The sequence below is a fragment of the Sphingobacterium sp. UBA5789 genome, from assembly GCF_002418355.1.
In the GTDB taxonomy this organism is placed as follows: Bacteria; Bacteroidota; Bacteroidia; order Sphingobacteriales; family Sphingobacteriaceae; genus Sphingobacterium.
The window spans coordinates 922743-1038085 of sequence record NZ_DIDX01000001.1 but is presented as its reverse complement, the minus strand read 5'-3'; the positions used below and the strand labels follow the sequence as shown (position 1 = coordinate 1038085).

Genomic DNA, 115343 nt, shown 5'->3' with positions numbered 1-115343 from the left:
TAATCGACGCCGTGTTTAACCAATCCCTTATATTTCACCTGCGAAATACAAAAAATACTTTTGTAACTCTTCACTTTGATTTTACTGAAGGTGATGCTGTACATATCCTGGATAATGTTGCCAATCCTGTTGGCCGATGGGATTATAATGTAGCATTTTATGACAGTAGCCTTGACGCAGATTATATTGTACAAAAAGGAAGTAAAACGTATAGTATAGATATTCATATTGATAAAAAAGAATTAAGGCGAATTCTTTCAGAATTCCCTCAGTTCAGGGATATCCTCAACACTATGTTTGATTCCGAAAAAAACACATTTTTACGCTACGGGCGCACCAGTAATAAAGCCTGGTGGTTGATAAACGAATTAAGAAACACAAATCAGGAAGATCCATTATATGAAATTGTCGTTAAAAGCACGGTGTATAATCTGTTGAGTGACTATCTGGATCAGGCAATGAATCAGGAAATTCTTTTAGAAAAAATAGTAAAAGAAGATCTGGTTTCTATAATAGATTCGCAATCCTTTCTGATTACCCGGATTGAATCTCCCTTCCCGGGCATAAAGGAATTGTCAGCACGGGCGATGATGTCTGAAACGAAATATAAGACCCTATTCCGAAAAATAACAGGCTTATCGTCCAATGCATTCTTTCTTCAGAATAAACTAGCCTATGCAAAGCAAATGCTGGAAACAGGACAACATACAATAGGTGAAGTGACAGCACATTATAGCTTCACTAACGCATCTTATTTTGCCGATCAGTTTAAAAAATTGTACGGAATACCACCAAAAGATTATCTAACACACATGTAATGAGACATATTAAACATACCTACAGTTTGAATCCCGAATGGCTGTATCAGTTGGCTCATGCATTTGACACTGATATCATTGATAATAAACGGAGTACTCTGCCCGCACAACATGGTTGTGGGGAAACCATATTCTTAGAAATCATACCTGGTTTTTCTATACAATTGGTTGACGTTGTCTATACCACAGCCGTAAAAGTAACGCGCATACCTACTAAAGAAGATATGTATGTGGTTTATTATGACATCAGTGATAACTTTAATCAGCATATTATTGATGGAACCGATCACAGGGTTGGTTATTCTTCTAAATTTAGTATGGGATTTACAGATGGTAAAGCGGAGAGTACGTTTATTCCGGCAGTTGGCAAACGAAACTTTTATCTCCGGCTCTTTATTTCCAAACCCTTATTACAATCGATGTTAGCCGCATCAAAGCCGGCACAAGAAATCGAGGCTATATTTGATGAATCAAAAAAAGTCTTATCCTACTACAGGCATATGGAGAGCACTACACAACTCTTATTAAATGATTTAAAAAACCGTCCCTTTGCCAATCCGGCTTTTGAATTACTTTTAAGAGGAATTTCCTTACAAGTCTTCACTAATCTGATCAGACGGATACGATCCTATGATGATAAGCTCTATAAATTACCGCAGCAAGATTTAGAAAACATGGATAAAAGTATAGCCTATCTGACAAAGGAATTACAAATGGATTTCCCTGGTATACAGAAACTAGCCGAAATAGCGGGAATGTCTGCTTCCAAATACAAAACATTGTTTAAAAGGATTATGAAAGATACACCTCAGCAATTCTTTCTGAATGAAAAATTACTTTTGGCAAAAGATCTTCTTAACAGCGGGACGTTTGGATCGATCAGAGAAGTGGCACTGGAACTTGGTTACAATCAATCCGGATATTTTGCAGCAGCCTATAGAAAAAAATTCAATCTTCAACCTGGTGAAAATTTTGTGAAATCAGCAGAATAGATACAATTTCACCTTAATGTAGTACTTTAATATCCTATTTTATCCTTCCTTCACCTTCATCTATTATATTTTTACAACTTCAATAAGATATTAACGTGAAGGAAATTATGAAAATAAAAAAATACATTATTATTAAGGGACAACCTGTTCTTTTTCCTGTTGACTTTTTACATGCAGACATGGTAGATAAGGGAGCAACAGTAGATAGCGCAGGAACATTCATTCTGATAAGAGACAATAAAGATCAAAAGCTAAAGGTTAAATGCATGGGAGAGAGTACTTCTCTTTCTGTACAAAGTCATCCGTCAACGGACGAAATACTCATCGCAAATTATCTGGGACTAAATCCCGGGCCTTCTGACACGAAAGTCATACCAGCTGTCAAAGCCTATCTCAATAGTGACAAAGAAACTCTGCCCGCTTTTGCGAGAGCTATGTCACGCATATACAAAGAACTGATTTATGCGCGGAATAACCGTATCGCCCTCCCTCCTTCTGTGGGTAAAGGCTATATGTCTCTGTCAGAGCTTAGTGCTGGTCTGGCTCTTTTTAAGGCTGAAGTAAAGTTTAATAACCGGATAAACTTCTTGCGTAGTGTAGTTCCATCAAATGCACATTTATATATGCATTTCAACATGAGTGAAATCCCATTTTTCATAAAACAGGAAAATGGAAAGCAAGTGGATGTTGGAGACAATTGGATAGAAGAAATGTTTTATTCCAGCAGTGGAAAATCCGTAGAACTGGAAGTTCCGGCAGGCAATTGGGCTAAGTGGATAACCATTATTATACACCGCTCCTGGCTGATAAACAAACAGTTAAATTACAAAGTTGATATTGAAAGTGGGCTTATTCATGATTTTTTGAAAAACAGAATGATGCAAGGCATTATCAGTCTGCCTATGGAAATCATGGTACTTGCCTTTCAGTTGCTGCAGGAAAAGGACGAACAACCATATATGCGCCTGCAGACAAAAGGGAAAGTGTTAAAATTGCTCTCCTATTTTTGAGATTATGAGCAAGAATTCCGAACCCCATTATTTCTACCTTAATATAGTATTTTAATACCTTATATTATCCTCTTTACCTAACAATCCGGCATAACTTTGTACTAATCAACAAGATATTAATGTGTGAAAGCGTATGAAAATAAAAAAATACATTATCATAGAAGGAAGTCCGGTTCTGTTTCCCCTTGAATTTATGCACTCGGATATGGTACATAATGGTGCTAAAATAGAAAGTGCAGGTTTTTTCATAATTGTAAAAGACAGTAAAGCCCAGCAGTTAAAAGTAAAATGTATGGGAGAGAGTACTTCTTTGTCCATAAAGAGTCATCCTGAAAAGGACGAGATCATAATTGCTCAGTATCTGGGACTTGACACCGGAAAACGAGATGATAAGATCGTATCTGAGGTTAATGTATATCTGAACAGTGAAAAAGATTGTATACATGATTTCGCTCAGGCCATGTCAAAGGTATATAAGGATACTATTCTACCAAAGAACAACACTATTCATTTACCTTCCTCTATAGGAGAAGGCACAATATCTATGTCCCAACTCAGTACAGGTCTGGGCGTGTTCAAAGCAAATGTCAAATTCAAAAATCCGGTTAAGTTTATACGAAATAGTATACATTCAAATACACATCTGTTTATTCATTTTAACCTTAGTGAATCTTCATTCATGATAAAAAAAGATAACGGACAGCAGATCGATGTCGGGGTTGACTGGGAAGAAGCAGTGTTTTATTCCAGCAGCGGGAAATCAGCAGAACTGGAACTCCCTAAAGGTAAGTGGTCTAAGTGGGTTACCATTATCATACATCGCTCCTGGCTGATAAACAAACAGCTAAACTATAGCACGGATATAGGACAGTATCTGATACAGGATTTTCTTCAAAATAGAACGATGCAGGGTATGCTCAACCTTACTTTAGAAGAAATGTCTCTTGCTTTTGCTCTGATGCAGGAGGAAGACAACCAGACAGATACACGACTTCAAACAAAAGGAAAAGTACTCCAGTTGCTCTCACATTTTATTACAAGACACCTGCAGGAGGATGTACCGTCTCAGTATGCTGACTTTTCAGATGTATCCCGGATTATGCGTGTAATCGGAAAGCTGGAAAAAAACATACACAGCAGCTGGCCTACAATAAGTCTTATTGCTCATAAATGTTTGATGAGCCGCACCAAATTTATAACACTATTTAAAAATATATATGGTAAAAGTTATCATACAATGATGATGGAAATCCGTATGCAAAAAGCTGCTGAATTTCTGCAAACCGGCGAACCCATTTCAGAGGTTGGTCAAAAGGTAGGGTTCTCAAATCTCAGCCATTTTGCAAAGACATTTAAACAGGTATTTCATATCGAACCCAGCAGATACAGACAAACAATTATTCATTAAACTCAGATTTACATTCATCTGAATTGGACAAACCTATATAAGACCCTCACAATTAGTCTTATTCCAACAGTTAATTAGCTTATTATAGCCTATTGCAAATCACCGACAATGTAACTTTGTATTCAGGTAAATAAATAATTATCATGACATTCAAATTAGATTATTATCTAACAACAGATGATCGCTGGCTCAGAAATTTCTCGGATATACTCAGCGAAACGACCGGACATGTAAATGAAGTGCGGGATAACAATTTAATATTACACCCTGCTGTAGGAGAGGGAATGTTTGAAGTGACCACTTTTGGAGACGGACTCAGCCTCTTAAGAGTAGACTGTGTTTTTCACATCAATCTGAAAATAAACAGAAGCCCTGATCCTAAAAACGAGGAGTTTATTATACATCTCAATCTAAGTGAAAGTCAGGAATGTACAATCAGCTCCAATAAAAATAAAACAGAATATATACTCCCCTTTTCAGAAGCTGTACTCTATTCTTCCTCCGGCACAGGACTAGAGACAGATATACATAAGGGTGATCATATCAAACTGCTTATTCTTATTGCTGACAGGCGCTGGATTACTCATAATGCAGACAGTGAGACATGCGATTCTCATGTTTTGAAACAGTTTCAGAACAATATACCTGTTCATGGTTTATTGAATATGGACCTGGTGGATTTCAATACGGCACATGAAATACTCCATATTTCACTACCAACTCCTTCCTCTTTCAAGTTCCAGATACACGGTACAGCGCTAAGTCTTCTTGCCCATTTTTTCAGAAAAATTTATATCCGTGAGCAGGCTCTAAAGAAAGAACTATCAATAGGAAGTGAGCCCTTTACTATACTCAAAGAAAGATTGATTCGTCAGCTGCACAAACCCTGGCCTCCTCTCGAAATCTTAGCCAGCGAACATAACATGAGCAAGACAAAATTTATACAATCCTTTACCCGCATCTTCGGCAAGAATTATTCACAGTTCTATCTGGATGTCCGTATGGAAAAAGCAGCTAAAATGATTCTTGAAGGAGTAAGTATATCCATAGCAGGTATGGATGTCGGATATACCAATTTAGGCCATTTTTCCAAAATATTCAAAAGATACTATGGTATGTCACCAAGACAGTATGTTAAAGAAAAAGAACTGATCATAGCGCAGGCACAGATTACTGTCGCCTGAATATAAAATAGCTGTAAAAGCAGGACTGCGTAAATAAACAGGCTCGTTTAAATCATAAAAAGAAAGCCATATTCAGGTTTTCCGTAACAGGATAGTACAAGAAAGCTATCACCATATGGTCTAAAATAAAAAATACAAGTGATATCCCCTAACCCCATGTAATCAAACAAAACATGAAAACTTCATACATTCTATTTTGTCTTTGTTACCTTTTTATGCTCTCAGGTTGTCGCAAAGAATCCCCGGATATTCCGGGAAAGGCTGTTGTATCCCGTACTGTTCTTGTATATATGGGAGGGAATAATAACCTGCAGTATGAAACATACGATAAAATAGAAGCACTAAAACAGGGATATAATGCAGATATGGGGAGATTACTTATCTATCAGGCTGTGCAGGATGCCGCCCCACGCTTATTAGAGATTACTACAAATTCCTCTGGAAAGGTGATCGAGAAAGTGTGGCAGACCTATGAAAAACAAAATACGGCAGACGCAGACGTATTTGTGCAGGTATTAGCTGATGTCAGGAAGACGGCCCCTTCCAAAAGCTATGGACTGATCATGTTTTCACATGCATCAGGCTGGCTGCCTCAAAGCACACTACTCAAACCGAGAACATTGTTACAGGATGATAAAAATGACCTGGAATTGCGAGATTTTGCCACAGCTTTGCCCGATAACAGCTTTGACTTTATCATATTTGAATCCTGTTTTATGACAGGAATAGAAGTTCTGTTCGAACTTAAAGACAAGACGCGATACGTCGTAGCCTCTTCTGCAGAGATTCTTTCTCCGGGATTTACACCTATATATGCAGAGCTCCTTCCCTACCTTTATAAACAAGAAGCGGACTTAAGAGGTTTTTCTGAACGGGTATTTTCTTATTACAACAGCCTCAGTGGTGAATACCGGTCAGCCACTATCTCGCTGATAGATGTCAGGCCTTTGCCGCAACTGGCAGGATGGGTACGCGCAAATGCCTCCGGTTCTTTACCATTAACTGACCTAAGCCTTATACAACATTTTGACAGATACACAAACTACAGACTGTTTTTTGATTTCGCAGATTATTATAAGAGATTAGCTCCCGCAGAAAGCCATGAAAAACTTCAGTCTCTTCTGGACAAGATCGTCGTTTTTAAATCGTCAACCCCACAGTTTTTATTAGCACAAAATGGTTTTATTATCCGGACGCATAGTGGTCTTACAAGTTACATCCCACAGACCCGCTTTCCGTATCTCAATACCGAATATGCAAAACTAAAGTGGGCAACAGATACCCGAATTAATCCATAATCACTCAAAGTACATATGAAAAAATTGCTTTTTTCACTCCTGTATGCAGGATTTATCATTTCCTGTCAATCTCCGAATCAGGCGATTCATGAACAGGAAGAAAAAGATAACGATAGTCTTAGTACTTCTATTCACGGACAGGAACACAAATATTATCTTGCAGAACATTATTGGGATGATATACCTTTATCGGATAGTCTTTCTGACATAGGACTAGAAGGCTTTAAAGAGTCTTTGGAAGACTATCTGCTACTTCTCCAAACGTTTCCACCGGAAATAGCTAAAGAAACAATGAGGGGATTTCTGAATAGAAAAATAGCGTCGTCTACCTTACTTATGCAGGTACAGGATATTATAGAAAATTATCTATACAATCCGCTGTCTCCTCTTCGGAATGACAAACTGTACGCTACTTTTTTGGAATATAAACTTGCATATCCCGGAATTGAGGATATGTATCTGGTGCGTACCAGATATCAGCTCCATATAATTTCAAGAAACAATATAAACCAAGCTGCTGAAGACTTTACATACATCACACCCAAATCAGGGGAAACTTCCCTGTTTAACATAAAAAGCAATTATACACTCCTATATTTTTATAATCCATCCTGTCCCTTCTGTGAGGAAACAACAAAAAAAATGATACAGAGCCGTATATTAAACGAATTTAAAACGGTTCGTCAAGGACTCGCTATCCTGGCCATCTGTACAGAACCATCCAAAAAAAACTGGTCATCCTACATCAGATCATTCCCTTCAGACTGGATCAATGGATATAACGACAAGATATCTACACAGCAAAGGTATGACCTGCGCGCACTGCCTTCATTATACCTTCTCGATAAAGACAAGAAAGTGCTTCTTAAAGACGCAACATTTTCTCAGATAGAATATGTACTGTCAGACTTAAAGGCTCAGGAGGCATTGTAAACATGTGGCATATGTGTTCAAAAAAACTGGTCTTCTCTCCTTTAAAATTGGATATCCATATGATCGCGAGAGATCATATCAGATCTTAAAAATACACCACCCACTTAGTTTCTGACGGATATACTTGCCTGAGTACGATCAGGCATTTCTGATTCACAGCAGTTATTAAAAGTATCCCGAAGAAGCTATGTATACTACACCCATCTTAGAATGGAGCAGTTATTAGCCGGTAAGGCTCCATATCAGTACTGTATAGAAAAATCTTTATGCTGATAAACATATTCATTCGAACAAAATCCAACTCTATTAAACCTGACTACCCCACCTTTCAAAATTCTAATGCCATAATGCCGGCATAGTTATCTGTACAAACAGCCTTAAAAGATCTTTGTCTGATTCGATTAAGCTAAATATTGAAATGAACAATCCAATTGGTTTTAAAATCCCCAGGAATATTTTAAGCTTTTATCATTCCCAACCTTTGCAATAAAAGGTACACAACTAGCCTTAAAGATTCGCATCACATGCTATCAGCCCGATCACTTAATAAAAAAACAGATTTTATCATACATTATATGAAACTAAAAACATCAATCCTTGTTTTACTCAGCCTGATTTTAAATTGTTCTCTCCTGATGGCGCAGTTCCCTAAAAGCAGATATAATAACAGTGGCGGCAGCTGGGTATTCAAGACCAATATAGCAGGATTGGCTATCGGAAATATCAATTTAGCAGCAGAAACCATTATCAACGAAGATTATGATTTCCCAATGACTGTACATACATCCGTCTCTTACAATTCATTGAAGAAATATGCCGGTGACACAAAACTCAGACATATCGCCCTCCAACCTGAATTCAGAATGTGGATGCAAGGTGAGGCTTTTAAAGGCTTTTTTGCCGGAGCCAACCTCAATTACGCGAACTATAATGCAGGCTATATATCACTCAGCAAATCACTAAAAGATAATTATTACCAGGGATATCTTTTCGGGATTGGTATTGCCGGAGGATATCAGCTGACCATTAGTGACAAAATTGGTGCTGAAGCCTCTCTGGGGATTGGTTACGCCAATATGAAACATGATGTATACAAGAAATTAAAATACAGTGAAAAACCAAGGTCTGAAACCTATAATTATATAGGTCCGAATAAATTTTCCATTTCACTGGTTTACAGATTATAACACACAGGCTTTACACAGGATACTGTTTGAGAAATAAAATTCATTGATCGTTCTTTATATGCATCCTGTATGTTTAAGCAAGTCTCAGATTCTCTTCAAAGATCATTGTTAATCATTGTATCCAACTAATCCGCACCTAACAACACAAATACCTATAACCTATAAATTCTTTTACGTAGCCACTACCTGACTTTTCAGTAACTATATATTTCACTGCACATTTCACACGGCACCGTTTCTAACACCCATCGTTAACGAACTTTTTTATTTACAAACCATTCATTTCGAACAATTGAGCACAAAAATACACAATTACAGATCTCAGAGATTCCAAATGGAATGCAAATACAACCAGGCTATAATACTATCCATCCTCAGCCATGATGTACACATTATGCACTCATTCGACAAAAACTACAACTTTATGCTCCGTCCGGCTATTCTCAAACAGGGTAAAAAGAATCTGATGTCCTCCACACTTTCTTTAAAAATGAACGATCCCGACAGTTTTAAGATTATTCGGAATAGCCTTTAGCTTGTTGATTAAAGAAATTTGTAGTGAAAAATATAACAATTAACAATATGCATCAAAGCATAATAAAGCTTAGGACACAAACATATACAGATTACTTAACTCAAGTTAACCGATAGTTTTAAATAGTAAAATTTCTGATTTGCTGATTTGCTGAATTCCTGTAAAACAGATTTCAAGTAACATGACACAACATTTTTTAATAAAACACCATCTTCACATTTTTTCCATATACGGTTATACAAACCCATCGGGTAATGTGAATCCGAAAGCAAAGCAGATGCCTCATTCTCTGAAAATGCCGGGTCAAAATTTCAAAACAGGATATTATTTTATCCAAGAGACTAATTAGCATCTGCAAAGGTGACATATTGCTACGCGCAAATCAGAAAGCAATAACACTGATAATTGACCTGATCAAAACTTTAGATGATCAACGTTTATACGGATTAATACATAATAAAAAAACAAGAATAATAATTTAACACCAAAAAGAATGAGTATGAAAAAGTACGCCATTATCGCTCTTGCAGGGCTAACCCTTGCATCATGTAAAAAACAAGGAGGAGAGCCTGCTCCTGTTGTACCCGGGGACGAAAAAGATGCCCGTGTAACCCTCAATATTACCCCATCTGCCAATATAGGCACTTATGCGAGTACAGTGGGATCTGATAACGGTACCGCAAATGAGTCAAAGATCAATACTATTGATGTATTTCTGTACAATGAGGACGGAGGGCTTACTCCTGCAGGATACAAGAGATTTACCGGTGCGGAAGCCAATCTGAGCACACCGAAAACGATTGAAACCAAGACAGGAAAAAAAAGAATCTATATTGGTATCAATCTTCCTGTGTCACTAGCTGATCAGCTAAAAGCAGACTTTTCGTTCATGCAGTCTCCTTATGATGTCAATATGGAACAACTGGCTACACCTAATGACGGCGTAATGATGTTCAATCAGGCTGTAGCTTCACTAACCATTAAAGAAGGTAACGATCCGGACAATAAGATCAGTATTCCGGTGGCACGTCTGCTGGCCAAAGCAGGTATATTGCAGGGTGCCAACCTGAGTCTGAATACACAAGGGGGTGCGGTATCGGATCTGCAGTATACTGTGGGGCAACGCAACAAGAAGATATTTATAGGAAATCTGTTTGACTTTAAAGACGCTAACTGGACCTTTATCGACCGTACTGCCAATGCTGCAGCCTATAACGCTGCATTCACTGGGGTGCTTAATACTGCCTATCAGGCTGTAGATGCAAAAGGAACTGCTACAAATGCACTCAAAACGGTCTATATCCCTGAAAACACTTCCGAAAAAAGTGAACACACACAGTTGACTTATATACAGGTCAGATCAAAATTCACGCCTACAACAATACAAGCCGGAGGTACACTGCCAGCAGACGGTACATTCTATGTATTGTTTGCACAGGAAGGAACAAATAATTATACACACCAATTGTATTTTTCTACACTGGCCGCAGCAGAACAGGAAGCAGCTAAAGACAGATGGAAAGTGACCACTACGGTCGGTGGAGTTCCTACTACCGTATCTCAGACAGCTATCTTAACCTATGAAAAAGGACTCTGCTATTACCGTCTGTACCTTAATGAAGATCAGGCTGGCGGAGCCAATAAAGCAGGTATACTCCGTAATACCTTCTTTAATGCGCAAATTACCAAAATCAACGGTTTGGGTACACCTAAAGAAGGACAGGTACCGGGCGAACCAGGTACTCCGGGTAATCCGGGCGGAGGCGTAAAACCTACAAATCCTGTTGACCCTGAAAAACCTATCGTACCGGGTAATGTGGATGCGAATATAGAAGCTACTATTTCCATTACACCGTGGAAGCTGGTGACAAGTGAGCATGAGATATAAAGAATAATTGTAGAAAAAAGGAGGGAGAAGAGAAAAAACTCTCTTCCTCCTTTTTAATCCAACCTTGAGAATAACAACAAACAAACTGACTAAATAACAGCATGATACACAGATGGAAATGATGAAACGATATCTATTGCGCATTTACATACAGCTCCTGATAGTCACCATGCTGATGGTCACCATAAACAGTTGTATAAAGGATGATTTGTCTCCATATACCTTTGATATAATGTTGAGCTTTACGGACAAAGCAGGGAGCTGTCCGGACAAAGCCGTATATACAGGTACTGCGAATATTGTTGTTTATGCATTTGACGAAAAAGGCTATTTCGTAGATAGATTTGCAGAAAAAGATATTACTTTCTCTCCGGAACAAGCTCTCAGGGTAACGCTTCCTGAAGGAAATCATACACTGGTTGCATGGGCAGGAACCGTACAGGGACAATTTGAAGACAGATTACTGGTCAAAGGAGAAACACGTATTGAAGAACTGACAGTACCTTCATTCACACTCAGAAACGGTGTAAAAGTCATGTCTGATCAGGTATTATTCCATGGCGTCTTAAAAAATGTGAATTCTGAAACCGCAACATATACACCGGCACAACGAATTGATCTGCGAAACATAACCAAACCACTTTATGTCTCTGTAGAAAAATATGATACTCAAAAGCGATATCAGGTCAGAATAAGTCATAATGCTGCAGTGTGCCAGTTTGAAAGTGCTGAACTGCTCAGCACTGAAGATCATTATACCATGACTGACCTTGAGGAAGATCCCACTACAGCAACATACACCGGCAAAACGGGTTTGCTTTGGAGGCTGGAAGACCGTAATCCGACAATTACAATCCGGGATATGGACAAAGGAACCGATGTATTCAGTGCAAGTGTAAAGGAACTGATGGAAAAACTTCCCCAGCTCAACCTGAACTGTGAACCCGCTATTAATCTGCAGATTGTTCGCAAATTCCCTACAGAGGCAAGTATTACCATTCTGATTAACGGATGGAAACTTATCGAATCTGAAGGTTCTATATAAAATCAGAAAATAACCCACAGCAAAAATTGCGTAATAAGCTTAACAAGCTGTGTCACCATAAAAGCCGGATGCTATAAACGGCGATCAATAATACAAAAAGATGGAAAAAATACGACTACCGATATTGCTGATGTGTATCTTCATGATTGCACTGCTTTCCTGTAGCAAGGAAAAAACCATCACTGATGATACAACAGCCGGAACCAACAATACCAAGGACGTAACATTTACTGTAGCGTTGCCCGGGATGTCACAGAATATCAGCACGTATGCCATCACCGAAAACGAAGAAAATAAGATAAGTACCATTGATGTACTTGTATTTTTGGTTAGTGGATCCAGTGAAACCTATGCTTACAGAGTTCGCGGAAGAAATATCAGACAACTGACGACTAATACCGTTCAGTTTCAGGTATCGCTACAGACACATGCCTCCAACAGTTATCGTTTTGTGGTCATTGCCAATGCAAAAGCTATTGTAGATGGGATTAGTTACAATACAAATGAGAGCAAACCAAATGTAACGAACAAGCTTATTATCAATAAAAGCACTGCGTGGAATACTACCTCCAGCGTAGATTACGATCCGATACCGATGTGGGGCGAAGCTGCGCCAGTAATAGTTAGCGATAAGTTTGCTTCATCAATAAATGTCAACTTACTTCGAAGCCTGGCCAGAGTAGATGTAAATGTTGAACCTACTTTAGCACCAGTATTTAGAATGACAAGCATCAGTGTATACAACAGCAATGCTAACGGAAGGATAGCTCCTGAAGCAAGCAAATATAATGTTGGCGAGAAAAAAGTTACAGCTCCGTCTATTCCTTCTCCTTTGCAAACCAACAGTACTCCACTGGTCTATAACATTTCCAATCCCCTGAAGTCTGAACAAGAAATCTACCTTTTTGAAAAAGCGGCAGCAGCATCTGCAGGAGTGTCTGGAGCTCTTTCCCTCATCATTGGAGGCCGATATGGTGGTAGCAGTACAGAAACCTATTATAAAGTTGAATTTTTGTCACCTGCAGCCGTTCCGTCACCTGTTCCACTGTTACGTAACTTCAAATATGTATTTAATATTACGGATATTGCCGCAGAAGGGCATGCAACTAGGGAATCCGCACTGGCTGCCAAACCATCTAATATGCAGGTTTCGCTTCTCACTATAAATGAGAATGATCTGCCTGTCATATATTTTGATGAACACTACTATCTGGCGATGCAGACAGATCTGGTTAATTATCCCACTGATCAAGGCGGAGGCGACGCTTATAAAATAAAAACAGATTTTCCGGGTGGATGGACGTGGATCAGTGACCGACCCTGGCTTTCTGTGCATCCATATAATGATGGTTCAGACAGGGCTAATATTACTGTTCTGATAAATCCGAGCAATCCTCAATCTCCCAGATCAGGAACCGTCACTATCATTGCAGGTAAGATCAGGGGTAAAATAAAGGTTTATCAGGGCTATGGTACTAATCCCTTACCAGATATACCCTGATATAGCCCTGTAAATCCGTTTGATTTGTTTTGTAGACTACATTAAACGGATTGATACTTTGAATTTAAGATCTGATGCTAACTATCTTAATTAATTGTTAGCTTAAAAATATTAGAACAGCATGAAACAAAGATTTTTTTTAATCATCTCCATATTGTTTATCACAACACTTTCTGCCTGCAAGAAGATCAACAGTCCGGAAGAAATCAACAAAGCAGACGAACAGCAGGTCACACTACGTCTGTTACTCCCGCAGGAAAGCGATAAAGCCAGTACATATGCCATCAGCGAGATGGATCAAAATACCATCAACACCCTGGATATACTGGCCTTTAAGGTGGCCGATGATGGCAAAGAGTACTACGCCTATCGCAAAAAAGGAGTATTGTTGCGCCCCAACCCTACAGCCAGCGAAGTCAACTTTCATGTCGATCTGCTCAAAAGTGATGACAAATACCGCTTTGTACTTATCGCCAATGCCACTGCACAGCTGCAGACTATCCCCGAAAAAGCAACGACAAACATAGAAAAGGAAAGCCTTTTGGGCGGTATCAGTTATACTATTACCGCTGGATGGAATGCCAGTTCACCGACCAACTTTACTCCACTACCCATGTGGGGCGAAAGTATGGTTATGAACGGTATAGATAACAATACCCCGGGCTTTAATGTCAGTATGCTGCGCAGTCTGGCTGCCATAGATATACAGCTAAGTGCCGCCGATTTTGTGATGGAACAGGTGTATGTATACAATACCCCCAATAAAGGCAGAGTGACACCACTGTCTGCCAACTACGATGCCGCCAGCCGTACCGTAACCAGCCCCAGTTTAGTGGCAGGGACCGCTGTACTGACACCGGTACAATATACATCGGGAGTAACTGCCTTATCAAACAGTATCTTCCTTTTTGAAAGTGCAGCGGCTCAAAATATCGGGCAGAGTACTGCTGTAGGATTGGTGATCGCCGGAAAATATGGCGGTAGCACCACCACTACCTATTACCGGATAGATCTGGCAGACGAACAGGACAAACCCTTTCCCATACTGCGCAACCACCGCTATACCATAAACATCAGCAAGGTGCATGGTGACGGATTCGGGGCTAAGGAAACCGCCTGGAGCAGCAAACCAGTAAATATGAGTACAACCATTATACCATGGAATGAAAGCTCTCTTTCTGAGACCGGTACGACTATAAATTACCTGAAAGTAAGTACGACAAAAGCCGAATTAACAGGATTCTCAGGAGAACTAGACTTTAGTATCTGGACGGATGCACCTGCTGCTATAACACTGGAATTACCCGCCTGGGTTTCTAAACTGGACGAAATCAGACAGGGAGACAGGATAGACTACAAATTACATTTTATGCAAAATCCCAGCCCGACAGCAAAACGGAATGCTGTGATAAATGCAAAGTTGGGAAGGCTTACCCGGGAAGTAAATATTACTCAAGGGATAAGACCCACCGATATCGGCCCTGAATTCGATTTTTACCTGTTTAAAAAGCATAATCTAAATGTAGAGAATGGAATTTGGTATTTGAGTGCAAATGTAGAGAAGTACAATTACTCATTTGAGGATGCATCGCTTACACAAAAAACAGGAGAACCCTACAAAGAAAGTTGTGTGGCCATATATGGAAAGGGGGCCCGGCTACCCACTATACAGGAGCTGCGACAGTTAGTTCCGGAAAATGAGCAACAGCGCAATGCGGTAAATGCCAAAATCAGCAGTGCCGGAGGGGATCCTTTATACAGTTCGGGTAATAGTACTCTTATCTTTTTTTCGTCATCAACAGTTCCTTATGACAATAAATATTTTAGAGGAATTGATAAAACGGGAACAGAAATAAATATATTTTTAAAGTTTCCGCAGGTTGGACGTGTTTATATGTCTCCTCGTTGTGTGCTGTCCAAGTAAAGTATATAAATCAATTCCAATAAGTAAGTCCTGGTTTGCGCACGCCTGTGGCGTGTGCAATACATGATAAAGAAAGATACCGGACTCTATAACAGGGCTTTTTTGCTATTTTTTCAGTTTAATGGAATAGTATCGGTACTAAGTCTTACCGAAATTAGGGGCAGCAAAAGTCAAAGACTGAACAAACACTAACTTAAATAAATCAATTCCGTCCCATCAAGTTTCATGATAAAGAAATCAGATCTGTTTACAGCGTATCCATACGGTTATTGTTTTATTTTGAAAACATATACACACAATGAAACACAACTCTCTTTTTATTATCAGTATATTGCTTATCTCAGCGTTCTCTTCCTGCAAGAAAATCAACAGTCCGGAAGAAATCAGCAAAGCAGACGAACAGCAGGTTACGCTACGTCTGTTGATGCCGCAACAAAGTAATAAGGCTGGCACCTACGCTATTAGTGAGGTGAACCAGAACACTATCAGCACTCTGGATATACTTGCCTTTAAGGTGGCCGATGATGGCAAAGAGTACTATGCGTATCGCAAAAAAGGAGTATTGTTGCGCCCCAGTCCAACAGCCAGCGAAGTCAACTTCCATGTCGATCTGCTCAAAAGTGATGACAAATATCGCTTTGTACTTATCGCCAATGCCGCTGCACAGCTGCAGACTATCCCCGAAAATGCAGTCACAAACACAGAAAAGGAAAACCTGTTGAGTGCCATTAATTACACCATTACTGCTGGCTGGAATGCTACATCATCGGCTGGCTTTACTCCACTGCCCATGTGGGGTGAAAGTATGGTAATAGATGGAATCAATAACAATACACCAGGCTTCACTGTCGGTATGTTGCGCAGCCTGGCGTCTATAGATATCACTTTGAGTGCCGCTGATTTTGTGATGGAACAGGTGTATGTATACAATACCCCCAATAAGGGTCGTGTAGTGCCACTACCTACCAACTACGATGCCGCTACCCGCAGCGTAACAGCCCCAAGTCTGGCGGCAGGAACTGTAGCGCTTACACCAGCAGTATCCTATACTTCGGGATCTGCTGAATTATCAAACAGCATCTTTCTTTTTGAGGCTGCTGCAGCCCAGGACATCGGGCAAAGCACCGCTACAGGGCTGGTAATAGCCGGAAAATATGCCGGTAGCACCACTACCACCTATTACCGGATAGATCTGACAGACGGGCAGGATATCCCCTTCCCCATACTGCGCAACCATCGCTATAATATAGACATCAGCAAGGTGCATGGTGACGGATTCGGGTCTAAGGAAACCGCATGGAGCAGCAAGCCCGTGAATATGAGTACGACCATTACACCATGGAATGAAAGCTCTCTTTCTGAGACCGGTACGACTCTGAATTACCTGAAAGTAAGTACGACAAAAGCCGAATTAACAGGATTCTCAGGAGAACTGAACTTTAGTATCTGGACGGATGCACCTGCTGCTATAACACTGGAATTACCGGCCTGGGTTTCTAAACTGGACGAAATCAGACAGGGAGACAGAATAGACTACAAATTACATATTATGCAAAACCCCAGCCCGAAAGCAAAACGGACTGCTGTGATAAATGCAAAGTTGGGAAGGCTTACCCGGGTAGTAAATATTACTCAAGGGATAAGACCCACCGATATCGGCCCTGAATTCGATTTTTACCTGTTTAAAAAGCTTATTGTAGAAAATGCATGGTGGTATTTGTGTGCAAATGTAGAGAAAGGCAATTCTTCGCCTTTAGATGCATCGCTTACACAAAAAACAGGAGAACCCTACCCGGCAAGTTGTGTGGCCATATTTGGAAAAGGAGCTCGGTTGCCCACTATGCAGGAGCTGCGGCAACTGATACCAGCTAACAACACAGATCGAAATGCGGTAAATGCTAAAATCAGAAATGCCGGAGGAGATGATTTCCCGATACCTGACGACCTTAATAACTATTATTATCTCTATTTATCGTCATCAGCAGCCACTAATGATAATTCATATTTTGCAGGAATTGATAATTCGGGAAATACAAAGACTTATCCCAAGTTTACGAATCAGGGATATGCTAACCTTTTTCCTCGTTGTGTGCTGTCAAAGTAAAGTATATAAATCAATTCCAATAAGTAAGTCCTGGTTAGCGCATGCCTGTGGCATGTGCTAACCAGAACAAGAAAGATATCTGGCGCTATAATTAGGGCTTTTTTGTTGTTTTTTTCAGTTTAATGGAATAGTATCGGCACTAAGTCTTACCGAAATTAGGGACAGCAAAAGTCAAAGACTGAACAAATACTAACTTAAATAAATCAATTCCGTCCCATCAAGTTTCATGTAAAGAAATCAGATCTGTTTACAGCGTATCCATACGGTTATTGTTTTATTTTGAAAACATATACACAATGAAATACAACTCTCTTTTTATTATCAGTATATTGCTTATCTCAGCGTTCTCTTCCTGCAAGAAAATCAACAGTCCGGAAGAAATCAGCAAAGCAGACGAACAGCAGGTTACGCTACGTCTGTTGATGCCGCAACAAAGTAATAAGACTGGTACCTACGCTATTAGTGAGGTGGACCAAAATACCATCAGCACACTGGATATACTCGCCTTTAAAGTGGCTATGTCTGGAATTACGAAATAGCACGCTGTGTCATGTCAAAAAGTGATGCTTTTTGAGCACATGCGGAACGCATACTTTAGCATGGGTTAATATAGATAATAAGCTATAAGCCTGGTCAGCGCACGCCTGTGGCGTGTGCTATATTGAGCGCCAGCAGAGAATAATAGGATAAACTATCGTATGATATAATAAGAAATATCTCTCTATAATTTCTAACCACATAAGCATAATAATCACTTCATTGATTCCATCTTTCATAGAATATATGTTTAAACAAAGTATCATTACCGTTAAAAAACACCTGTTTCGAATACTACAATAACCTATAAGCCTGTAATTTAGAATAAAATAAAAAACTTCATTTTCGGATCATATAACAATAAATTACTTACATAGTTAGCAGCAAAAAAAAGATTTAAATTAAGTGTGTTGTGTTTTGCCCGGATTTCCTGCTATATAAACAGAAAATCAAAAACCAAAAATATTCTGATAAGTCAGGGAATCGGGCATTTTTTACAAATAGTCATTCACTTTCTAATATAAAATTTACAAAACAAATAAACAGCATCCAGCCACTTCCTACTATCCGGTAAATAAAAGAACGATTTTATCCTCTTTAAAATGATATCGAATGATATAGCAACTACAAATTCCCCTCTTTTGTAAAGAGGGTTAGCATAAAATTAAGAGGAAATATCATACCGGTATGAAATCTTAACTGTTGAAATACTTTAGTCGTTACTACTCACTTGCATAGGTAGATATCAATACATCTTATACTCATAAGATTTTTTCACACAAACTAAAGGACTGGGATTTTCAACCAAAAAGAGTCCGGAATAATTTCCGGACTCTCTTTGTTATTATTGCTTAATATACGCTACTAATTGCAGCGTTATTTCAGAGGCAACTTGTCCAGATCAATCTGAGGAGCTTTGCCTTTTGAAGGACGCTCAAAACGGGAATCAACGACCGTTTTATTCTTAAAAAAACCACAGTTTCTCAGATAAAATGCGTCATCAGCGACACCTCCTGCATAATCCAGACGATATCCTTTCCGAGCGGTCTGATCTGCTGTAAATTTAGCCTTCGTACATTCTATCCAATTGCCCTGCTGATTGCGTACCCATTGATTATCAAATTTAACGACACGCTCATATATCCCCTGATTAGGGTTAAAGTTCTCCAGAAAAGAATGAAATCCTTTGAGGTATGAATTTGTTTTAGGTCTTTCAAACTGGGCGATCAATTGCCATTTCCCCTTTTCGGGAGCATAGAACCAGGCCGTATATTCTGTATAATCATTTGCAACAGGGCGTCCTCTTAAAAGGAATTTATAGGTATTACCTGTAATCCAGTTATAGCGCAGGAAACTCTGCCCACCCGAGCCTTCATTTCCGAATTCACCTGTATTGACGCCTTCCCCTTTAGCTTTCAGAATTATTTTATGATCATCCGGAATAGCTTTGGGATCATCTGTTGTAAAAGGACTCCATACGGAAAAGAGAATTCTCCGCTCGGTCTTACTATTCACCTGCATGCCAAAGTATCCTCCCGAAAAACCATTGGCCATATAATATGATCCTTCCGTATCATTTCCTTTGCCTACAGTTACTTCGTTATAATAGTACTCTACATTACCTTCCGGCTGATTATAACCCAGGTGTACAGAAGGTCCTCTCCTTCCCCAGTAAAAGAAATTTCCCTCATTATTGGGAACAAAATTTGCAGAAGCAATAAAAGCTTCCTTACCTGAAATCTCATAACCCTTAATGGCTGCAAAGTTTGTTTTAGGACTTAAAGCTTTTAGTACAAGAGCATAATATCCGGAATCATTCACAGTCCATTGCCCCAGATCTATGGCGCCTGTATTTTTTACGGTGATCTTCTTTTTCTGTTGTCCGATGCTGATCTCATATTCTCCTCCTTTGTTTACAGCATCAATGATTACATTCAAATCAAAACTTCCCTTTTCAGCAAAGCGGACAAAAGTTTTAAAATGTATTGCAGGATCATTCCAGGATTGGATACCGGCATCCGTTATCAGACCTTTGCCATCCGGTAAAGACGGGTATTGCCATGTATTACCTGCTATCGGCAGGAAAAATTTTGTTGAACCCTTTTCGACAATCTGCTGAGCAAATGCCAAAAGAGGTGCTAAGAATAGAAACAGAATTATTTTTTTCATATGTATGCAATTTGATTTTTAATGGTCCTCTGCGAGTTGGCCGATATAAATTATATTTATCGGTGCTTATGTAGTTTGTGCTACACGGATATTTCATAAACATAATTAGATCTGAGCTAAATATAGAGGAAACATCTCTAATTCCACCTTCGTCAAAAGATCTTTAAACATAAAAAAACCGATTGCGGCTTAAGCAATCGGTTGATTATTTTTATAATATTTCTATTACATTGTGGTGAGACTATTTCTGGCTTCCTTTATCTCCCGAACCCGGACGGGCTATGGAAGACCGCATATCAGAATCTGCCTGTATATTTTGCATTTTGTAATAATCCATTATACCCAGATTTCCATTACGAAAAGCTTCAGCCATAGCTAATGGAACCTGAGATTCAGCTTCGATTACCTTTGCCTTAGCTTCCTGAGCCTTCGCTTTCATTTCCTGTTCTGTTGCAACGGCCATTGCTCTTCTTTCCTCAGCTCTTGCATTCGCAACCTTAAGATCTGCCTCTGCCTGATCCGTCTGTAGCTTGGCACCTACGTTATCACCGATATCTATATCTGCAATATCAATAGACAGGATCTCAAACGCTGTCCCGGAATCAAGTCCTTTAGACAATACAGTTTTAGAAATACGATCCGGATTTTCAAGTACTTCCTTATGATTCGCAGACGAACCGATAGTTGTCACGATTCCTTCACCAACACGTGCAAGAATAGTTTCCTCTCCGGCACCCCCGACCAATTGATTAATATTAGCCCGAACGGTTACACGCGCTTTAGCGATTAATTGAATACCATCTTTGGCAACTGCAGCCACAGGAGGAGTATTAATAACCTGAGGGTTGACTGACAACTGCACAGCATCGAACACATCACGCCCAGCCAGATCAATTGCAGTAGCCAGTTTGAAGTCCAGTGGAATATTCGCTTTATCGGCAGAAATAAGTGCCTTGATTACTTTATTGACATTACCTCCTGCAAGATAATGGGTTTCGATATCATTAGAGGTAATCCTTAAACCGGCCTTAGTTGAGGTAATCATCGCGTTTGTAACCAGGGAAGGTGGCACTTTACGAAGCCGCATTAACACAAGATTTAGCAAACTAATCTTCACATTAGACAGTTGTGCTGTAAACCACAAATTGACAGGCAAAAGATACAGCAACAGGAAAAAGGCAACAATGCCTCCGATAATAAATAATACTAATGAAATTTCGGGATTCATAATTTTTTTTAATTTCTGACTCCTTAAAGATAAGATAATTTATTTAATTCTTTTCTGCTCCCCTTCTTCGTTAATTCTGAAGAAGCAAAAATAACTATTAGTAACTGATTTACAATTATATAGATAAACAAAAAAAATATATACACAAGGATAAAACACAAGAAATATAATGTAATTTTATATATTCTATAAATTAGCTGTACTAACTGGATTATTGATCTTACTGTAGTGTCAAAAAATGAATATTTTCTCTGTTTTTGATCAAGAAATAAATGAATTAACTTTTGATCATTATACTTTTGCAGGATCGGGATTTCGAAACCCTGATTCCACGTACCATAAATCTATTCGGGAAAAGAAGAAACGCTATAAAAACAGTGTACTTCGTCCTTTGAATTTTCAATCAGAAGCAAATCTCCGTATTCCGCATTGGCTTTTGCGACCTTACAACAACTGTCAGAAGACTTTAGAAAAAGCTATTGTAATGCTCTCCTTTCTATGCAGATTTTTTGTTAAACAGCCTTCTTATGTAGCTTCAGACTCTCTTCTTCCGTTACATTTATGCCGTAATAGCATAATAAAACTGCTTTTAATGAAGAAACAACAAGATGCAGGCACACATTTAACAGCATTCGCAACTTGCTTTTTTTTAGGTTTTTCAGACTTCAAAGAAAATGAATTACGAAATAATTGTAGAAAAACAGCCTTAAAGAACAAATTAATATCACATTCCAGTCAAATTTTTAGAAAAGGAAAAACTATCTTTGGTATCGTTTTTGGGGATCAACCTAATTTGTACCGTCAAAAAATTAAGGGGAAATCAATATCTGCAATTAGCATCGATATTAACCTGAGAAAAACGACTATCTACTATGAAATTCAAATGAGTGGGGAAGGTTATTCTGAATTTGAAACGATATTTAATATCAAAAAATTCGGAATTCAATCGGCTAATACCCATTCCTTATACGACAAAGAGTTGCCTGCTGAAAGCCAGACTTTATGCAGGTGGTCTCTTATTTAATCTTATTCTTACTTTGAGAAATGAATAAAATCAACTTTAAAACTCAGGTCACAATAGGAATTGTTATTGCATTCTTAATGATTTTGTTTGCAGTAGTATTCTTTTTTATTTCCTTTGACAGAAGCATCCGGTTTAATGATGACATCATCGGACAGTCAGAGCACAAATTCAATACCATCAATAATTTAGAGATCAATCTGGGCATTGTTAACAATAACAAGCTGTTGTACGCTAATAGTCAGGATCCAAGGATGTTAGATATTATCAAAAACAAACATCTTATTATTGATGAAGATATAAACGAACTTTTTCAGACTACTGAGTTTTATACGCCCAGTCACCGAACGGAAGTTGCTTTCAGAGCTGAAGTCGAAACGTTTTTAGATAACAGAAAGCTTAAAAGAGATGTCGATATTAACAAAAATGCTGTCATCCAAGATATTATATTAGATTATGATCAGCTACATAAGCAGCTTACAACTATAATCAACTCCGTAGTAGATAGCCGGGCAAAATATATCAAACAAAATAATGATCATCTGAAGATAAGTCGTTTTGTAACTTATGGGTTCGTTATTCTTGGTCTTGGAATTATGATCTTTCTTTTCGTCCGTGTAAACCAGGTATTTTCCGTACTAAGGAAGACACTACGAAAAGAACAGCAAAGTTTTGAGCAACTCAAATTGCTGGGAGATCAGATAGAAGAATCCAACTGGGTATTGGAACAACTTTCCAGGTTAGATTCTGAAGTAAGAGGCAATTATAACGAAATGCAATTAGGCAACTATGCACTGGCCTGTATTTGCAGAACGATCCATGCGCTAGCGGGAGCTATATATTTTAAACTGCCTGAAGGAGAAGGTTTCAAATTAACAGGAACCTTTGGTACGGAACAAAATTCTGTACCGGAATATCTGGATACAACCACAGGATTGACCGGAGAAGTTATCCTTCATCAGCAGCATAAAGTAATTGCAGCAGTGGATAACAACTTATTGAAAGGTCATAGTATTCTTGGAGGCAGTCTGATAAGCGATCTTCATATTATTCCATTTATCTATGAAGATGAGACAGTAGGATTATTAGAAATCTGCATTAATAATTCGGATGAGGATAAAGGCAAAGTGAATGCTTATCTAGATAAAATAGGAAATACACTGGCAATTGCAATCAAGGTTACACAAGCACATGATAAGATGGCCGAAATGTTTGAAGAACTCCAACAACAAACAGAAGAACTGGAAGCGCAGCAGGAAGAACTTCGGACAACCAATGAGGAGCTTATCTATAAAACCAATCTTTTGGAAGCCTCTGAAGAAGAGTTGCGTGTACAGCAGGAAGAGTTAACCCAGACAAATAATGAGCTGGAGGAAAAAGCCAAATTGCTGGAACTTAAAAATGAGGATCTCGACAGAGCCCGCAAAAACATCACAGATAAGATCAATGAGGTGGAGCAGGCAAGTAAATACAAATCCGAATTTATGGCTAATATGAGCCACGAACTCCGGACACCTCTCAACAGTATTCTTATCCTGGCCAAGTTACTGAAAGACAATAAACATCATAATCTCAATACAGATCAGATAAAATATGCAACTGTTATCCATAGTGCAGGATCAGATTTACTTCACCTGATTAATGAGCTTCTGGATCTTGCAAAAATCGAATCAGGTCAGATTGATCTGGTTGAAGACCAAATTGACATCCATTCATTGACTAGAAATATTGAGGGATTATTCAGAATCTCTGCAGAAGAGAAATCCATTAATTTCAGGACTATTATTGATCCGGAAGCTCCTGTTACGTTTTTGTGTGATGAATATCGTCTCGAGCAAGTACTCAAAAACCTGCTTTCCAATGCATTCAAGTTCACCTTAAACGGTGGAAAGATCGAATTGACATATAAACAAGTTAACGGCAACATCCATTTTATCGTTCAGGATGACGGGATTGGAATAGCGGCCGAAAAGCAAAAACTGATCTTCGAGGCTTTCAAACAAGAAGACGGATCTACCAGCAGAAAATATGGCGGTACAGGTCTGGGATTATCGATCTGCCGGGAACTTGCCACGCTGCTTGGCGGACGTATATCCTTAGAAAGTGAACCAGACAAAGGAAGTATTTTTACTTTTATCATTCCTTACAGACCTGCTCACAAAAACGAGACTTCTACAGAACAGGAAAACAGAACAATCGTACCGGATCCAATCAGAGATACAACACCTGTGACGATTAAAGAGGAAGTTTCTGTAAAAAGTAAAAAGCGATTACTCATCATAGAAGATGATGTCAATTTCTCTGAGATTCTGAAAGATTACGCTGTAGAACATGGATTTGATCCAGGTGTGGCTTATAATGGTAAAGAAGGTTTAGAGACTGCGATTCAAACTCAACCTGATGCAATTATTCTGGATATCATGCTGCCAATAATGGATGGATGGGAAGTATTGAAAAAACTCAAAAACGATGACAGGACCAAAGATATCCCGGTACACATGATGTCAGCAGCTTCCCTTCATAAAGATGAACCCATCAACAAAGGAGCAATAGGTTTTTTAAGAAAACCTGTTACTGAAGATTCATTGGAAAATGCATTCAAAACTATAAAGTCACTTATCTCTACCCCACTAAAACGCGTACTAATCATTGAGGATCACACCTTACAAAGTGATTTTATAAAATCCTCTCTGAACGAGCGCAATACGGTGGTCGACCAGGCATTCAACGCAGATGAGGCTATGGAAATTCTGGCAGAGAAAAAATCATACGACTGTATTATTCTGGATATCAATCTTCCTGACAAATCAGGTCTGGAGTTACTGGACGATATCAAAGCAATTGACACCTATCAGCATACACCTATTATTATTAATACGGCTATGGAATTGTCTCAGGAGAGTACGGAGCGTATTTTAAGACATACGCAAGCTATGGTCCTTAAATCAGGAAAGTCTAACACGCGTCTGATCGATGAAGTTAACTTATTCCTTAACAGACTCAAGAGCAACAAGGGAAGTCAGAAAATACCTACCCATACCAAAGGGGAAGTGATCATGGAGAAAGCTCTCGCTGGCAAGAAAGTATTGATTGCAGACGATGATATGCGGAATGTGTTTGCACTAAGTACTGCCTTTGAGGCCTATAATATGCAGATCGAGATCGCAAATAACGGTAGAGAAGCTTTACAGTTATTGGATAAGTATCCGGATTTTGATTTGGTGCTGATGGATATTATGATGCCTGAAATGGATGGTTTTGAGGCTATAGAAAAGATACGTGAAAATAAAAAGTTTGCTCAGCTTCCTATTATCGCCGTCACGGCAAAAGCCATGAAGGGAGATCGGGAAAGGACGATACAGATCGGTGCTAATGACTATATCAGTAAGCCCATAGATCTGGACAAACTAATATCATTAATGCGGGTTTGGTTAAGTTAGATTGAAAGATGATTTCATTTTCAGAATTAGAAGAATTAATAGAATTAGTAAAGAATGTAAATGGCATGGATCTTTCCGGTTATTCCAGAGCGTCTTTGAAACGGAGAGTAACACGTCTTATGGAAATAGACAGAATGGATTTGGTGGCTTTAAAAACAGCACTGGTCAATACTCCGGGCTATTTCAATCATTTTATAATTGAACTGACCGTAAATGTGACTGAAATGTTCCGGGATCCGTTTTTTTATAAAGCCATGCGGGAGGATGTCTTTCCATATCTGGCTTCTTTTCAAAGAGTCAAAACCTGGAGTGCTGGTTGTTCGTCAGGAGAGGAAGTATATTCATTAGCGATTCTTTTGAAAGAAGCAGGATTATATGACCGGTCTTTTATCTATGGAACGGACATTAACAATATTGTACTGGAACAGGCCAAAAAAGGTATCTATTCCCTGCAAAAGATTAAGGATTATTCAGACAATTTTCTGAAATCCGGAACTGTCCATTCGTTGTCTGATTATTATACAGCAATGTATGATGCTGCATCAATCAATAATGATCTCAAGAAAAACATTTTATTCTCATCTCACAATCTTGTTTCGGATGGAGTATTCAATGAATTTCAACTTATTACCTGCCGGAATGTATTGATTTATTTCGATCTGGAATTACAACAAAGCGTCATCAGGCTCTTTTATGAATCTTTGTGTCTATTCGGATTTCTTTGTCTGGGTTCAAAGGAGACCTTGCATCATCAGGAAATAGCATCCAAATTTAAACTGATCAACAAAAAGTATAATATTTACCAAAAAATTGCATAGTACGAGAAAGATATGAATCAGCAAAAGATCATCATATTAGCTGGATCCGCCGGGAGTTACAGTATTTTAGTGGAAACCCTGAAATGCCTGCCTGCAGACATGTCTGTTCCGGTTATCGTTATTCTTCACCGCAATGCAAAATATGAAACTAATATAGAAAGCAGCTTATCCAAAAAATGCAAAATCGAGGTCAAGATTGCTGAAGATAAAGAACATATTCAGGCCGGAGTAGCTTACTTTGCTCCTCCCGGTTATCATTTACTGGTAGAACCGGATTATACGTTCTCTCTGGACTCATCTGAACCTGTACAATTTTGCAGACCTTCAATTGATGTCACTATGGAATCTGCTGCAGACGTTTACCAGTCAGCCACCTACGGTTTTTTATTCTCAGGAGCCAATCAGGATGGTGCAGACGGATTAGCTTATATCAAAAAAATGAATGGTACATGTATTGTACAGAACCCTGCTATAGCTGAAATATCGACAATGCCTGAATCTGCAATAAAGCTGGGGGCTTATCATCATATTATGGATAATAAAGGAATTATTGATTTCATATTAGATCTACACAAACAAAATATCAAGAATTAGTAACATGAAAAAGCTAAATCTGTTAATTTTAGATGACAAAATTGAGAACATCATTAGTTTAAAAGCTCTCCTGGAAGATATTGAGGGATTAAATATCCTAAGCAGTTCGGATCCTAATGAAGCGTTGAGACTATGTTGGAAAGAGGATATCGCAATTGCACTCATTGATGTTCAAATGCCTGAAATTAACGGTTTTGAATTTGTCTCCATTCTCAAAAGTAATCCCAAAACACGGGAAATCATTGCAATAATGGTGACTGCAATATCAAAAGAAGATAAATACCTGATTCAAGGTCTTAACAGCGGTGCGGTAGATTATCTGTACAAACCCTTAAGTCCGGAGATTACCATAGCAAAAGTCAAATCTTTTATGCAACAGGTATTGACACAGCTTCAGATCAAAGAAAAAAATTCGGAGCTGGAACAATCCAAACAGGAGCTGATCCGGTCTAAAGAAGAAGCTGAACAAGCCAGAAAATCAAAAGAGATCTTCCTAGCCAATATGAGCCACGAGATCCGTACTCCGATCAACGGAATTATGGGAATCACGCAGATGCTCCGCAGTTCTACGCTATCCAGTGAACAAAAGGATTGGGTAAACCGGCTTGATAGTGCTTCACATTCCTTATTATTAATTATCAATGATATTCTTGATATTTCGAAGATAGACTCCGGAATGATGAAACTGGAATTCGAAAACCTGGTGTTTCAGGATTTATTCGATGATCTCAATAAAATATTCAAAATAAAGGCTGCCAATAAGAATCTTGAATTTGAGATGAATATCGACAGTGATCTACCGACTTATGTCAAGACGGATTCATTGCGTCTGCAACAGATACTGAGCAACTTTATCTCTAATGGTTTGAAATTTACCGAAAAGGGAAAGGTAACATTAAGTATTAAGATTCTGGAAGTAAAAGATAATAGTTATTTTATACGCTTCAGTGTGAAAGATACAGGAATAGGTATACGTGCAGAATCACTGAATAAGATATTCCTGGCCTTTGAGCAGGCTGATGATGGTATTACGAAAAAATTTGGTGGAACAGGTCTCGGATTGGCTATTGTCAAACGACTTGCTGATCTTTTCAACGGATCCGTAGACGCCACCAGTGTGTATAATGAAGGCAGTGAATTTTCATTTCAATGCTGGTTTGAAAAGGCCGAGAGTTATGATGTGACAGACTCAAAAATAGAGCAACTATATACCCAATTACCTAAATTCGAGCGTTTGATAGTTTTAATTGCAGAGGACAATGACCTCAATAGTTTTATGCTTTCCCATATTCTGAAAAGCTGGGATTGTGAAGTGGATATTGTCAAAAATGGAAAATCCGCTCTGGAAAATGTAGAAAATAAAAATTATGACTTAATCATGATGGACACCCATATGCCTATTATGAGTGGCTTTGAAGCGATCAGGGAAATCAAGAATCATGCAGATCCTGTGAAGGCAAATACGCCTATAATCACTATTTCCGCATCTGTTTTAGAGTCAGAACAGGCAGAAGCATATGAGGTCGGAGCAGACGGTGTAATCGGAAAACCTTTTGATGCAATCGATCTTTATAATCGTATTATTGAAGTAATCGAGAAGAAAAAGCAAATTAAGTTGGACTTCAAGAACTGATAATTTAGATAAACCATAAATATTGTATATTTTTATAAAAGTTTAAATACATAGTTCGCAATGAAAAAATTATTTATTATTCCTGCTTTAGCTCTTGCTGTAGCGTTTGCATCTTGTGGCGGTGAAAGCAAAAAAACTTCAACAGAAGAGAATACAGAAACAACAAGTACAGAAACTCAGACAACTGAAGAAACTGTTCCTGGAATCGAAAATGTAGCGATTTCGAATACCCTTTCTTTAGAAGGAAATGATCAGATGAAATATGACAAAGATCTGTTTCGCGTAAAAGCTGGTGAGCCTGTGGAATTGACTTTTAAAAATGCAGGTCAACAACCGAAAGAATCAATGGGACACAACGTCGTAATCCTTAAGCCAGGTACTGATATCGCTACTTTTGGTGGTGAAGCAGCCGGAGCAGCAGCGAGCGAATATATTCCAAAATCTTCTGCTTCATCTATTATTGCACACACAAAATTATTGGGACCAGGTGAAACAGATAAAATTACCTTTACATTAGAGAAAGGTGTTTACTCTTTTATCTGTAGTTTTCCGGGTCACTTTGGTATTATGCAAGGTAAAATCGTTGCAGAATAATCAGACTTTAAAAACAACATAAGAAAAGACACCTTCCGGGGTGTCTTTTTTGTGTAAAAACCTTTTTATTTTACACTGTTCCTTACGAATAGTATTAATAATCATTAACTTTGGCAGCAAAATAAAAATCAAACTTTATGCAATACGACGTAATAGTAATCGGAAGCGGGCCAGGTGGATATGTGGCTGCCATCCGTTGCGCGCAATTAGGTTTAAAAACTGCCGTAATCGAAAAGTATAGTACATTTGGAGGTACTTGTCTTAATGTAGGATGTATTCCTTCCAAAGCATTATTAGACTCTTCAGAGCATTATCACAATGCTGCTCACAGCTTCGAAGGTCATGGGATTAGCCTAAGTAATCTAAAGGTTGATATTAAAAAAATGATGGCTCGTAAAGACGATGTCATTGCTCAAAACACAGCAGGTATCACTTATTTATTTAAGAAAAATAAAATAGACAGTTTTCAGGGAGTTGGTTCTTTCGTAGATAAAAACACCATTTTAGTTACTAAAGAAGATGGCAAAACTGAACAACTTACGACTAAAAACGTCATTATTGCGACAGGTTCTAAGCCAACGGCATTACCGTTCCTTCCGGTAGACAAGAAACGCATCATTACTTCTACAGAGGCATTATCTTTAACAGAAATCCCTAAAAATCTGATCGTCATCGGTGGTGGTGTAATCGGGCTTGAGTTAGGATCTGTATATGCGCGTCTTGGTGCAAAAGTTACAGTTGTAGAATTTGCTAAATCTATCATCAGCACAATGGATGGCGGATTAGGTAAAGAATTGCAACGTGTATTGAAAAAGTCTTTAGGAATGGAATTCCTTTTGGGTCACAAAGTAACCGGTGCATCTGTAAAAGGTAAAAAGGTAACCGTTACTGCTGAAGATCCTAAAGGTCAGGAAATATCTTTAGAAGGTGATTATTGCATCGTTTCTGTCGGTCGTGTAGCATATACAGCTGGTCTTGGTCTGGAAAACATTGGTATACAGCCAGAAGAAAGAGGTAACAAAATCCCTGTAAACGACCACCTGGAAACAACTGTACCGGGCATCTACGCTATCGGAGATGTGATCAAAGGGGCTATGCTTGCTCACAAAGCGGAAGATGAAGGTATAGCTGTAGCAGAAAGAATAGCAGGACAAAAACCGCATATTGATTATAATCTGATCCCGGGTGTAGTCTATACGTGGCCGGAAGTAGCTTCTGTTGGTCAGACAGAAGAGCAGCTGAAAGAAGCCGGTAAAAAATATAAATCAGGTTCATTCTCATTCAAAGCTTCAGGTCGTGCTAAGGCATCCGGAGACACCGATGGATTTATCAAAGTACTGGCAGATGCAGAGACTGACGAAGTATTAGGCGTACATATGATCGGACCTCGTGCTGCAGATATGATTGCAGAAGCGGTAGTAGCGATGGAATACCGTGCTTCAGCAGAAGATATCGGTCGTATATGCCATGCTCACCCGACATTCACAGAAGCACTTAAAGAGGCAGCTCTAGCAGCAACTGCTAACAGGGCAATACACGCTTAAACAATATAACAAAGAAGGGCGATTTATTTGCCCTTCTTTTTTTATCAAACAGATCGGGGAATCTACCATCCGGAATAAATACAGCGTACAGAAATCAATATCTCCACTATACAACTCCGTACGAAGAGCTAAACCCGACTATCCCTATACACACCTCAACTCTAAATACGTAAATCATGAATTTTTACACCAGAAAATGGATCAAGCCTGAGGATCTCAATCCGAATGGAACATTATTCGGAGGGACATTACTAAGATGGATCGATGAAGAAGCAGTAATATATGCAATAGTACAACTGGGCAATCCTTTTGTAGTTACCAAGTATATTTCAGAAATCAACTTTGTAAGTTCAGCCAGACAGGGAGATATCATAGAACTCGGCATAGAAGCAATAGCCTTTGGCACGACATCATTGACCATGAAATGCGAAGTAAGGAATAAAATCACCAGAAAGACCATACTTTCAATTGAAAAACTGGTATTTGTAAACCTGAATGAGGAAGGCACTCCTACTCCGCACGGCAGAACAGAAATTACTTATGCCTATATGGGTATTGAACGGATTAACAAAGGAGAAGCTGATTAAGCAACTCCTTTAGCATTTTTTGCAATTTCTTTTTTCAGATCCAATTCTACCCAGAAAGAAGCAACCGGGATCATCGAGACCACAAAATACTTCAGAGCTTTAATTAAGGACCATTTGTACTCTACTGTACAGGCGACGAGCATAATTACAAATATGACGACCAAAAAGCCGTGAATAGATCCGGCTATACGTACAGCTTCAGGAATATCTGCGAAATACTTCAGAGGCATCGCAAAACAGAAAAGGAGAATGGTGGAGATCGCTTCCCATAAAGCGATTTGTCTAAAAAGTCTTAGCATAATAATATCTTCAAACTTCAAAAGTAATACTAATTTGATCACAAAGATCTGACTATGTTTCTCTTTGACTAATAACTGACAAATGACACCTTTACGAATGGATTTAATGCATTTGTATGCAAACAATTGCATTTCCATTACATGGCAGATTAAAAAATAATACGTACATTTGGAGGAGATTGTGTGTTCATTTTTAGTCATGATCGCACATCACTAAATCAACTACAGAAATTATTATCTGCAGTTTCCGGGATTGGAATAAATCAGTATTTATAAAGAACAACGGAAATTACGGATAACTAAAAAAGACAAATTATATCATATGAATTACGACATCATTGTAATTGGAAGTGGTCCTGGGGGGTATGTTGCTGCCATCAGAGCTGCTCAATTGGGCTTTAAGACTGCGATCGTTGAGCGCGAATCATTAGGCGGAATCTGTCTCAACTGGGGCTGTATTCCTACAAAAGCATTAATCAAAAGCGCACAGGTTTTTGAATATCTGAATCACGCTGAAGACTACGGAATCAAAGTTCAGGGCGGAGAAGCAGATTTTGATGCGATTGTCAAAAGAAGCCGCGGAGTTGCTGATGGTATGAGCAAAGGAATCCAGTTTCTTATGAAAAAGAACAAGATTGATGTCATCAATGGTACTGCCAAAATCAAAAAAGGTGGTAAAGTAGAAGTGAAAGGAGCTGACGGAGCGACAAAAGAATATACAGCCAAACATACAATTCTGGCGACCGGAGCACGTTCACGCGAATTACCTAATTTACCACAGGATGGCAAAAAAATCATTGGCTACCGTCAGGCATTGACCTTACCAAATAAACCAAAATCAATGGTTGTAGTGGGTTCAGGAGCAATCGGTGTTGAATTTGCTTATTTCTACAATGCGATGGGTACTCAGGTCACTATCGTAGAATTCATGGATCGTATCGTTCCTGTAGAGGATGAAGAAGTATCCAAACAACTGGAAAAAAGCCTCAAAAAAGCAGGTATCAATATCTTAACAAAATCTGAAGTTCAGTCTGTAGACACCAAAGGAGAATTAAGCAAAGTAAGTATCAAGACCGCTAAAGGAGTAGAAACTCTTGAAGCAGAGATTGTACTTTCGGCTGTAGGTATCACCCCTAATATCGAGAATATCGGCCTAGAAGAGACAGGTGTGAAAACAGATAAAGGTCGTGTACTGGTAGACGATTTCTACAAAACAAATGTAGAAGGTGTATATGCTATTGGTGACATCGTGAAAGGTCAGGCCCTGGCTCACGTTGCTTCTGCTGAAGCAATCACTTGTGTAGAAAAAATAAAAGGTCTTCATGTAGAAGCAATCGATTATAATAATATCCCGGGTTGTACATATTGTTCACCTGAAATTGCATCTGTTGGTTACACTGAAAAAGCAGCTAAAGAGGCGGGATACGAACTGAAAGTTGGTAAATTCCCATTCTCAGCATCCGGAAAAGCTTCTGCTGCCGGAGCTAAAGACGGTTTTGTAAAAGTAATTTTCGATGCGAAATACGGAGAATTATTAGGTGCACATATGATCGGAGCTAATGTTACTGAAATGATCGCAGAGATCGTTGTAGCCCGTAAATTAGAGACGACAGGTCATGAAATGATCAAGTCTGTACATCCTCATCCGACCATGAGTGAAGCGATCATGGAAGCCTGTGCTGATGCATATGGTGAAGTGATCCACTTGTAGGCAATAACCTACCCCATAAAAAAGGCATTCAATTTCTTGAATGCCTTTTTAGTTTTTTTATACTTCTGGGCAGGAAGCGAAATAACATCATTATTTAGCGAGCCCTATTTTGTCTATTGCAATATTAAGCGGGACTTAAATATAAATTGCTGAGGCTTATAATCCTCCTTATTTTCCAGGCGGTCAAACAGAATCTCTGCTGCTTTCTTAGCCTGCTGATCCGGAAACTGCTCAATACTTCCCATAGGAGGATTTTCCATATATTTCCACAATGGATAGTTGGCAAAACTGATAAAATGGATATCACTGTTCAGCGATACACCTCTCTGTCTCGCAAATTTCATAACATCCAGTGTGACAAAGTCATTGAAAGATAATATAGCCGAAGGCCTGTCCGATAGGGTAAGGAGCTTGTTCATCGCTTCTTCATTTCCTTCTTCAGTAAGATCCGTATTGACGAGATAACGGTCGTCAAATGCAATATCATTCTTTCTCAGCCCCTTTATATAGGCGAGTTTACGTTCTTCGGAAGCTAACAGGGTATCAGGCCCGTTGATCAGGGCAATCTTCTGATGTCCGCGGGATACAAAAGCATCGATAGCTTCATATACCCCTGTAGCCAGATCGCATTCTATACGGTCAATATCATTCAGATTAGGAACACAGTCAAAAAATACGACTGGAATCTCCGATTCTTCCATACTCTTGATGAAATCAAAAGAATTGGTATTCTTTCCTATGGACATCAATACGCCGTCAACACGATGTTTTTTGAGGGTTTGCAAGATCCGTAATTCTCTTTCTGCATCATCCATTGACTGCCCCATGATCACCGTATACTTACGCTCATTAGCAAAGTTTTCGATTTCACTGATGGCTGCAGAGAAAAAGGGTTCGGAAAGACTGGGTAATACTACACCTATTGTAAATGTCTTCCGTTGTTTAAAGAAAATAGCAGTCTGATTCGGCTCATAATTCATTTCCTCAGCCATTTTTTTCACCCGCATGGTGGTTACCAACCCAATACTCGGATGATCATTCAGCGCTCTGGAAACTGTAGAAGGAGATATCTTCAGCTTTCTGGCTATTTCTTTTATTGTGGCCGGTTTTTCTTTTTTCATAGCTTTCTATATCAATCCTACTTGCAAAGTAAGGAATCTTTTAAACATTTACATTTATTTTAACCGTCCCGTCTGAAACTTGTACATACCATTTGCATGTGCGCGGGCATCTATACTCTGTCGGTTTATATATTTTTCATTTCGCAACTTATTGACAGAAGCCAGTGCTGTCTTAGAAGTACTGGACAACCAGCTTCCATTCAGACTATAATGCAGTGCTTCGGCAATCATCCTTTCCTGCGGATCACCAAAATCTTTGAAATAATCTTCATATGTACTTCTGTCCGGCGTTAATCCGGCAAAATAATCACCATAATTGTCCGCATTTACAGTCTGAAATGAGGTTGCATATAAATCTACGTCAGTGGTTCCTATGGTATATCTAAAGAATCCCACAGGTTTACCGAATGTATTTTCAACGACAGGATTACCCCCGCTGTCTTCCCCATATGTACCGATCATTTTCTGATTATCTTTAAAATATGGTTTTAGAGAGTTGATCAGGAGCTCACTCGCCGAAGCGGTGGATTTGGTCACTAAAAAGTATACTTTATTGAGATTAAGTGTTCCCTTTTTAGCATAACTGACTGGGCCAAACTCCCCTCCATCTTTCCCCCATCCCCAGGCTTCCAGATTGCGATTCAGTTTGTAGGAATACATACGCTTGCCATTAGCAGAGGCCGGTACGATACGATTGGCCAGATACTCTGCTGTCTGGACAGAGCCCCCTCCATTGTATCTCAGATCGACTATAAGTTCAGATATATTCTGTCCTTCAAACTGACTGAAAATATTTTCGAAGGAACTTAACATTGCGGTTGGAATCCTGTTATTATAAATAGCAACAAATGAGCTGAAAGCAAGATAGCCGATCTTTTTACCATTCTGATCAATAACTTTACTTGCCAGAACAGGGTCAAAATTATACAAAGAGCTCACCATTTGTTTTTCTGTAGTGACTGAAGTCGGAGATACAAATTTGATGGTCATACTCTTGGAATTGATCGCATCATTTATCAATTTAAAATTTTGGGATTTTTGAGTATTGTAATCAATATTTGTCTGTCCGTTGATACTCAGAATACGATCTCCGCGACGTATACCAGCCTGATAGGCCGGAGAATTCTTATCTACCATCCGCACATACAAATCTGCATTGTCACCTGAAGAACTTGTCTCCAGATAAAACACATACATACCATAGCTTGTACTGACCCCTTCTTCGATCTCGCCACTTATAGTCCCCTGTCTATCGATAAAACTATACTTATCTACCGGCCGGCCGTTAACTATAGGAGTGAGTCCCATCATATAATTCAATACCTCCTCACCTGTAGCGTAGTTTTTTGTATAAGAACGTACGACTCCCTTATCATCTAACGTATTGACATTACGCGGAGGCATGCTTCCCTCCCATAGAGAGAGAACTTTGGTGTAGTAAAAGACAGAATCTTTGATCATGTCTTCCTCTGTATCGTTTTTATTATCAGGGTTATCTGATTTTTTACAACTGTATAAAGAGGTAAAAAGTATAAGCACCCATAATACCGGAAATATTTTTTTCATAATCGTCAACAATTAGCATCTTCCGGAAATATATCCGTATAACTTGTCTATTCTACGATAGCTATTTCTTCAGGCTGAATCTTAAATTCATCTGCAATATAACTAATCGGGTCAATATTTCTGAAATTCAACTCATCAATAAAATAGACTTTCATTCCTTTATCGAATCCCTGCCAATCTATATGCTTAAGTTTATTCAGTTGTTCGAGTGGATTACCTTTTGTTAAAACGGCCACATGTTTACCTGCATTCTGAAGATCTTGTAACAATTGTATCGTCTCCGGGAATAACAAAAGTTTAAGGGGTAAATGAGCCTGCACATGTATACGACCAAATTTTTCCCTGTATTGTTCATCCAAACCGAATTTTTCCTTTACACTGTCAAACATTCCCACTTCTCCATGTTCTTCATATTGCTTTTGCATAAAAGCCAATAAACTTTTGGAGTCTGGTGTTGTTTCTGTGAATTCAATAAAATTTGAAAAAAGATAATATACCTGCAATATGTAATCTTTTTTCGGATAGAGTATATCATCCAGTTCAAACAAAAATACTTTCTTGTCTGCCGGATATTCCTTGTAATTTTTCATCTCTTAGCCTTTAGCTGATACTAAACACAATGCCTGTTCATCTTCTGAATCAGCCAAAACAAAAGCTCCGGAGAGATTACTAGTTCTGATTTGCTCCTCTGTCAGCAGATCTTTTCCATCCAGAAGTATATTTATAGCCATATCTTTGTCGGGATCTTCCAGCACGAAAATATCAGATAACAACTCCTTTGCCGGTAACAACAACCGGATACCGTACTCTTCAAACAATATCTGCGCCTCTGCCAATACATTTATCTCCTCTTTCCCCAAAGGAAGTATATAGCTTATATCCTGATCTAAGCTAACCTTAAGTACTTCATGCGCATACGTTGACTGTCCTCCTGCCGGAATCTGAAGCACTTTGCCTGAAGACACCAAAATCCCGGGTACCTCTTCAGAAGAAGCCAGTTGTACACTTATTTTACTTTCCACCAGACGGGCGATTCGTTGCGCCAGTCCTCTGGTACCATATGTTATTAATAATTTCTCACTCATTTTTTTAAACAATGTTTCCGTCACGCATATGAATGGTACGGTCTGAAATATTGGCCAGTTCATCATTATGGGTTACAATGACGAATGTCTGCTGGATTTTATCCCTTAAATCAAAAAACAACTGATGTAAGGCTGCTGCATTTTCGGAATCAAGATTACCGGATGGTTCATCTGCAAGTACGATTGAAGGTTTATTAATCAATGCTCTGGCTACAGATACACGTTGTTGCTCTCCGCCTGACATAGCTGACGGTTTATGACCTGCGCGATGAGCCACACCCAACATCTCCAGCAGCTGCATGGCATTGGTTTCAGCATCTTTTTTAGATACTCCATTTATAAATGCCGGGATACAAACATTTTCCAATGCCGTAAACTCAGGCAGCAGATGGTGAAACTGAAAGACAAACCCAATGTGCTTATTGCGAAAAGCACTGAGTTTCTTCTCATTCAACCCGCTGACCTTCACGCCATCTATCCAGACTTCTCCGGATTCAGGCCGATCTAATGTACCGATAATATGCAATAATGTGCTCTTTCCGGCTCCGGAAGCGCCCACTATAGTCACAATCTCACCTTTGTCGACTTCCAGATCTACTCCCTTCAGAATAGACAGGTCGCTGTAGGATTTATAGATTCCTTTTGCTTGTAACATCATACAGCGAAGTTACTAATTTTTGTCCGTCCTGGCAGGAATAAAAATAGGGTTGATTAGCGAATAGAACGCCCGGTATAAAGTCTGCCTTCGTCATTTTTATCAAATAAACATTAAAAAGACGATAGACACTTGACCTTTAAAGTTAAAAACCATATTTTTACACCTTAAAATTGTCAAAATGAACATTCACGAATATCAAGGAAAGCAAATACTAAAAAGTTTTGGTGTTACTGTACAAGAAGGAATTGTAGCTGACACTCCTGAGCAAGCTGTGGAAGCCGCTAAAAAGATGAAAGAAGACTACAACTCGGACTGGGTTGTTGTAAAAGCTCAGATTCACGCAGGTGGTCGCGGTAAAGGTGGCGGTGTGAAATTGGCTAAAAATCTGGATGAAGTAAAACAAAGAGCTACTGATATCATCGGTATGCAACTGGTAACTCCTCAGACAGGTCCTGAAGGTAAAAAAGTAAACAAGGTATTAGTTGCACAGGATGTATACTATCCGGGAGCAAGCGAAACCAAAGAATTCTATATGTCCGTATTGCTGGATCGTGCAACAGGCCGCAATATCGTAATGTATTCTACTGAAGGTGGTATGGATATCGAAGAAGTAGCTGAAAAAACTCCTCACTTGATTTTCAAAGAAGAGATTGACCCTAAAGTTGGTCTTCAGGGCTTTCAGGCACGTAAAATTGCATTCAACTTAGGATTATCAGGTCCTGCACATAAAGAAATGGTAAAATTCGTAGCTGCACTTTACAAAGCTTACGATGCTACAGATTCTTCAATGTTTGAAATCAATCCGGTATTAAAAACTTCTGACGACAAAATTTTGGCTGTAGATGCTAAAGTAAATCTGGATGAGAATGCATTATACCGTCATCCTGATTATGCAGCAATGCGTGATGTTACAGAAGAAGATCCTACTGAAGTAGAAGCTGGTGAATCTAACCTGAACTATGTAAAACTTGACGGTAACGTAGGTTGTATGGTAAATGGTGCCGGTCTTGCTATGGCAACAATGGATATCATTAAGATTGCCGGTGGTGAGCCTGCTAACTTCCTTGACGTAGGTGGTACCGCTAATGCTGAAACAGTTAAAGCCGGATTTAATATCATTCTGAAAGACCCTAATGTAAAAGCGATCCTGATCAATATCTTCGGTGGTATCGTTCGTTGTGACCGTGTTGCTCAGGGTGTAATCGATGCTTATCAGGAAATTGGAAATATTCCGGTTCCTATCATCGTGCGTCTTCAGGGAACAAATGCGGAAGAAGCTAAGAAACTGATTGATGAATCAGGACTTAAAGTATACTCGGCTATATTATTAAAAGAAGCTGCAGATTTAGTAACTAAAGTATTAAAAGGTTAATTCCTTTTTTACCACTATATCAAAAGCCTCTGACTTAAATCAGAGGCTTTTTTGATAAGAACACTTCCCGTATTTATAAATAAATCAAGGATTTTAACAAATTATAAGCTATTTTTGTGAGCTGCAGAATTATAAAAACAGCATGAGTTTATTTTGAAAAATAACTCCAATTAATATCTAACAACAAAATGGAACACACACGTATTAAAGAATTATTGAATGCCACTGAGTTTGGGCAAGAGGTCATTGTAAAGGGATGGGTAAGAACCTTCCGTAACAATCAATTTATAGCGATCAATGATGGTTCTTCAATCAATAATATCCAGGCAGTAGTTGATTTTGAAAATACGGATGATGCGTTATTAAAAAGAATCACTACAGGTGCTGCTGTACGTGTAAAAGGAACTCTGATCGAATCCCTGGGAAAAGGCCAGAAGGTCGAAGTCAAAGTAACGGAACTTGATGTGATCGGAGATTCAGATCCCGAGAAATTCCCTTTACAACCCAAAAAACACAGTTTAGAATTTCTTCGTGAAATCGCACATTTGCGCTTCCGCACCGGAACATTCAATGCTATTTTCAAAGTACGTAATGCATTGTCATTTGCAGTACACCGTTTCTTCAATGAAAGAGACTTTGTCTATATGCACACTCCTATTATTACCGGTTCAGACGCTGAAGGTGCTGGAGAAATGTTCCGTGTCACTACTTTAGACCTGAATAATCCTCCTCGTACCGAAAACGGTGAAATAGATTTTAAAGAAGACTTCTTCGGAAAATCCACTAACCTTACGGTATCCGGACAACTGGAAGGTGAACTGGCAGCTTTAGCATTTGGTAATATTTATACTTTCGGACCTACATTCCGTGCCGAAAACTCCAATACAACTCGTCACCTGGCAGAATTCTGGATGATCGAACCAGAGATGGCTTTCTATGAACTGGAAGACAATATGGATTTGGCTGAGGCCTTATTAAAATATGTGATACAGTATGCGTTGGAAACATGTCCGGAAGAGATCGAATTTCTGAAAAACCGTCTGCTGGAGGAAGAGAAAAACAAACCTGCTGCAGAACGTTCAGAGATGGATCTTATTGAGAAATTAAAATTCTGTCTTGAAAATGAATTTGAGCGTGTCAAATATACAGATGCGATCGAGATATTAAAACGCAGCAAGCCAAATCAGAAGAAACAGTTTAAATACCTGATTGACGAATGGGGTGCAGATCTTCAATCTGAACACGAGCGTTATCTTGTAGAAAAACATTTTAAGAAACCAGTGATCCTTACAGATTATCCAAGAGAGATCAAATCATTCTATATGAAACAGAACGAGCCGGATACATTAGGCAGAAACACTGTTCGTGCGATGGATATCCTGTTTCCGGGAATAGGTGAAATGGTTGGCGGATCTCAAAGGGAAGAAAATCTGGACAAATTACTGGCTCGTATGGCTGAGGTAGGAATACCGGCTGAAGAAATGGAATGGTTCCTGGATACACGTCGTTTTGGATCAGTTCCTCACTCAGGTTTCGGAGTCGGATTTGAGCGTCTGGTACTATTCGTAACAGGAATGACCAATATCCGTGATGTTATCCCATTCCCAAGAACACCAAAAAATGCGGAATTTTAATCCGGAATAACAACATATCAGAAACCGTCAAAAACATTAAAGCCTTTTGACGGTTTTTATATTATAAGAATCCGTTGTTCACACGGAATGCAACGTGAACCGTTTAATATCTTTTAAATTTCAGGCTTCAATATGCTTATCCGAATTTACGAAAACAATCCTAATGAAAAGGCAATACAACAAGTCGTTGATGTATTAAAACGTGGTGGTGTAATTATCTACCCTACAGATACCGTATATGGTATTGGCTGCGATATCACCAATCATAAGGCTATAGAACGCGTATGTGAGATAAGAGGATTGAAAGTAGATAAAGCAAACTTATCTTTTATCTGTTACGATCTGACAGACATTTCCCAATATACCAAACCCTTTGACACCAGTGTATTCCGTGTGCTGAAAAAAGCACTTCCGGGTCCGTTTACTTTTATCTTCAATGCAAGCGGCCAGGTACCCAAACTTCTTTCTTCCAAAAAGAAAACTGTCGGTATACGTGTTCCTGACAATCATATTGTGAGAGAGATCGTCAGAGTACTTGGAAATCCTATTGTAACGACCTCGATTCGTGATGAAGATGATATTCTGGAATATTCCACTGATCCGGAACTTATCCACGAAAAATACGAAAATCTGGTAGATATCGTAATAGATGGTGGCTATGGAGATAATGTAGCTTCAACTGTGGTAGATCTTACCAACGGAGATTTTGAGATTGTCCGTGAAGGCAAAGGGGATCTTGAGCAGTATTTGTAAACTAAAAAAAGGACTATTGGTCTTGTTATCCGAATTATAGACCGATACTCTTTTTTTAAAGAATGATCAATTCTTCGATAACAACCTGCCCAACATATTCATTAAGACGGCCAATAATCTGCCTGCGCATCAGAGCTAATTCGTTCTTGATTACTGCAGATTCCACCTTAACATACATCTTCCGGTCTTTGATATAAATTTTCTGGGTACGGTTGGCAATTGCTTTCCCAATAATCTCAGGCCATGCATTGACAATAGAAGATTCGTCGAATTTACGACGCAGACGATAGGTATCCACCCATTTTTCAATAGCCTGTTTTATACCAATATCATCATTGGAATGGATTTCGTCTACCTTCTTCTTATACATCTTGTATTGCGCCTCCTTTGATATCAAAGATACGGATTGGTTGTGCGATTTCCTCAAAAATTCTTTGCACACGTTCTGAATCTGTATCGGTGAGGAAGATCTGGCCAAAATCGTCTTCCGAAACCATCTGCATCAGTTTACGTGTACGTCTTTCATCCAGTTTATCAAAGATATCATCCAGCAGCAACAATGGCTTGAAGCCTTTTCTTGCCTGAAGAAAACTATACTGGGCTAATTTTAATGCGATGAGAAATGATTTTTGCTGCCCCTGAGAGCCAAATTTCTTTAATGGCATCCCTTCATGTATGGTAAACAGAAGATCGTCTTTATGTATACCCTGAGAGGTCCTTTCCAATGCCCGGTCACGTTCCAGGTTTCTATCCAGTAATTCATGAAAATCAACAGTCATCAACGGAGATTCATACACCAGAGATACCTGTTCTGCACTTTCAGTAAGAAAATGATAATGCTTTTCAAATTCAGGAAGAAAATCCTTCATGAATTGCTGACGCTTCTCAAAGATCTGTGCTCCTACTTCTACAAGCTGCAGGTTTAATACTTCCAGTAACCCCAGATCAAGTTGTCCGGTTTCCCGTGCTTGTTTGAGCATGACATTACGCTGAAGCATGACCTTATTATACGTGATAAGCTTATCCAGATAATGATGATCCGTCTGCGAGATTACATTATCCATAAACTTACGACGTTCTTCACTTCCATCCGTAATGATCATACTGTCATTCGGAGAAATCATGACCAACGGAAATTGTCCGATATGATCGGCAAGTCGCGGATAGTCCTTTTTATTTTTTTTAAACTGCTTTTTCTGATTCTTTTTTAGACTACAGGAGATTACATCTGTACGGGTATCATTTTCAAATGATCCCTGTACCATAAACCAGTCCATTCCCTGCTTAATATGCTGAGAATCGATCGGATTGAAATAACTTTTACACAGGGAAAGGTAATGTATAGCGTCTAAAAGGTTGGTTTTACCGGCACCGTTCTCTCCGGCGAAAGCATTTACTTCCGGCAAAAATTCTAAAGCGGATTCCGTATAATTTTTAAAATTTAAAACAGATAATTGTTTTAACCACATAGACCGCAAAGATAACCTTTTTAGGAAGGAAAAGTGCTTATTTTATCTCTTCGAAGTCTACAAACTCTCCAGCTGTAGCTGTTCCCGGTCTGCGCTTTTCTTCTTTTTTAGAAGGAGCATATTCTACACGTACTCTTCCTTCATCGGCACGTGTTTGCTGTTCATACTGTTGATATCCAAACGGACCGTTACCGGTGGTATATTGTGATTGCTGAGCTTTTTTCATAATACGCTCCGCCGCTTTACGCATAGCGAATGGTAAAATTAATCTGAAAAGAAACCTTACTATGAAATAAACAGCGAAAGCTATCAATAAAAATTTCAATAATGGAGCCATACTAATTCGTTGCTTTTTCTCAAATTTAATAAATAATAGAAGAGATACCTTGTGTTTTTGTCAGAGAAAAATCACTTAACAAAATTTTAATCTTTTCTGAGCTTCCGTGCGTATTCTACAGCTTTATAGAATTCTTCCTGTTTGTGTGTGCCTATTACATACACCAGACCGTCCTTATCCGTCAGCCAGATCGCATCATTACCGCCCGAATAAAAGCGAATTTTGCCATTTTTATGCAGGTTGTACACCGGATTATTAAAGATAAAAGTGCTGTATTTTTTCTTTTCCACTTTTGCGATGCTGTTCAGGTCTATTTTGACAAGACGTGTTGTCCAAAGCCCGCTGATACTCACACAGTTTTCCCTGACAACTGTCCTGTAATGTAACATATACATCATCAGTATCGATACCAGTATAACAGCCACACCTACAATAAAAAATAATTGACGTGAGGCCAGATGATCCAGATTGAGGTAGTAGGCAATAAAACAGAACAACGCTAAGATCAGGCGGACACTGATCCAGGTCTTATCTCTACCCAGATACTGTTGCTCTACAAATAAGTTTGGCTCTTCCATATAATTATTCACAGACTAAAGTAAATACTTTTTTTGTATTGTTCGTTATCTTAAACCGATTGTCTAACCTGTAATTGACAATCCAGATAATTTCCCCCGTTCCGTCCACCAAGATAGGAATTCGTGCCTTGGCAAAGGAATTTATTTTTTGCTGAATGAAATAATCACTCACTTTCTTCTTACCCTCCATTCCCAACGGATAAAAAACATCACCTTCCTGCCAACTTCGGATTTGTAAGGGAAACTTTAATTTATCCCAGTCAATTTTAGCCATATGCTTCTCTTTTACAATATCCCTTGAAGAAGATTTTTCAATATTAAAATGAAAACCCTTCCATTCAGCTTGTTCATCTGTTTCCTCAATGCAAACGGGAGTTTCCTCCTCCGAAACAATCGGATGCAAGATCAAGTGTGTACGATCCACTAACAAGCGGTATGTGTCAGATTCAAAAATACGTCCCGTTCCATTATCCCATGTTATTACCAGGTCTTCCAGCACATTCTTTTGAAAATGATAAGGCTGAAAAAGCTCATACAGCAGTGCCGGATTAGTAAGGTAGGGTTCCAGACTTTTCCTTTCAATAAGCACTTCTGCGGTAACTTTACTTTCCTGAAATAAAGACTGACGAACAGGGTTTACAAAATCCTGAAGAAGCTGATAGGCTCCGGCAAATTTGTCTATACTGGAAGCAAAACTTTGTACAAACTCCGGATTTATCTCTTCCATCAAGGGAACAATCTTCAATCTGATTTTATTTCTGGCATATTTAACAGAAAAATTAGACTGATCATCCCTGTACGGAATCTGCAAAAGACGAACTGCCTCCGTAACTTCTGCAGCCCGGAGAAACAACAAGGGCCGGATGATACGTTCACGTCTTGGCTGTATACCCTGCAGACCTGCAAGACCTGTACCTCTGATCATATTAAGCAAAACTGTTTCGATATGATCATTGCAGTGTTGTGCAACCGAGATGTACGCACAGTCCTGAGCAATACGCAATTCTTCAAACCACTGATAACGTAAGTCACGAGCTGCCATTTGTATAGAAATCTTGTTTTCTTCTGCGTACGCTTCTGTATCAAATCTTTTGACGAAAACAGGAATACCATACTTTTCGCCAAAGGCTTCGACAAGCTGCTGATCAAGATCAGACTCCTCTCCTCTCAGGGAAAAATTACAATGTGCTATAATCACACGATAGTTCGATTCCAGAAAAAGTCTGGCCATCAGCATAGAATCCTTACCTCCGCTTACAGCCAGTACAATTTTATCATCCGGACCAAAAAGCCCGTTTTGATTTACATATCTATGAAATCTTTCCAGCACATTCATGTACCCAAAGTTAAGGCTTATTTTTTCTGAAAGTGTGTCTTTTTTGATAACGACAAAGAAAGCTCTCAGATTTTTGCAGTTGCTGTAATCCTTTAAATGACGTAAGGATTTTATATGAAGTCTATTTATATGGAAAAATTAATTTTTTAGGGTAACAATTAGATGCAATCCTTTCATAATATGTTTATAAATTGGAAAGGGCTTAATTTACCTTTAGATTTGAAAATAGAAAATTTTATTCTTCTAATAAAACCTTATTGTACTCTGAATTCCCGGATGTTATCATAAACGGGATTGGTTTTAATGAAAATTTTTGCTTTAACAATTATTTGCACTTTATTTGCATATTTTTGCTGCTGTGAAACGATTATTCCTTTTTGTATTAACATATATTTTCTGTCTGTTTGCATCCGCTCAACAGCCACAGCCTACTGGAGATCAGCTCAAGCTCGTCTCATCATCCAGTATGCGCCTGGTCAAAAATCCGGATCGTACTATTTATTACAGACCTGTTTTTGAACACAAAGGAAGTACGTTATCTGCTGACAGCGGATATATGTATGAGGATGGAATCGGCAGACAGTTTTTTGAAGCCTTTGACAATGTTGTAATAACGCAACCCAGCGGTACGATCATCTATTCAGACAAACTTCATTATGACGCAGCTCCTCAGATTGCCACGCTGACACGTAATGTGCGTATGGTCGATAAATCTTCTGTACTGACCACCAATTACCTGACGTACAATATGCGCAGCAAAGTCGGCACATACACCGGTGGCGGGCGGATTGTCAGTAAAGGAGACACTATTACTTCTAAAAATGCCTATTACTTTGAGAATACGCAGGATGCTTATTTCAGAAATAAGGTTGTCGTAAGAACACCGGACGTCAAGATCTATACGGATACCATGCGTTATAATTCTGTTCAACGGGTTACATATTTCTTCGGCCCAACCAACATCAAAGGAAATAAAGGCGAAAATCTGTATACGGAAAAAGGAAATTACAATACGGCTACCGGTGTTGCCCGCTTTTCTAAAAACAACCTGTACACAGAAGGTTCTAAGTTTCTGAAAGGAGACAGCTTATATTATGACAGAGCTACGGGAGAAGGTAAAGCGTATCGTAATGTAGTTTTTGTAGATACAGTTGATAAATTCTATGCCAATGGCGGGTACGGATTGTATAAACAATCGGATGAGTCTATCACCATGACGGATAAGCCATTGGTTACAATGGTGATTAAAAAAGACTCAACCAGTACCAGCGACTCTACTTCTGCCAAACCTGTAGAAAAAGAGGAGAAGGGAAAAAAGGCCGGTAAGGAAAAAACTGTAGAAAAAAAGAAATCCAAAGAAGAGGAATCCTTTAAGGAAATCAGCCCCATCACACCCGTTTCCAAAGACTCGATATCCGCGACTGTCAAACCTGAACCGCAGGTAGATTCCGCTTATATGACAGCTGATACCTTGTATTCAAAGGTGATTTTCCTCAAAGACTATAAAGCACTCGATTTCAAGCTCGATCGGAATGGCGGGCTCATAGAGGAAATAGCAGATGAAGACTACGGGGATGACGACGGTAACGAAAATACGGATAGCCTGTCTATGTCAGGCAATATAATTGGTCTGTCAGATTCGACTCAAACAGATAGTCTTCATATAGAAGGATTAAAATCTGACTCTGCCAAAACTGTGATCAAGCAAGTCAAAGAGACAAGTAAAACCATCACCAAAAATAACACAGCGCCACCTAAAAAACCTGCTGTCGTACAACAGGAAAAAGGGGATCCGAATAAAATACTAATCGGTAAGACCCTGGCAGCAGACAGTGTGCTCAGACAGCGAACGGTATTGCCCAAAGGAAATGAGAGTGACAGTCTGATCAACAAAGCTTTGTTAGTTGCCAAATCGCCGGACTCTGTCACGACCACTCCTAAAGACAGTGCTTATCTGGATACGGCACGTACACGGATTATCATAGCCCATTATAATGTGCGTATGTTCAAATCTGACCTGCAGGCAGTCGCTGATTCGGTATATTACGGCATGGCCGACTCCATGTTCAGGTTTATGGGACGTCCTATGATATGGGCCGAAGGATCGCAAATCTCGGCAGATACGCTCTATCTGCAGATCAAAGAGCAACGTCTGGACAATATGTTATTGGTGAACAGTGCGTTCATGGTTAATGCTGTACTGGATACCATCAAATTCAATCAACTCAAAGGGAGAAAGATTACAGGCTTCTTTGCTGGCAATAATCTGGATCGTTTATTTGTTGACGGGAATGCAGAAAACATGATTTTCGTGGTCAATGAAGAGAAAAAAGTTATCACGGAAATGTTTCATGACCGCAGCAGCAGGATCAAAATTCTGATGGAAAACCGCAAGATAAAGGATTATGTATCCATCCGCAAGGTGGATGGCAAAGTATATCCATTGAATATGGTGACCAATGAGAATGAAGTATTACCCGGATTTATATGGCGACCGGAAGACCGCCCGGTGTCTAAGGAAGATTTACTTAACAGAAAACGTGAAATTCCAAAAGATATAAATCCACCCGCAGCAAGTTCTTCATCCGGCAGCAAGTCTGCTGCTAAAGATCCTGTGGCGGAAAAGAAAGATCCGAAAGAGGGGATTAAAACGGAAGTTAAAAAACCAGCAGATCAAAAGACTGAACCAAAAAAAGTGAATCAGGAATCTAAAAATCCGGTAAAAGAGGAATCTGAACCCGTCACGGAAACAAATTAATTTCAATCGGCATTACATTTACAGCAAAATTACTTCCCGCAATACTGACAAAGGGTCTAAGCAAAGAATCAAAGTCTTTGATTCGTCTTTTCGAAATACTTTTCGAGAACGCGTAATGCGATAAGATCTTCTAATTTTTTGTTTTTAAACTGTTGAATGTACTGATGTGCATGACCAATAATTTTTTCGGCTTCCTGCGGATGATTAATATAGTAGTACAGCTTTTCCTCCAGATCCGAATAATCATCTTTAATCTGTATATAGTGAAAATCCGGGATCAGTCTACCTTCCATAAACCATGTTTCATATTTAGGCAGAGGCATTACTGCTACGGAATTGGAAGACATGATCCATTTGAGATTTGTAGCAACATCATTTCCTTCCAGAGACAGAATAAACTTATAATCCAGATGCTGCTGAATAGAAATAGGCTTACTGTACCATTCCGGATGATCATTATCCATCACGACACTACCCAGATCACATAAAGGGTTGCCAAAGTACAATTCAAAAAAACGTTTGCGGTGTTGCTGGTAAGCTGCAAATCTTCCGATCAACATATCTTTTTTACTACCAAACGCAATATCATCCTGTATAAAATTAAAGTGCCTGATCTTATCCAGATTAAGTAAGACAGCATTTTTATTATCTCCGGCGATGGGTCTGCTTTTCACTATTGCCGGACATTCGGGGATGTCCACCACATCACCGGGTATCAACTGCAGTTTCAGTAGAGGATCAAAATAGCGAACATATTCTTTTGTATCAAAATAATATACCCGGATTTTTTCAGGAATCTTAAATTCAGCTATTGCAACAGCCGCGGATGCCAGGGAAGTATTCTGCTGAAGCTTATTGTAATAATTCACCCGATCTTCCAGTGCTTTACTGTCAAATTTCGGGATTGCCTGAAGTTTAGATTTTAATCGGGACCTATACCAGAACGAAACAGGAATCTCCCTTAAAAGCGCTTTAAAATAATAGGCAAGCTTAAAATTCTTATTCTTAAAAACTATCCGCTTTATATTGATCATAGTGATTTCAAAAAGCCTGTTAATGCCTTGACTGCAATAGATCGATGGCTGATTCCATTCTTTTCGTCTGCAGTCATTTCAGCAAATGTCTTTTCATATCCATCCGGAATAAAAATCGGATCATACCCGAATCCTTCCGTCCCTCTCCGTTCAGAAATAATTGTTCCTGCAATAGTACCTTCAAAGAAATGCTGCTGTTCATTCAGAAATAAGGATATAACTGTTCGAAATCTGGCTTTACGATTTTCACTATCTCTTAATTTCTCAAGAACCAGATCGATATTACGTTCCATATCTCTAGATCCTGAATAACGGGCTGAGTATACCCCAGGTTCATTATTGATTGCTTCTATTTCTAATCCTGAATCATCTCCGAAACAATATAAACCATATTTATTTACAAGATAATCTGTTTTCTGTTTTGCATTTTCTTCAAAGGTATCTCCGGTTTCGGGAATATCATCCTGACAATTGATATCATCCAGACTTTTGATCATAAAAGCATCCCCTACTATAGCACGTACTTCATCCAGTTTATGCGCATTATTTGTTGCAAAAATTAATTCGATCATATCTACAAATTAAAAAATAAAATTTCAGAAAAGCCCCTGTCTGCCAAAAAACTTTAGTTGGCAAAGGTATTTATAAAAAGATCAGATGATTTAGAGAGCTTAAGAAGCTATAAAAGTTTTGAATTCTATCCAAAATGCCTTTTTCTTCTCTATATCCACAAACATTTCCTCAAAACTATAGGTATTAAATACCGTGGCTACACGACCTTTCATGTAAGAGTTATGAGGGATATGCGGCAAGACAAGAGATGTCGGTTCGACGCCCAGCAGAATAATTTTTGTTGGCGTAAAAAACTGCATAATGCGTTTGAAATCATTTGGGTTATGCGGATTAGCCAGATTGACAACAGCCACATCGGAGGGAGCAAGCTGAAGAGCACCAATTGTTTTCACAAATGCTTCCTGAGCACCTGCTGAAAAATACGGATATTCCTGATAACGTAAAATAAAGATGATCCCTCTATCTTTATTTCCCTGATAAATAAACTCCTCCGTCGCATCCGTTTTCACTTCTGCAGACAGAGGAGTTTGTATAGATGTTGCTTCCACAAATTCATCCTCCTGACTATGTGCAAAGGACTGCCCGGCAGAAAACAATGTCTCTGACATGAGTGCTTTGATAGCAGCAGGGTTATCGGTGAGCAAATTCTTCATGTATAGCGTATACTAAAGTTAATTCTATTGCCCCAGTACGTAAGCAAATACCAAAGGCGCCACAATAGTCGCATCAGATTCAATAACAAACTTAGGTGTATCGATATCCAATTTGCCCCAAGTGATTTTTTCATTAGGAACAGCTCCTGAGTATGAACCGTAAGAAGTTGTTGAATCCGAAATCTGGCAGAAGTAAGACCAGAAAGGAACATCTTCCCATTCCAGATCCTGATACATCATCGGCACTACACAGATAGGGAAATCACCAGAGATACCACCTGCAATCTGGAAAAAACCTACCCCCTTACCGCTGGAGTTTTCACGGTACCATTCTGTCAGGTAGATCATATATTCAATACCGGACTTTACAGTGCTGGCTTTCAGATTTCCTTTGATTACATTCGCAGCGAAGATATTTCCTGTTGTGGAATCTTCCCATCCCGGACATATAATAGGCAGATTCTTTTCAGCGGCAGCTACAATCCATGAATTTTTAGGATCGATCTCGTAGTATTGTTCCAATACACCTGAATTTACGACCTGATATAAAAACTCATGCGGAAGGTACCGCTCACCTTTAGCTTCAGCTGCATACCATACATCCTCAAGGTGCTTCTGCAAACGACGGAAAGCCTCTTCTTCAGGAATACAGGTATCAGTGACACGGTTATAGTGATTATCTAATAACTCTCTCTCCTGCTCAGGAGTCAGATCACGATAGTTTGGAACTCTTTTGTAATGTGAGTGCGCAACCAAGTTCATCACATCCTCTTCCAGATTGGCTCCGGTACAGGAAATAATTGCAACTTTATCCTGACGGATCATCTCAGCTAAAGAAATTCCCAATTCAGCAGTACTCATCGCACCACCTAAAGAAATTAACATTTTACCACCTTCGTTCAGATGCGCTTCATAACCTTTCGCTGCATCCACCAATGCTGCTGCATTGAAGTGAAGGTAATTTTTCTCAAGAAACTGAGAAATAGGACCTTTTTGTGTACTCATGATAATTATTAATTATATAAAAATTAAGCAACAACAAAGGTAATAATTTGGATTGAGGTAGGGTAAAGATTTATGACTTTCTCTATCTGTAAAAAGATACTATCAAAAGCCGGATGATCAGATCACCCAACTTTCACATTTCTTTAAATATTCCGCATCAATATCTGCTCCTATCCCTGGGGCATCACTTACCGAGATCCGGTATCCGTCATATTGTACTCCTCCGATGACAGGATCTTCCAGATGTCCGACCATACATGTATCCAGATCATAGAATCTGACCATTTTTGCCGCATAAGCAAAATGTACCTTCGCAGCTAAAGCCAGACGGCTTTCCAGCATACCTCCAATCATACATGGAATACCAAACTCTGCTGCAACGGCATCTATTCGTAAAGCCTCTGCAATACCTCCTGATTTTGAAAATTTAATATTGATATAATCACAGGCATCCTCCCGGCACAGCCGCTCTGCATCATAATGTGAATACACAGATTCATCAGCCATAATCGGGACTATTGTTTCTGTACGCAACTGAGGAAGCAAATGGTCATTCCATGTCCGCATAGGCTGCTCACAGTATTGTATTTTAAAAGGTTCCAGCCCCTGCAAAGCCTCTACAGCTTGTTCATATGACCAACCCTGATTTGCATCAATCCGAACCGGCATATCAAAACCAACAGCTTTGCGGATGGCCCTGATCCGTTCAATATCTGTCTGAGGATCTTTCCCCAGTTTCACCTTCAATATAACAGCACCTTCACGCTGAAGATTTCTGGCCTTTTCAGCCATTTCTTCAGGAGATGCTATACCCAGTGTCATATCCGTAGTAATATCCCGGCGCTCCCCTTTTAAAAACTGATACAACGGCAATCCGGCATGTTTGGATGCAATATCAAATAATGCACTGTCAAAAGCGCTTTTTATTGTTTTGTTTCCGGCAATATAAAGATCCAGTTCGGCAAGACGGTCCTGTATAGCCAGCGGATCCTTTCCTTTCCATAATTTTGCAAAATCACGAGCAAGCACCAGACAGGTATCCTGAGTCTCTCCTACAATCATCGGAAATGCAGAACACTCTCCTACTCCATATATTCCTTCGTCTGTATTTACCCTGATAAAAGTATTCTGAGCATAGTCCATCGTTCCTGTCGCAATGACAAATGGTTCCATCGGAATACTTAGTCTGTAGATCTCAATAGTCGTAATAACCATAATTTATTTGTTTACATCCCAAAAGTACAGAATGTTATTCCAATAACAGAAGCTATAAGCTAATAAAATACAAAATCTATTGCATTAACCATGTTTGATTAACAAAGAATCAATATAAATTAGTTTTATTTGTGAATAATATAAAAATATAAGACTTTTATTCCTATATTAGCAAACTGATTATATTTTTGAGGAGAAGATGACAAACGAAAGAATAGAGAAAAAAGGACTTTACGACCCTGATTTTGAACATGACGCATGTGGTGTAGGCTTTGTAGCACATATTAAAGGCCGCAAGTCCCACAACCAGGTTAAGGATGCCTTGACCATGTTAGAAAATATGGAACACCGCGGTGCCTGCGGTTGTGATCCTGAAAGTGGTGACGGTGCCGGGATTATGATCCAGCTGCCTCATGAGTTCCTGTGGGAAGAATGTATTTCACTAGGCATTCAACTCGAAGAGCCCGGTTATTATGGAACAGGAATGTTATTTCTGCCAAAAGAAGCGGAAATGAATACACTTTGCAGAAATACAGTCGTTGAAGCCTGTGAAGAACGCAATATGCGCTTCCTTGGGTTTCGTACGGTGCCTGTAAACCGGGAAGGTATAGGACCTACTGCGCTGAGTGCCGAACCGGAGATTGTTCAATTCTTCGTAGCACGACCAGAAGGAGTGTTTAACACAGAAGAATTCGAACGCAAACTCTTTGTTCTGAGACGTCTCATCATTCAGAAAATCAAAAAACACCAAGAATACCCTCTCCCTATTTATATTGCCTCTCTATCTTGTAAGACTATCATTTATAAAGGCCAGCTTACGACTTATCAGGTAGGAACTTATTTCAAAGATTTGCGGGATCCTCGTGTTGTATCTGCTTTTGGTCTGGTACACTCCCGGTTCTCCACTAATACATTTCCTTCCTGGTCATTAGCACAGCCTTTCAGACATATTGCCCATAACGGGGAGATCAATACACTTACCGGCAACTTAAACTGGTTCTATGCCGGTGTCCGCTCTCTTTCATCCCCTTATTTTACAGATGAAGAAATGCAGATTCTATTACCTGTCGTAGACAAAGGCCAGTCTGATTCCGCATGTCTGGACAATGTAGTTGAACTGTTATTACACAGCGGCAGAAGTCTGCCTCATGTTATGCTTATGCTGGTGCCTGAAGCCTGGGATGGTAACACGCAGATGGATCCCTTGAAAAAGGCATTCTATGAATATCATGCGACACTTATGGAGCCGTGGGACGGACCAGCAGCACTGTGTTTTACAGATGGCAAAACTATCGGAGCGACATTAGATCGGAATGGATTAAGACCCTTACGTTATGCGATTACTTCAGATGAGCGCGTAGTAGTTGCATCAGAAGCCGGAGCCCTACCTGTTCCTGAAAGCTTAATTATCCAAAAAGGCCGTCAACAGCCCGGAAAGATTTTTGTAGTCGATATGGAAGCCGGACGCATCCGCACAGATGAAGAGGTAAAAGGTGAACTTATCCGTCAGCAACCTTATGGCGAATGGTTAAATAATTATAAAATCCGTCTGGAAGAACTGGCTGACCCACGTGTCACCTACACCTACTTATCTAAAGAATCTGTTTTCAAATATCAGCAAGGGTTCGGTTATTCGCGTGAGGATCTGGAAACAATACTGGCTCCGATGGCCCTTACGGGATATGAGCCTATCGGATCAATGGGAACTGATGTTCCTTTAGCGGTTCTGTCTGATCAGCCTCAACATCTTTCCAGCTATTTCAAACAGTTCTTCGCTCAGGTTACCAATCCGCCTATAGATCCTATTCGCGAAAGACTAGTCATGAGTCTGGCGACATTTATCGGTAATGCCGGTAATATTCTGATTGAAGATAAAAAATTCTGTCACTGTGTGACACTACAACACCCTATCCTGACTTCAAGCGAGCTGGAAAAACTTCGTTCTATCGATACAGGTGTATTTCAGGCGAAAACTTTACAACTCTATTTCAAAGCTGACGGAAAATCAGGTTCACTGGAAGATGGCCTTGAAAGACTTTGTCGTTATGCAGATGATGCTGTACGTGACGGATTTGAAGTATTAATCCTTTCGGACAGAGCCATTGATTCACAACATGCTCCTATTCCGTCCATCCTCGCAGTTTCTGCGGTACATCACCATCTGATCAAAACAGGTAATCGTGGTGCTGTAGGTTTGGTAGTTGAAGCAGGAGATGTCTGGGAGGTGCATCACTTTGCTTGTCTGCTGGCATTCGGAGCGACCGCAATCAACCCGTATATGGCACTGGCAAGTATCCGTACCATGAAAGAACAGGGACATCTGGATACCGATCTGACATGGGATACCTTAAAGAAAAACTACGTAAAAGCTATCTGTGCAGGTTTATTAAAGATATTCTCCAAAATGGGCATATCAACTCTTCAATCTTACCATGGTGCTCAGATCTTTGAGGTACTGGGGATTGACAAGACAGTAGTAGATCAATACTTCTGCGGATCTGTATCCCGCATCGGAGGTCTTTCATTAGATGATATTGCAACAGAAGTTTTGATCAAACACTGGACTGCGTTCGGAAACTCAAGAGTCGAAAAGAATCTCCTTCCGGAAGGGGGTGTCTACCAATGGAAAAGAAGAGGAGAAGGTCATCTCTGGAATCCGCAGACCGTACACTTATTACAGCAGGCATGCCGCAATAACGATTACGAATCATATAAAAAATACGCAGGTCTGATCAATAATCAAAAAGAGAAGATGTATACGCTTCGCGGATTGCTGGATTTTGCAAAACACCGTACGGCAGTATCTATTGATGAAGTAGAATCTGCAAATGATATTATGAAGCGATTTGCTACTGGAGCTATGTCACTGGGATCTATTTCGACCGAGGCACACAGTACACTGGCTATTGCTATGAACCGTATCGGAGCCAAAAGCAATACCGGAGAAGGTGGAGAAGATGCGTCACGTTTTATACCACTGGCAAACGGAGATTCTATGCGATCGGCTATCAAACAAGTTGCTTCAGCACGTTTTGGTGTGACTTCACACTATCTGACAGAAGCAGATGAGATACAGATCAAGATGGCTCAAGGTGCAAAACCGGGTGAAGGCGGGCAGCTGCCAGGTCATAAGGTGAATGATTTCATTGCGAGATTGCGTCACTCTACTCCGGGTGTAGGACTGATCTCTCCTCCTCCGCATCACGACATTTATTCTATCGAGGATTTGGCTCAGCTGATCTTTGACCTTAAAAATGCAAACCGTAAAGCTCGTATCAACGTAAAACTGGTATCTAAAGCCGGTGTAGGTACGATCGCTGCCGGTGTAGCAAAGGCTCATGCTGATGTTATCCTTATTGCCGGATATGACGGCGGTACAGGAGCCTCTCCTATCAGTTCGGTCAAACACGCCGGATTGCCATGGGAACTTGGTCTTGCTGAAGCACATCAGACACTGGTACAAAATAAACTACGCAGCCGTGTAGTATTACAAGCTGACGGACAGATGAAAACCGGACGTGACATTGTAATTGCAACATTATTGGGTGCTGAGGAATGGGGTGTAGCTACCGCAGCCCTTATCGCCGGAGGTTGTATCATGATGCGTAAATGTCATCTGAATACTTGTCCTGTGGGCGTAGCTACTCAGGATCCCGAATTACAAAAGTTGTTCTCCGGTAAACCGGAAGATATTGTCAATCTTTTCCGCTTCCTGGCTGAAGAGATCCGTGAAACAATGGCAGAACTTGGTTTCCGTACCATCAATGAAATGGTGGGCCGTGCGCAGTTCCTTAAGAAACGTGAAAATATCCAACACTGGAAAGCTAAGAAAATTGATTTTTCAAGCATTCTGTATGTAGCCAGAAATTCTGCAGGTGAATCTCTTCATAATACGGAAGAACAGGATCACGGCATGGGTATGATACTGGATTGGGGCTTACTGAAACAAGCGAAAGCGGCTTTCGAAAGCAAAACACCTGTATTCGGTACATTCCCTGTAAAAAACACAGACCGTACGGTAGGTACTCTGCTTTCCAATGAAATATCTAAGTTATTTGGTGCAGAAGGGTTCCCGGATAATACGATCAATTACAAATTTGAAGGTTCTGCAGGGCAGTCTTTCGGTGCATTTAATACCAAAGGAATTTCTTTTGAACTGGAAGGTGAAGCAAATGATTATGTAGGAAAAGGACTTTGCGGAGCTCAATTGGCTATTTATCCGACAAAAGACAGTCCATTGGTCGCACATGAAAATATCATCATCGGTAATGTTGCTTTATACGGGGCTACCTCCGGGCATCTCTTTATCAACGGTATGGCAGGAGAGCGATTTGCAGTACGCAATTCAGGCGCTACAGCAGTAGTCGAAGGTATCGGAGACCATGGCTGTGAATATATGACTGGTGGTCGTGCACTGATCCTGGGTCCTACAGGACGTAATTTTGCTGCCGGTATGAGTGGCGGTATTGCCTGGATATACGATATCAACGGTACATTCAGAGAAAACTGTAATATGGAGATGGTAGATCTGGATCCGTTAGATACAGAAGACGAAACAACAATCATTGCCTTATTGAAGCGCCATATCCACCTGACCAAAAGTGAAAGAGCAAATTACATCCTTCAACACTGGGCAGCTGAGAAATCAAGATTTATCAAAGTATTCCCTCGTGAATACAAAAATGTATTACTTAAAAAATTGGTAGAAGCTAAATAAGGGGCAATTATCATGGGAAAACCAACCGGATTTTTAGAATATGATAGAACACTTCCTAAAAAGGAAGCAGTTGAAAATAGAAAACAACATTATCAGGAGTTTGTAAAAAGCTATTCTGATACACAACTTAACGAGCAGGCTGCACGTTGCATGAACTGTGGTATCCCTTTTTGTCACTCGGGATGTCCGCTGGGCAATGTGATTCCTGAATTTAATGACGCTGTATATGACGGAAGATGGGAAGATGCATACAATATCCTGATCTCAACCAATAACTTTCCGGAGTTTACAGGTCGTATTTGTCCTGCTCCATGTGAGTCAGCCTGTGTATTGGGGATCAATAAACCTCCTGTAGCTATTGAAGAGATCGAGAAGCATATTATCGAGATTGCCTTCAAAAATAAATTCGTAAAACCGAACAGAAGCTATTTAAAAACGGGCAAAACGGTAGCAGTTATAGGTGCCGGTCCTGCAGGTCTTGCTGCCGCAGCACAACTGAATAAAGCAGGTCACGATGTCGTTGTTTATGAGCGTGATGACAAAGTCGGCGGACTGTTACGTTACGGTATTCCGGATTTTAAACTGGATAAATCGATTATCGACAGACGTATTGAGATTATGGAGCAGTCGGGCATAGTATTCCGTACCAACAGCGAAGTTGGGAAAAATGTTCCGGTATCGGAGCTGGCTCCTTTTGATGCTATTGTACTTACAGGAGGCTCTACAATTCCCCGTAATCTTCAGATTCCAGGTCGTGAACTTAAAGGCGTACACTATGCGATGGAGTTCCTGAAACAACAAAACAAACGTGTTGGCCAATCTCCGATAGAAGTAGAAGAAATTACAGCTACCGGTAAAAATGTATTAGTTATCGGTGGTGGTGATACTGGTTCCGACTGTGTAGGTACTTCAAATCGTCATGGTGCGGTTTCCGTTACCCAATTTGAACTGATGCCGCAGCCACCGAATACACGTACGAATGGTATGCCGTGGCCTACTTACCCGATGCTGTTAAAGACAACGACTTCACATGAAGAAGGTTGTCAACGCCATTGGAGCATCAGTACCAAATCATTTGTCGGTGATGACAACGGAAATCTCAAAGGCGCAATCGTCGTTGATCTGGAATGGGAAACCGATACTTTCGGAAGACCTGTCAAATTCACAGAGGTAGAAGGATCAGAACGTGAGATTCCATGTGAACTGGTTACATTGGCTATGGGATTTTTACATCCGCAACATGAGGGTCTTTTGCAGCAATTAGGTGTTGCACTTGACGGAAGAGGAAATGTACAGGCTACTGAAGGCGAATACAGAACATCGGTAGATAAGGTCTTCTCAGCCGGAGATATGCGTCGCGGTCAGTCTCTGGTGGTATGGGCAATCTCTGAAGGGCGTGAATGTGCCCGGAAAGTGGACGAGTTCTTAATGGGTTCGTCTAATCTTGAAAGCAAAGAGACAATTTATAATTACGCATAATCACCTACCCTAATAACAGTAAAGTCCGGTGTGTTTTCACAACCGGACTTTATTATGATATGCCATATCTATCTTAGAAAGCTTAATAAATTTCAGGATTATCCTCCGGAAGGACAAGGGATAATTTTAGTGCAGCTTACGGATAACCAGATCTTTCTGCCGGTTTTCCATTCGGGTTTTGACATATGGATATAGAAATACAGCAGTCAATACGATTACTGCTCCTACATAAAAGCCAAGACTCATGGTTTCTTTATGACCAAATATCAATACTGCAAGGATAATTCCATAAACAGGTTCCAGATTAGTCGTCAATGCTACTGTAAATGCCGTGAGCTCTTTCATTACCGCCACTCCCATAACATAAGCTACTGCCGTACACACAACCCCCAAAAGCAATAAATACCAGAGATCCTGCTGACTAAGTTGCATACTGGCATTGAAATCTCCGGAGAAAAGCATAAAAACACTGATCCAGAAAAAAGCCCCCAGCATCTCGTAAAAGGTAATAATTGTTGGACTGGATGACTTGACCATCTTACCGTTGAGAATGGAGAATACACTCGCACAGAATGCACATGCCAGACCACTGATTATGCCGGCCAGATACCGGGTTTCAAATTGAAATATAGTGTATATCCCTAAAATAATAATCAGCCCAATGACGATATCCAAAGCCGCTATTTTGCGTTTGTATAACATGGGCTCAAATATGGCGGTATATAAGGTTACTGAAGAGAGTGTTACCAGTGTAACAGATACAGTCGATACTTTGATAGAATAAAAGAACAGAACCCAATGTAATCCCACCACAGCTCCGGTCATAAAAAATTTAAGGAAGTCCCGCTTACTGACAACTATACTTTGACGCTTAAATACAAAATATACCGCTAATGCAATGGCAGCAATACCTACTCTATACCAAACCAGATGAATCGCTGATACGGAAATCAACCCGCCCAAAATACCTGTAAAACCCCAAATCAGCACAGTCAGGTGCAAAACAAGAATATTGCGATTAATTTTGATGGAGGACATGAAAAAATAAGGATTATTTTGGTGCTTTATACATCAGATAAAGGCCTAAACTCAGGAATATTAAATTCGGAATCATGACGGCAATCAATGGCGGAAGACCTCCTTTGAGCGAAAACATGGTTGAGAACTGAATCAATACAATATATACAAAGCTCAATGCGATACCTAATCCCAGACTAAGTCCGATCCCTCCTCTTACCTTCTTGGAAGAAAGCGAAACTCCCATCAGCGTCAGAATAAATGCGGAAAACGGATATATATACCGTTTGTATTTTTCCAGCAACAGTTCGGTCATCATACCTGTTCCCCGGGTTTCTTCCTTTTCGATACGCTTACTCAGTTCATCGGTATTCATTGCTGTGAACATATTGTCATACTTCTCAAAATCGGAGGGTTTCATATCCAGCGTAGTATCTTTCTGATCCGCCTTATCCATACGTTCCTGAAGGCCATTGATAACCCGGTTGGTATAATTCTCTATTTTCCATTTTGTAGAAACTGAATCCCAGCGTATCCTGTCTGCAATCATCTTTTCTTTCAGACGATCTCCATCAAATTTTTCCAGCACAAAATTATAGCCTATTTTTTGCTTTGTATCGAAATTATCAATGTATACGTATGTATCGGAGTCGATCTGCATATGAGTAGCAGAGATAGATCCACCGGCTTTATCAGGCTTGACATATACATTCTCAAAGCTCACTTTCATTTTATTCGTACGCGGAATAATATAAATGTTAAATACAAAAGTGACAGCAAAAATGAGCGAAGCTGCAATCATATACGGCCTCAACATTCGGTTGAAGCTCATCCCTCCACTCAGAATAGGTACGATCTCGGTCTGATCTGCCATCTTGGAGGTAAAGAAAATAACGGCAATAAAGTTGATCAGCGGAGATAAAAAATTCAGATAAAAAGGAATAAATCCGGCGTAATACTGAAATACTATTTTGGAGATCGGCGCTTTATATTGCAGGAAATTATCCAGTTTTTCGGAAACGTCAAAAATAACCATGACCACAGTAAAAATAGCCATAGTGAAGACGAACGTCGACAAATACTTCTTAATAATATACCAATCTATTATTTTCATGAATCGCAGCTTACGCGTTAGCTTACAACCGTTGTCCTAAAATTTTGACCATTTTGTTTTTCCACTCATAGAATGTGCCATCCACAATTTTCTCACGAGCCTGATTAACAAGCCAAAGATAAAAATGTAAATTATGTAATGAAGCAATTTGAGCTCCTAAAATTTCCTGTGAACGAATCAGATGCCTCAGATAGGCTTTTGTGTATACCTGATCGGCCATCAGATCACTTTCAGGTTCTATAGGAGAGAAGTCATCTTTCCATTTTTCATTTTTGATATTGATGATTCCATTCTGCGTAAACAACATTCCGTTACGTGCGTTACGGGTCGGCATTACACAGTCAAACATATCGATACCAAGCGCAATATTTTCCAGCAGATTGATCGGAGTACCCACTCCCATCAGATAACGTGGTTTTTCGGTCGGCAATATATTACATACGACTTCTGTCATAGCATACATCTCTTCGGCCGGTTCTCCGACAGACAATCCGCCAATAGCATTTCCTTCCCGGTTAAAAGAAGCAATGACTTCTGCAGATTTTTCACGTAAGTCTTTATACACAGATCCCTGTACAATCGGAAAAAGTGTCTGATCGTATCCGTATAACGGATCTGTAGTATCAAATCTGTCACAACAGCGCTTCAGCCAGCGATGCGTCATGTCCAGAGAACGGCGGGCATATCCGTAGTCGCAAGGATAAGGAGTACATTCGTCAAATGCCATAATGATATCTGCACCGATAACACGTTGTGTATCCATGACATTCTCCGGTGTAAACAGATGTTTGGAACCATCTACATGTGATCTGAATGTTACACCTTCTTCTTTGATCTTACGCACTTCCGTCAGGGAATAGACCTGATATCCACCGCTATCTGTCAGAATAGGGCGATCCCATCCGATAAACTTGTGAAGCCCTCCAGCTTTATTAAGGACATCCAGTCCAGGACGCAGATATAAATGATACGTATTACCAAGGATAATCTGCGCTTCAATATCCTGTTTCAGCTCGTGCTGATGTACAGCTTTGACCGTACCCGCAGTACCAACAGGCATAAAGATGGGCGTCTGAATTTTACCATGGGCCGTTTCAATTTCCCCGGCACGGGCTTTAGAAAATTTATCGTTTGCTTGAAGCGTGAATTTCATGAATTAACCTCTCTATCTGTCAGAAACATACAGTCCGGATATACCTTTATGTATTTCTTCTGTATTTGACCCTACACCGGCCATTAAAAAACACCTGCAAAAGTACTACAAATTATGGCATCTGTAAACATCTCTCCTATAAATATTGTAATCAAATCGTTCACTTTGACAATAAATAACTAATTTTAACGCTCGAATTCATGATTCATCATAGAATCGTTATAATTTTTTCCAGTGAATATATTTCATTTTTTTCAAAGCCATTTTACATTCTTTTATCTGGCCTTGTTTATTTTAGGTATCTTCTTACTTATCCAACTGTATTACATCCTGTTTGTATATACTAAAGTAAGCCGGTATCGTGTACAATCTTATCAGCATAACGCAGACCAGGAGCCTGTTTCCGTTATTATCTGTGCTCGTAATGAAGAGCATAATCTCAAAACGTTTTTACCACTCATCCTGGAACAGGAATATCCTCAGTTTGAAGTTGTGGTCGTCAATGATTGCTCAAATGATGACACCAAATGGGTACTGCAGGACTTTGAACGTGAATATACACACTTAAAGGTAGTGGAGATCAAAGAACACATTCAACTCAAACACAATAAGAAATTTGGGGTGACGATGGGTATAAAAGCTGCAAAGTATTCACATTTCGTCTTTACAGATGCGGATTGCCAACCCAATTCGCCGCAATGGCTTTCGGAAATGGCGGGCGCTTTTACAGAAGGAAAAGAGATTATTCTGGGTTACTCTCCTTATTTCAGACAACGCGGATTCCTGAATAAGCTCATCCGCTTCGAAACTACACATACTGCGATGAGTTACCTTTCTTATGCACTGAAGAAGAATGCATACATGGGTGTAGGCCGTAATATGGCGTATACCAAAGAATTATTTTTCAAAGGAAAAGGATTTACTTCGCATATGCATATCAAATCAGGTGATGATGACCTGTTTGTCAATCATAATGCAAACAAGCAAAATACCCGGATCGTCATACATCCTGATGCCCATATGTACTCTGTACCTAAAGACAGCTGGAAAAGTTATTACAAACAAAAAGCAAGACATTCCGGAGCATCTGTTCTATACAAAAAGAAACACCAGCGTATGTTAGCGACCCAGCTCGCTTCGGGTATTTTATTTTACATAACCTTAATCGCCTGCGTAGCCTTATTTCCGACGATGTGGTATTATATGGCAGGAGCCTATGTATTAAGACTGCTTGTCCAGATCATTGTCTTTCGTGCTGTTTACAAAAAACTTGCTGTACACGATCTTATCTGGTGGTTACCATTTTTAGACCTGTATTACTATTTCTATATTTGCATCAATGGTTTATTCAACAGAAAGAAACCGCAACGCAGCTGGAAATAATTATTTATTCAATCCATACGTATTTTGAATCCTTCAGTAGACATTATCTATAAATACTTTCCGAAATTAACGGAAACACAAAAAACTCAGTTTGCACAACTAGCCGAGTTGTATCCTTTCTGGAATAACCAGATCAATGTAATATCACGTAAAGATATAGAGAGCCTTTATCTCCACCACGTGCTTCATTCGCTGGGTATTGCTAAGTTTATGACAGAATTCGCGCCGGGCACACATATTCTGGATGTCGGTACGGGAGGAGGATTTCCGGGTATACCTTTAGCTATCTTGTTTCCCGAAGTCAGGTTTCACCTTGTCGATTCAATTGGAAAAAAAATAAAAGTGGTGCGGGAAGTAGCCTCAGCGTTAGGACTTACAAATGTGGAAGCCGATCATATGCGAGCGGAGCAGTTGGATTATAAATACGATTTCGTCGTATCCAGAGCAGTGACAAGATTAGGAGATTTTGCACCATGGATCCGCAATAAATTTTTGAAACAAGATAAAAACGGTGTTCCTAACGGCATCCTGTATTTAAAAGGAGGAGATCTGAAAGAAGAAATCAAAGAGTCCAGACTCAAAGCGGAGCTTCATCCTTTATCAGATTATTTTACTGAAGATTTCTTTGAAACCAAGTACGTGGTTTACGTACCCATGTAACTGATAAATATGTTTTTGGCTTGCGAAAACATTTAACAAGCCAAAAACGTATTGATTTTTTATGATCCGGTTTCTTCTCTGATCTTTTGTCCGATCAGATTAATTTCCTCATCCATACCAAACATTGGTAATCCTGTTTCGGGATTCAGTTTTAACCAGGTGGTATCTGTATCCTTAATAATCTGCACATATTCTTTACCTTCTTTAAAGATTACATACGTATCTTCCTCTTCCGGAAAAACAGAATATACAATATCTTCTATTTCAATATCAAAGGGCTCCTTTGTTTCCATACTATGTAGTTTTGTTGTTCAGCCTGAGACTGCTTTTATTTTTATAAAATCTGCGGAGACTTTCATCTCTTTATCGTCGCAAAGATACGATTCTTCAGAAAATTTCAGACGGGGAATCAAGTTACAGGATTTATCCTTATCTTTAAGGATAACCATTTATGAATACTTTACTACAAATAGCTTTGACCAAAGTAAAAGGCATTGGTCCCCGGTTGTCACGATCTCTTCTTTCTCATTGCGACTCTGTGGAAGCTATTTTTTCTGCTTCAAAGAAACAGCTTTTAACCATTCCCGGCATTAATACAGCTATTATCGACCGCATACGGTCAAAGGAAGTATTACTGGAAGCGGAGCAGGAACTGGCATTTATCTCCGCTCATCATATAGACCTGCTGTGGATAGAAGACGATCGTTATCCCAGACGGTTACGCGAATGCGATGATGCTCCTCTGCTGCTCTATTATAAAGGTTCAGAATCGCTCAATCCGCCCAGGACCATCAGTATAGTCGGCACACGAAAAGCAACAACATACGGACAACGGATCTGCGATGAACTGATTGAGGAGCTAAAACATCCCGATATACAGATCATCAGCGGCCTGGCTTATGGCATTGATATTTATGCTCATCAGACTGCACTTCGTCATGATATCCCAACCTTAGGCATATTGGGACACGGACTGGACCGTATATATCCGGCTGCACACCGGAGAATAGCCGCAGATATGGTATCCTGCGGAGGGTTACTTACCGAATTCACCTCCGGTACAAATCCGGACAGACAAAATTTCCCGATGCGTAACCGGATAATCGCCGGAATGGCCGATGTAACTATTGTTATTGAAGCGGCATCAAGAGGTGGCGCCCTGATTACTGCAGAAATAGCGAACACCTACAATCGGGATGTATGTGCTTTTCCGGGAGGTATTGATCAGGAATCTTCCGCAGGATGTAATTACCTGATCAAGACAAACCGCGCTCACCTTATCCGTAATGCTGCAGATCTCTTTTATCTGATGAACTGGGAACAAGAGCAAAACCAAAATCAAAAATCTTCAGCTCAGCTATCTTTACTTCCACCCCAACTCAGCGAAGAGCAGGAAAAAATATTTCAATTTCTGCAACAGCAGAATGCAGTTCCTATTGATGAGATCGCAATACATTGTGCATTACCTCAAAGTCAGCTTGCTATTTCACTCCTCGAACTGGAAATGGAAGGTATAATTCTCTCTATGCCCGGAAAAGTATATAAATTACATCACCTATATCAACACTAAACCTACTTATGAAAGAAACAGTCAGTAAAAAGGGAATCTGGAAAGTCATCGGTGCCTCCTCTATGGGAACACTGATTGAATGGTACGATTTCTTTATTTTCGGAAGTCTCTCCGTAGTCATTTCTACGAAGTTTTTTCCTTCAGACAATCCAACGGCAGCTTTTCTGTCCACATTAGCCACATTTGCTGCCGGATTTGTAGTGCGGCCATTCGGAGCCTTATTTTTCGGAAGACTGGGCGATATGATAGGCCGCAAATACACATTTATGGTCACTTTGCTCCTGATGGGAGGAGCTACTTTTCTGATCGGCTGTATTCCAAGCTACGATTCTATTGGTTTCTGGGCACCCCTGCTGGTTCTTATTCTGCGGCTTCTGCAAGGGTTAGCCTTAGGAGGTGAATACGGAGGAGCGGCCACGTATGTAGCGGAGCATGCCCCGAAAGGTCAGCGCGGATACTGGACGTCCTGGATTCAGACAACAGCAACCTTTGGTTTGTTTATTTCTCTGATTGTAATCCTGCTGACCAAAAGTATATTGTCGGCAGAACAATTTGATACCTGGGGATGGCGTGCACCTTTTATGTTATCTATTATTATGGTATATGTTTCTTACCTGATTCGTAAGAATATGGATGAGTCTCCTGAGTTCCAGAAAGCAAAGACGGAAGGCAAAGTGTCTGCTAATCCTTTGAAAGAGAGTTTTGGCAACCGGTATAATCTGAAATTTGTCCTTCTGGCACTATTCGGAGCTGCCATGGGACAGGGCGTAGTCTGGTACACAGGGCAGTTTTACTCCATGAGCTTTATGAAAACGGTCATGTTTCTGGATTCAGATCAGGCCGACACCATATTAGGTACCGCTTTATTGATAGGGACTCCATTTTTTATCGTTTTTGGCTGGCTGAGTGATAAGATCGGCCGGAAATGGATTATGCTTTCAGGTATGCTTCTGGCTATCCTAACCTACAGACCTATTTATAAAGCTATGTATGTGGTGACTGATACCCAACAAAAGGAAGAAGTTATTGCAAAAACGACCCGTACATCCGGATTGGATGAGGTTCATAATGCCAGTTTTCAAACTATAGAAAAAGAGTACACAGATGGTAGCACTTCAAAAGTCACTACCTCTACAACTATCGGCGAAGCTAAAGAAACTGTCAAGACAACAATCACTATACAGGGCAAAAACAGAGCCTGGCTCACCGCTCTTATCTTTATACAGATTATTTATATCACCATGGTCTATGGTCCTATAGCAGCCTTTCTGGTAGAAATGTTCCCCGTGAAAATACGTTATACGTCTATGTCCTTACCTTATCATATAGGTAACGGTATATTTGGGGGGCTTCTTCCTGCCGTATCAACCTATCTGGCTAGTAATGCAAAAACCGCTCAGGATCCTGAGTTTTATCTTGCCGGACTCTGGTATCCGATTATAATTTCTGCGGTATGTTTTATAATAGGAGCCCTCTATATTAACAAATCTATTATTCACAAAAATGTTAATGACTAAAACACTATGGAAACTGTAAAAAAACTTTTAGGAATTGTGTGGATAGCATTAGCACTTTTCACAGCTTATTTCTGCATTTTCGAACTTGCCATTCCAAAGATAGGCACCGGCCATCAGGAAGATCTGGTATTTGGGATCATCATACTGGCGGTTCTAACGCCTATTATTTCTGTCGGACTGGCCCTTTTCGGATATTTTGCATGGACCAATGAGTACCACACGGAGAAAATGTAAGTTAATCTGATGTAAATTATCATGAGCATATATAGTAAAACCAATAAATATGCTCATGATAGTTTTAAACAACTATTTAGTGAAAATATATTCTCATGAAAATCAGCCTTATAGTAAAATATCGGGCATTTATTTTCTGTATTACCAATATTTTGCTACTTTTGCGGTGGGTAAGTCTTTTACGACCAGCTCCCATTGACTCCCCCAGGGTGGGAACACAGCAAGGGTATTTGGTTGAGCGGTGCGATAAAAGGAGCTTACCCATTTTTTGTGCCTTAATTTTTTTAAAATCCTGAGACATCCCCTGTACAGCATTCCTTTTAATTTTAGTACTTGTTGTAGGGATAAGATATTTTTTCGTTTATTTGTAGTCGAATAAGAACTTTTGTATGAGTTGGTTTAAAAGAGAGAAAGCAGGGATAAATACCGCAACTGAAAACAAAAAAGAAGCTCCTGACGGGCTTTGGAATAAATGTCCTTCGTGTAAAAAACCCCTATTAAATATAGAACAGATTGAAAACAACTATGTATGTCAGTACTGTGGTTATCACATTCGTATTGGCTCTGCAGCATATTTTTCGATTCTGTTTGATGATAACAATTTCACCGAACTTTTCAGCGATTTAAGATCCGGAGACCCTATCCACTTCGTGGACACCAAGCCTTACGCTGAGCGTCTGGTAGAAGTGCAGGCTAAAACAGGCTTAAAGGATGCGCTGCGCAGTGCACATGGTAAATTGAATGGTCAGGATCTGGTAGTCGCTTGTATGGATTTCACCTTTATCGGTGGTTCTATGGGTTCTGTTGTTGGTGAGAAAATCGCAAGATCTATTGATTACTGCCTGGAACATAAGATTCCTTTTATGTTAATCTCCAAATCCGGAGGAGCACGTATGATGGAAGCTGCATTTTCGTTAATGCAAATGGCGAAGACTTCAGCAAAACTTGCTTTATTAAGTCAGGCTAAAATCCCATATATCTGCTTGTTGACGGATCCGACTACAGGTGGTGTAACAGCATCATATGCAATGCTGGGTGATATCAATATTGCTGAGCCAGGAGCTTTGATCGGCTTTGCAGGACCTCGCGTTATCAAAGAAACAATCAAAAAAGATCTTCCTAAAGGTTTCCAGACTTCCGAATTTTTACTGGAACATGGATTTTTAGATTTTATTGTAGATCGCCGTGAATTAAAACAGAAAGTTTCCACTTTTCTAAAGTTGGTTAAATAGACAAAAAAAAAGCACCTAAACGGTGCTTTTTTTTGTGATATACTTCCGAAATTCCCAGAAAGACCGGTTTTTCAGATAACCCTGATTTTGTTCATTGGAATAAGCCTCCCGCTCAAACGAAATACGCAGATAAGCTCTTCTAAAATTACGCTGCTGTATCAGGCGAACTAAAAATTCGATCAGATACCATAAATAAAAAAAGATAATACCAAGTTCCAATGCCTGCCTGAGATGGATACGTTCATGATTGAGTAATGTCTTATCTTCCAGAAATATCGCTCTGCTCAGAAAAATAAAAGGATATACGGTAACTGCATGGGCCTTCCCAAATGAAAATATACGAGTCCAGAATTTACTGACAATAAGCATAATATCTAATCTGAATACTTCTCTACTACAATGATAATTTGAGAAAATTTATCATTTAATCTTAAAAAGATCCTTATTTCACATCTAACTATACCTTTTTGTTAGATATAAAACTCAATTTAATGTTTTTTATCAAAATTTGAAGTTGCCTTTCGTCATAAAAAAGAATATTTTTATCCTCAATTATTACTAATATCATCTTTGTATAGATTGTTTTCTCACACTAAAAAATCACACAAATTCTTTAACGAAAAAATTAAATAAAAATGATGTAAAATTTATATATTTTTATTTAATTTTAATAATATTACATAAATTAGCATATTATTAGCCACGTATTTATTATTTAAGCAGATTCAAACGAAACGAATGATCAAAAATAACTAAAAAACAATTTAACACAAACTAAATGACTTATTTCAACCAATAAGAACAACACCCATTTTTAAATGAAATTGATTTATTTCTATCAGATATAAATCTATTTTACTTTCATGCTTTCCTGATTTTGTTAAAGAGAACAGGTAATCATTATAACCTAATTAAACCTAATGAATATACGATTTGATAGAATATTATTAGTTCCTATACTAATCACACTGTTTACTCAGTGGTCGCATTGTCAGGAAAAAAAAATAATTCCACCTTCTCCTGAGGTTGCTCAACTGATAAATTACGAGCAAACAAAAATCTCACCTTATTCAGGAATTCCCAAAACAAGTATAAATCTCTTCGAACTAAAACAAGGTGATCTTACCATTCCTATTGATATCAACTATTTAAGTGGAGGAGTTAAAGTCGAGGAAGTCTCTACCTGGATAGGATTAGGATGGAGTTCAAACTTTGGAGGAGGTGCAATAACCAGAACAGTAAGAGGAAAAGATGACTTTTTGTCAAACCATTACTTTGAAAACGTTAACAGATTTATTCAAGAAGCAGGTGTATCTGATTTTGGGACAAAGCTAGCAATTAATAGCTCCAATAATATTGTACAGACCAATCTGCTGGATGAATATATGAGCCAGGGGAAAGATACCGAACCAGACGAATTCTATTTTAGCTGTGGCAATCATTCAGGCAAATTTATTATGTTTCCAAGCGGGAAATACGAGACTATTCCGAAAAGCAATACAAAAATTGAATCTGAGATCTCTGGAAACCGATGGGTGATTACTACTGATGATGGTACCCGTTATGTTTTTGGAAAAACATTGAATGGTTCAAGAAATGCTTACGAATATACCGACACATGGAATGTCCCTTTCGGGGGAGAAAATATATCTAGTTGGTATCTCGTTGAAGTATTACCAGTGAATGGCAATCTTATCTCTTTCGAATATGTTTCAGATAAATATGCATTCAGAACAGCCCCAAAACAGACTATAACACATACTGTCGGATCAGGAGGAGCAATCAATATCGAAGAAAGTAAAGAGGATAATTTCAATTATGTTAATGGATTAAAATTAAGTAAAATTGATGCGGATAATTTTTCTGTCCTGTTTGAATCTATTGCTGACAGAAAAGATCTTGGAGGTGCTAGACGTTTGAGTTCAATTTCACTCATATCGAAGCCATCAGGATCAATTGTCAAAAAGATTAATTTCTCACAAAGTTATTTTGGAATACCGGATGCTCCTTTTAGCAATCAGTTTGAAAAAGAAGAAATATGCAGACTAAAGCTTGATTCAATATCTGCCGAAAACGTCACAGAAGGAAAAAAGATAAGGCTATATGACTTTCATTATGATGTATCCAAGTCTTTTCCAAGCAGACTATCAACTTCAGTAGATTATTGGGGATTTTATAACGGGAAAAGCAATCAGTTAAATTATATCCCGAACGGATATTACTTTAATGGTCGCAATTATACCTACAGAACTAATTTAGCAGATAAATCCGTTGATGAAAATTATGCAAAAACTGGAATATTAACCAAAATCATTAATCCAACAGGGGGTAGTCAGATTTTTGAATTTGAATCCAACAAAGTAGACACAATCATTTCTCCCGAATTCTTTCTGAACCAGCCAGATTTTGGCCTCGTTCAACAGGTTGTGGAAAAATCTGTAACAGCTTCAATAAACGGATATGGAGATATCAGTAACGAAATCGAATTTCAGTATAACCCGTTCTTACAAAACCCACAAAATGGAACTTCTTATGTAGAAGCATCGTATACTTCACAAAACAGCATATATAATCAGACAGAAGTTCAATGTATATGTATGTGTTTTCAAGGTAAAATCACTGGAATAGATAATAATCTGAGCTACGAATTCATGCTCCCCGCTACAGGCAACATACGTATTGAGAATATTTTAGTCCCGGGAAAAAAATACAAATTATCCTTTTATAAGAAAGAAGGCTATTGTAATGGAGCGTTAGCCAGAATTTTGGTTACATTAAAATGGAAAGGTGTTGAAGATAATATCGTAGATCGTCCTAAGAGAACAATCGTAGGAGGTTTGAGAATAAAACAATACACTGAGCTAGATAATGATGGTAAAATTTCTCATCGTAAGCAATACTTTTACACAAACAAAAACAATCGCACCAAATCCTCCGGTTCGGTGGTGACACCTCAAATTCATACACACAAACTACGTTCAAGAATTGACAAAACTGTATATGGTGCATCAGTCCCTGTAACAGAGTTACAGCAAAAGTCTATTTTTCAATATAGTAACAGCAGTTATTATCCGCTTCAAACTACAGATGGAGGATATGTTGGTTATTCCGATGTTGAAATTAAAACGATTAATACAAAGGATATAAATGACTATCAACTGGAACGATTTTCTTATACCGCACCAAAAGACTTTCAGGATACATATTTTGATGACACAAAATTGTATAGTCCATCATTTTTGGGGTCCTTACCCATAACATCATCATCTCCTCCGGTAGATTCGAAAGAATGGATGAGAGGAAAAGTTCTAAATCATGAAATTCTAAAAAAAGAAGCAAACGGCAATTTAAATACAATTGAATCAACTCAGTTTGTATACGAAGTGGTAATTGACAAAACAGTCAAGGGAATGAGTTATTATAATTTTGCTTATGATAAATTTGATCCTCTATTTGTATTTAAAGCCTATCTATATAATTTCTATCAGTATTCTGTAGGTAATTTTCTGTTAAAAAAAGAGGTTAAAACTAATTATGAAACTCCCTCTTACCCTCTTACTATTACCAAAGAATATAATTATCATCCTCAAAATCTGGATTACATTACCGAAGTAAATACAAGAGATAGCCAAGGAAATCTTAAATTACTAAGATACAAGTATGTGTATGATTTTCTATCCGGTACTAACCAGATTCCAATTGCAAATATCTTACTCTCTAAGAATTTTGTAAATAAGCCCTTCAGAGATGAAGTATTAATAAATGAAAGAACGCTAAAAGTGATTGATTACACATATGATGTGTTTAACAATCAGTACTTGAAACTTAAAAGTATTTCTCAAAAAAACGGAAGTAATCTGGAAATTGACAGAAACGACTTCTTACAATACGATAGCTATGGCAATCCTTTAGCTGTAAAGAAAACAGATGGTCCGGTTACAACCTACCTCTGGGGTTACAACGGTCAGTATCCTGTTGCCGAAATTGTCCATGCACATTATAATGACGTCGTTTCAGCCATTGGTGGACAAAGTGTAGTAGATGCGCTGAATAGCGGAACGGTCACAGCGGATTATATCCGTCAGAAGATGGACATTTTACGCTCCCATCTTCCCGGTTCTCATATTACTTCTTATACCTACAAACCCCTAGTCGGCATAACGAGCAAGACCGACTTTCGAGGAATCACTGAATACTATGAGTACGATGCTCTCCAACGACTTACAACTATTAAAGATAATAATGGTAATATTTTAAAGACATTCTGTTACAACTTCGCAGGACAACAGGTTGAGTGTTTTGGTACTTCTTCCCATTATTATAATGATGAGGTTTCAAGAGAGTTTACCAAGAATGATTGTTCTTCAGACAAAAGAGGTGAAAAAATCCATTATATCGTTGCTGCAAATAAGTATTCTGCTATAACCAAACAACAGGCAAATGAAAAAGCTCTAAATGACTTAAATCAAAACGGTCAACTATATGCTAATCAAAATGGGAGGTGTCTGGATTTATTTTATAATGTTGAACAATCTGACCAGTTTATCAAAGACAATTGCCCTGTAGGATACGATGGATATCTAGAAATTAATCATACAATTCCTGCAGGCCTGTATTCAGGCAGTTCACAAGCCGAGGCTAACCAGAATGCACGAGATGTACTGATCGAAGAGGGACTTGTATTAGCACGTCTGCAAGGACAATGTAGATTAATATCTCCATTATCTGAATCTGATCTATCTTATACAACATTATCCTCAGATTTAGATTATGGGGGCGAAATTCATAGAAATGCAGTTACCAATATTCGTCTGCAATGGCAGCGCGATATACCTGAGGGACTAAGTTGGAACATCAGTGTCAGCTTGGATGGGAATACTAATGCTTCATACAATATCTCATTTACGAACTCCAATCAAACAGAATTTGCAATCATTCCCCATGGCACTATTCCAAGTTCGATTACATCTGCACAAATACTTATTGAGGCGGGTTCAGAGGTTAGCAATGAATCGTTCTTTTACTCTTTTCCGGTAACTCTAAAAGGACAATAGAATATGAAAAAACAGCTTTTATCCACAATATTAACCTTATCCACGCTCTTAACCCTATCCATAGTTAAGGCACAAAATACGGATCTGATCCTGACCAGCTACAGCGGTCAGGGTCAGATCAAAGCCAGTAGCAGTGTTACGCTGAAACCGGGCTTCCATATTCCCTCAGGCAGTACGGTACGGATCTATACCAGCAGCAGCCTGCAGACACACCCGGTTTTACAAACCCAGCTGAGTGGTAACCAGAACTACATCCTGACACGTACCTTTCGCAAGGCAGGGGTGACGCTCGCTAACCTATCCCAGTCCCGCACCGTAGAAGAGGAGAACCAGAGTATACAGTACTTTGACGGCCTGGGCAGACCTATGCAGAGTATACAGGTCATGGCTTCCCCTACACACAAGGACATCGTGCAGCATGTAGAGTACGACGGCTTCGGCAGAGAGAGCAAAAAATATCTTCCCTATGCTACTTCGGCAAGCATGGATGGCAGCTATAAGCCCACAGCCGGAGTGGATGTAATGAATTTCTATAATCCTACCTCCGGTTGGGATGCAGCAGTAAAGAAAACAGGCTATCCCTATGCAGAGACACAGTTTGAGAACAGTCCGCTGAACCGGGTGCAGGCTCAAGGCTCACCCGGCGAAGCCTGGCAACTGAGCTCAGGTCATACCGTACGTACAGAGTATGGTACCAATGTAGCTAATGATGTGAAACTATGGCAGCTCAATGCAGCCGAAAACGGAGCCACAGCAACCTTCTATCAACCAGGCAGGCTGTACAAAACCACCACCAAAGATGAGAACTGGAGCAGTGGCAAGAGCGGTACCGTAGAAGAATACAAAGACTTTGATGGAAGAGTGGTATTGAAACGGATCTGGGAAACAGAGAGTAAAAAACTGGAGACGCATTATGTCTACGATGACTTCGGCGACCTTCGCTATGTGGTCCCACCTGCAGTGAGTGTTAACACATTCAGTGAAGATGCTGCAGACCCCAACTATGATGCATACATCTATGGTTATAAATATGACGAACGCAGACGCCTGACAGAGAAGAAGATCCCGGGTAAAGGAAAAGAAGAACTGGTGTATAATAATAACAACCAAATAGTGCTGAGCCGTGATGCCAACCGCAGAGCAGCCGGAGAATGGCTGTTCAGCAAATACGATGCATTCGGCCGGATGATTATGACCGGTATCTATACCAGTACCGAGAGTGCAGTAACGCTTACTGCCCAGATCAACAGCAATGGCCAGACTATAGGCCGGCTCTGGGAAAATCCTACAACCACAGACCAAGGGTATACCAATGCTGTCTTTCCGACGAATATTGCCTATTACCATACCATCAACTACTACGACCGGTATGACTTTCCGGAGAACAGCTTTGGCGCTCCGACAGGGAATCAGGCTTCCGGAGCACGGGTCAAGACCTTGTTGACCGGCACCAAAACCACCACCCTGGGCACAGGTACTATGCTGCTGACCACCCACTATTATGATCTGGAAGGAAGGGTGATCCAGAGCAAGAGTCAGAACCATATCGGCGGTACAGATATCACCGACAACAGCTACAGCTTCACCGGAGAACTGGAAAGCAGCACCCGCAGACATACCGTTAACGGACAAACCACCACTATCACCACCACCAATGAATACGATCATGTCGGTCGTCTGGTCAACAGCAGACAAAAGATCAACAGTCAACCGGAAGTCACTTTACTGGCCAACAGCTACAATGAAATCGGACAGCTCAAAACAAAAACAGTAGGAGCAGATCAGCAGGGAAATAACCCTGTGAATACGACAGACTACAAGTACAATGAGCGGGGCTGGATGACAAGCAGTACCTCACCCCACTTCAGCCAGCAGCTCAGTTATCAGGATCCGGTCAAAGGAGCAGCAGCACAATGGAACGGTAATATCTCCGAGCAAATCTGGGGTCCGACGACAACCCTCAATCAGCACTTTGTATACAGTTATGACAAACTGAACCGGTTGACCAACGGAAGCAGCCCGACATCCGGGATGTCTGAAATCCTGAACTACGATGATATGGGTAATATCACGAATCTGACCCGTGACGGATCGGGGATCAGTTACAGCTATACGGGCAACAGGCTGAATACCGTGTCTGGTGGTATCAATGGCAGCTACAGCTATGATGAAAACGGCAATGCAAAGACCGACCGTATGGGAATGAATCTGAGCTACAATCACCTGAACCTGCCCCGTCAGGTGACAGGAGGTGGCAACACGATTACCTACCTGTATGATGCAGGCGGCAATAAACTTCGAAAAACAGCAAACACCACGGGACAGCGGGATTATGCAGGCGGTATAGAATACCAGAATGGAGTAATCGAACTGATCCATACCACAGAAGGCGTAGCCTACCGGAATGCAAATGGAGATTACACGTACAGATACAACCTAACGGATCATCTGGGCAATGTCAGAGCTACCATCTACCGGAATCCGAATACAAATGCAGTGGAGGTACTGCAAAGAGATGATTACTATCCGTTTGGTTTACAGAAGTCCCCAAATCCGGTATATGGAAATAATAAGTATCTTTATAATGGCAAAGAGAAGCAGGAGGAGTTAGGTGGCCAGTTGGACTATGGAGCCAGATTCTACGACCCTGTGATTGGAAGATGGAATGTCGTGGATCCGTTGGCGGAGAAATACTATCCCTATTCAGCATACAATTATGCGCTTAATGATCCGATAGGAAAGTTAGACCCTAATGGTATGTGGGTTGCAACAGCAGATGGCTGGTCAACTAATGATCCGAGTGAGATAGCTGAGTTCATGCAGCAAGTGCAGGGAGATGATCAGGGTGATCCTCCCAAAAAAAGAGGTATTACTATTGCAAATGGTCCTGGTTCTATAATTCGAAAAAATGGTAAGAGTCAAGTTCAAAAGGGAGATGGTTCTTCTGATGTTTTTCTTGATAGCGGATATGAACTCGGCCTTGGTTTTACTCCAATAGGTACTTTTTTTGATTTTAAAGCTGCAATATCTGGTGAGGATATGAGTGGAGAGGAGCTTTCACCATTCTGGCGATTGGCAGGTGTTATTCCTTTTGTTTCAGAATTTAAGAATGGATCAAAAATAATTTCAACTGTTAAGAGCGATAAAAAACTCTTGAAACTTGCGCAGGAAACTTTTGAAGGTAACAGGCAACTTAGAGATGAAGCGAATAATCTTATTTCCCAATTAAACAATGGTAATATGAATCCAGGTTCAGGTACTAAATTTATTACTGATGGTATTTATGAAGCAAGATCTAAAGGAGGGGCTCGCGTTTATTTTAAAAACGGAAGTAATGGTGTTATAGAGATAGTTGGATATTCAAATAAGTCAAATCAAGATAAAGTAATCGAACGTTTAATAGAGATTAATAAAAGTTTAAAAAATAAAAAATGAAATTCAAAGTACTATTTCCAGCTCCTTATCAGGTAACAAATATTTATGATGATAATATTGATGTTAATATTGTTTTAGAGAATGATGAGGTTTATTTTGGAACATTATTTACCTTGAAGAATATAGAGAAACTTATGAAGAACAATCACGATGCCTACTTTTGGTCAACAGATATGCTTATTTTAGAAGAGTTATCACTTCAAGGTATTAATGTTGCTCTCGAAGCCTTATTCAAAGATGGTTATTTTAATGATGTGTTTACTAAAATAGGTTTGATTAAAACTATATATTCTCATCGTGGTTGGAAGCATTATTCTGATGTTATGGTCTGAAAATAAGAGTTAGACATAGTTATAAGAACAGTCCAATTTTGATCAAATTAATGCCAAAATAATTTTTTTATGCCAAAAATAAGATGTGTTTGTGACTATATAATTAACTTAAGTGAAATACCAAGTCCTAATCAGTACTTAATAATTTCCGATGTAGAAATGGATACTTATGTAGGACAAGTAGATGTAGAACAATTATACATGGCAATGAAAATAGTTGCACGTTGTTCAAATTGCGGCAGATTGCATGTTTTTTACGATGGTTTTGATGAAGACCCTGTTATTTATCGTGTTGACAATTAGTTTGTTTTGAATTTCAATATCATTATTCGACCTTGGTAATTATATATCAAAGATTACAAGGTGTACAAAGTAACAAGCATAAAGGATTATGTAGAAGGCTTAGTTTATATGCGCTGATAAGTAATTGAAAGGAGAAACAGGAAGAGTTAGGTGGCCAACTGGACTATGGAGCCAGATGACACCTGTCCGCCTACTGGCGGATGACCCAGTAATTGGAAGATGGAATGTGGCGGATCCGTTGGCGGAGAAATACTATTCCTATTCAGCATACAATTATGCGCTTAATGATCCAATTGGTAAGCTTGATCCTAATGGTATGTGGGTTGCAACAGCAGAAGGCTGGTCAACTAATGATCCGAGTGAGATAGCTGAGTTCATGCAACAAGTGCAGGGAGATGATCAGGATAAAGGAGGGAAAAAGAAAAGCCAACAGGATCCCCCTAAAAAAGGTAGAAATTCAAAGGGGGGCACTAAAGATGTGTATGGTGATGGAGGAAAAGTTCTTTATAATGGAAAGGCAATGTTTGGAACAAATTTTATTGGTCCAGGCCCTGATGAAGACCCCAGGGATTTGGGCCTCGTTCCCTTAGATATGATAGATATGGCGGCAATGAATCATGATTTGTCTTATTTTATTAACAAATCTAGTGGTATAAAAGGAGCTTTTATAGACTTAAAAGTTTTGGATGCTGATAAAAAATTAGTCAAAGAAGCTTTCAAAGTGATTAAGCAATATAAAAAGGGGGGGATTGATCCTGTAACCGGCGAAAAGATTTCGTAAAGAACATATAATATTGCTGTTTTAGTAACTTTGCTGTTTTCAGATATTAATGCACAAAAAAGCGTAAGGAATATAACTCCACAAACAAAAAAAACAGTTAATCAGAAATATAACAATTTTATAAATAATGTGATTAATTCTATTTCTAGGTCATATTAAATTACAATAAATGAATAAATTTTTAAATTCTATATATTGCATATCAGTAGTCTTGTTTTTTGGTTGTAGTTCTAATAAAAATAAAGACGTTGGTGAATTGGGAAGATTTGACATAAGTAATGATGGAAAATTTATAATCTATTCTTGGTTGGAAGGAGAAAAAAGCTCCATTTACAGAGTAGATATTGATGGAAAAAACGTAAAATTACTTATTAACTCTTCAGATAATATCTCTTATTTTAATCCCAGTTGTTCAAGTGTTGATGGACAAATTATTCTTGTTGGTTATTCTCCAAAAAGTTTGAAGAGTTCTTTATGGATCAGTAATATACTAGGAGAAAAGTTAAAACAGATAACAGATAGTAGTACGTTGAAATTAGAAGCAATTTTCTCTGTAGATGGAAAATCAATTTATTACACACAGGCAAATGAATACACTGGCAATTCTCCGATAGGAAGAAGGGCTGCTCATGACTTTGATGTATATGAACTAAAGCCAAAGAGTTTCGAAACAAAAAAAATAACCAATTTGAATTCCTATCAAATAACCAATATTTTGGATATTGATAGTAGCCAAATGTTATTAACAATAAATGATAAAGATAGAGGTATATTTTTTCTTGAAAAAAAGAGTGGAAATTTGAGTAAAATTCAAACTTTAAATGATACTTTGAGGAATTCAACAGGATATTCTAATCCGGTTCTTCTAAATAACAATTATGTTGTTTGTTCTTCTTATTATGAATTAGCTCAAATTGATCTGAAAAAGAAGATTGAGAAAATAATTTTACCCTCATCAGGAGTTCATTTTAAACAGATTAGATATAATAAACTTTTAAATTCCATTTTTTTTATTAAACAAGGTTCTAATATTATTTATCGACTAAATGTAGATGGAACGGATTTAAAAGAAATTGAAATGAATGCCTCAATTCGTTAATAGTATTGATTAAATATTAGTTGTTGAGATGTTTTTCAGCACGAGCATAATTTTATTAATTTAACCCGAGTTTTAGGTCTTAATTGGGTTTAATAGACCATGAAATAATCTCGCTAACGAACAGCTCTATAATCTGATTTGATATGAAATATTTTTTTATAAGTTCAGTTTTCAGAGAATCAGTAGCGTGTACAATAATTGGCAATCGTCATGTTCATGACGAAGCTAAATTAGTCCCGGCTAGCGAATATATTATGAAATTAATTACGATTATGTCAGGAGATTTAGGGAAGCTAACTTTTACGTTATGCTTAAGATTCGGGTAAAGTATTTCCAATCTGATTTTTCAGTTTCATATACCTTTTAACATTTTGTCTTATTTCAATGCACATTTGCTTATATATACAATACAATAATTGCATATAAAAGCAAATTTATCTAAGTTTGTTTGAGCAAGACTAATTTAAATAAATATGCCTTACAAGGAGCGCGAAATAAATAAATTATACTACACGATGGGTGAGGTAACGGAGATGTTTAATGTCAATGCATCTCAGATTCGTTTTTACGAACGTGAATTTACGGTCTTGCAACCCAAAAAGAATAAAAAGGGCAACCGTCTCTTTACACAGGAAGATATCGCAAACCTGAAAATAATCTTTAATCTGGTAAAAGAAAAAGGCTACACATTACAAGGTGCGCGTGATTATCTGCGTACAAATAAAAATGAAGCGCGGGAAAATCAGCGTGTCATTGATTCCTTAGAAAAGTTAAAAGGTTTTTTACTGGAAGTAAGGGACAGTCTGTAACGACTATCCCTGTACAAGTTGTTTATCCGAATAAACAAAATCTATTCATGCAGGTGAATAATCCGATCTTTTAAGACCGGAGCATAAATTCCTCCACTTTCTCCACCATTTCAGGGCTACCCATAAATGCCGGACATCGCTGATGCAGCTCGCAGGGTACTATATCCAGAATTCTTCCCTGGCCTGTACTTGCCTTTCCTCCGGCTTGTTCTACAATAAAAGCTATCGGATTGCATTCGTACATCAACCTTAGTTTTCCGTCCGGATGGCTTAGTGTAGTAGGATACAGGAATATTCCTCCTTTGAGCAGATTACGATGAATATCAGCTACCATGGATCCAATATAACGGGACGTATAGGGTCTGCCTGTAGATGCATCTTCAACCTGACAATATTTAATATAATCTTTGACGCCCTGCGGAAATTTGATATAATTACCTTCATTAATCGAATATATAGATCCGCTTTTTGGAATTTTGATATTGGGATGGGAAAGACAGAATTCACCTATGGAAGGATCTAACGTAAAGCCGTTAACACCTTTTCCGGTGGTATATACCAACATGGTAGAAGAGCCGTAGATAATATATCCTGCTGCTACTTGTTCCGTTCCTTTTTGCAGGATATCGCTTAAGGTTGCCCTATCATTGACGGATTTTCTTCTGTATATGGAAAAAATAGTTCCGACAGAGACATTTACATCTATATTGGACGAACCATCCAAAGGATCAATACAAACAATATATTTGGCATCTTTGGATACTGTTGAATCCAGATAGATAGCTTCATCCTGTTCTTCCGAAGCAAAAACGCAACATTCTCCACCATGATTCAGGGCTTTCATAAATTGCTCATCTGCATAGACATCCAGTTTCTTCTGCCCCTCCCCTTGCACATTGGTCTGTCCTGCATCACCGAGAATATCGGCCAGCCCGGCCTTATTTACTTCCCGGTTGACTACTTTCGCCGCTATTCCGATATCTCGTAACAGTCGGGAAAGCTCCCCTTTTGCATAGGGGAAATCGGCCTGTTTTTCAATGATAAACTGACCTAAGGTTTTCATAATTGTCATTTGTTGTTTTGTTTGTTTATATGATTTAGGCCAAATGTAGGCAACCTAAAACAATCCTGCAACCTAATGACAACCAGAGTTTAACGATTTGCCAGTTCTATAACTTCCAAATTTTCAATTTTATCCCCATTTATATCAAAACGCATCAATGTTCTGACTTTTTGCCAACCATGTTTACCGGCTGCACCGGGGTTAAGATGCAAACATTTTAATTTTTGATCGAACTGTACTTTTAGAATATGGGAGTGACCACAGATAAACAACTGTGGTGGGTTGGCCGTAATTTCAGCTTTCACAGCAGAAGCATACCGGCCGGGATATCCGCCTATATGCGTCATCCATACATCCACTCCTTCACACATAAATCTGAGATTTTCGGGATATTGTGCTCTTATCTCCTTACCATCTATATTACCATATACACCGCGAAAAGGTTTGAAGGCAGCCAGCGCATCTGCGACCTGTAACGATCCAAAATCGCCTGCATGCCAGATCTCATCGCAATTCTCGAAATAGGTAAACACCGCTTCGTCCAGATAGCTGTGTGTATCTGATATCAATCCAATTTTTGTCATGTGTCTAAAAAGCTAAAAAATACGGACGTAAAAGTTCTTTATATCTCTCCGAATATACTCCTTTGCGCTCATATATAATCAATAATTCCTCCGCAGTCACGGCTTTCTTCCCTCCCTTGCGCCATGTAATCATCTTCCTGAAGACAGGACTGTCATTATACGATTGGACAGCGATTACATGCTCTGTTATCAGATTCTGAGCAGTTGCAATGTCCTGTAATTGTTCGGCGAGTTCCGGGGGAAGAATCAGACGCAACAAGCCATTTTCCATCAAATGGCCTCCGGCAAAATCAAAGAGTCTTTCAAAGAACGGAAGATCGGCATGTCTGGCTGTTTTTTTTCTGTTATCAGGATTATGCAACGAATCCGTATAAAAGGGAGGATTAGAGATAATCAGATCATATTTTCTGACCGGGTTCAGGCCTTCAAAGGAAGTATGTCGTGCAGACATGCGCTCAGAAAAAGGGGAATTCAGAAAATTCTGCTTTGCTCTGTCCGCAGCAAGCGCATCGATCTCAACAGCCTCAAGTGTAGCCTTTTCGAATCGTTGTGCAAGCATCAGTGCAATCACACCCGTCCCCGTCCCTATATCCAGTATATGGACAGCCGGAATATTTGCTGTAGTAGCAGCCAGCAATACTCCATCTGTATTGATCTTCATGGGACAATCCGTTTGATCTACAGCAAATTGTTTAAACTGAAAAATAGAAGACATAGTACAAAGATACAATCCCCTGTAGCACACACAAGCTTCATATTACTTCATAAACCAAAAAAATCATTACTTTCGTTTATTAGTTTATTATTATGCGCAACATTTCCTTCTTCCTATTTACAATCTTGCTGTTTGGAATCAGCGGAGTTACCCGTGCACAGCAAACCAGTTCTACCTCTGGTACCTGCATCACCTCGGCCCAATCCGGTCTGGATAAACTTGTTCCCGCTCTAGTCAAAAATGATTTTGATGCTATCCGGGATATTGTCAATGTATGGGAAAGGGATTGCGGAAAAACAGAGTTTCTGGAGCGCATCAAGATCCTTCAGCTTCTCATCTCTAAATCTCCTTATCAGGCAGAACTGGATTATTACTACGGTCAGAAATACGATCAGCAACTAATAAAAAGATGGAATAATGCGGATAAGAAAAACTACAAGGATATTTACACGAAGCAACCTTCTCAGTTTGATTATGTCCCTTTACGTCATCAGGTAGATTCATTACTGAAACTGAAAGCCAAAGCCTTACTGTATTCAGATAGCTACCAGTTAGCGGATAAGGACCGGAAACTGATTGCTTTGTTTGCTGATGATTTTAATGAAATTGCGGCTCAGCAAGCCGAAAGTAATCAGGCTAAAAATAACAAAGGATCTTATTCAGACGATTATAAAGACAGAGTAGGTTATACAGTCTATGCCGGTACTTACGGGCCACTGGGCGGTACCAATACCACATTCGGATATAATCCGGTGTTCGGATTAACAGTAATGAGTTCGCTGCGCAAAAACTTTATTTTCGAAGGAGGAATAAAAGTCAGAATTAACAGTTCGGACAGGGATTTTCAATACCTGCTCTATAATGAAACTATGGATGTAAACTCTGCGGCCAGCTTTTCTGTTGGTGGAAATGTGGGCTATAAGGCAATGGATAGGGGTAAATTTATGCTTATTCCTAAATTGGGTATAGGATGGGAAGTAATCAGCACAGGGTTGTCCGAAACGGTATATAATGACAATTATGTAGATGAGTACGGAGATGGTTCCAGCACAAGATTTCATAATGTAAATACACTTCACCTCGGAGCGAGTCTGGCAGGTATGTACCGCGTATCCAGAAAAAATTATATCGGACTGGAGATCGGTTACCATTACACTCCTTATCAGTGGGACAGTAACCTGATCACAGACATCTACAATCACTATGGAAGTGTAGAATTATTTTTTCGATTTTAGTTTTTCAGAAGACGTTGTATTTCATCTAGTTTCATCAGGGCTTCTACCGGAGTCAGGGTGTTGACATCCAGATTATTCAGCATGTCCCGGATTTTTTCCAGAATAGGATCATCAATAGCAAACATTTGCAGTTGATAGGCTTGTTTTTGTATTTTGCGCATACTGTCCTTTATCTGCTCACCTCCGGTACGCTCCTGCTCCAGACGCTTTAGGATTTCATTTGCTCTTCCCAGCAATTTCGGAGGCATTCCGGCCAGTTTGGCAACATGAATACCAAAGCTGTGTTCTGAACCTCCGGGAACCAGTTTACGTAAAAAGATAACTTTATTATTGACTTCCTTGACTGTCACATTGAAGTTTTTGATTCTAGGCATGGAAGTACTCAATTCATTGAGTTCATGGTAATGCGTCGCAAATAAAGTCTTTGCTCTTGCTGTAGGATGATTATGCAAAAATTCAGCAATCGCCCATGCAATAGAAATCCCGTCATATGTACTCGTACCACGCCCAATCTCATCCAGCAGAATAAGACTTCTGTCCGACAGGTTATTCATGATACTCGCTGTTTCGTTCATTTCAACCATAAAGGTAGATTCACCGGACGAAAGATTATCCGACGCTCCTACACGGGTGAATATCTTATCTACCAAACCGATATGAGCTGTTTTGGCAGGAACAAAACTTCCGATCTGTGCCATTAACACAATCAGTCCGGTCTGCCTTAGTAAAGCGGATTTACCGGCCATGTTTGGTCCTGTAATAATAATAATCTGCTGTGCATCATTATCCAGGAAAGTATCGTTGGTGATATAATCCTGTCCGATCGGCAGGTTCTTTTCGATCACAGGGTGTCGTCCGCCTTTTATATCCAGAACTTTGCTCTCGCTGATCTCCGGTTTGACATAAAAATTCTTTTCTGCTATTACAGCAAAGTTCAACAGGACATCCAGTTTGGCTACCAGCTGAGCATTAAGCTGTACCGGTTTGATATATTCGGCAATCGCAGATAATAGCTCTGCATACAGTCTGTTTTCTATAACCTGAATTTTTTCTTCTGCACCGAGGATCTGCTCTTCGTACTCTTTCAGCTCTTCAGTGATATAGCGTTCTGCATTTACTAATGTCTGTTTACGGATCCAGCCTTCCGGCACTTTATCCTTATGGGTATTGGTCACTTCGAGGTAATACCCGAAAACATTATTGAAAGCTATCTTTAAAGATGGAATTCCGGTCAGTTCGGCTTCGCGTTTCTGAATTTCCAACAGATAATCTTTACCTCCAAAGGCAATTTTGCGCAGACGGTCCAGTTCACTGTCAATGCCATCTGCCATGACATTTCCTTTATTAAGTGCAACAGGAGGTTCGGCCTGCATTTCTCTTTCTATTCTATCACGGATCAATGAACAGGTGTTAAGCTGTTCCGAGATAATTTTTAATGACTCTGCGTCTGCATCCGCCGTTCGTGTTTTCAATTTTTCGATCGCATACAACGATCGCTTCAATTGCATAATCTCTCTGGGATTGGCTTTGAGAAGTCCGATCTTACTGATCAGTCGCTCCAGATCACCTACCTGTTTTATTTCCTGTACCAGCTCATCCCGTAAAGATCTGTTTTGATGAAAATGCTCCACTACATTCAACCGTTCCTGTATAGAAGCCCGGTCTTTTAGCGGCATGACAATCCATCTTTTGAGCAAACGTGCACCCATCGGTGAAGCCGTATGATCCAGTACATCCGAAAGGGTTACTGCATTTTCATTTGCAGAGCCTATCAGTTCCAGATTACGGATTGTAAATCTATCCAGCCACATATAGCGATCCTCTTCGATACGCGATATATTGGATATATGCTGCAGATTACGGTGTTCTGTTTCATTCAGATAATGAAGTGCAACACCGGCGGCTATAATCCCTACAGGCATACGCTCTATTCCGAACCCCTTCATCGAGTTGACCTCAAAGTGCTTGAGTAAGGTCTCTGTCGCATAATCTCCGGTATACGGCCACTCATCCAGTGTATAGGTGTAAAACTGGCTCCCGAAATGTTCTGTAAATTCTTTAAACTGTTTTTTTGCCAGTATGACCTCTGTAGGTTTGAATCCCTGCAAAAGTTTATCAATATAGCTGTTGCTGCCTTGCGCAACCAGAAATTCTCCGGTAGAAATATCCAGAAAAGCAACTCCTGTAGAATTCTTTTCAAAGAATACAGAAGCAAGGTAATTATTTGATTTTTGCTGAACGATATTATCGCTGTAAGATACTCCGGGAGTTACCAGTTCTGTCACTCCGCGCTTGACGATAGTCTTGGTCGTCTTCGGATCTTCGAGTTGATCACAGATCGCCACACGTTGACCGGCTCTTACCAATTTTGGCAGATACGTTTCCAGGGAATGATGCGGAAATCCCGCTAATGCTGTCTCGGACTCACTTCCACTCCCCCTCTTTGTCAATACAATCCCTAATATGCCTGCGGCTTTGATTGCATCTTCTCCAAACGTTTCATAAAAGTCTCCCACTCTGAATAACAATAATGCTCCCGGATATTTCACCTTTATAGCATTATACTGTTGCATCAATGGAGTTTCTTTTTTTGCTGCCTTTGCCAATTTAATATCGATTTTTGATAAGCTGTAAAAATAACAGAAATGTAGCAGATAGGCAACTCTGCAGAGAGAAACATACTATATTGTCAGGCATTAACTTTTTTGTATAAATCATGAATTATAATGGTGTCAATTACTATGACGGATAAATATGTAGTGTATGGGATATAACAATCGTCTACACTACAAATCGAATGACAGCAGATTGCAGCCGCAAAGATTGCCAACCCAATAAGTTTTATAATTCACAGGCTCTGCCTGTGATATTTCTTTAAAGAAATATTATTTTTAAGTTTTACTACCGGAAAACTAATCAAACTCTATTTCAAAATATACAAGAATGGCTTTATAATTATCCTGAGCAGTAAGGCATGTATCCAGCAGATATTCTTTAATATGCCTCCATTCCTGTAATCCCCTGTAATAAAAAAGCTTGAGATCTTCATCTATGATAAAAGGTACAATATTGTTAGCCAGGCATTCTTTAAACATTATTAATCGTCCGACGCGACCATTTCCATCCTGAAAAGGATGAATAATTTCAAATTTATAGTGGAAATCGATAATATCTTCTAAAGTCTTATTTGCAATGCTGTGGTAATTGGAAAGTAAAGCTGACATTTCTGTGGAAACTGCTTTAGGTGGACAAGTTTCATTCCCACCAACTTCGTTTGGAAGTTTTTTGTATTCCCCAACATTAAACCAATCTTTTCGGCTATCAGATGTTCCTGATTTCAGAAGAAAATGTAATTTCTTAATAAAAGATTCCGTTAGTTTGGATTTTGCTTTATCGATGATTAAGTCAATACATCGAAAATGATTGGTGGTTTCAATAATATCATCAATATTAACAACTTCTTTAGATGCTCCTATGGTATTTGTCTCGAATATGTAGCGTGTCTGATCATGAGTTAACTTGCTCCCCTCTATACGATTTGAATTATAGGTGAGATCAATTTGCGTACGGTGGTAAATTCCACCTTTCAGCTTCATCTCTTTTTGCTCTTTAAAGTGATTGAGTAAGACATTATCACTAAATTTCTTCTTATTTCCCTTCTCAGGTAATAACGAATCTTCCGGAATATTCCATGTTTTACCCGTTAAAAAAGCTCCTTTTATTTTTCCGCTAGCACAATAATTCCGGGCGGTTCTTTCCGGAATATTCCATCTTTTCGCAAACTCTCTTACTGAAATATAGTTCATGCTATTTATTATACACTTGCCGTTATCGGCAAATATACAACAAATAACAGTTTTAATTTTACTATTTCTTGCCGATAAAAATATCTTTGAGAATCTGATTCCTTATGAATTTGCTTAAATTCAACTCATAAATTTCTATATCTGTCAATTGAATTCATGTGATCCCATTATTTTTCCGAAAACTTTAAAATAAATTAACTAATACTGCGTAATAGCTATTATGTTTGCACGATAAATGACATAAGCGCCATGGCGATCAAAAGAGGCAACAAAGTAAAACGAAAATCAAGCTCCAAAGATCTTAAGAATCAAATCCTTAAGTGGACAGGACGTGTAATAGGCGGATTTTTTGCAATCACCATTTTCTGGGTGATCTGCCTGCGTTTTATAGATCCTCCTGTTACTTATCTGATGATCAAACGTGGCTTTGAGCGTAAGGGAATGGGTAAAGAGTGGAAGCTGGAGAAGGACTGGCTGGACTATGATGACATGTCTAATAATCTGAAGCGAGCCGCTATAGCCGGTGAAGATGCTCATTTTATGGAGCACAACGGATTTGATGTGCAAGCTATTCAGAAAGCAATGGAGAAAAATCAAAACGGCAAAAAGCTCAGGGGAGGAAGTACAATCAGCCAGCAGGTGGCCAAAAATGTATTTCTATGGCCGGAGCGTTCGTGGGTACGCAAGGGTTTTGAAACCTACTTTACTTTTCTCATCGAATTATTCTGGAGTAAAAAACGAATTCTCGAAGTATATCTCAATGTAATTGAAATGGGGCAAGGGGTGTATGGAGCTGAGGCCGCAGCCCAATATTACTTCAGCAAATCAGCCAAAAGTTTAACAAAAAAAGAAGCTGCCCTCATTATTGCTATTCTGCCTAGTCCGCAGAAATGGGATGCACGCAATCCTTCTACATATGTAAATGGTCGGGCAAACCGTATCGTAAGATACATGAGTCATTACAGTATTCCAGAATAAACGTATTTATTATGCCGGCATCTGTGTCTTTAGCGACAGATTGCCGGCATAATTATTAAAAGAATTTTATTTTACAGTCAACACGGATTTAAAATTAAAATTCGAGCTCCTGCCCTTGTGAAAGCCATTCATTCATACTACCAAGATAGACCTCTACATCATCAATTCCATTTTTCTTCAGTAAAGAAGCAGCTATTGAAGCTCTGTCTCCACCCTGACAATAGATAATTTTGGTCTTCTGAGGATCAATAGACGAAAGATTTTTTTCCAGTTTGCCCCACATCAGTGAAATTGCTCCCTTGATATGTCCTCCCTGGTACTCGTTAGTATTACGAACATCAATAAGCTGTATGTCAGGATTATTGATTGCAGACTTTACAGCAGTTAGATCCACCACTTTTGTCATCTCTAATGGTATATCCAAATCATCGATATTAGTAATGTACCCAATAATGTTATCCAATCCTATACGCATAAGTTTGCGTGTTTCCTCTTCTATTTCATGTGCTGCTGCAATCAAAATAAAAGGTTTGTCGTACTGCAAAAGCCAGCCGGCCCAGGTAGCAAAAGATTTTTTATGAGGAATATTTAAGGATTGCGGAATATGTCCTTTTACAAACAACTCCTTTGGTCGTGTATCCACGATGGTAACAGCATCTTGTTTATACTTTAAAAATTGTTCTTTGTTTAATAATGGAACCTTAGGTACATGCAACAACAATGGGCGGCCCACCTTATTTAGCTTTTTCATCATGGCAAAGTAAGCAGGTGGTTCCGGCTGTCCGTCCAGTAATTCAGTGACAAATGCATCTTCTTTCTGTTGTTGTAAAGCCCAGTTACGGATACGCTCATATCCTACTGTACTACTTGGAACAGATCCCAGCGCTTTTCCACAGGATGATCCTGCACCATGCCCCGGCCATAGCTGTACAAAATCCGGCAGGGTAAGAAACTTTTGGATTGATCTGAACATATCTTTTGCACCAACTTCCTTTGTACCGACTAATCCGGCAGCCTTTTCCAATAAATCAGGGCGGCCTACATCACCCACAAATACGAAATCTCCGGTGAATACCATGATCGGTTCATCAGAAGCAGGGTGATCGGTCAGGACAAAACTTATACTCTCCGGCGTGTGTCCCGGTGTATGGATGACAGTCAATGTCAGATTACCAACAATCAGCTTATCCCCTTCTTTTAATCCTTCATGTGGAAATTCATACTGCCAGTCTTCGCCTCCTTCATCCGAAAGATAAAGGGTCGCTCCAGTAAGTGCTGCAAGCTCCCGCGATCCGCTCAGAAAGTCCGCGTGAATATGGGTTTCGGTAATCTGGGTAATTTCCAGATTATTGCGTTTCGCAATTTCCAAATATGTATCTACATCTCTTTTGGGATCGATGACCAATGCAACTCCTTTCGCCTGACAACCGATCATATAACTCGCCTGAGCTAAACTCTCATCATATATACGTTCAAAAAACATAACTCCATATTTTCTTTAATAACTAAATATCTAATATCTCTCTAACCAGAATCATAATGCCCATAATCAGTACAAACCAACCAAAGGAGGTCTTCAGGTTCGAACCGGAAATTTTTCTGGATAATAAAGTTCCGATCAGAATCCCCATAATGGCCGCTATGGAAAACAAGAATAATAATCGCCAATCTACCTCGTGGCCATCAATCTCTACAAAACCAACAAAGCCAATCAGGGAATTGAATGCAATAATCATAAGGGAAGTTCCTATTGCCTTTTTCATTGGCATACCGGCAAAAAGGACAAGTGTAGGTATAATCAAAAATCCTCCGCCGGCTCCAACCATCCCGGTAATTACCCCCAGAAAAACACCTTTCAGAATAATGCTTTTGTTATTGTAAACTTGCTTTTCGACTACAAGTATTTTTTCTTTGGAACGGATCATAGATACAGAAGCAAACAGCATTATAACCGCAAAAAGTACCATTACAAACATGCCTTTTGTCAATACAAAATCTCCGACTGCACCTATCTCCTCCGGAATATGCGGCATTATATACCCTCTTGTAAACAAGACCATAATGATGGAAGGAATTCCAAACAGCAACACCATCTTATAATCCACCTGTTTGCTGATGGTCTGTGAAATACCACCGGCAAGCGATGTCATCCCCACTATGAATAACGAATATGCAGTGGCCAGGATAGGATCGATATCCAGAATGTAGACCAAAATAGGAACCGTAAGAATAGAGCCTCCACTCCCGATCAGGCCTAAAGATATTCCGATCAACACAGCCAGTAAGTAAGCAAGCAACTCCATATTTATGTATTCATATTATAATACTGTAAAAGTATCTTTTGATATTCGTTCAAACGGTAACATTTGTTACAGCAACGCAAGTTTTGCTCTGTGATTACCGACTACAATAAATCTATCGTACTTCGGTTGAGCCGGACCTTTCCTTCATTTTCATACACCTTCAGGATGCGGGAGACAACAACACGTGAGGTATTCAGAGCATCTGCTATTTCCTGATGCGATTTATGAATGGAACGTGTACTGTTGATCTTAGCAATCTCTTCCAGATAATGTAGAATCCGCACATCCATCTTATGAAAAGCCAGCTGATCGATTGCTCCTAACATTTCTTCCATACGCCTGTTGTAACTGGAAAACACAAAATTTCGCCAGCTGCTATATTTCGCCAGCCATTCTTCCATCTTACTGACGGGTATCATCGCTACTAATGCATCCGTTTCTGCCACAGCTTTGATTTCACTTTTTTTATCTCCCAGACAGCAAGCCAAAGTCATCGCACAGGTATCTCCCTTTTCAAGAAAATAAAGTAACAGTTCTCCTTCCCACGGATCTTCACGCATAATCCGTAGAACACCTTCTACCAAAAGTGGCATCACCTTGATGTATTGTCCGGCATCCAGGAGCACATCTGCTTTTTTAAAGGAAAGAAAACGGGCTGTTTCCTCAATTTCCGTTATCAGGCGAGGTTCAAAAACAGTTCCGTAAGCGACTTGTAATGCTGCAGTATACATAAAAAGCAATGTTATTAATGAGGAAGTTTATGCCGGATCAAGCCATACAACCATGTTCCTGCAACAGCACCAAGGATAACAATCAAAATAGGAAAAACTCCTGCTCCAACCAATACAAACATCGGTAATGGACAAGCTCCGGCCAATGCCCAGCCCAGCCCGAAAATAATCCCTCCGAAAAGGTAACGGCTGAACGTCTTTTCTTTGGGAGTAATCTGTATCTGATGCCCGTCCATGTCTTTGATTTTACGCTGTTTGATCCATTGAATGGCTCCTATTCCTATAATCAATGCAGAACCTATAAAGCCATACATATGAAAAGACTGAAAATTAAACATTTCATATATTCTGAACCATGAAGCCGCTTCAGCTTTATACATGGTCAATCCTAAAATTAATCCGATAAGGATGAATACTAATTTTCTCATGTTGTCTGCTTTTTAAAATAATACCGGAAAAATAACATGAACCATCAGCAGCCCGCCGATAAAGAATCCGACTACAGCAATCAGTGAAGGTAATTGTAAATCGCTCAAGCCTGAGATCGCATGTCCCGAAGTACAGCCTCCTGCATAGCGCGAACCAAAACCGACTAAAACACCTCCTGTCAGCAATAATGCCAAAGCTTTCAAATCCAGAGTATCATATAGCTCTGCAGGAGCATAAGCATTACCAGCACTCTGAAAACCAAGTTCATGAAGCTTGATAATGGTATCCGGATGAATAGCCGGAATCTGTCCACCATCAGATAAGATATGTGCTCCTATATAGCCTCCTAAAACAGCGCCGATTAATATCAGTAAGTTCCAGCGTTGTGCTTTCCAGTCAAATTTAAAAAAATCAGAAGTTTTGCCGGCTCCACATGCTGCGCATATGGTTCTGAAATTGGAGGAAACACCAAAATTCTTGCCTGCAAGCAGAAGTGCAATCATACAAAGAGCAACTAAGGGACCTCCTATATACCATGGCCAGGGTTCAAATATCCATTCCATATTATTTATTTTTATACAAAGATCAGCTTTTATATTTCGCCGTTTGGTGACTTATGTTACACAACTGCCATAAGCGGTACATGCTTAATCATCCAGCGATTCCCACCAGTCGTTCTGAAGATCTTCGATTTCTCTCCGATCCCGTTTGGTAGGTCTTCCTGCACCTCTGTCCCTTTGCAATACAGGTGCATGAAACACAGATTTGTAAGCATATGTTTCTTCTTCCGGTGTATGATCTTCATAGAACTGTACTGCGGTCCTGGCATCAACCCGTCTTTCTAGCAAACCTACAACCTTGATCACCCGTCGTTCGAGCCCTTTTTGTACAGCATAAGTTTCCCCGACTTTGACCACATAAGAAGGTTTGATATTTTGTCCGTTCAACTTTACGCGACCTGCTTTACAGGCCTCCGTTGCCAGACTCCTTGTCTTAAAAATGCGGATTGACCACAAGTATTTATCAATTCTGAGTTTATCCTTTTCTCCAGCCATATTTTCTCAAAGTAAAAATTTAAAAGTATAAATGCAAAAAAATTATCTGCAGCAATGATTTATAGTACCAAAGATGATCACGACTCTACTCTTATCTTCCTATACAAACTATATTTTTGCAGAACTAGCTCTTGCATCAACACAAATATCCAAAATCAAGATTAATTCCTCTTGAATTATTTGCCATTCGGCTACATCTATAACGATCTTATATCTAATTATCTGCTAATAATATCAACAAAATTTTCCATCTTTGTTAGTCAAATTATCACAATTAATTTCATGGAATTAGAAAACTTGCAAAAACTGATTGAGGACGCTTGGGAAGACAGGCAGTTGTTAGAATATAAAGAATACTCTGAAGCTATCCGCACGATTATTCTTAAACTGGATAATGGTGAAATTCGTGTAGCAGAACCAATCGGCACAAGATGGCATGTCAATGAGTGGATCAAAAAAGCGGTGATCCTTTATTTCCCTATCCGGGAGATGGTAGAAACAGAGGCCGGACCTTTTGTTTATTATGATAAGATGAAGCTGAAGACCAATTACAAACACTTAGGTGTACGCGTAGTTCCTGGTGCTTCTGCCCGATTAGGCGCATACCTTGCGAAAGGTGTGATTCTAATGCCATCTTATGTCAATATAGGTGCTTATGTAGGCGAAGGAACAATGGTCGACACGTGGGCTACAGTAGGTTCATGTGCACAGATTGGTAAAAATGTGCACCTGAGTGGTGGTGTAGGTATCGGTGGTGTACTGGAACCTGTACAGGCTTCTCCGGTAATTATTGAAGACAACGTATTTGTCGGATCAAGAGTGATCGTAGTTGAAGGTGTACGTGTAGAATCTGAAGCAGTTTTAGGTGCGAATGTAGTATTAACAGCTTCAACTAAAATTATTGACGTAACCGGTCCTGAGCCTATCGAATATAAAGGTCATGTCCCTGCCCGTTCGGTAGTGATCCCTGGATCTTATACTAAAAAATTCCCTGCAGGAGAATATCAGGTGCCATGTGCGTTGATTATCGGAAAGCGTAAGGAATCTACGGATAAGAAAACTTCACTGAATGACGCTTTACGCGATCATAATGTAGCTGTATAAACAGCTCAACCGAAGTATATTTTATTAAAATGACTCCAATAGACAGAGAAGATATCAATAAAGCCCTCGAAACATTGAAAAATGGAGGGCTTATTCTATACCCTACCGATACCATCTGGGGTATCGGATGCGATGCGACCAATCTGGAAGCAGTTGACCGCATCATTCAGCTAAAAGGGCGTTCAAAAGAAAAAAGCATGATTGTGCTGCTGCACAACGAGAATCAGCTTGCAGGATATGTCAATGATATTCCGGAAGTAGCGTATCAACTGATAGAATATACAGAACATCCGCTGACCATTGTATATTCCAATGCAAAAAATCTGGCTGCTAATGCCATTGCGGAAGATGGTTCTATCGGTATCCGGATTGTCAATCATCCATTCTGTACGCAACTATTACAACGCTTTCGTAAACCGATCATTTCGACATCTGCCAATATCAGCGGAGAACCTTCAGCAAAAACATTCGGAGATATTGACCAAAAAATAAAAGACGGAGTAGATTATACCGTTCAGTTTGGGCAGAAAGAGCAGGGAGATGGAAAAGCTTCGATTATTATGAAGCTTGACCCCAGCGGCAAATTTGAATTTATCAGGAAATAGTTTGCAGATGGCGGGCCAGGTTATTTGTTTAGGTTCATTTTTCATTAAACAGTAAATATCATCTATATGAAAAAAATCACATTATCGTTGCTGTTAGTCCTTATTGGGCTGAGCTACGGATTTGCACAACAATCCAGTATACCATCAGCAAAATCAGGAGTTCAATATGGCAAAAAGATTGATCAGCATCAGGCTATTTCAGTGAGTAAACTGGAAAAATCTTTTGGAAAAGACAGCACTTACAATGGTAAAGTTGAAGGAGTTGTTGTAGAAGTTTGCAAAAAGAAAGGTTGTTTTATGACGCTGAAGCGGGAAGGAAGTAATGAACCGGTAATGGTTCGTTTTACTGATTACACCTATTTTATGCCTCAGGATATTGTTGGTAAAACAGTAGTAGTTGAAGGTAAAGCTAAATTAAATAAAACTTCTGTTGCCTGGCTAAAGCATTATGCTGAAGACATGGGTAAAAGCAAAGAAGAAATTGCTAAAATCACAAAACCAAAAGAATCGATTACGATTGTTGCCGATGGTGTAATCGTAAAATAAACTCTAAAAGCTGATTCAGAATCGTGTTGCATCAGCTTTTTTTATTTCTCTCCTTTATGAAAATAACGGCACTACTTCTCCTCGCAATGCTCTCCATATCCGGATGTGCAAACCAACAGAAAAAACAAGAACCTGCTTACGCTGAGACATTACCTTCTGTTGTCGATACTACCGGCACGGTCAAATTCAATTCAGACAGTTTGCAGATTTCGGAAATAGACTCTGCAGCCTTTACCTACTTAAGAACTTCCGGTCCAAAACAACATGACAGTCTATTCTATGTAAAGGACTTCGGAAAAGTAAAGAAGATGCTGAAAGGTCGGGTAGTGTTTTCAGGTTATAATGAAAATGCAGATCTGGACTCTACTATAGACGGAGAATTTGTGAGCAGTATCCGATTCAAAAACGGGAAACTTCATTATTATAAGACCTATGATTCGGTAGATCGGATAAACAGAGTGACGGATGTAGCTTTCATAGCATACTATCCATCAGAAGATATTTTATTCTGTGAGGGTGGCCATTCTTCGGATTACAGTTTTAATCTGACAACAGGTGAACAAGGCGGAGAAGTGGGGAATCCGGGCTATATCCGATACAATCCTTCTAAGAACAGCCGGTTAAATGGTTATTTCCCCGGACAGGAATGCGATGAATATTTTATTCAGAAGAAAACAGGTAAGAATTTCAAAACTATATTTAACCTGAGGGATGCCTTTTCATTTCTCGAAAAAGAAAGCCTGTATTTTTGCTTTATGGCCGATGTTTTCTGGTATGATGATCACACCTTATATTTCAAACATGTGTACTTCCCCAATACAGAACCTGTATCTAAATTTTACCGTATCCATATCCGGAAGATATAACGTATCATAAGTCAGTATTACAAAATATACAGAAATCATTCGTATAAATTATTGTCCCTTAGCTTACACAGCATTTAAGAATCATTGGTAAATTTGCCTATATGAATATGATGCACAGCACCCCTGCTCAGTCTGTTAATGCAAAAGGCAGGCTGATCACTTTTGACTATCCGAGAATAATGGGAATCCTCAATGTAACACCGGATTCTTTCTTTGATGGCGGACAACATCAGCATCTGGATGCTGCATTAAAAAAGGCAGAACAACTGCTGAAGGAAGGTGCAGACATATTAGATATCGGGGCATATTCTTCACGTCCCGGAGCACCTCTTATCTCTGTACAGGAAGAACTGGACCGTGCTATTCCGGTGATCGAAAAGATCAGCCGTATCTTTCCTCATGCAATCCTCTCAATAGACACCTTTCGTGCTGAAGTTGCGGAGCAAAGTATTAAAGCCGGTGCACATATTATCAATGATGTATCCGGCGGAACACTGGATGAACAAATGTTTCAAACAGTAGCTAAATTACAAGTACCTTATATCCTTATGCATATGCGTGGCGTGCCGGAAAATATGCAGGAAATGACTACATATGATGATATTGTCACGGATATAGCCACTTTTTTAGGAAGCCGGATTTCTGCACTACGCAGTTTAGGAGTAAAGGATATTATACTGGATCCTGGCTTCGGTTTTGCCAAAAGCATACAACAGAATTACGAATTACTTCATCGGATTGATGAATTACATTACTTTGGTCTTCCTATTCTGGGAGGCCTATCCCGTAAATCCATGATTTACAAGAAGCTCAATATTACACCGGAGCATGCTTTAAATGGGACAACAGCATTAAATACAGTACTATTAAGCAAAGGTGTCCAACTTCTTCGGGTACATGATGTAAAAGAAGCCCGCCAGATTGCAGATCTTTTATTTCAATAGGAAGTTTATATATTTGCGGTTCAGTCTTTTAGTAAATACCGTAAATTATCCTCATTTTGAGAAAAATAAGTGACATCACGACTCTGGGCTTTGCCTTATTTGCCATGTTCTTCGGAGCTGGCAATTTACTTCTTCCACCTCTTATTGGTCTTGGTGCCGGGCAGTACTGGGGACTTGCTATTTTAGGATTTGGTCTGACCGGTATTTTGCTACCCTTTTTGGGAGTGCTTTCTGTTGTCAATTCGGGAGAAACATTTGAAGATCTTGCAGGTAGGGTTCATAAGACCGTTGCATTAGTTCTCGGTGCTGTGATTATGCTGGGGATAGGCCCCTTGATTGCCATTCCACGTACAGCAGCGACCACCTATGAGGTGGGGCTATTACCGACTTTTCCATCTTTATCTCCAATCTGGGGATCGGTATTGTTTTTTGTGGTTACGTTTGTGCTTTCCATACGTCCTTCAAAAGTGGTAGATGTGATCGGTAATTTTCTTACGCCTGTCCTCCTCATCTTGTTACTTACGCTGATTACTATGGGCATATTGCATCCTATTTCTGACCCGACCGCTGGTACAGCCACTCCGGTGACAGCATTTACATCCGGCTTTACAGAAGGATATCAGACTCTGGATGTATTGGCTTCTGTCATCTTTGCCGGAATCATTATTACAGCAGCCCGAATGAAAGGTTATACCTCTTTAAAAGAGAAAAATCAAATCGTCATCAGTGCAGGGCTTATGGCTGCTGTATTTTTATTATTGATCTATGGCGGACTGGTCATATTGGGTGCTACCTCTGGCTACAGTACCGGAAATGATATCAAACGGGCCGAACTTCTACTTTTTATCTCCAACACGATTCTAGGCGGATATGGAACTATCGCAATCTCTCTTAGTATTGCCTTAGCCTGTCTGACAACAGCAATCGCACTGACTTGTGCAGTAGGAACATTTTTCAGCACTTTATTTAAGAATAAGATCAGTTATGAGGTTATCGTCACGATATGTTGTCTCCTCTCCGGTATACTTTCCATCACGGGAGTAGAATATATTATTGAGGTGGCTTATCCGTTTCTTGCCTTTATCTATCCTATTGTGATTACTCTGGTATTATATGTCATTATCTTCGGCAAAAAGATTTCTTCAAAACTACCTTATATCGGGGCGGTAGCTGGAACAACACTGGTGTCTACTGTATATTTGTTAGCCGGATTCGAAATACATCTGGCCGGAGCAGAACGACTGGTACAGGCTATTCCCCTGGCAGAATATGAGCTTTGGTGGGTACTTCCTTCCCTTATTTTCTTTCTGCTCTTTTGGCTTATTGACAGATTCAAATCGAAAACTACAACAGGTACTGTATAAGAAAAAAAGCCTGTCTCATGGTTACTGAGACAGGCTTTTATATATTAGTCCAGTCACAGGCAAAGTGCGCAGACTGGCTCTACTTTTAATCTGATTACCGTACTGAACTTCCAGGTTTTATCGTTGTGGAAGGTTGTACAAAATCCAAACGACCATCTGCATCCTCAGCCATCAGTATCATTCCCTGTGAAGTAATTCCTTTAATTTCACGGGGCTCCAGATTCACCAGAATAGAAACCTGTCTGCCCACGATTTCTTCAGGAGCGAAAAACTCCGCAATACCAGAAACTACAGTACGTTGGTCTATACCAGTATCTATGGTCAGTTTAAGCAGTTTTTTCGTTTTCGCTACTTTCTCTGCCGTAAGGATCGTTCCGATACGGATATCCATTTTCATAAACTCATCAAAAGTAACATTCTCCTTAGCTGGTACAGCCGGAGTAGCTACTTTTACATTATTCACTTTTGCTGCTGCCAGTTTTTCCAATTGAAAATCAATCTGCTCATCGGTAATCTTATCAAATAACAATTGTACTTCTCCGAGTTCATGACCATCTTTCAACAGATCTTCCTCCCCTGCTCTTTCCCAGTCCTGCTGAGGAAGATTTAGCATTTCAAATAGTTTTAATGCTGTTTTAGGTAAGAATGGCTGTGCCAGAATCGCGAGGTTTGCAGCAATCTGCAGAGATACATTAAGGACAGTTTTTACTCTCTCCTCATCTGTCTTAATCACTTTCCATGGCTCGGCATCTGCCAGATATTTATTCCCCAGACGCGCCACATTCATAAACTGGGCCAGAGCCTCCCGGAAACGATACTGATTAATACTATGGGTGATCTGCTCCGGATATTTTTTCAGTTCAGCAAATACCTGCTTATCTTCTTCCTGTAAATCTGATCCTGACAGGATTTTACCATCAAAATACTTATGTGAAAGTACCATAACCCGATTGATAAAATTACCTAATATCGCTACCAGTTCATTATTGACACGTGCCTGAAAATCTTTCCATGTAAACTCGCTGTCTGAAGTTTCCGGAAGAATAGAAGTCAGTACATAACGTAATTCATCCTGCTTGCCCGGGAATTCTTCCAGATATTCATGTAACCACACAGCATGATTTCTGGAGGTAGAAAGCTTATCTCCTTCCAGATTAAGAAATTCATTTGCCGGAACATTTTCCGGTAAAATATAATCACCATGCGCATGCAGAATCGCAGGGAAGATAATACAGTGGAATACAATATTATCTTTACCAATGAAATGAATAAGACATGAGTTATCTTCCGGATCAGGCTGTTCTTTCCAATAGTCTTCCCAGTTTTTGCCGTTATCCAGTGCCCACTGTTTTGTAGCTGATATATATCCTATCGGCGCATCCAGCCAGACATACAACTTTTTACCTTCAGCTTCTTCCAGTGGCACATCCACTCCCCAATCCAGATCACGTGTCATCGAACGCGGTTGCAAACCTGACTTCAGCCAGGACAGGCATTGTCCGTAAACATTGGATTTAAGCTCATCCTTTTTCCCTTCGATAAGCCACTTTTCCAGCCATGGCTGATATTTGTCCAGTGGAAGATACCAGTGTTTGGTTTCCTTTAAAACCGGAGTTTTACCACTTAATGTAGAGATCGGGTTAATAAGATCAGTAGGACTTAGTGAAGTTCCGCATTTTTCACACTGATCACCATATGCACCTTCAGAATGACAATTAGGACAAGTTCCCACAATGTAGCGGTCTGCCAGAAACTGATGAAATTCCTCATCATAATATTGCTCGGAAAACCTTTCTATAAATTCACCTTTTTGGTATAGATTCAGAAAAAACTCCTGAGACAACTGATGGTGAATAGGCTCTGATGTGCGGTGGTAAATATCAAATGAAATACCGAACTCTTCAAAACTTTCTTTGATCTGCTGATTGTACTTATCAATAATTTCACGGGGTGTGATACCTTCTTTTTTCGCTTTTATTGTAATGGCTGCGCCATGCTCGTCGGATCCGCATACATAGACTACATCTTTCTGATTAAGACGTAAGTAACGAACAAAAATATCTCCCGGAATATAAGCACCGGCCAGGTGACCGATATGTAGAGGCCCATTAGCATACGGCAAAGCCGAAGTAATGGTGTAGCGTTTTTTATCTGTAATACTCAATGTTATATTATAAATTAGCTGTAATCAAATATAAAAAAACAGGAAAAATCTTGTTTCTTTGACAAAGATAACTCAATTTGCGCTATTAAAATATAGATATACGTGAAAATGCCTGAATTTCTTAATGCTGGTGATAAAGTCGCAATTGTGGCTCCGGCAAGTTTTATACGGGGGAATATAGACGAAGCTGTTGCAATCCTACAGGGTTGGGGGCTGGAAGTACAATCGGGAAAATCCGTATCCAGTTCCTACCATCAATTTGCCGGAGATGATGACCTGAGAGCTACGGATCTGCAGGAAGCCCTGAATGATCCGGAGATCAAAGCTGTATTTGCAGCACGAGGTGGTTACGGAACAGTGCGTATTATTGACAAAATCGATTTTACAGCATTTATCAGGCATCCGAAGTGGGTAATCGGTTTCAGTGATATTACCGTTTTACACAGTCATATACAACAGTCTTTTGGAATACCAACTATACATGGTCAGATGCCAAAGTCATTTGCGGATGGCACATCAGCATCCCTGGAAACCCTTCGGGCAGCTTTATTCGGTGAGAATACAGACTTCAAATACAAACAGCATACATTCCCCAACCGTCCCGGAAAAGGAGAAGGAATACTGACGGGTGGAAATCTGGCTATCCTGATTAGTGTACTGGGTTCTGTTTCTGATGTTGATTATGACAACAAGATTTTATTCATTGAAGATGTGGGAGAAGCTTACTACAGTATAGACCGTATGCTTTGGGCGTTAAAGAGAGCCGGCAAGCTGGATAAACTTGCAGGTTTGATTATTGGCGGATTTACCTCAATGAAGGATAGCGAACCTCCGTTTGGCCAGACTGTAGAAGAGATTGTAATGGATAAAGTTCGTGAATTTGATTACCCTGTAGCATTCCATTATCCCGCCGGACATATAGACAATAATCATGCTTTGATATTTGGAAAAAAAGCCATGCTGGAAACCAAAAAAACAGAAACTAAACTAACATATATAGATTAACATATGGCGATATTATCATCATTATCAAAACAAAAAGATCTGGGATTATTAATACTGCGTATTGGTGTCGGAGCATTTATGATTTCACACGGACTTCCTAAGCTAATGGGCGGCCCTGATATGTGGAATGGCGTAGGTCAGGCCATGGGCAATATGGGTATCAAATTCTTCCCAGCATTCTGGGGATTTATGGCTGCTGCGACCGAAGCTGTAGGCGGACTATTCTTTTTGATCGGACTATGGTACAGACCTGTTTGTTTACTCTTGGCATTCACCATGGTTGTGGCCGGAGTACATCACCTGAGTGCCGGAGACGGATGGGGTACAGCCTCTCACGCATTTGAACTGCTGTTCGTATTCATCGGACTACTTTTTGTAGGGCCGGGAGCGTATAGCGTAGATAAAAAATAAAAAGCAAAGGGCTGTTGATAATCAACAGCCCTTTGCTTTTATAATATTTGGATGATCTTAGCTGAATACACGGGCATGCCAGCTATCCTTAAACGGCACTTCCCACTTATTCAATAATTCTTCTTCATTACTAATCATATTATTAAATACAATGGTAGACGAATTGATCTGCCCTGATGTGACCAATTGTTCAAATTCCTGACGACCAACTACAGCTATATCTTCCGTTGTGCGGTAAGCTAACTGAAAGCGGTCAAACAGATCCACACCCAGCTCTTGTTGTAAGCCTTTGAGGAAATGTACAGAACTGTCTATTGAACATCCCGAAGCAGCAACTCTTGATTCATCTACCTTCATAATGATAAACAGACCATGACGTATCTCTACGTCTGCAGTCAGGGATTTACCATGTGTATTCCACACGGAAATAAAAGCAGCCAGTTTATCTGCTGCCAACGCTTGTTCACCGGCAGTCAGCTTACGACTTGCCTGATATACCCATACTCTCATATTGCCTGTCTCTTAAAATTCTAAAACTGCCTGCTTGCACAGACTTAATTCTAATGTGTATAATAAGGAGATATCATCAAGTATACGATTACACCTGTCACAGCTACATATAACCACATCGGGTATGTGATACGTGCCAGCTTTTTATGTCTTTCGTATGCTCCTGCAATCCCTCTTACAAAGGTAACAAGTACAAAGGGAATAATGATAATAGACAGGAGTATATGTGAGATCAGGATGACAAAATAGATATAACGCATAGCTCCTTCTCCTCCATACGGTGTAGAGTCAGAAGTCATATGATACGCTACATACATTCCCAGAAATGCTACTGAACATGCAATACAGAGCTTGATCAACCGCTCATGCAAAGCCTTATTACCTCTTTTGATAGCTGATACAGCCCACACCAGTAATATAGCTGTCAGGCCGTTAATCGTTGCGTATATCGGTGGCAAAAAAGATAAAGGCTGAACATCATAGCCTAATTTCCTCAGGTTAACACCAAATAATATTGCTACCACTACAGGAATAGTGACAGACAGCACTACAATCCATTTATTATATTTCTTTTCTTCTACTGTTTGTTGTCCCATATTAATCTTTCTTTTGAACCTTCATCGGGGTATTACGGTATTCTTCTACTAACTGCAGTTTGACTTCATCTTCCAGACGTTCCAATTCGGTATTCAGATTCAGATCATAGAAGCCTCTGATCCTGCGGTGAGAATCTAATAAGATATACGAACTACCTATAATAATTTTGGAAGAATCCTGCGGGTCTTTCATAGCATCCAACAAGAGTTGTTCTCTTGCAAACTGCAGAATGTCAACCGAAGGATTAGTCAGAAAGAACCATCTTTTTTCGTCTGGACGATATCCTTTTGTATATGCCTGCAATACTTCAGGAGTATCACTTGCAGGATCTGCAGAAATAGAATAAAATCTGACCTTATGATTTCGCTTCAGATTGGTAGCCACCTTATTTAGCCTGTTGATCATCATTCTGGAAAAAGATTTGTCTTTTGTATAGAAAAGATGAACTACGGACACGGTAGTATCGTTATCAATAAAACTGATCTGCTTTCCATCCATATCTGTGAACTGGATGACCGGAACCTGATGATATAGGGTATCTTTAATTTCTCTTCCCATCTTACGGCTTACTGTTCCGGCAAGTTGCTTTTCACCATAGATCGGAAGCTTTACGTATTCATTGGATGCCCCCATTCGGTTAACCAATATATACAAAAATCCTGGCACAAGTAAGACCATGGCCAGGATTATTAAAGTTGAAATACCCTTCTTACGAGAAGTATTTTGCATGAATATTATTTATTTGGCCACAATGGGTACTCGTGGAAATGGTGTAATAAGTATCCGCCTTCTGTCAGCATTAATATAATGAAGTAGATGATGAATATAAATACAACACCACAGCATACGATGAAACTTGATTTTTCGAACTTCAAGTGCATAAAGTAAGCCACAATGTAGTAAGCTTTTACCAATGTCAATACGATATAGATTGTATTAACCAATGCACCTTTAGCAAGAATCTGCCAGTGGTGAACAAATCCCAAAGCGATCAAAAACTCTAAACAAGTAAGTGCTAAAAGGACAAAGAATATTCTCCAGATTCCTTTTTTATCCATACCCTCGTGATCATGACCATGACCTTCGTGTGCTGCTGTATTATCGTGATGATTTGACATAATCGATTCGTGTTAAAAGTAATTAGACTAAGTAGAAGAATGTAAATACGAATACCCATACTAAGTCGACAAAGTGCCAGTAAAGACCTACTTTCTCAACCATCAGGTATGAACCGCGGTTCTGAAACGTATTGTTCAACGTCATACACAGAATAATAATATTCAAAATGACACCTATTGATACGTGGAATCCGTGGAAACCTGTAATGGTAAAGAATAAGTTAGAGAACTGTAATGCGGACACATATGAAATGTCTTTCGAGAAATATGGAGCAAGAGCTTCAGGAATAGCATTACCTTCAAGTCCTGTAGCCGGATTTTGTCCGAACCAGAAGCCAAGGTGATGTAAGTGCGTCCACTCTGTAGCCTGACAACCCAAGAAAGCCAAACCTCCCAGGATAGTCCAAAGCATCCATTTTACAACTTCGTCTTTTTTATTGCGATGACCCGCATCTACCGCTAATACCATCGTTACGGAACTCATGATCAGAATAAAAGTCATGATACCTACGAACACCAACGGTTGTCCGTGATCCGCAATAAGCGGGATAGATTGGAATACCTTATCAGGATCCGGCCATGTGAAATGCGCAAAACGTTGAGCTCCATAATAGATCAGGAAAGCTGAAAATGTAAATGCGTCTGACACAAGGAAAAACCACATCATGATCTTTCCATACTCTAAGTTCCAAGGGGACTTACCGCCACTCCAAGGGCCGTCCTTTACCTTATCCAATTGCGATACAGTTGTACTCATTGTTTAGTATTATTGATTCAAAAGTAAGAAAACATATATATAAATCCATAAAAGATCGAGAAAATGCCAGAAAATAGTGGCAAGTTCCATGCGGAAGAGATTATTGTCATAAGGGATCGGTTTAGCCGCTCCGGTATAACATCTAATCAATACGATCAGTCCCGCAATAATATGCGCTAAGTGCATGCCTGTAAATACATAAATAAATGACTGGGAGGCATTGATATTAAGGAAATAGATTCCTCTTTCAATAAGGACCTGCCATGCATGTACCTGACATACGAAGAAAAGAATTCCGAGCACCACTGTTGCAAGGAGCAATCCTTTCTGTTTAGCAAATTGCTTTTCTTTGACAGCTTTATAAGAGAGGTGTAATGTAACACTACTCAGCAATATAAGCACTGTACTGTAGATAAAAGCATTAGGAAGCGTAGTTTTGATACCTTTATCCACGCCACTGGCTGTATACACAATGAAACCACTGGACAGCGCAGCAAACATCATAAACATACCAATCATTCCTAGCCAGAGATTAAATTTCTTGGCTTTTCGGGATTGTTGCAATTCCTCTTCCTGTAATTCTGTATTAACCATATCTACTACCATTATTTAAATGGAATAAAATTTAACAATAATACCAGCTGTGTAACCGGTAAATAAATAAATGATGTAAACATCACTTTCTTTGCAGAACCAATGCTCTGCTCTACCAAATGCTTATAACCATACCAGGCAAACATCAATCCGCCCAATAAAGAAACAATCGTAAATATCCATCCGCCAAAACCGAAATACATAGGCAGGAAACCTACCGGAATCATCAGTACCGCAGATATAAACAACATCCATGCAGATACGCGGTCACGCTCTTTTGTTGGCAAAAGTCTGAATCCTGCTTTTCTGTAGTCATCGTCCGCTACCCAGGCAATTGCCCAGAAATGTGGAAACTGCCATACAAACTGGATAATAAACAATACCAGCGGAGTAATCACAACTGCTGCTTCACTGATTGCTGCATACTCCAAACCAAATCCTGCCGATTTGAAAGCTGCATAGTAACCGATCAGCGGAGGCAATGCTCCCGGAAATGCACCTACAAAAACAGCAATAGGAGATTTTTGCTTCAGAGGGGTATAGACAAAGGCATATAGAAAAATTGAAAAAACAGAAAGTAAACCTGCTATAAAATTCAATTTGACTAAGATCAGGGTTCCGAAGATTCCCATGAAAAGACTTAAGACCAACGCCTGACCTGTAGTCATACGACCTGCAGGAAGCGGACGATCCTCTGTACGTGTCATGAGCTTATCCAGATCTTTTTCAATGATCTCATTAAAGCCATTAGCTGCACCTGTTACAAAAAAACCTCCAATGGTTAACAGTAACCAGTTAAACCAAATTATTTCACCCTGTTGTGTAGCTCCGATCAAAAATGAGATAGAGGCTGAAAATACAACAGTTAACGTTAATCTTAATTTGACAAGTTTGTTAAAATCAGAAATAAACTGTTTCATCTTACATTCCTCCCTTTCTTATCAGAAGTATGGAAGTGAACTCCACTACACGATCTTATATCTAATATTAACATTACGTCTTTTACTATCTATTAAATTTTGAAAGCAACAACATCAAATAATATTGTGCTCCGAAAAGCAAACTGGCAATCACCAGATGTGTTGTCTGTGCAAAAGCAGGCACATTAAAGCGTGCTAATACAATCCCCGATCCCATCTGTATAAGAACCAGAATAAACATAATCCATGCGTACTTAGCTTGTTTGGAAAGTTTACTAAATCTTGATTTGACCAGAAAAAATAATACCAGCACTAAACCAAAGGTAACATATCCGAGCAGCCTATGAATATCAAAGTGCGATCCTATCGAACTGATCCATTCATTGCGTGGAACACCGGTATCTCCTAAGTGATCTATACGTTCCCTTACTTCTGTTCCGAATACAACCTGCACCAGCATGATAATCAGTGAAAAAGCAGCTAACAGCTTTAATCCTTTAAACTGATGATTGATCAATATATTTTTATTTCGCAGTGTTGTCGCTTTGTAATAGGTATAAATACTTATTCCGACAATCAAAAGAGCTAAAAGCATATGAACAGTAATCACCCAGGGCATCAGATTGGTGGATACCACAATTGATCCCAGCCAGGCCTGCAGTACGACTACAAAAAGATTAAGAACGCTCCAAAAGACTATGGATTTTTTTGACTTGATATAGGTAAAAGAGAAGATTGCAGAAAACAACAAGAAGAAACCGGAAACAACTCCTACGAGACGATTCACATATTCTGTCCATGTCTTGGCAACATTAAACTCCTCGTGAACAAGAATACTTTTATCTGTACGGATTTGTTCTGCCTTATCCGGAAATCCAAAGAATTCAACCATTTTTGCAAACCGCTGGTTCTTCTTGGCTCTGCCTTCCACATAATGCTCCTCGTAACCTGCCGGTAACTGTGAAACATCAGTGGGTGGAATAATCCGATTAAAGCACTTAGGCCAATCCGGACATCCCATTCCTGATCCGGTACTTCTTACAATTCCTCCAGCTGTGATCACCAAAAACAATACTATGATGGTAATCGCATTTGTTCTAATAAAACGCTTTTCAGCAGCTGGATACATATCTATCTTTTAACCTCTATATATTTAAGAGGGTATAGAGGGTTAAGCTTATGTGCTTAACCTTCTACAATCTCTCTGTTATTCTCTTTATTCCATTGTTCCTGAATACGAACAGCTTCTTCATTACCTTCAAAATCATGAGGTAAGTTAGAGCTCATTGTTTCAGAGAAAGGAACATTCTGAGGAATGAAATCCTGATCATGACCAGGCTTACTGTAATCATATGGCCAACGGTGTACTGTAGGGATTTCTCCAGGCCAGTTACCATGGATATGCTCAACAGGAGTAGTCCATTCCAATGTGTTAGAGTTCCAAGGATTCTGAGTAGCTTTCTTACCAAAAACGATTGAAGAGAAGAAATTCCATAAGAATGCAATCTGTCCAAGACCAGCAATGATAGCAGCCCATGTGATTAACAAGTTAACAGAAACCCATTTCTCCATGAAAGGAAATTCTGTAAAAGCATAGTAACGGCGAGGAACACCATCAATACCCATAAAGTGCATCGGGAAGAATACCAGGTAAGCACCAATGAATGTCAACCAGAAGTGTAAATAACCCAATTTAGGGTTCATCATCTTTCCAAACATCTTAGGGTACCAGTGGTACACACCACACAACATACCAAAGATAGAAGCAGATCCCATTACCAGGTGGAAGTGAGCAACTACGAAATAGGTATCGTGTAAGTTGATATCTAAAGCAGCGTTACCTAAGAATAATCCTGTCAAACCACCAGAGATAAAGAATGAAACCATTCCGATCGCAAACATCATAGCTGGAGTGAAACGGATATTACCTCTCCATAATGTAGCCAGGTAGTTGAAGGCCTTTACCGCTGAAGGGACCGCAATAATCAAAGTTGTGATCATAAATACTCCTCCTAAGAACGGATTCATACCTGTCACAAACATGTGGTGACCCCATACGATAAATGATAATACAGTAATACCTACCAAAGAGTAAACCATCGCATGGTAACCAAAGATTGGTTTACGTGAGTTCGTAGAAATAACTTCAGATGTCAGACCTAATGCAGGCATAACAACGATATATACCTCAGGGTGACCTAAGAACCAGAATAAGTGCTGGAACAAAATCGGAGAACCACCTTCATTAGGTAATACTTCTCCCTGAACAACTAAATCTGAAAGGTAGAATGATGTACCTGCACTACGGTCAAAAATCAGTAACACTACTGCGGATACCAATACCGGGAAAGATAAAAGACCTACGATAGCTGTTAAGAAGAAAGACCATACTGTTAAAGGCATTTTCCAAAGGTCCATACCTTTTGTACGCATGTTCAATACTGTACTGATATAATTTACACCCCCCATTACCTGAGAAGCGATAAACAATGTCATACTTACTAACCATAATGTCATACCTAAGCCCGATCCCGGGATCGCTTTAGGAACTGCAGACAATGGCGGGTACACGGTCCATCCTGAAGATGCAGGTCCGCTTTCGATAAAGAAAGAAGCAACCATAATCACACAAGCTACGAAGAAGAACCAGTATGAAAGCATATTCATAAACGGAGATGCCATATCACGGGCACCAATCTGATAAGGAATCAGTAAGTTACTGAATGTACCGGAAAGTCCAGCTGTCAATACGAAGAATACCATCATCGTACCGTGGATGGTTACTAAGGATAGGAAAAACTCAGGACGTATACGACCTCCTTCAGCCCATTTACCTAAGAAAACTTCTAAGATTGGAAACTCTTTATCCGGCCAAGCGAGCTGGATACGGAACAATATCGATAATACCATGGCAAAAACTGCCATAATAATACCAGTGATCAAGAATTGCTTAGCAATCATCTTGTGATCCATGCTAAATACATATTTAGACAGGAACGACTCTTGATGATGGCCGTGCGAATCGTGATGGTCTGCGCTATGCGATATAACTGTACTTGACATATTATTTTTTAAAAATTCTTAATACAAATTATTTCAATGAAGCTGTTTTGATAACTTCTTCTTTACTTTCCTTTGAATCTTTTGCAGCAAATTCTTTCTGCAGATCTTCATTAAAGTATTTATTCTGGGTACTCAACCACTCTTTATACTCTTTCTCTGTCACAACTATCACTTTCTTCTGCATATTGTAGTGACCGGAACCACAGATCTTGTTACAAAGCATCACATAGTCATACTTAGGATCATTCATACGTTCGCGCATTTCAGCAGTAGTCACTGTTGGAGTGAACTGGAAATAGTTCGTCATTCCCGGTACAGCATTGATCTGAACACGGAAATCAGGAATAAAGAACGAGTGAATAATATCTTTGGAAATGATATGGAAACGTACGGATTTATTTACCGGAAGAACGATGTCACTTCCCTGAATATCATCCCATGAATTTTTGTCATTGAAGTCGATACCGTATGGATTTGTCGGTGTCGTCATTTTATAATTACGTTTACCGATCTGGCCGTCAGCTCCAGGGTAACGTACAGACCATAAGAACTGCTCACCTAATACTTCTACCTGCAGAGCAGATTTTTGAAGATCTTCAGGAACATTAGTAATGGTTCTCCATGTGAAGAAACCGAACAATACCAATACAGTTAATACCACAGCTGGAACGATTGTCCAGATTTTCTCAATGGTATTGTTATGCGGGTAATAGTAAGCCTGACGCTTAACACGCATTCTGTAGATAAACGGAAATGTCAATAATAAAAGGTGCGTAAGTACAAGTACAATCGTGATAATCACTGTAGTGATGATAAACATGTTATCAATCAGCTTACCGTGCTCCGTCACCGCATCACGCCATGCCCAGCTTCCCCATACACTATATCCGTAATATACTCCCCAAAGGAAAAATACCAGAAATATAAGGAATAGAATAGATTGTAAATTATTACCGGCTAATGGGTTGTATTTACCATTCATCTTTTTCACTAACTCATATAGAGATAGTACCTTTCCAACTACAGCTACCACAGTACATATAGCGAAGAAAAGTAAGATGTAATACGTCAGGTTTTTGTAAACCTGAGGATCAATTTTTTTGACCTCTTCTACTGCCGGCTTACTTGAAGACGTAGAAGAAGAAGATACAGCAGCACCCGCTGCAGTTGAATCTGCTGCTACAGAAGAAGCAGAGTCTACTTTAGCTGAATCCGCAGGAGCAGCTACCGCAGTAGTCTTTGCTGCCGAATCAGCAGCAGTTGTATCTTGACTTGCAAAGGTAGGAGTCGACAGGGACAATCCTAGTGCAAGCACACAACCCATTATGGATCTGAATCTGTTATGTAATTTGAATTTCATTTCTTATTATAACGTTATAACGTAATATCGTGTTGATTAGAAACCTATATCTGATGATTTAAACTCTCTTCTAAGAATGGATGGTGTTTCGGCACCAAGGCATGCTTGCTCAACTTAGACATTACCAAGAAAGTAAATAAGCCCACAAAACCGATTGCTGTTCCCACTTCGATAATACCGAATCCAGGATGATTGTCAACTGTTCCAGGCATGATCATGATATAATAATCTAACCAATGTCCCAAAAGAAGTACAATACATACGAACAACATACTATTTTGCTTACGCTTAGCATCACGATCCATTAATAATAAAACCGGAGATACAAAGTTAATCAATATATTAAGCCAAAACCAAGGTTTGTACTCTGGTTCCCATCTTTTGTAGAAATAAACGGTCTCCTCAGGAATGTTGGAATACCAGATCAGCATGAACTGTGCAAACCAGACATATGTCCAGAAGATAGAAAATCCGAAGATCAGTTTACCCAAATCGTGTAAATGATTTTCATTAACCCATGCCAGATATCCTGCTTTCTTTAGAAGAATCAGAATAATAGCAATAGTAGCCAGTCCACTCACCCACATTGCTGCGAAATTGTACCAGCCGAACATAGTTGAAAACCAGTGTGCTTCTAAAGACATGATCGTATCAAACGCCCAGATAGGAGTTGTGAATCCGAATACTACTAAAAAGATAGCAGACAATTTGAATGTCTTTTTGTAAGAATTCAAACTACCTTCTAAATCTTCCTTGTATGATAATTTTGTCAAAATAAAGGCAAAGATACTATATGATCCCATAAAAAGGATCTGACGTACCAAAAATAAAGGCACATTTAAGAATGTAGATTTACCGGCAATCAGTGCATCGTAGTTAGGACTTTCCGGATCAGTCAATCCGTGTCCGGCCCAGTGGTGATACAAAGAGTGTGAGTTTAGACCTGCAGCAATGATGATAAACAATACAAGAGCTGCTATTGGCAAAACACTTCCCATAGCCTGAGGAATACGGATAAGACCTGCAGACCAAGCGGATTGTGTAACACTCTGAAGAGCTACGAAAAAAGCTCCTGCAGCGCATACACAGGTAAAATAATAACCCATCAATAATAGGTTGGCATACGTGCGTTCTGTCGTATGTGAATCACCAGCAAACAAACCATAGGCGATTGCCACTAATCCAATAACGATAGCGATAATGCTAAACACCTTTGCTTTCCCGCCGAAAGCAAATCGTTCGCTAAAATTATAATCGTGATGATGACTGTGAGTTCCCATTTAATATATCGATGTTAGATTATTTTTTCTGTAATTCATGAACATACATTACTACCTTCCAACGCTCATCTGGCGAAAGTTGGGAAGCATGTGAGCCCATAGAGTTGTGTCCATAATAGATGGTATGATAAATTTTTCCATCTGTCAGATCGCTCATCAAACCACCGCGTGAGGAACTCGCTGCATCTGTTTTATGATAAGATGGCGGATTTGGAAAGTTTTCCAATTTACGTGTTCCACGTGAGTCCGTGATCTCTCTGTCTTTTGTGATAGATCCATCCCCTTTACCTTCCGGTCCGTGACATACAGCACAGTATGTATTGAACAACGCTTGTCCATCTGCCAGATTAGCTTTCGTAACAGCCAATGGATTGGTGACTTCTCTTCCTGCACGTTCGTAATCTTCTAACGTATTAGCGTATTCGAATCTCACGAATCCAACAGGATTGGTGTGAGCCGGAGGAGTCTGAGCAGTTTGTTTGTTTTTAAAATTCTCATTTGGTTGATCCGGATTATAACCTATCGGATCATACATATTACGAGAAAATTCCCAACCTGTACTACGTGTGGTGCCATCTCCACAAGCAGAAGCAACTGCTGCAAAAGCTAAGGCTGCACATACAGTTCCAAGAAAATTCTTCTTATTCATAGCTAACATATTTTCTTTCATTGTATTTAACTTCTACTGCTCCTGCTTCTTTCAATAATGAATCGATCAATGCATGGTCAGCATTTTCATGAGCATCAATAGCAATTATAAAACGATCATCTGTTGCTCTCAGATCCATGACACGCGGAGCACGTCCCGGAAACAAGTGGTTGCGGTAGAAAAAAGTAGCTACCATACCAAGAGCACATAATAAAATAGTAACCTCAAATGTTACAGGAACAAAGTTAGGAAGAGGCATAGAAGGCTTTCCCCCAATATTCATAGGCCAATCATAAGCCATTGTGTAATACAATAAGCTAAAACCAAGAATGGTACCTGTAATTCCGAAACAAAATGCTGCGATTGGAAGACGTGATGGACGTACACCCAACTTAGCTTCTATACCGTGAATAGGCATAGGTGTAAAGCAATCGTAAATGCTGATATTATTTTTCTGCAATTTGTCTATCCCGTGCATCATATCGTCCGGGTCAGCAAAACTACCTAGTATATATTTTGTATTGCTCATTGCTATTATTTTTGTAACTCTTTAATATCCTGTTCAGTAACTGAATCGTATTTCTCCAATGACTCTCTGAAGAAAGCAACCTGTTCTTCAGGGAATGCACCTTCTTTAACCAGTTTGGTTTTATGTTGTAAGCTGGAGCTTTTCAGTAATAATTTCACCTCTGCTATCGCAATACCCGGTAAGAAACGTAAGAATAATAAGAACAGGGTGAAGAATAGACCGATCGATCCTACGAAAATACCTACGTCTGTCCATGTCGGGTAAAACATTGCCCAGGAAGAAGGAAGGTAATCACGGTGTAAAGAAGTCACGATAATTACAAAACGCTCAAACCACATACCGATGTTCACAACAATCGAAAGTACCCATGAAATAGGAATACTGGTACGGATCTTCTTAAACCAGAATAACTGAGGAGAGATCACGTTACAAGTCATCATCGACCAGTATGCCCAGGCATAAGGACCTGCGATACGGTTTTCAAATGCGTACATCTCAAACTCTGAACCGGAATACCATGCAATAAATAACTCTGTAAGGTAAGCGATACCTACGATAGAACCCGTGATCATGATAATCTTGTTCATAGCCTCGATGTGGAACATCGTGATATAGTCTTCAAAATTCATAACCTTACGAAGGATCAGCAATAATGTCTGTACCATCGCAAAACCTGAGAAGATCGCACCTGCTACGAAATATGGAGGGAAGATCGTTGTATGCCATCCCGGAATAACCGAAGTTGCAAAGTCCATGGATACAATGGTGTGTACCGAAAGTACAAGTGGAGTAGAGATACCTGCAAGGATCAAAGAAATGATCTCAAATCGCTGCCATGTTTTTACTGATCCATTCCATCCGAAAGATAATACTTTATAGACTTTTTGTTTCATTCCTGTAGCACGGTCACGTACAGTAGCGATATCCGGTAACAAACCACAGTACCAGAATACTAAGGAAACTGTGAAATATGTAGAGATCGCGAATGCATCCCATACTAGCGGAGAGTTAAAGTTAACC

At 39.5% G+C, this 115343-nt stretch carries 102 protein-coding genes and 1 other RNA gene (2 of these 103 cut by a window edge); 54 read left to right on the top strand and 49 right to left on the bottom strand.

The features are described from left to right. The 15 genes from B4B65_RS04470 to B4B65_RS04400 form a co-directional block, all read left to right on the top strand. Positions 1 to 818 carry the 3' portion of a helix-turn-helix transcriptional regulator gene (locus tag B4B65_RS04470; protein WP_293913688.1) on the top strand. Its footprint begins 160 nt before the window's first position, so only the last 818 of its 978 coding nucleotides appear in the window; its start codon lies beyond the left edge, outside the window; it ends in the stop codon at positions 816 to 818. Then, the gene (locus tag B4B65_RS04465; protein WP_293913686.1) at positions 818 to 1810 is read left to right on the top strand and encodes a helix-turn-helix transcriptional regulator; all 993 of its coding nucleotides are present in this window, start codon (positions 818 to 820) and stop codon (positions 1808 to 1810) included. Before B4B65_RS04470 ends, B4B65_RS04465 begins: the two co-directional genes overlap by 1 nt. 107 nt (positions 1811 to 1917) lie before the next feature. After that, a complete protein-coding gene (locus B4B65_RS04460) occupies positions 1918 to 2820 on the top strand; it encodes a hypothetical protein (RefSeq protein ID WP_293913684.1) in 903 nt (300 codons plus the stop codon). A gap of 133 nt (positions 2821 to 2953) precedes the next feature. After that, positions 2954 to 4228: an AraC family transcriptional regulator gene (locus tag B4B65_RS04455; protein ID WP_293913682.1), complete on the top strand. Its 1275-nt coding sequence runs from the start codon at positions 2954 to 2956 to the stop codon at positions 4226 to 4228. A gap of 143 nt (positions 4229 to 4371) precedes the next feature. Then, on the top strand, positions 4372 to 5412 hold the full coding sequence (locus B4B65_RS04450; protein ID WP_293913680.1) for a helix-turn-helix domain-containing protein: 1041 nt from the start codon (positions 4372 to 4374) through the stop codon (positions 5410 to 5412). Positions 5413 to 5585: 173 nt separating this feature from the next. Next, a complete protein-coding gene (locus B4B65_RS04445; RefSeq protein ID WP_293913678.1) occupies positions 5586 to 6710 on the top strand; it encodes a clostripain-related cysteine peptidase in 1125 nt (374 codons plus the stop codon). Positions 6711 to 6725: 15 nt separating this feature from the next. Then, on the top strand, positions 6726 to 7643 hold the full coding sequence (locus B4B65_RS04440) for a DUF5106 domain-containing protein (protein WP_293913676.1): 918 nt from the start codon (positions 6726 to 6728) through the stop codon (positions 7641 to 7643). A gap of 575 nt (positions 7644 to 8218) precedes the next feature. After that, a complete protein-coding gene (locus tag B4B65_RS04435) occupies positions 8219 to 8830 on the top strand; it encodes a DUF3575 domain-containing protein (RefSeq protein WP_293913674.1) in 612 nt (203 codons plus the stop codon). Between the two features lie 334 nt (positions 8831 to 9164). Beyond that, a complete protein-coding gene (locus B4B65_RS04430) occupies positions 9165 to 9365 on the top strand; it encodes a hypothetical protein (RefSeq protein ID WP_293913672.1) in 201 nt (66 codons plus the stop codon). A 499-nt stretch (positions 9366 to 9864) separates the two neighbouring features. Further along, the gene (locus B4B65_RS04425) at positions 9865 to 11253 is read left to right on the top strand and encodes an Mfa1 family fimbria major subunit (RefSeq protein ID WP_293913670.1); all 1389 of its coding nucleotides are present in this window, start codon (positions 9865 to 9867) and stop codon (positions 11251 to 11253) included. 121 nt (positions 11254 to 11374) lie between these two features. Beyond that, on the top strand, positions 11375 to 12298 hold the full coding sequence (locus B4B65_RS04420; RefSeq protein WP_293913668.1) for a FimB/Mfa2 family fimbrial subunit: 924 nt from the start codon (positions 11375 to 11377) through the stop codon (positions 12296 to 12298). 100 nt (positions 12299 to 12398) lie between these two features. Continuing rightward, positions 12399 to 13799 (top strand): FimB/Mfa2 family fimbrial subunit, encoded by a 1401-nt coding sequence (locus B4B65_RS04415; protein WP_293913666.1) that lies wholly within the window; start codon positions 12399 to 12401, stop codon positions 13797 to 13799. 121 nt (positions 13800 to 13920) lie between these two features. Then, complete coding sequence (locus B4B65_RS04410; protein WP_293913664.1) at positions 13921 to 15723, top strand: hypothetical protein; 1803 nt, start codon at positions 13921 to 13923, stop codon at positions 15721 to 15723. A gap of 298 nt (positions 15724 to 16021) precedes the next feature. Then, entirely contained in the window at positions 16022 to 17827 is a 1806-nt protein-coding gene (locus tag B4B65_RS04405) for a hypothetical protein (protein ID WP_293913662.1), read from the top strand. A 296-nt stretch (positions 17828 to 18123) separates the two neighbouring features. Continuing rightward, positions 18124 to 18366 (top strand): hypothetical protein, encoded by a 243-nt coding sequence (locus tag B4B65_RS04400; protein ID WP_293913660.1) that lies wholly within the window; start codon positions 18124 to 18126, stop codon positions 18364 to 18366. An 874-nt stretch (positions 18367 to 19240) separates the two neighbouring features. On the opposite strand, the gene B4B65_RS04395 is transcribed toward B4B65_RS04400, so the two are convergent. Together B4B65_RS04395 and floA are read right to left on the bottom strand one after the other, a co-directional pair. Continuing rightward, positions 19241 to 20533 carry a DUF3472 domain-containing protein gene (locus tag B4B65_RS04395; protein ID WP_293913658.1) on the bottom strand — a complete coding sequence of 431 codons (1293 nt, stop codon included), beginning with the start codon at positions 20531 to 20533 and terminating at the stop codon, positions 19241 to 19243. A 241-nt stretch (positions 20534 to 20774) separates the two neighbouring features. Then, positions 20775 to 21761 (bottom strand): flotillin-like protein FloA, encoded by a 987-nt coding sequence (floA, locus tag B4B65_RS04390; RefSeq protein ID WP_201678009.1) that lies wholly within the window; start codon positions 21759 to 21761, stop codon positions 20775 to 20777. A 238-nt stretch (positions 21762 to 21999) separates the two neighbouring features. Between floA and B4B65_RS04385 the strand changes: the two genes are divergently transcribed. From B4B65_RS04385 to B4B65_RS04350, 8 genes are all read left to right on the top strand, one after another. After that, on the top strand, positions 22000 to 22785 hold the full coding sequence (locus tag B4B65_RS04385; RefSeq protein WP_293913654.1) for a hypothetical protein: 786 nt from the start codon (positions 22000 to 22002) through the stop codon (positions 22783 to 22785). A gap of 20 nt (positions 22786 to 22805) precedes the next feature. Beyond that, positions 22806 to 26222 (top strand): response regulator, encoded by a 3417-nt coding sequence (locus tag B4B65_RS04380; RefSeq protein WP_293913652.1) that lies wholly within the window; start codon positions 22806 to 22808, stop codon positions 26220 to 26222. An 8-nt stretch (positions 26223 to 26230) separates the two neighbouring features. After that, a complete protein-coding gene (locus tag B4B65_RS04375; protein ID WP_293913650.1) occupies positions 26231 to 27040 on the top strand; it encodes a CheR family methyltransferase in 810 nt (269 codons plus the stop codon). A gap of 12 nt (positions 27041 to 27052) precedes the next feature. Continuing rightward, complete coding sequence (locus B4B65_RS04370) at positions 27053 to 27634, top strand: chemotaxis protein CheB (protein WP_293913648.1); 582 nt, start codon at positions 27053 to 27055, stop codon at positions 27632 to 27634. A 4-nt stretch (positions 27635 to 27638) separates the two neighbouring features. After that, positions 27639 to 29267, top strand: a complete 1629-nt coding sequence (locus B4B65_RS04365; RefSeq protein WP_293913646.1) for a response regulator — start codon at positions 27639 to 27641, stop codon at positions 29265 to 29267. 60 nt (positions 29268 to 29327) lie between these two features. Beyond that, complete coding sequence (locus B4B65_RS04360) at positions 29328 to 29861, top strand: azurin (protein ID WP_293913644.1); 534 nt, start codon at positions 29328 to 29330, stop codon at positions 29859 to 29861. Positions 29862 to 29998: 137 nt separating this feature from the next. After that, entirely contained in the window at positions 29999 to 31405 is a 1407-nt protein-coding gene (gene lpdA, locus B4B65_RS04355; protein ID WP_201678002.1) for a dihydrolipoyl dehydrogenase, read from the top strand. 176 nt (positions 31406 to 31581) lie between these two features. Continuing rightward, entirely contained in the window at positions 31582 to 31992 is a 411-nt protein-coding gene (locus tag B4B65_RS04350; protein WP_003007908.1) for an acyl-CoA thioesterase, read from the top strand. Here the strand turns inward: B4B65_RS04350 and B4B65_RS04345 are convergent. Further along, entirely contained in the window at positions 31989 to 32429 is a 441-nt protein-coding gene (locus B4B65_RS04345; RefSeq protein ID WP_293913640.1) for a DUF3817 domain-containing protein, read from the bottom strand. The genes B4B65_RS04350 and B4B65_RS04345 overlap by 4 nt on opposite strands. Positions 32430 to 32613: 184 nt before the next feature. On the opposite strand from B4B65_RS04345, the gene lpdA (B4B65_RS04340) reads away from it, so the two are divergent. Further along, a complete protein-coding gene (lpdA, locus tag B4B65_RS04340; protein ID WP_003007912.1) occupies positions 32614 to 34002 on the top strand; it encodes a dihydrolipoyl dehydrogenase in 1389 nt (462 codons plus the stop codon). 113 nt (positions 34003 to 34115) lie between these two features. Here lpdA (B4B65_RS04340) and B4B65_RS04335 read toward each other — a convergent pair whose 3' ends face one another. The 5 genes from B4B65_RS04335 to B4B65_RS04315 are packed head-to-tail and all read right to left on the bottom strand — an operon-like array spanning position 34116 to position 38429. Beyond that, positions 34116 to 35123, bottom strand: coding sequence for a LacI family DNA-binding transcriptional regulator (locus B4B65_RS04335; protein ID WP_293913637.1), 1008 nt, complete (start codon positions 35121 to 35123; stop codon positions 34116 to 34118). Positions 35124 to 35177: 54 nt separating this feature from the next. Further along, entirely contained in the window at positions 35178 to 36689 is a 1512-nt protein-coding gene (locus tag B4B65_RS04330; RefSeq protein ID WP_293913635.1) for a S41 family peptidase, read from the bottom strand. Positions 36690 to 36736: 47 nt separating this feature from the next. After that, positions 36737 to 37279 carry an HAD hydrolase-like protein gene (locus B4B65_RS04325; protein ID WP_293913634.1) on the bottom strand — a complete coding sequence of 181 codons (543 nt, stop codon included), beginning with the start codon at positions 37277 to 37279 and terminating at the stop codon, positions 36737 to 36739. A gap of 3 nt (positions 37280 to 37282) precedes the next feature. Further along, positions 37283 to 37774, bottom strand: a complete 492-nt coding sequence (locus tag B4B65_RS04320) for a hypothetical protein (RefSeq protein WP_293913632.1) — start codon at positions 37772 to 37774, stop codon at positions 37283 to 37285. Between the two features lie 4 nt (positions 37775 to 37778). After that, on the bottom strand, positions 37779 to 38429 hold the full coding sequence (locus tag B4B65_RS04315) for an ABC transporter ATP-binding protein (protein ID WP_409590541.1): 651 nt from the start codon (positions 38427 to 38429) through the stop codon (positions 37779 to 37781). Positions 38430 to 38610: 181 nt separating this feature from the next. Here B4B65_RS04315 and sucC point away from each other — a divergent pair, with 181 nt between their 5' ends. From sucC to B4B65_RS04300, 3 genes are all read left to right on the top strand, one after another. After that, positions 38611 to 39804, top strand: a complete 1194-nt coding sequence (gene sucC / locus B4B65_RS04310) for an ADP-forming succinate--CoA ligase subunit beta (RefSeq protein ID WP_201677996.1) — start codon at positions 38611 to 38613, stop codon at positions 39802 to 39804. A gap of 188 nt (positions 39805 to 39992) precedes the next feature. Continuing rightward, complete coding sequence (gene asnS, locus B4B65_RS04305; RefSeq protein ID WP_293913627.1) at positions 39993 to 41438, top strand: asparagine--tRNA ligase; 1446 nt, start codon at positions 39993 to 39995, stop codon at positions 41436 to 41438. Positions 41439 to 41570: 132 nt separating this feature from the next. Beyond that, a complete protein-coding gene (locus B4B65_RS04300; RefSeq protein ID WP_201677994.1) occupies positions 41571 to 42191 on the top strand; it encodes an L-threonylcarbamoyladenylate synthase in 621 nt (206 codons plus the stop codon). Positions 42192 to 42246: 55 nt separating this feature from the next. Here the strand turns inward: B4B65_RS04300 and B4B65_RS04295 are convergent, their stop codons facing one another. From B4B65_RS04295 to tilS, 5 genes are all read right to left on the bottom strand, one after another. Continuing rightward, positions 42247 to 42561 (bottom strand): DUF721 domain-containing protein, encoded by a 315-nt coding sequence (locus tag B4B65_RS04295; protein ID WP_002996847.1) that lies wholly within the window; start codon positions 42559 to 42561, stop codon positions 42247 to 42249. Beyond that, the gene (gene recF, locus B4B65_RS04290; protein WP_201677993.1) at positions 42554 to 43660 is read right to left on the bottom strand and encodes a DNA replication/repair protein RecF; all 1107 of its coding nucleotides are present in this window, start codon (positions 43658 to 43660) and stop codon (positions 42554 to 42556) included. The genes B4B65_RS04295 and recF overlap by 8 nt, the downstream gene beginning before the upstream one ends. Before the next feature lie 37 nt (positions 43661 to 43697). Beyond that, positions 43698 to 43997 carry a DUF4834 family protein gene (locus tag B4B65_RS04285; RefSeq protein WP_002996851.1) on the bottom strand — a complete coding sequence of 100 codons (300 nt, stop codon included), beginning with the start codon at positions 43995 to 43997 and terminating at the stop codon, positions 43698 to 43700. 86 nt (positions 43998 to 44083) lie between these two features. Further along, positions 44084 to 44587 carry a hypothetical protein gene (locus tag B4B65_RS04280; RefSeq protein ID WP_002996853.1) on the bottom strand — a complete coding sequence of 168 codons (504 nt, stop codon included), beginning with the start codon at positions 44585 to 44587 and terminating at the stop codon, positions 44084 to 44086. After that, positions 44580 to 45911 (bottom strand): tRNA lysidine(34) synthetase TilS, encoded by a 1332-nt coding sequence (tilS, locus tag B4B65_RS04275; protein WP_293913617.1) that lies wholly within the window; start codon positions 45909 to 45911, stop codon positions 44580 to 44582. The genes B4B65_RS04280 and tilS overlap by 8 nt, the downstream gene beginning before the upstream one ends. A 358-nt stretch (positions 45912 to 46269) precedes the next feature. Between tilS and B4B65_RS04270 the strand changes: the two genes are divergently transcribed. Continuing rightward, a complete protein-coding gene (locus B4B65_RS04270) occupies positions 46270 to 48669 on the top strand; it encodes an OstA-like protein (protein WP_293913615.1) in 2400 nt (799 codons plus the stop codon). A gap of 68 nt (positions 48670 to 48737) precedes the next feature. Here B4B65_RS04270 and B4B65_RS04265 read toward each other — a convergent pair whose 3' ends face one another. From B4B65_RS04265 to B4B65_RS04245, 5 genes are all read right to left on the bottom strand, one after another. Beyond that, positions 48738 to 49703 carry a glycosyl transferase family 90 gene (locus B4B65_RS04265; RefSeq protein WP_293913613.1) on the bottom strand — a complete coding sequence of 322 codons (966 nt, stop codon included), beginning with the start codon at positions 49701 to 49703 and terminating at the stop codon, positions 48738 to 48740. Continuing rightward, positions 49700 to 50275, bottom strand: coding sequence for a non-canonical purine NTP diphosphatase (locus B4B65_RS04260; protein WP_293913611.1), 576 nt, complete (start codon positions 50273 to 50275; stop codon positions 49700 to 49702). The genes B4B65_RS04265 and B4B65_RS04260 overlap by 4 nt, the downstream gene beginning before the upstream one ends. A gap of 99 nt (positions 50276 to 50374) precedes the next feature. Then, complete coding sequence (locus tag B4B65_RS04255; RefSeq protein ID WP_293913609.1) at positions 50375 to 50929, bottom strand: hypothetical protein; 555 nt, start codon at positions 50927 to 50929, stop codon at positions 50375 to 50377. Positions 50930 to 50953: 24 nt separating this feature from the next. After that, positions 50954 to 51934, bottom strand: a complete 981-nt coding sequence (locus B4B65_RS04250) for a deoxyhypusine synthase family protein (protein WP_293913607.1) — start codon at positions 51932 to 51934, stop codon at positions 50954 to 50956. Positions 51935 to 52051: 117 nt separating this feature from the next. Beyond that, complete coding sequence (locus B4B65_RS04245; RefSeq protein ID WP_293913605.1) at positions 52052 to 53149, bottom strand: mandelate racemase/muconate lactonizing enzyme family protein; 1098 nt, start codon at positions 53147 to 53149, stop codon at positions 52052 to 52054. Between the two features lie 199 nt (positions 53150 to 53348). Here B4B65_RS04245 and gltB point away from each other — a divergent pair, with 199 nt between their 5' ends. Further along, positions 53349 to 57866, top strand: a complete 4518-nt coding sequence (gene gltB / locus B4B65_RS04240) for a glutamate synthase large subunit (RefSeq protein WP_293913603.1) — start codon at positions 53349 to 53351, stop codon at positions 57864 to 57866. A gap of 12 nt (positions 57867 to 57878) precedes the next feature. Beyond that, positions 57879 to 59345 carry a glutamate synthase subunit beta gene (locus B4B65_RS04235; protein WP_201681629.1) on the top strand — a complete coding sequence of 489 codons (1467 nt, stop codon included), beginning with the start codon at positions 57879 to 57881 and terminating at the stop codon, positions 59343 to 59345. A 126-nt stretch (positions 59346 to 59471) separates the two neighbouring features. Here the strand turns inward: B4B65_RS04235 and B4B65_RS04230 are convergent, their stop codons facing one another. The 3 genes from B4B65_RS04230 to tgt are packed head-to-tail and all read right to left on the bottom strand — an operon-like array spanning position 59472 to position 62629. Beyond that, the gene (locus B4B65_RS04230) at positions 59472 to 60383 is read right to left on the bottom strand and encodes a DMT family transporter (protein WP_201681628.1); all 912 of its coding nucleotides are present in this window, start codon (positions 60381 to 60383) and stop codon (positions 59472 to 59474) included. A 13-nt stretch (positions 60384 to 60396) separates the two neighbouring features. Then, positions 60397 to 61476 carry an LptF/LptG family permease gene (locus tag B4B65_RS04225; protein WP_293913600.1) on the bottom strand — a complete coding sequence of 360 codons (1080 nt, stop codon included), beginning with the start codon at positions 61474 to 61476 and terminating at the stop codon, positions 60397 to 60399. Positions 61477 to 61498: 22 nt separating this feature from the next. Further along, positions 61499 to 62629 (bottom strand): tRNA guanosine(34) transglycosylase Tgt, encoded by a 1131-nt coding sequence (gene tgt / locus B4B65_RS04220; protein ID WP_201681626.1) that lies wholly within the window; start codon positions 62627 to 62629, stop codon positions 61499 to 61501. Between the two features lie 234 nt (positions 62630 to 62863). Here tgt and B4B65_RS04215 point away from each other — a divergent pair, with 234 nt between their 5' ends. Further along, positions 62864 to 64012 (top strand): glycosyltransferase, encoded by a 1149-nt coding sequence (locus tag B4B65_RS04215; RefSeq protein ID WP_293913597.1) that lies wholly within the window; start codon positions 62864 to 62866, stop codon positions 64010 to 64012. 24 nt (positions 64013 to 64036) lie between these two features. Then, positions 64037 to 64672 (top strand): 16S rRNA (guanine(527)-N(7))-methyltransferase RsmG, encoded by a 636-nt coding sequence (gene rsmG, locus B4B65_RS04210; protein ID WP_201681625.1) that lies wholly within the window; start codon positions 64037 to 64039, stop codon positions 64670 to 64672. Positions 64673 to 64731: 59 nt separating this feature from the next. Here rsmG and B4B65_RS04205 read toward each other — a convergent pair whose 3' ends face one another. Next, on the bottom strand, positions 64732 to 64965 hold the full coding sequence (locus B4B65_RS04205; protein WP_201681624.1) for a hypothetical protein: 234 nt from the start codon (positions 64963 to 64965) through the stop codon (positions 64732 to 64734). A gap of 158 nt (positions 64966 to 65123) precedes the next feature. On the opposite strand from B4B65_RS04205, the gene dprA reads away from it, so the two are divergent. From dprA to accD, 5 genes are all read left to right on the top strand, one after another. Then, a complete protein-coding gene (gene dprA / locus B4B65_RS04200) occupies positions 65124 to 66242 on the top strand; it encodes a DNA-processing protein DprA (protein WP_293913594.1) in 1119 nt (372 codons plus the stop codon). An 8-nt stretch (positions 66243 to 66250) separates the two neighbouring features. Continuing rightward, the gene (locus tag B4B65_RS04195) at positions 66251 to 67759 is read left to right on the top strand and encodes an MFS transporter (protein WP_293913592.1); all 1509 of its coding nucleotides are present in this window, start codon (positions 66251 to 66253) and stop codon (positions 67757 to 67759) included. 6 nt (positions 67760 to 67765) lie between these two features. Then, entirely contained in the window at positions 67766 to 67993 is a 228-nt protein-coding gene (locus B4B65_RS04190; RefSeq protein ID WP_293913590.1) for a DUF6814 family protein, read from the top strand. A 168-nt stretch (positions 67994 to 68161) separates the two neighbouring features. Continuing rightward, an RNA gene (gene ffs, locus B4B65_RS04185) (signal recognition particle sRNA small type) lies at positions 68162 to 68259 on the top strand. A gap of 123 nt (positions 68260 to 68382) precedes the next feature. Then, positions 68383 to 69225 (top strand): acetyl-CoA carboxylase, carboxyltransferase subunit beta, encoded by an 843-nt coding sequence (gene accD, locus B4B65_RS04180; RefSeq protein ID WP_002996908.1) that lies wholly within the window; start codon positions 68383 to 68385, stop codon positions 69223 to 69225. A gap of 15 nt (positions 69226 to 69240) precedes the next feature. Here accD and B4B65_RS04175 read toward each other — a convergent pair whose 3' ends face one another. Beyond that, positions 69241 to 69594 (bottom strand): hypothetical protein, encoded by a 354-nt coding sequence (locus B4B65_RS04175; protein ID WP_293913585.1) that lies wholly within the window; start codon positions 69592 to 69594, stop codon positions 69241 to 69243. Positions 69595 to 70145: 551 nt separating this feature from the next. On the opposite strand from B4B65_RS04175, the gene B4B65_RS04170 reads away from it, so the two are divergent. From B4B65_RS04170 to B4B65_RS04140, 7 genes are all read left to right on the top strand, one after another. Further along, complete coding sequence (locus B4B65_RS04170; protein ID WP_293913583.1) at positions 70146 to 74279, top strand: DUF5977 domain-containing protein; 4134 nt, start codon at positions 70146 to 70148, stop codon at positions 74277 to 74279. A 3-nt stretch (positions 74280 to 74282) separates the two neighbouring features. Then, complete coding sequence (locus B4B65_RS04165; RefSeq protein ID WP_293913581.1) at positions 74283 to 77714, top strand: DUF6443 domain-containing protein; 3432 nt, start codon at positions 74283 to 74285, stop codon at positions 77712 to 77714. Beyond that, positions 77711 to 78046 (top strand): hypothetical protein, encoded by a 336-nt coding sequence (locus B4B65_RS04160; protein ID WP_293913579.1) that lies wholly within the window; start codon positions 77711 to 77713, stop codon positions 78044 to 78046. The genes B4B65_RS04165 and B4B65_RS04160 overlap by 4 nt, the downstream gene beginning before the upstream one ends. 69 nt (positions 78047 to 78115) lie before the next feature. Next, the gene (locus tag B4B65_RS04155; protein WP_201680138.1) at positions 78116 to 78349 is read left to right on the top strand and encodes a hypothetical protein; all 234 of its coding nucleotides are present in this window, start codon (positions 78116 to 78118) and stop codon (positions 78347 to 78349) included. A 124-nt stretch (positions 78350 to 78473) separates the two neighbouring features. Then, a complete protein-coding gene (locus B4B65_RS04150; RefSeq protein WP_293913575.1) occupies positions 78474 to 79130 on the top strand; it encodes a hypothetical protein in 657 nt (218 codons plus the stop codon). Positions 79131 to 79299: 169 nt separating this feature from the next. Then, positions 79300 to 80229, top strand: a complete 930-nt coding sequence (locus tag B4B65_RS04145; RefSeq protein WP_293913573.1) for a hypothetical protein — start codon at positions 79300 to 79302, stop codon at positions 80227 to 80229. Positions 80230 to 80702: 473 nt separating this feature from the next. Further along, on the top strand, positions 80703 to 81038 hold the full coding sequence (locus tag B4B65_RS04140; protein WP_002996913.1) for a MerR family transcriptional regulator: 336 nt from the start codon (positions 80703 to 80705) through the stop codon (positions 81036 to 81038). A gap of 70 nt (positions 81039 to 81108) precedes the next feature. Here B4B65_RS04140 and fbp read toward each other — a convergent pair whose 3' ends face one another. From fbp to B4B65_RS04125, 3 genes are all read right to left on the bottom strand, one after another. Next, positions 81109 to 82110, bottom strand: a complete 1002-nt coding sequence (fbp, locus tag B4B65_RS04135; RefSeq protein WP_293913570.1) for a class 1 fructose-bisphosphatase — start codon at positions 82108 to 82110, stop codon at positions 81109 to 81111. Between the two features lie 80 nt (positions 82111 to 82190). After that, positions 82191 to 82685 (bottom strand): metallophosphoesterase family protein, encoded by a 495-nt coding sequence (locus B4B65_RS04130; RefSeq protein ID WP_293913568.1) that lies wholly within the window; start codon positions 82683 to 82685, stop codon positions 82191 to 82193. Positions 82686 to 82689: 4 nt separating this feature from the next. After that, complete coding sequence (locus tag B4B65_RS04125; RefSeq protein ID WP_293913566.1) at positions 82690 to 83346, bottom strand: tRNA1(Val) (adenine(37)-N6)-methyltransferase; 657 nt, start codon at positions 83344 to 83346, stop codon at positions 82690 to 82692. Between the two features lie 146 nt (positions 83347 to 83492). Here B4B65_RS04125 and B4B65_RS04120 point away from each other — a divergent pair, with 146 nt between their 5' ends. Next, positions 83493 to 84635, top strand: a complete 1143-nt coding sequence (locus tag B4B65_RS04120; RefSeq protein WP_293913564.1) for a hypothetical protein — start codon at positions 83493 to 83495, stop codon at positions 84633 to 84635. Here the strand turns inward: B4B65_RS04120 and mutS are convergent. Together mutS and B4B65_RS04110 are read right to left on the bottom strand one after the other, a co-directional pair. Further along, positions 84632 to 87241: a DNA mismatch repair protein MutS gene (mutS, locus tag B4B65_RS04115; RefSeq protein ID WP_201681608.1), complete on the bottom strand. Its 2610-nt coding sequence runs from the start codon at positions 87239 to 87241 to the stop codon at positions 84632 to 84634. The genes B4B65_RS04120 and mutS overlap by 4 nt on opposite strands. A gap of 306 nt (positions 87242 to 87547) precedes the next feature. Beyond that, on the bottom strand, positions 87548 to 88441 hold the full coding sequence (locus B4B65_RS04110; protein WP_293913561.1) for a Fic family protein: 894 nt from the start codon (positions 88439 to 88441) through the stop codon (positions 87548 to 87550). Between the two features lie 249 nt (positions 88442 to 88690). Here B4B65_RS04110 and mtgA point away from each other — a divergent pair, with 249 nt between their 5' ends. Further along, entirely contained in the window at positions 88691 to 89419 is a 729-nt protein-coding gene (gene mtgA / locus B4B65_RS04105) for a monofunctional biosynthetic peptidoglycan transglycosylase (protein ID WP_293913559.1), read from the top strand. 94 nt (positions 89420 to 89513) lie between these two features. Here mtgA and B4B65_RS04100 read toward each other — a convergent pair whose 3' ends face one another. From B4B65_RS04100 to B4B65_RS04075, 6 genes are all read right to left on the bottom strand, one after another. Beyond that, positions 89514 to 90902, bottom strand: a complete 1389-nt coding sequence (locus B4B65_RS04100) for an MBL fold metallo-hydrolase (protein WP_293913557.1) — start codon at positions 90900 to 90902, stop codon at positions 89514 to 89516. A gap of 22 nt (positions 90903 to 90924) precedes the next feature. After that, positions 90925 to 91722, bottom strand: a complete 798-nt coding sequence (locus B4B65_RS04095; protein ID WP_293913555.1) for a sulfite exporter TauE/SafE family protein — start codon at positions 91720 to 91722, stop codon at positions 90925 to 90927. 101 nt (positions 91723 to 91823) lie between these two features. Then, entirely contained in the window at positions 91824 to 92453 is a 630-nt protein-coding gene (locus B4B65_RS04090; RefSeq protein WP_293913553.1) for a Crp/Fnr family transcriptional regulator, read from the bottom strand. A gap of 14 nt (positions 92454 to 92467) precedes the next feature. Further along, complete coding sequence (locus B4B65_RS04085; protein ID WP_293913551.1) at positions 92468 to 92881, bottom strand: DUF6691 family protein; 414 nt, start codon at positions 92879 to 92881, stop codon at positions 92468 to 92470. A gap of 12 nt (positions 92882 to 92893) precedes the next feature. After that, positions 92894 to 93445 carry a YeeE/YedE family protein gene (locus tag B4B65_RS04080; RefSeq protein WP_293913549.1) on the bottom strand — a complete coding sequence of 184 codons (552 nt, stop codon included), beginning with the start codon at positions 93443 to 93445 and terminating at the stop codon, positions 92894 to 92896. An 84-nt stretch (positions 93446 to 93529) separates the two neighbouring features. Further along, on the bottom strand, positions 93530 to 93937 hold the full coding sequence (locus B4B65_RS04075; RefSeq protein WP_201681600.1) for an RNA-binding S4 domain-containing protein: 408 nt from the start codon (positions 93935 to 93937) through the stop codon (positions 93530 to 93532). A 282-nt stretch (positions 93938 to 94219) separates the two neighbouring features. On the opposite strand from B4B65_RS04075, the gene B4B65_RS04070 reads away from it, so the two are divergent. The 6 genes from B4B65_RS04070 (at position 94220) to brnQ (ending at position 99366) form a co-directional block, all read left to right on the top strand. Further along, positions 94220 to 95041, top strand: a complete 822-nt coding sequence (locus tag B4B65_RS04070; protein ID WP_201681599.1) for a 2,3,4,5-tetrahydropyridine-2,6-dicarboxylate N-succinyltransferase — start codon at positions 94220 to 94222, stop codon at positions 95039 to 95041. A gap of 29 nt (positions 95042 to 95070) precedes the next feature. Further along, positions 95071 to 95646, top strand: coding sequence for an L-threonylcarbamoyladenylate synthase (locus B4B65_RS04065; RefSeq protein ID WP_293913546.1), 576 nt, complete (start codon positions 95071 to 95073; stop codon positions 95644 to 95646). Positions 95647 to 95712: 66 nt separating this feature from the next. Beyond that, positions 95713 to 96192, top strand: a complete 480-nt coding sequence (locus B4B65_RS04060; RefSeq protein WP_201681597.1) for a DUF4920 domain-containing protein — start codon at positions 95713 to 95715, stop codon at positions 96190 to 96192. Between the two features lie 56 nt (positions 96193 to 96248). Next, a complete protein-coding gene (locus tag B4B65_RS04055) occupies positions 96249 to 97058 on the top strand; it encodes a hypothetical protein (RefSeq protein WP_293913544.1) in 810 nt (269 codons plus the stop codon). A 101-nt stretch (positions 97059 to 97159) separates the two neighbouring features. Then, positions 97160 to 98002 (top strand): dihydropteroate synthase, encoded by an 843-nt coding sequence (gene folP, locus B4B65_RS04050; protein ID WP_293913542.1) that lies wholly within the window; start codon positions 97160 to 97162, stop codon positions 98000 to 98002. A 56-nt stretch (positions 98003 to 98058) separates the two neighbouring features. Then, on the top strand, positions 98059 to 99366 hold the full coding sequence (gene brnQ, locus B4B65_RS04045; RefSeq protein ID WP_293913540.1) for a branched-chain amino acid transport system II carrier protein: 1308 nt from the start codon (positions 98059 to 98061) through the stop codon (positions 99364 to 99366). 94 nt (positions 99367 to 99460) lie between these two features. Here brnQ and metG read toward each other — a convergent pair whose 3' ends face one another. Then, positions 99461 to 101530, bottom strand: a complete 2070-nt coding sequence (gene metG, locus B4B65_RS04040; protein ID WP_293913538.1) for a methionine--tRNA ligase — start codon at positions 101528 to 101530, stop codon at positions 99461 to 99463. A gap of 108 nt (positions 101531 to 101638) precedes the next feature. Between metG and B4B65_RS04035 the strand changes: the two genes are divergently transcribed. Beyond that, positions 101639 to 102535: a S66 peptidase family protein gene (locus B4B65_RS04035; protein WP_293913536.1), complete on the top strand. Its 897-nt coding sequence runs from the start codon at positions 101639 to 101641 to the stop codon at positions 102533 to 102535. Positions 102536 to 102538: 3 nt separating this feature from the next. Beyond that, positions 102539 to 102946 carry a DoxX family protein gene (locus B4B65_RS04030; RefSeq protein ID WP_201681591.1) on the top strand — a complete coding sequence of 136 codons (408 nt, stop codon included), beginning with the start codon at positions 102539 to 102541 and terminating at the stop codon, positions 102944 to 102946. A 57-nt stretch (positions 102947 to 103003) separates the two neighbouring features. On the opposite strand, the gene B4B65_RS04025 is transcribed toward B4B65_RS04030, so the two are convergent. The 14 genes from B4B65_RS04025 to nrfD form a co-directional block, all read right to left on the bottom strand. Next, the gene (locus tag B4B65_RS04025; protein WP_293913534.1) at positions 103004 to 103456 is read right to left on the bottom strand and encodes an ABC transporter ATPase; all 453 of its coding nucleotides are present in this window, start codon (positions 103454 to 103456) and stop codon (positions 103004 to 103006) included. Between the two features lie 50 nt (positions 103457 to 103506). Then, positions 103507 to 104052: a DUF420 domain-containing protein gene (locus B4B65_RS04020; RefSeq protein WP_201681589.1), complete on the bottom strand. Its 546-nt coding sequence runs from the start codon at positions 104050 to 104052 to the stop codon at positions 103507 to 103509. A 1-nt stretch (position 104053) separates the two neighbouring features. After that, positions 104054 to 104782 carry an SCO family protein gene (locus B4B65_RS04015; RefSeq protein WP_201681588.1) on the bottom strand — a complete coding sequence of 243 codons (729 nt, stop codon included), beginning with the start codon at positions 104780 to 104782 and terminating at the stop codon, positions 104054 to 104056. A 5-nt stretch (positions 104783 to 104787) separates the two neighbouring features. After that, positions 104788 to 105171 (bottom strand): cytochrome C oxidase subunit IV family protein, encoded by a 384-nt coding sequence (locus B4B65_RS04010; RefSeq protein WP_201681587.1) that lies wholly within the window; start codon positions 105169 to 105171, stop codon positions 104788 to 104790. Between the two features lie 22 nt (positions 105172 to 105193). Continuing rightward, positions 105194 to 105928, bottom strand: coding sequence for a cytochrome c oxidase subunit 3 (locus B4B65_RS04005; RefSeq protein WP_003008054.1), 735 nt, complete (start codon positions 105926 to 105928; stop codon positions 105194 to 105196). Between the two features lie 9 nt (positions 105929 to 105937). Continuing rightward, a complete protein-coding gene (locus B4B65_RS04000; protein ID WP_236590410.1) occupies positions 105938 to 106522 on the bottom strand; it encodes a cytochrome c oxidase subunit 3 in 585 nt (194 codons plus the stop codon). A gap of 11 nt (positions 106523 to 106533) precedes the next feature. Beyond that, positions 106534 to 107442, bottom strand: a complete 909-nt coding sequence (cyoE, locus tag B4B65_RS03995) for a heme o synthase (RefSeq protein ID WP_201681585.1) — start codon at positions 107440 to 107442, stop codon at positions 106534 to 106536. A gap of 85 nt (positions 107443 to 107527) precedes the next feature. After that, a complete protein-coding gene (locus B4B65_RS03990; protein ID WP_293913525.1) occupies positions 107528 to 108571 on the bottom strand; it encodes a COX15/CtaA family protein in 1044 nt (347 codons plus the stop codon). A 56-nt stretch (positions 108572 to 108627) separates the two neighbouring features. Further along, a complete protein-coding gene (locus B4B65_RS03985) occupies positions 108628 to 110415 on the bottom strand; it encodes a cytochrome c oxidase subunit I (RefSeq protein ID WP_236582413.1) in 1788 nt (595 codons plus the stop codon). A 118-nt stretch (positions 110416 to 110533) separates the two neighbouring features. Continuing rightward, a complete protein-coding gene (locus tag B4B65_RS03980; protein ID WP_232279732.1) occupies positions 110534 to 111865 on the bottom strand; it encodes a cytochrome c oxidase subunit II in 1332 nt (443 codons plus the stop codon). A 44-nt stretch (positions 111866 to 111909) separates the two neighbouring features. Then, positions 111910 to 113145, bottom strand: coding sequence for a quinol:cytochrome C oxidoreductase (locus tag B4B65_RS03975; protein ID WP_201681582.1), 1236 nt, complete (start codon positions 113143 to 113145; stop codon positions 111910 to 111912). 19 nt (positions 113146 to 113164) lie between these two features. After that, positions 113165 to 113815, bottom strand: a complete 651-nt coding sequence (locus tag B4B65_RS03970; RefSeq protein ID WP_002997014.1) for a c-type cytochrome — start codon at positions 113813 to 113815, stop codon at positions 113165 to 113167. Then, on the bottom strand, positions 113787 to 114323 hold the full coding sequence (locus B4B65_RS03965; protein WP_002997017.1) for a DUF3341 domain-containing protein: 537 nt from the start codon (positions 114321 to 114323) through the stop codon (positions 113787 to 113789). Before B4B65_RS03965 ends, B4B65_RS03970 begins: the two co-directional genes overlap by 29 nt. 5 nt (positions 114324 to 114328) lie before the next feature. Further along, on the bottom strand, positions 114329 to 115343 hold the 3' portion of the coding sequence (gene nrfD, locus B4B65_RS03960) for an NrfD/PsrC family molybdoenzyme membrane anchor subunit (RefSeq protein WP_037460200.1). The gene runs 464 nt beyond the window's last position; the window shows 1015 of its 1479 coding nt (coding positions 465–1479); the start codon falls outside the window, past its right edge; its stop codon occupies positions 114329 to 114331.

Bases quoted from the DNA above. Each gene is read 5' to 3' on its own strand.
- B4B65_RS04245 (WP_293913605.1), bottom strand. From the start codon at position 53,149: ATGGTTATTACGACTATTGAGATCTACAGACTAAGTATTCCGATGGAA.
- B4B65_RS04375 (WP_293913650.1), top strand. From the start codon at position 26,231: ATGATTTCATTTTCAGAATTAGAAGAATTAATAGAATTAGTAAAGAAT.
- B4B65_RS04100 (WP_293913557.1), bottom strand. From the start codon at position 90,902: ATGTTTTTTGAACGTATATATGATGAGAGTTTAGCTCAGGCGAGTTAT.
- fbp (WP_293913570.1), bottom strand. From the start codon at position 82,110: ATGACAATTATGAAAACCTTAGGTCAGTTTATCATTGAAAAACAGGCC.
- tgt (WP_201681626.1), bottom strand. From the start codon at position 62,629: ATGAAATTCACGCTTCAAGCAAACGATAAATTTTCTAAAGCCCGTGCC.
- B4B65_RS04430 (WP_293913672.1), top strand. From the start codon at position 9,165: ATGGAATGCAAATACAACCAGGCTATAATACTATCCATCCTCAGCCAT.
- B4B65_RS04350 (WP_003007908.1), top strand. From the start codon at position 31,582: ATGAATTTTTACACCAGAAAATGGATCAAGCCTGAGGATCTCAATCCG.
- B4B65_RS04070 (WP_201681599.1), top strand. From the start codon at position 94,220: ATGGAATTAGAAAACTTGCAAAAACTGATTGAGGACGCTTGGGAAGAC.
- B4B65_RS04130 (WP_293913568.1), bottom strand. From the start codon at position 82,685: ATGACAAAAATTGGATTGATATCAGATACACACAGCTATCTGGACGAA.
- B4B65_RS04085 (WP_293913551.1), bottom strand. From the start codon at position 92,881: ATGAGAAAATTAGTATTCATCCTTATCGGATTAATTTTAGGATTGACC.
- B4B65_RS04145 (WP_293913573.1), top strand. From the start codon at position 79,300: ATGAATAAATTTTTAAATTCTATATATTGCATATCAGTAGTCTTGTTT.
- B4B65_RS04155 (WP_201680138.1), top strand. From the start codon at position 78,116: ATGCCAAAAATAAGATGTGTTTGTGACTATATAATTAACTTAAGTGAA.
- lpdA (WP_201678002.1), top strand. From the start codon at position 29,999: ATGCAATACGACGTAATAGTAATCGGAAGCGGGCCAGGTGGATATGTG.
- B4B65_RS04015 (WP_201681588.1), bottom strand. From the start codon at position 104,782: ATGCAAAATACTTCTCGTAAGAAGGGTATTTCAACTTTAATAATCCTG.
- B4B65_RS04190 (WP_293913590.1), top strand. From the start codon at position 67,766: ATGGAAACTGTAAAAAAACTTTTAGGAATTGTGTGGATAGCATTAGCA.
- tilS (WP_293913617.1), bottom strand. From the start codon at position 45,911: ATGAATGTGCTGGAAAGATTTCATAGATATGTAAATCAAAACGGGCTT.
- B4B65_RS04090 (WP_293913553.1), bottom strand. From the start codon at position 92,453: ATGTATACTGCAGCATTACAAGTCGCTTACGGAACTGTTTTTGAACCT.
- accD (WP_002996908.1), top strand. From the start codon at position 68,383: ATGAGTTGGTTTAAAAGAGAGAAAGCAGGGATAAATACCGCAACTGAA.
- cyoE (WP_201681585.1), bottom strand. From the start codon at position 107,442: ATGAAACAGTTTATTTCTGATTTTAACAAACTTGTCAAATTAAGATTA.
- B4B65_RS04025 (WP_293913534.1), bottom strand. From the start codon at position 103,456: ATGAGAGTATGGGTATATCAGGCAAGTCGTAAGCTGACTGCCGGTGAA.
- lpdA (WP_003007912.1), top strand. From the start codon at position 32,614: ATGAATTACGACATCATTGTAATTGGAAGTGGTCCTGGGGGGTATGTT.
- B4B65_RS04315 (WP_409590541.1), bottom strand. From the start codon at position 38,429: ATGTTACAAGCAAAAGGAATCTATAAATCCTACAGCGACCTGTCTATT.
- B4B65_RS03980 (WP_232279732.1), bottom strand. From the start codon at position 111,865: ATGAAATTCAAATTACATAACAGATTCAGATCCATAATGGGTTGTGTG.
- B4B65_RS03985 (WP_236582413.1), bottom strand. From the start codon at position 110,415: ATGGATCACAAGATGATTGCTAAGCAATTCTTGATCACTGGTATTATT.
- B4B65_RS04020 (WP_201681589.1), bottom strand. From the start codon at position 104,052: ATGGGACAACAAACAGTAGAAGAAAAGAAATATAATAAATGGATTGTA.
- B4B65_RS04385 (WP_293913654.1), top strand. From the start codon at position 22,000: ATGAATATTTTCTCTGTTTTTGATCAAGAAATAAATGAATTAACTTTT.
- B4B65_RS04295 (WP_002996847.1), bottom strand. From the start codon at position 42,561: ATGTATAAGAAGAAGGTAGACGAAATCCATTCCAATGATGATATTGGT.
- B4B65_RS04165 (WP_293913581.1), top strand. From the start codon at position 74,283: ATGAAAAAACAGCTTTTATCCACAATATTAACCTTATCCACGCTCTTA.
- B4B65_RS04035 (WP_293913536.1), top strand. From the start codon at position 101,639: ATGCCTGAATTTCTTAATGCTGGTGATAAAGTCGCAATTGTGGCTCCG.
- B4B65_RS04005 (WP_003008054.1), bottom strand. From the start codon at position 105,928: ATGAGTACAACTGTATCGCAATTGGATAAGGTAAAGGACGGCCCTTGG.
- B4B65_RS04080 (WP_293913549.1), bottom strand. From the start codon at position 93,445: ATGGAATGGATATTTGAACCCTGGCCATGGTATATAGGAGGTCCCTTA.
- B4B65_RS04285 (WP_002996851.1), bottom strand. From the start codon at position 43,997: ATGGCTCCATTATTGAAATTTTTATTGATAGCTTTCGCTGTTTATTTC.
- B4B65_RS04425 (WP_293913670.1), top strand. From the start codon at position 9,865: ATGAAAAAGTACGCCATTATCGCTCTTGCAGGGCTAACCCTTGCATCA.
- B4B65_RS04415 (WP_293913666.1), top strand. From the start codon at position 12,399: ATGGAAAAAATACGACTACCGATATTGCTGATGTGTATCTTCATGATT.
- B4B65_RS04170 (WP_293913583.1), top strand. From the start codon at position 70,146: ATGAATATACGATTTGATAGAATATTATTAGTTCCTATACTAATCACA.
- B4B65_RS03975 (WP_201681582.1), bottom strand. From the start codon at position 113,145: ATGGGAACTCACAGTCATCATCACGATTATAATTTTAGCGAACGATTT.
- B4B65_RS04075 (WP_201681600.1), bottom strand. From the start codon at position 93,937: ATGGCTGGAGAAAAGGATAAACTCAGAATTGATAAATACTTGTGGTCA.
- B4B65_RS04450 (WP_293913680.1), top strand. From the start codon at position 4,372: ATGACATTCAAATTAGATTATTATCTAACAACAGATGATCGCTGGCTC.
- B4B65_RS04265 (WP_293913613.1), bottom strand. From the start codon at position 49,703: ATGATCAATATAAAGCGGATAGTTTTTAAGAATAAGAATTTTAAGCTT.
- B4B65_RS04120 (WP_293913564.1), top strand. From the start codon at position 83,493: ATGCGCAACATTTCCTTCTTCCTATTTACAATCTTGCTGTTTGGAATC.
- B4B65_RS04410 (WP_293913664.1), top strand. From the start codon at position 13,921: ATGAAACAAAGATTTTTTTTAATCATCTCCATATTGTTTATCACAACA.
- B4B65_RS04110 (WP_293913561.1), bottom strand. From the start codon at position 88,441: ATGAACTATATTTCAGTAAGAGAGTTTGCGAAAAGATGGAATATTCCG.
- B4B65_RS04175 (WP_293913585.1), bottom strand. From the start codon at position 69,594: ATGCTTATTGTCAGTAAATTCTGGACTCGTATATTTTCATTTGGGAAG.
- B4B65_RS04440 (WP_293913676.1), top strand. From the start codon at position 6,726: ATGAAAAAATTGCTTTTTTCACTCCTGTATGCAGGATTTATCATTTCC.
- B4B65_RS04445 (WP_293913678.1), top strand. From the start codon at position 5,586: ATGAAAACTTCATACATTCTATTTTGTCTTTGTTACCTTTTTATGCTC.
- B4B65_RS03990 (WP_293913525.1), bottom strand. From the start codon at position 108,571: ATGTATCCAGCTGCTGAAAAGCGTTTTATTAGAACAAATGCGATTACC.
- recF (WP_201677993.1), bottom strand. From the start codon at position 43,660: ATGTGGTTAAAACAATTATCTGTTTTAAATTTTAAAAATTATACGGAA.
- B4B65_RS04260 (WP_293913611.1), bottom strand. From the start codon at position 50,275: ATGATCGAATTAATTTTTGCAACAAATAATGCGCATAAACTGGATGAA.
- B4B65_RS04380 (WP_293913652.1), top strand. From the start codon at position 22,806: ATGAATAAAATCAACTTTAAAACTCAGGTCACAATAGGAATTGTTATT.
- asnS (WP_293913627.1), top strand. From the start codon at position 39,993: ATGGAACACACACGTATTAAAGAATTATTGAATGCCACTGAGTTTGGG.
- B4B65_RS04195 (WP_293913592.1), top strand. From the start codon at position 66,251: ATGAAAGAAACAGTCAGTAAAAAGGGAATCTGGAAAGTCATCGGTGCC.
- B4B65_RS04125 (WP_293913566.1), bottom strand. From the start codon at position 83,346: ATGAAGATCAATACAGATGGAGTATTGCTGGCTGCTACTACAGCAAAT.
- B4B65_RS04055 (WP_293913544.1), top strand. From the start codon at position 96,249: ATGAAAATAACGGCACTACTTCTCCTCGCAATGCTCTCCATATCCGGA.
- B4B65_RS04230 (WP_201681628.1), bottom strand. From the start codon at position 60,383: ATGTCCTCCATCAAAATTAATCGCAATATTCTTGTTTTGCACCTGACT.
- B4B65_RS04365 (WP_293913646.1), top strand. From the start codon at position 27,639: ATGAAAAAGCTAAATCTGTTAATTTTAGATGACAAAATTGAGAACATC.
- B4B65_RS04000 (WP_236590410.1), bottom strand. From the start codon at position 106,522: ATGGTTAATACAGAATTACAGGAAGAGGAATTGCAACAATCCCGAAAA.
- B4B65_RS04250 (WP_293913607.1), bottom strand. From the start codon at position 51,934: ATGAGTACACAAAAAGGTCCTATTTCTCAGTTTCTTGAGAAAAATTAC.
- B4B65_RS04060 (WP_201681597.1), top strand. From the start codon at position 95,713: ATGAAAAAAATCACATTATCGTTGCTGTTAGTCCTTATTGGGCTGAGC.
- B4B65_RS04405 (WP_293913662.1), top strand. From the start codon at position 16,022: ATGAAACACAACTCTCTTTTTATTATCAGTATATTGCTTATCTCAGCG.
- B4B65_RS04140 (WP_002996913.1), top strand. From the start codon at position 80,703: ATGCCTTACAAGGAGCGCGAAATAAATAAATTATACTACACGATGGGT.
- B4B65_RS04300 (WP_201677994.1), top strand. From the start codon at position 41,571: ATGCTTATCCGAATTTACGAAAACAATCCTAATGAAAAGGCAATACAA.
- B4B65_RS04460 (WP_293913684.1), top strand. From the start codon at position 1,918: ATGAAAATAAAAAAATACATTATTATTAAGGGACAACCTGTTCTTTTT.
- B4B65_RS04360 (WP_293913644.1), top strand. From the start codon at position 29,328: ATGAAAAAATTATTTATTATTCCTGCTTTAGCTCTTGCTGTAGCGTTT.
- B4B65_RS04255 (WP_293913609.1), bottom strand. From the start codon at position 50,929: ATGAAGAATTTGCTCACCGATAACCCTGCTGCTATCAAAGCACTCATG.
- B4B65_RS04335 (WP_293913637.1), bottom strand. From the start codon at position 35,123: ATGAAAAAAGAAAAACCGGCCACAATAAAAGAAATAGCCAGAAAGCTG.
- folP (WP_293913542.1), top strand. From the start codon at position 97,160: ATGAATATGATGCACAGCACCCCTGCTCAGTCTGTTAATGCAAAAGGC.
- B4B65_RS04435 (WP_293913674.1), top strand. From the start codon at position 8,219: ATGAAACTAAAAACATCAATCCTTGTTTTACTCAGCCTGATTTTAAAT.
- B4B65_RS04320 (WP_293913632.1), bottom strand. From the start codon at position 37,774: ATGAGTGAGAAATTATTAATAACATATGGTACCAGAGGACTGGCGCAA.
- gltB (WP_293913603.1), top strand. From the start codon at position 53,349: ATGACAAACGAAAGAATAGAGAAAAAAGGACTTTACGACCCTGATTTT.
- B4B65_RS04395 (WP_293913658.1), bottom strand. From the start codon at position 20,533: ATGAAAAAAATAATTCTGTTTCTATTCTTAGCACCTCTTTTGGCATTT.
- B4B65_RS04160 (WP_293913579.1), top strand. From the start codon at position 77,711: ATGAAATTCAAAGTACTATTTCCAGCTCCTTATCAGGTAACAAATATT.
- B4B65_RS04370 (WP_293913648.1), top strand. From the start codon at position 27,053: ATGAATCAGCAAAAGATCATCATATTAGCTGGATCCGCCGGGAGTTAC.
- B4B65_RS03970 (WP_002997014.1), bottom strand. From the start codon at position 113,815: ATGAAAGAAAATATGTTAGCTATGAATAAGAAGAATTTTCTTGGAACT.
- B4B65_RS04400 (WP_293913660.1), top strand. From the start codon at position 18,124: ATGAAATACAACTCTCTTTTTATTATCAGTATATTGCTTATCTCAGCG.
- B4B65_RS04465 (WP_293913686.1), top strand. From the start codon at position 818: ATGAGACATATTAAACATACCTACAGTTTGAATCCCGAATGGCTGTAT.
- B4B65_RS04095 (WP_293913555.1), bottom strand. From the start codon at position 91,722: ATGGAGTTGCTTGCTTACTTACTGGCTGTGTTGATCGGAATATCTTTA.
- dprA (WP_293913594.1), top strand. From the start codon at position 65,124: ATGAATACTTTACTACAAATAGCTTTGACCAAAGTAAAAGGCATTGGT.
- B4B65_RS04420 (WP_293913668.1), top strand. From the start codon at position 11,375: ATGAAACGATATCTATTGCGCATTTACATACAGCTCCTGATAGTCACC.
- B4B65_RS04325 (WP_293913634.1), bottom strand. From the start codon at position 37,279: ATGAAAAATTACAAGGAATATCCGGCAGACAAGAAAGTATTTTTGTTT.
- B4B65_RS04010 (WP_201681587.1), bottom strand. From the start codon at position 105,171: ATGTCAAATCATCACGATAATACAGCAGCACACGAAGGTCATGGTCAT.
- mtgA (WP_293913559.1), top strand. From the start codon at position 88,691: ATGGCGATCAAAAGAGGCAACAAAGTAAAACGAAAATCAAGCTCCAAA.
- B4B65_RS04345 (WP_293913640.1), bottom strand. From the start codon at position 32,429: ATGGAAATGCAATTGTTTGCATACAAATGCATTAAATCCATTCGTAAA.
- B4B65_RS04330 (WP_293913635.1), bottom strand. From the start codon at position 36,689: ATGAAAAAAATATTTCCGGTATTATGGGTGCTTATACTTTTTACCTCT.
- B4B65_RS04235 (WP_201681629.1), top strand. From the start codon at position 57,879: ATGGGAAAACCAACCGGATTTTTAGAATATGATAGAACACTTCCTAAA.
- sucC (WP_201677996.1), top strand. From the start codon at position 38,611: ATGAACATTCACGAATATCAAGGAAAGCAAATACTAAAAAGTTTTGGT.
- B4B65_RS04205 (WP_201681624.1), bottom strand. From the start codon at position 64,965: ATGGAAACAAAGGAGCCCTTTGATATTGAAATAGAAGATATTGTATAT.
- B4B65_RS04065 (WP_293913546.1), top strand. From the start codon at position 95,071: ATGACTCCAATAGACAGAGAAGATATCAATAAAGCCCTCGAAACATTG.
- B4B65_RS04455 (WP_293913682.1), top strand. From the start codon at position 2,954: ATGAAAATAAAAAAATACATTATCATAGAAGGAAGTCCGGTTCTGTTT.
- B4B65_RS03965 (WP_002997017.1), bottom strand. From the start codon at position 114,323: ATGAGCAATACAAAATATATACTAGGTAGTTTTGCTGACCCGGACGAT.
- B4B65_RS04030 (WP_201681591.1), top strand. From the start codon at position 102,539: ATGGCGATATTATCATCATTATCAAAACAAAAAGATCTGGGATTATTA.
- floA (WP_201678009.1), bottom strand. From the start codon at position 21,761: ATGAATCCCGAAATTTCATTAGTATTATTTATTATCGGAGGCATTGTT.
- B4B65_RS04225 (WP_293913600.1), bottom strand. From the start codon at position 61,476: ATGAAAATAATAGATTGGTATATTATTAAGAAGTATTTGTCGACGTTC.